This window comes from Geodermatophilus telluris (genome assembly GCF_900102745.1).
Classification (GTDB): domain Bacteria; phylum Actinomycetota; class Actinomycetes; order Mycobacteriales; family Geodermatophilaceae; genus Geodermatophilus; species Geodermatophilus telluris.
The window spans coordinates 911503-1024558 of sequence record NZ_FMZF01000001.1 but is presented as its reverse complement, the minus strand read 5'-3'; the positions used below and the strand labels follow the sequence as shown (position 1 = coordinate 1024558).

Annotated in this window: 112 protein-coding genes, 1 pseudogene and 1 riboswitch (2 of these 114 running past the window's edge); of the genes and pseudogenes, 65 read left to right on the top strand and 48 right to left on the bottom strand. The window is 76.3% G+C overall.

Translation table 11 applies throughout. The annotated features are described in order from the left end of the window. The 4 genes from BLQ97_RS04975 to BLQ97_RS04960 form a co-directional block, all read right to left on the bottom strand. A protein-coding gene (locus tag BLQ97_RS04975) for a RecQ family ATP-dependent DNA helicase (RefSeq protein WP_245691817.1) crosses the window boundary here: on the bottom strand, positions 1-567 show its 5' end (the start). The gene continues 1146 nt to the left of window position 1, outside the view; only the first 567 of its 1713 coding nucleotides appear in the window; it begins with the start codon at positions 565-567; its stop codon lies off the left edge, out of view. Between the two features lie 160 nt (positions 568-727). After that, a complete protein-coding gene (locus BLQ97_RS04970) occupies positions 728-2455 on the bottom strand; it encodes an HNH endonuclease signature motif containing protein (RefSeq protein ID WP_091363642.1) in 1728 nt (575 codons plus the stop codon). Positions 2456-2558: 103 nt separating this feature from the next. Continuing rightward, positions 2559-3776, bottom strand: a complete 1218-nt coding sequence (locus BLQ97_RS04965) for a DUF2786 domain-containing protein (RefSeq protein ID WP_091363996.1) — start codon at positions 3774-3776, stop codon at positions 2559-2561. 82 nt (positions 3777-3858) lie between these two features. Further along, positions 3859-6186 carry a putative bifunctional diguanylate cyclase/phosphodiesterase gene (locus BLQ97_RS04960; RefSeq protein ID WP_091363640.1) on the bottom strand — a complete coding sequence of 776 codons (2328 nt, stop codon included), beginning with the start codon at positions 6184-6186 and terminating at the stop codon, positions 3859-3861. A gap of 116 nt (positions 6187-6302) precedes the next feature. On the opposite strand from BLQ97_RS04960, the gene BLQ97_RS04955 reads away from it, so the two are divergent. The 8 genes and pseudogenes from BLQ97_RS04955 (at position 6303) to BLQ97_RS04925 (ending at position 12105) form a co-directional block, all read left to right on the top strand. Next, positions 6303-6698, top strand: coding sequence for a TOBE domain-containing protein (locus BLQ97_RS04955; RefSeq protein WP_091363638.1), 396 nt, complete (start codon positions 6303-6305; stop codon positions 6696-6698). 42 nt (positions 6699-6740) lie between these two features. Further along, the gene (modA, locus tag BLQ97_RS04950; protein WP_091363637.1) at positions 6741-7532 is read left to right on the top strand and encodes a molybdate ABC transporter substrate-binding protein; all 792 of its coding nucleotides are present in this window, start codon (positions 6741-6743) and stop codon (positions 7530-7532) included. Then, a complete protein-coding gene (locus BLQ97_RS04945) occupies positions 7529-8326 on the top strand; it encodes an ABC transporter permease (RefSeq protein WP_217637037.1) in 798 nt (265 codons plus the stop codon). Before modA ends, BLQ97_RS04945 begins: the two co-directional genes overlap by 4 nt. Positions 8327-8355: 29 nt before the next feature. Beyond that, positions 8356-8799: pseudogene (locus BLQ97_RS24390) on the top strand (ATP-binding cassette domain-containing protein); the annotation flags it as partial. Between the two features lie 42 nt (positions 8800-8841). Further along, the gene (locus tag BLQ97_RS24385; RefSeq protein WP_425402611.1) at positions 8842-9375 is read left to right on the top strand and encodes a TOBE domain-containing protein; all 534 of its coding nucleotides are present in this window, start codon (positions 8842-8844) and stop codon (positions 9373-9375) included. Between the two features lie 27 nt (positions 9376-9402). Continuing rightward, complete coding sequence (locus BLQ97_RS04935) at positions 9403-9984, top strand: nucleotidyltransferase family protein (RefSeq protein WP_091363632.1); 582 nt, start codon at positions 9403-9405, stop codon at positions 9982-9984. Next, positions 9981-10406, top strand: a complete 426-nt coding sequence (locus BLQ97_RS04930) for a molybdenum cofactor biosynthesis protein MoaE (RefSeq protein ID WP_245691815.1) — start codon at positions 9981-9983, stop codon at positions 10404-10406. The genes BLQ97_RS04935 and BLQ97_RS04930 overlap by 4 nt, the downstream gene beginning before the upstream one ends. 121 nt (positions 10407-10527) lie before the next feature. Continuing rightward, on the top strand, positions 10528-12105 hold the full coding sequence (locus BLQ97_RS04925; RefSeq protein ID WP_245691813.1) for a SpoIIE family protein phosphatase: 1578 nt from the start codon (positions 10528-10530) through the stop codon (positions 12103-12105). A gap of 54 nt (positions 12106-12159) precedes the next feature. On the opposite strand, the gene BLQ97_RS04920 is transcribed toward BLQ97_RS04925, so the two are convergent. The 6 genes from BLQ97_RS04920 to BLQ97_RS04895 all read right to left on the bottom strand — a co-directional run bounded on the left by BLQ97_RS04920 (position 12160) and on the right by BLQ97_RS04895 (position 17213). Further along, entirely contained in the window at positions 12160-12378 is a 219-nt protein-coding gene (locus BLQ97_RS04920; protein ID WP_091363630.1) for a hypothetical protein, read from the bottom strand. After that, positions 12375-13439 carry a hemolysin family protein gene (locus tag BLQ97_RS04915; protein ID WP_091363629.1) on the bottom strand — a complete coding sequence of 355 codons (1065 nt, stop codon included), beginning with the start codon at positions 13437-13439 and terminating at the stop codon, positions 12375-12377. The genes BLQ97_RS04920 and BLQ97_RS04915 overlap by 4 nt, the downstream gene beginning before the upstream one ends. Further along, entirely contained in the window at positions 13432-14820 is a 1389-nt protein-coding gene (locus BLQ97_RS04910; RefSeq protein ID WP_091363627.1) for a hemolysin family protein, read from the bottom strand. Before BLQ97_RS04910 ends, BLQ97_RS04915 begins: the two co-directional genes overlap by 8 nt. A gap of 57 nt (positions 14821-14877) precedes the next feature. Further along, a complete protein-coding gene (locus BLQ97_RS04905) occupies positions 14878-15126 on the bottom strand; it encodes a MoaD/ThiS family protein (RefSeq protein ID WP_091363626.1) in 249 nt (82 codons plus the stop codon). Positions 15127-15131: 5 nt separating this feature from the next. Next, positions 15132-16196, bottom strand: a complete 1065-nt coding sequence (gene moaA, locus BLQ97_RS04900; protein WP_091363624.1) for a GTP 3',8-cyclase MoaA — start codon at positions 16194-16196, stop codon at positions 15132-15134. A 147-nt stretch (positions 16197-16343) separates the two neighbouring features. Further along, complete coding sequence (locus BLQ97_RS04895) at positions 16344-17213, bottom strand: hypothetical protein (RefSeq protein ID WP_091363622.1); 870 nt, start codon at positions 17211-17213, stop codon at positions 16344-16346. Between the two features lie 192 nt (positions 17214-17405). Here BLQ97_RS04895 and BLQ97_RS04890 point away from each other — a divergent pair, with 192 nt between their 5' ends. Both BLQ97_RS04890 and BLQ97_RS04885 read left to right on the top strand, forming a co-directional pair. Continuing rightward, complete coding sequence (locus BLQ97_RS04890) at positions 17406-18677, top strand: MFS transporter (protein WP_091363620.1); 1272 nt, start codon at positions 17406-17408, stop codon at positions 18675-18677. Between the two features lie 74 nt (positions 18678-18751). Beyond that, positions 18752-19591 carry an aldo/keto reductase gene (locus BLQ97_RS04885; protein ID WP_091363618.1) on the top strand — a complete coding sequence of 280 codons (840 nt, stop codon included), beginning with the start codon at positions 18752-18754 and terminating at the stop codon, positions 19589-19591. A 97-nt stretch (positions 19592-19688) separates the two neighbouring features. Here the strand turns inward: BLQ97_RS04885 and BLQ97_RS04880 are convergent, their stop codons facing one another. Beyond that, positions 19689-20498 carry a DUF3097 domain-containing protein gene (locus BLQ97_RS04880; RefSeq protein WP_091363616.1) on the bottom strand — a complete coding sequence of 270 codons (810 nt, stop codon included), beginning with the start codon at positions 20496-20498 and terminating at the stop codon, positions 19689-19691. A 348-nt stretch (positions 20499-20846) separates the two neighbouring features. Here BLQ97_RS04880 and BLQ97_RS04875 point away from each other — a divergent pair, with 348 nt between their 5' ends. The 8 genes from BLQ97_RS04875 (at position 20847) to BLQ97_RS04840 (ending at position 30117) form a co-directional block, all read left to right on the top strand. After that, positions 20847-21851, top strand: a complete 1005-nt coding sequence (locus tag BLQ97_RS04875) for a PRC and DUF2382 domain-containing protein (RefSeq protein WP_425402610.1) — start codon at positions 20847-20849, stop codon at positions 21849-21851. A 148-nt stretch (positions 21852-21999) separates the two neighbouring features. Then, positions 22000-22917: an AAA family ATPase gene (locus BLQ97_RS04870; RefSeq protein WP_091363612.1), complete on the top strand. Its 918-nt coding sequence runs from the start codon at positions 22000-22002 to the stop codon at positions 22915-22917. Then, positions 22907-24019: a vWA domain-containing protein gene (locus BLQ97_RS04865; protein ID WP_091363610.1), complete on the top strand. Its 1113-nt coding sequence runs from the start codon at positions 22907-22909 to the stop codon at positions 24017-24019. The genes BLQ97_RS04870 and BLQ97_RS04865 overlap by 11 nt, the downstream gene beginning before the upstream one ends. Positions 24020-24048: 29 nt before the next feature. After that, positions 24049-25170 (top strand): XdhC family protein, encoded by a 1122-nt coding sequence (locus BLQ97_RS04860; protein WP_091363608.1) that lies wholly within the window; start codon positions 24049-24051, stop codon positions 25168-25170. 102 nt (positions 25171-25272) lie between these two features. Continuing rightward, a complete protein-coding gene (locus BLQ97_RS04855) occupies positions 25273-25848 on the top strand; it encodes an MOSC domain-containing protein (RefSeq protein ID WP_091363606.1) in 576 nt (191 codons plus the stop codon). 115 nt (positions 25849-25963) lie between these two features. Next, on the top strand, positions 25964-27103 hold the full coding sequence (locus BLQ97_RS04850) for an NDMA-dependent alcohol dehydrogenase (RefSeq protein ID WP_091363605.1): 1140 nt from the start codon (positions 25964-25966) through the stop codon (positions 27101-27103). A gap of 88 nt (positions 27104-27191) precedes the next feature. Further along, a complete protein-coding gene (locus BLQ97_RS04845; RefSeq protein ID WP_091363603.1) occupies positions 27192-29072 on the top strand; it encodes an AAA family ATPase in 1881 nt (626 codons plus the stop codon). A 10-nt stretch (positions 29073-29082) separates the two neighbouring features. Continuing rightward, positions 29083-30117 carry a nitronate monooxygenase gene (locus BLQ97_RS04840; protein ID WP_091363601.1) on the top strand — a complete coding sequence of 345 codons (1035 nt, stop codon included), beginning with the start codon at positions 29083-29085 and terminating at the stop codon, positions 30115-30117. Between the two features lie 7 nt (positions 30118-30124). Here the strand turns inward: BLQ97_RS04840 and BLQ97_RS04835 are convergent, their stop codons facing one another. Further along, a complete protein-coding gene (locus BLQ97_RS04835; protein WP_245691811.1) occupies positions 30125-30997 on the bottom strand; it encodes a LuxR C-terminal-related transcriptional regulator in 873 nt (290 codons plus the stop codon). 178 nt (positions 30998-31175) lie between these two features. Here BLQ97_RS04835 and BLQ97_RS04830 point away from each other — a divergent pair, with 178 nt between their 5' ends. Then, positions 31176-32873, top strand: coding sequence for an AMP-binding protein (locus BLQ97_RS04830; RefSeq protein WP_091363989.1), 1698 nt, complete (start codon positions 31176-31178; stop codon positions 32871-32873). A 49-nt stretch (positions 32874-32922) separates the two neighbouring features. Here the strand turns inward: BLQ97_RS04830 and BLQ97_RS04825 are convergent, their stop codons facing one another. Continuing rightward, entirely contained in the window at positions 32923-34050 is a 1128-nt protein-coding gene (locus tag BLQ97_RS04825; RefSeq protein WP_091363600.1) for an NDMA-dependent alcohol dehydrogenase, read from the bottom strand. A 148-nt stretch (positions 34051-34198) separates the two neighbouring features. Between BLQ97_RS04825 and BLQ97_RS04820 the strand changes: the two genes are divergently transcribed. The 5 genes from BLQ97_RS04820 (at position 34199) to BLQ97_RS04800 (ending at position 39349) form a co-directional block, all read left to right on the top strand. Continuing rightward, a complete protein-coding gene (locus BLQ97_RS04820) occupies positions 34199-35665 on the top strand; it encodes a bifunctional 3-(3-hydroxy-phenyl)propionate/3-hydroxycinnamic acid hydroxylase (RefSeq protein WP_091363598.1) in 1467 nt (488 codons plus the stop codon). Between the two features lie 36 nt (positions 35666-35701). Next, on the top strand, positions 35702-35932 hold the full coding sequence (locus BLQ97_RS04815) for a hypothetical protein (protein WP_091363597.1): 231 nt from the start codon (positions 35702-35704) through the stop codon (positions 35930-35932). A 163-nt stretch (positions 35933-36095) separates the two neighbouring features. Beyond that, positions 36096-37343: an iron-containing alcohol dehydrogenase gene (locus BLQ97_RS04810; protein WP_245691809.1), complete on the top strand. Its 1248-nt coding sequence runs from the start codon at positions 36096-36098 to the stop codon at positions 37341-37343. Positions 37344-37371: 28 nt separating this feature from the next. Then, entirely contained in the window at positions 37372-38706 is a 1335-nt protein-coding gene (locus BLQ97_RS04805) for a GAF domain-containing sensor histidine kinase (RefSeq protein WP_091363595.1), read from the top strand. After that, a complete protein-coding gene (locus BLQ97_RS04800) occupies positions 38699-39349 on the top strand; it encodes a MadR family response regulator transcription factor (RefSeq protein WP_091363594.1) in 651 nt (216 codons plus the stop codon). The genes BLQ97_RS04805 and BLQ97_RS04800 overlap by 8 nt, the downstream gene beginning before the upstream one ends. A gap of 24 nt (positions 39350-39373) precedes the next feature. Here BLQ97_RS04800 and BLQ97_RS04795 read toward each other — a convergent pair whose 3' ends face one another. Next, the gene (locus BLQ97_RS04795) at positions 39374-39838 is read right to left on the bottom strand and encodes an SRPBCC family protein (RefSeq protein ID WP_091363984.1); all 465 of its coding nucleotides are present in this window, start codon (positions 39836-39838) and stop codon (positions 39374-39376) included. Positions 39839-40003: 165 nt separating this feature from the next. Here BLQ97_RS04795 and BLQ97_RS04790 point away from each other — a divergent pair, with 165 nt between their 5' ends. Further along, on the top strand, positions 40004-40972 hold the full coding sequence (locus tag BLQ97_RS04790; protein WP_091363592.1) for an oxidoreductase: 969 nt from the start codon (positions 40004-40006) through the stop codon (positions 40970-40972). Here BLQ97_RS04790 and BLQ97_RS04785 read toward each other — a convergent pair whose 3' ends face one another. From BLQ97_RS04785 to mdo, 3 genes are all read right to left on the bottom strand, one after another. Further along, positions 40973-42484, bottom strand: a complete 1512-nt coding sequence (locus BLQ97_RS04785; protein ID WP_091363590.1) for a VWA domain-containing protein — start codon at positions 42482-42484, stop codon at positions 40973-40975. After that, a complete protein-coding gene (locus BLQ97_RS04780; protein WP_217637065.1) occupies positions 42484-43725 on the bottom strand; it encodes an AAA family ATPase in 1242 nt (413 codons plus the stop codon). The genes BLQ97_RS04785 and BLQ97_RS04780 overlap by 1 nt, the downstream gene beginning before the upstream one ends. A 79-nt stretch (positions 43726-43804) precedes the next feature. Continuing rightward, a complete protein-coding gene (gene mdo / locus BLQ97_RS04775; protein ID WP_091363589.1) occupies positions 43805-45097 on the bottom strand; it encodes an NDMA-dependent methanol dehydrogenase in 1293 nt (430 codons plus the stop codon). Between the two features lie 193 nt (positions 45098-45290). Here mdo and BLQ97_RS04770 point away from each other — a divergent pair, with 193 nt between their 5' ends. Next, on the top strand, positions 45291-46505 hold the full coding sequence (locus BLQ97_RS04770; protein WP_091363587.1) for a cysteine desulfurase-like protein: 1215 nt from the start codon (positions 45291-45293) through the stop codon (positions 46503-46505). 31 nt (positions 46506-46536) lie between these two features. Here BLQ97_RS04770 and mftR read toward each other — a convergent pair whose 3' ends face one another. Then, positions 46537-47187: a mycofactocin system transcriptional regulator gene (mftR, locus tag BLQ97_RS04765; RefSeq protein WP_245691807.1), complete on the bottom strand. Its 651-nt coding sequence runs from the start codon at positions 47185-47187 to the stop codon at positions 46537-46539. 147 nt (positions 47188-47334) lie between these two features. Here mftR and mftA point away from each other — a divergent pair, with 147 nt between their 5' ends. From mftA to BLQ97_RS04745, 4 genes are all read left to right on the top strand, one after another. Beyond that, complete coding sequence (gene mftA, locus BLQ97_RS04760; RefSeq protein WP_091363586.1) at positions 47335-47457, top strand: mycofactocin precursor MftA; 123 nt, start codon at positions 47335-47337, stop codon at positions 47455-47457. Between the two features lie 11 nt (positions 47458-47468). Further along, positions 47469-47765: a mycofactocin biosynthesis chaperone MftB gene (gene mftB / locus BLQ97_RS04755; RefSeq protein ID WP_217637036.1), complete on the top strand. Its 297-nt coding sequence runs from the start codon at positions 47469-47471 to the stop codon at positions 47763-47765. Then, entirely contained in the window at positions 47762-48976 is a 1215-nt protein-coding gene (mftC, locus tag BLQ97_RS04750; RefSeq protein WP_091363582.1) for a mycofactocin radical SAM maturase, read from the top strand. The genes mftB and mftC overlap by 4 nt, the downstream gene beginning before the upstream one ends. A gap of 345 nt (positions 48977-49321) precedes the next feature. Beyond that, positions 49322-50158: a mycofactocin-coupled SDR family oxidoreductase gene (locus BLQ97_RS04745; protein WP_091363579.1), complete on the top strand. Its 837-nt coding sequence runs from the start codon at positions 49322-49324 to the stop codon at positions 50156-50158. Between the two features lie 54 nt (positions 50159-50212). On the opposite strand, the gene BLQ97_RS04740 is transcribed toward BLQ97_RS04745, so the two are convergent. Next, complete coding sequence (locus BLQ97_RS04740; RefSeq protein ID WP_091363576.1) at positions 50213-50695, bottom strand: pyridoxamine 5'-phosphate oxidase family protein; 483 nt, start codon at positions 50693-50695, stop codon at positions 50213-50215. A gap of 80 nt (positions 50696-50775) precedes the next feature. Here BLQ97_RS04740 and BLQ97_RS04735 point away from each other — a divergent pair, with 80 nt between their 5' ends. Next, positions 50776-52038 (top strand): multidrug effflux MFS transporter, encoded by a 1263-nt coding sequence (locus BLQ97_RS04735; RefSeq protein WP_245691805.1) that lies wholly within the window; start codon positions 50776-50778, stop codon positions 52036-52038. 8 nt (positions 52039-52046) lie between these two features. Further along, a complete protein-coding gene (gene mftE / locus BLQ97_RS04730) occupies positions 52047-52730 on the top strand; it encodes a mycofactocin biosynthesis peptidyl-dipeptidase MftE (protein ID WP_091363572.1) in 684 nt (227 codons plus the stop codon). Between the two features lie 3 nt (positions 52731-52733). Here mftE and BLQ97_RS04725 read toward each other — a convergent pair whose 3' ends face one another. Further along, complete coding sequence (locus BLQ97_RS04725) at positions 52734-53486, bottom strand: DUF427 domain-containing protein (protein ID WP_091363569.1); 753 nt, start codon at positions 53484-53486, stop codon at positions 52734-52736. 54 nt (positions 53487-53540) lie between these two features. Here BLQ97_RS04725 and BLQ97_RS04720 point away from each other — a divergent pair, with 54 nt between their 5' ends. Continuing rightward, on the top strand, positions 53541-55052 hold the full coding sequence (locus BLQ97_RS04720; RefSeq protein WP_245691803.1) for a purine-cytosine permease family protein: 1512 nt from the start codon (positions 53541-53543) through the stop codon (positions 55050-55052). A gap of 6 nt (positions 55053-55058) precedes the next feature. On the opposite strand, the gene BLQ97_RS04715 is transcribed toward BLQ97_RS04720, so the two are convergent. Continuing rightward, a complete protein-coding gene (locus tag BLQ97_RS04715) occupies positions 55059-56069 on the bottom strand; it encodes an iron-siderophore ABC transporter substrate-binding protein (protein WP_091363565.1) in 1011 nt (336 codons plus the stop codon). Positions 56070-56151: 82 nt separating this feature from the next. On the opposite strand from BLQ97_RS04715, the gene BLQ97_RS04710 reads away from it, so the two are divergent. The 8 genes from BLQ97_RS04710 to BLQ97_RS04675 all read left to right on the top strand — a co-directional run bounded on the left by BLQ97_RS04710 (position 56152) and on the right by BLQ97_RS04675 (position 66180). Next, positions 56152-56691 (top strand): cysteine hydrolase family protein, encoded by a 540-nt coding sequence (locus BLQ97_RS04710; RefSeq protein ID WP_091363564.1) that lies wholly within the window; start codon positions 56152-56154, stop codon positions 56689-56691. Continuing rightward, positions 56688-58163 (top strand): mycofactocin biosynthesis glycosyltransferase MftF, encoded by a 1476-nt coding sequence (gene mftF, locus BLQ97_RS04705; protein WP_091363562.1) that lies wholly within the window; start codon positions 56688-56690, stop codon positions 58161-58163. The genes BLQ97_RS04710 and mftF overlap by 4 nt, the downstream gene beginning before the upstream one ends. 173 nt (positions 58164-58336) lie before the next feature. Then, a complete protein-coding gene (locus BLQ97_RS04700; RefSeq protein ID WP_091363560.1) occupies positions 58337-59656 on the top strand; it encodes a sigma-54-dependent transcriptional regulator family protein in 1320 nt (439 codons plus the stop codon). 71 nt (positions 59657-59727) lie between these two features. Further along, the gene (locus tag BLQ97_RS04695; protein WP_217637035.1) at positions 59728-60960 is read left to right on the top strand and encodes an MFS transporter; all 1233 of its coding nucleotides are present in this window, start codon (positions 59728-59730) and stop codon (positions 60958-60960) included. A 221-nt stretch (positions 60961-61181) separates the two neighbouring features. Beyond that, positions 61182-61688 carry a (2Fe-2S)-binding protein gene (locus BLQ97_RS04690; protein WP_091363558.1) on the top strand — a complete coding sequence of 169 codons (507 nt, stop codon included), beginning with the start codon at positions 61182-61184 and terminating at the stop codon, positions 61686-61688. Then, positions 61685-64186 carry a xanthine dehydrogenase family protein molybdopterin-binding subunit gene (locus tag BLQ97_RS04685; protein ID WP_091363556.1) on the top strand — a complete coding sequence of 834 codons (2502 nt, stop codon included), beginning with the start codon at positions 61685-61687 and terminating at the stop codon, positions 64184-64186. Before BLQ97_RS04690 ends, BLQ97_RS04685 begins: the two co-directional genes overlap by 4 nt. Before the next feature lie 28 nt (positions 64187-64214). After that, the gene (locus BLQ97_RS04680) at positions 64215-65072 is read left to right on the top strand and encodes an FAD binding domain-containing protein (protein WP_091363554.1); all 858 of its coding nucleotides are present in this window, start codon (positions 64215-64217) and stop codon (positions 65070-65072) included. Between the two features lie 97 nt (positions 65073-65169). Continuing rightward, complete coding sequence (locus BLQ97_RS04675) at positions 65170-66180, top strand: SRPBCC family protein (RefSeq protein ID WP_091363552.1); 1011 nt, start codon at positions 65170-65172, stop codon at positions 66178-66180. A gap of 43 nt (positions 66181-66223) precedes the next feature. Here BLQ97_RS04675 and BLQ97_RS04670 read toward each other — a convergent pair whose 3' ends face one another. Genes BLQ97_RS04670 through BLQ97_RS04660 form a run of 3 tightly spaced genes read right to left on the bottom strand, consistent with a single transcriptional unit; the run spans position 66224 to position 68195 of the window. Continuing rightward, a complete protein-coding gene (locus BLQ97_RS04670; RefSeq protein WP_091363550.1) occupies positions 66224-66847 on the bottom strand; it encodes an alpha/beta hydrolase family protein in 624 nt (207 codons plus the stop codon). Beyond that, entirely contained in the window at positions 66844-67512 is a 669-nt protein-coding gene (locus BLQ97_RS04665; RefSeq protein WP_091363548.1) for an HAD-IA family hydrolase, read from the bottom strand. Before BLQ97_RS04665 ends, BLQ97_RS04670 begins: the two co-directional genes overlap by 4 nt. Next, positions 67509-68195, bottom strand: a complete 687-nt coding sequence (locus tag BLQ97_RS04660) for a DedA family protein (protein WP_091363546.1) — start codon at positions 68193-68195, stop codon at positions 67509-67511. Before BLQ97_RS04660 ends, BLQ97_RS04665 begins: the two co-directional genes overlap by 4 nt. An 80-nt stretch (positions 68196-68275) precedes the next feature. Here BLQ97_RS04660 and BLQ97_RS04655 point away from each other — a divergent pair, with 80 nt between their 5' ends. From BLQ97_RS04655 to BLQ97_RS04645, 3 genes are all read left to right on the top strand, one after another. Further along, a complete protein-coding gene (locus tag BLQ97_RS04655) occupies positions 68276-69595 on the top strand; it encodes an amidohydrolase family protein (protein WP_091363544.1) in 1320 nt (439 codons plus the stop codon). Between the two features lie 158 nt (positions 69596-69753). Next, the gene (locus BLQ97_RS04650) at positions 69754-70104 is read left to right on the top strand and encodes an ArsR/SmtB family transcription factor (RefSeq protein ID WP_091363542.1); all 351 of its coding nucleotides are present in this window, start codon (positions 69754-69756) and stop codon (positions 70102-70104) included. After that, entirely contained in the window at positions 70101-70580 is a 480-nt protein-coding gene (locus BLQ97_RS04645; protein ID WP_091363540.1) for an SRPBCC family protein, read from the top strand. Before BLQ97_RS04650 ends, BLQ97_RS04645 begins: the two co-directional genes overlap by 4 nt. A gap of 4 nt (positions 70581-70584) precedes the next feature. Here the strand turns inward: BLQ97_RS04645 and BLQ97_RS04640 are convergent, their stop codons facing one another. Then, entirely contained in the window at positions 70585-71394 is an 810-nt protein-coding gene (locus BLQ97_RS04640; protein WP_091363539.1) for an MBL fold metallo-hydrolase, read from the bottom strand. A gap of 29 nt (positions 71395-71423) precedes the next feature. Further along, positions 71424-71819 (bottom strand): hypothetical protein, encoded by a 396-nt coding sequence (locus BLQ97_RS04635; RefSeq protein ID WP_091363537.1) that lies wholly within the window; start codon positions 71817-71819, stop codon positions 71424-71426. Between the two features lie 81 nt (positions 71820-71900). Between BLQ97_RS04635 and BLQ97_RS04630 the strand changes: the two genes are divergently transcribed. The 3 genes from BLQ97_RS04630 to BLQ97_RS24150 all read left to right on the top strand — a co-directional run bounded on the left by BLQ97_RS04630 (position 71901) and on the right by BLQ97_RS24150 (position 75177). Beyond that, complete coding sequence (locus BLQ97_RS04630; protein ID WP_091363535.1) at positions 71901-73412, top strand: TldD/PmbA family protein; 1512 nt, start codon at positions 71901-71903, stop codon at positions 73410-73412. After that, positions 73409-74797 carry a metallopeptidase TldD-related protein gene (locus tag BLQ97_RS04625; protein ID WP_091363533.1) on the top strand — a complete coding sequence of 463 codons (1389 nt, stop codon included), beginning with the start codon at positions 73409-73411 and terminating at the stop codon, positions 74795-74797. The genes BLQ97_RS04630 and BLQ97_RS04625 overlap by 4 nt, the downstream gene beginning before the upstream one ends. 254 nt (positions 74798-75051) lie before the next feature. Beyond that, positions 75052-75177 carry a hypothetical protein gene (locus BLQ97_RS24150; protein ID WP_281181363.1) on the top strand — a complete coding sequence of 42 codons (126 nt, stop codon included), beginning with the start codon at positions 75052-75054 and terminating at the stop codon, positions 75175-75177. 24 nt (positions 75178-75201) lie between these two features. Here the strand turns inward: BLQ97_RS24150 and BLQ97_RS04620 are convergent, their stop codons facing one another. Both BLQ97_RS04620 and BLQ97_RS04615 read right to left on the bottom strand, forming a co-directional pair. Then, a complete protein-coding gene (locus BLQ97_RS04620) occupies positions 75202-76557 on the bottom strand; it encodes a phosphotransferase family protein (RefSeq protein WP_091363531.1) in 1356 nt (451 codons plus the stop codon). After that, entirely contained in the window at positions 76554-77855 is a 1302-nt protein-coding gene (locus BLQ97_RS04615; RefSeq protein ID WP_091363530.1) for an acyl-CoA dehydrogenase family protein, read from the bottom strand. Before BLQ97_RS04615 ends, BLQ97_RS04620 begins: the two co-directional genes overlap by 4 nt. A gap of 206 nt (positions 77856-78061) precedes the next feature. Here BLQ97_RS04615 and BLQ97_RS04610 point away from each other — a divergent pair, with 206 nt between their 5' ends. From BLQ97_RS04610 to BLQ97_RS04550, 13 genes are all read left to right on the top strand, one after another. Beyond that, a complete protein-coding gene (locus BLQ97_RS04610) occupies positions 78062-79108 on the top strand; it encodes an LLM class F420-dependent oxidoreductase (RefSeq protein ID WP_091363528.1) in 1047 nt (348 codons plus the stop codon). Continuing rightward, entirely contained in the window at positions 79105-79890 is a 786-nt protein-coding gene (locus BLQ97_RS04605; RefSeq protein WP_091363527.1) for an enoyl-CoA hydratase/isomerase family protein, read from the top strand. Before BLQ97_RS04610 ends, BLQ97_RS04605 begins: the two co-directional genes overlap by 4 nt. 26 nt (positions 79891-79916) lie before the next feature. After that, complete coding sequence (locus BLQ97_RS04600; RefSeq protein ID WP_217637034.1) at positions 79917-80729, top strand: enoyl-CoA hydratase/isomerase family protein; 813 nt, start codon at positions 79917-79919, stop codon at positions 80727-80729. Positions 80730-80767: 38 nt separating this feature from the next. After that, positions 80768-81979: an acyl-CoA dehydrogenase family protein gene (locus tag BLQ97_RS04595; protein WP_091363525.1), complete on the top strand. Its 1212-nt coding sequence runs from the start codon at positions 80768-80770 to the stop codon at positions 81977-81979. Next, positions 81972-82742 carry an SDR family NAD(P)-dependent oxidoreductase gene (locus BLQ97_RS04590; RefSeq protein WP_091363524.1) on the top strand — a complete coding sequence of 257 codons (771 nt, stop codon included), beginning with the start codon at positions 81972-81974 and terminating at the stop codon, positions 82740-82742. Before BLQ97_RS04595 ends, BLQ97_RS04590 begins: the two co-directional genes overlap by 8 nt. A 17-nt stretch (positions 82743-82759) precedes the next feature. Beyond that, on the top strand, positions 82760-83872 hold the full coding sequence (locus BLQ97_RS04585; RefSeq protein WP_217637033.1) for an acyl-CoA dehydrogenase family protein: 1113 nt from the start codon (positions 82760-82762) through the stop codon (positions 83870-83872). A gap of 5 nt (positions 83873-83877) precedes the next feature. Then, positions 83878-84681, top strand: coding sequence for an enoyl-CoA hydratase (locus BLQ97_RS04580; protein ID WP_091363522.1), 804 nt, complete (start codon positions 83878-83880; stop codon positions 84679-84681). Next, positions 84678-85370, top strand: a complete 693-nt coding sequence (locus BLQ97_RS04575; RefSeq protein ID WP_217637032.1) for a TetR/AcrR family transcriptional regulator — start codon at positions 84678-84680, stop codon at positions 85368-85370. Before BLQ97_RS04580 ends, BLQ97_RS04575 begins: the two co-directional genes overlap by 4 nt. A gap of 46 nt (positions 85371-85416) precedes the next feature. Continuing rightward, entirely contained in the window at positions 85417-86100 is a 684-nt protein-coding gene (npdG, locus tag BLQ97_RS04570) for an NADPH-dependent F420 reductase (protein ID WP_091363520.1), read from the top strand. A 147-nt stretch (positions 86101-86247) separates the two neighbouring features. Next, positions 86248-86550 carry a hypothetical protein gene (locus tag BLQ97_RS04565; RefSeq protein ID WP_091363518.1) on the top strand — a complete coding sequence of 101 codons (303 nt, stop codon included), beginning with the start codon at positions 86248-86250 and terminating at the stop codon, positions 86548-86550. Positions 86551-86618: 68 nt separating this feature from the next. After that, positions 86619-87092 (top strand): hypothetical protein, encoded by a 474-nt coding sequence (locus tag BLQ97_RS04560; protein WP_245691802.1) that lies wholly within the window; start codon positions 86619-86621, stop codon positions 87090-87092. A 168-nt stretch (positions 87093-87260) separates the two neighbouring features. Beyond that, positions 87261-88277, top strand: a complete 1017-nt coding sequence (locus BLQ97_RS24145) for a C40 family peptidase (protein ID WP_091363513.1) — start codon at positions 87261-87263, stop codon at positions 88275-88277. Positions 88278-88299: 22 nt separating this feature from the next. Further along, positions 88300-89778: an APC family permease gene (locus BLQ97_RS04550; protein ID WP_091363512.1), complete on the top strand. Its 1479-nt coding sequence runs from the start codon at positions 88300-88302 to the stop codon at positions 89776-89778. Here the strand turns inward: BLQ97_RS04550 and BLQ97_RS04545 are convergent. After that, complete coding sequence (locus BLQ97_RS04545; protein ID WP_091363510.1) at positions 89696-90322, bottom strand: YdeI/OmpD-associated family protein; 627 nt, start codon at positions 90320-90322, stop codon at positions 89696-89698. The two genes, BLQ97_RS04550 and BLQ97_RS04545, sit on opposite strands and share 83 nt — an antisense overlap. Positions 90323-90408: 86 nt before the next feature. Further along, positions 90409-91443, bottom strand: a complete 1035-nt coding sequence (locus BLQ97_RS04540; protein ID WP_091363508.1) for a uroporphyrinogen decarboxylase family protein — start codon at positions 91441-91443, stop codon at positions 90409-90411. 47 nt (positions 91444-91490) lie between these two features. Between BLQ97_RS04540 and BLQ97_RS04535 the strand changes: the two genes are divergently transcribed. Beyond that, complete coding sequence (locus BLQ97_RS04535) at positions 91491-92069, top strand: gamma carbonic anhydrase family protein (protein WP_091363969.1); 579 nt, start codon at positions 91491-91493, stop codon at positions 92067-92069. A gap of 78 nt (positions 92070-92147) precedes the next feature. Here BLQ97_RS04535 and BLQ97_RS04530 read toward each other — a convergent pair whose 3' ends face one another. The 7 genes from BLQ97_RS04530 to BLQ97_RS04500 all read right to left on the bottom strand — a co-directional run bounded on the left by BLQ97_RS04530 (position 92148) and on the right by BLQ97_RS04500 (position 98505). Further along, positions 92148-93218 carry a threonine aldolase family protein gene (locus BLQ97_RS04530; protein ID WP_091363506.1) on the bottom strand — a complete coding sequence of 357 codons (1071 nt, stop codon included), beginning with the start codon at positions 93216-93218 and terminating at the stop codon, positions 92148-92150. Positions 93219-93302: 84 nt separating this feature from the next. Next, positions 93303-94385 (bottom strand): homoserine O-acetyltransferase MetX, encoded by a 1083-nt coding sequence (metX, locus tag BLQ97_RS04525; RefSeq protein ID WP_245691801.1) that lies wholly within the window; start codon positions 94383-94385, stop codon positions 93303-93305. 1 nt (position 94386) lies between these two features. Then, the gene (locus BLQ97_RS04520; RefSeq protein WP_091363503.1) at positions 94387-95679 is read right to left on the bottom strand and encodes a bifunctional o-acetylhomoserine/o-acetylserine sulfhydrylase; all 1293 of its coding nucleotides are present in this window, start codon (positions 95677-95679) and stop codon (positions 94387-94389) included. Positions 95680-95721: 42 nt separating this feature from the next. Further along, positions 95722-95839, bottom strand: a riboswitch (SAM riboswitch). A gap of 43 nt (positions 95840-95882) precedes the next feature. After that, positions 95883-96353: an Rv3103c transmembrane domain-containing protein gene (locus BLQ97_RS04515; RefSeq protein WP_091363501.1), complete on the bottom strand. Its 471-nt coding sequence runs from the start codon at positions 96351-96353 to the stop codon at positions 95883-95885. Further along, complete coding sequence (locus BLQ97_RS04510) at positions 96350-97243, bottom strand: mechanosensitive ion channel family protein (RefSeq protein WP_091363500.1); 894 nt, start codon at positions 97241-97243, stop codon at positions 96350-96352. The genes BLQ97_RS04515 and BLQ97_RS04510 overlap by 4 nt, the downstream gene beginning before the upstream one ends. 67 nt (positions 97244-97310) lie before the next feature. Continuing rightward, positions 97311-98093: a thioesterase family protein gene (locus BLQ97_RS04505; protein ID WP_091363498.1), complete on the bottom strand. Its 783-nt coding sequence runs from the start codon at positions 98091-98093 to the stop codon at positions 97311-97313. A 43-nt stretch (positions 98094-98136) separates the two neighbouring features. Next, on the bottom strand, positions 98137-98505 hold the full coding sequence (locus BLQ97_RS04500; RefSeq protein ID WP_091363497.1) for a hypothetical protein: 369 nt from the start codon (positions 98503-98505) through the stop codon (positions 98137-98139). 126 nt (positions 98506-98631) lie between these two features. Between BLQ97_RS04500 and BLQ97_RS04495 the strand changes: the two genes are divergently transcribed. Next, complete coding sequence (locus BLQ97_RS04495) at positions 98632-99609, top strand: EamA family transporter (protein ID WP_091363495.1); 978 nt, start codon at positions 98632-98634, stop codon at positions 99607-99609. Here the strand turns inward: BLQ97_RS04495 and BLQ97_RS04490 are convergent. Next, positions 99606-100607: an ABC transporter substrate-binding protein gene (locus BLQ97_RS04490; RefSeq protein WP_217637031.1), complete on the bottom strand. Its 1002-nt coding sequence runs from the start codon at positions 100605-100607 to the stop codon at positions 99606-99608. The genes BLQ97_RS04495 and BLQ97_RS04490 overlap by 4 nt on opposite strands. 106 nt (positions 100608-100713) lie before the next feature. Between BLQ97_RS04490 and BLQ97_RS04485 the strand changes: the two genes are divergently transcribed. Beyond that, positions 100714-101655: a siderophore-interacting protein gene (locus BLQ97_RS04485; RefSeq protein ID WP_217637030.1), complete on the top strand. Its 942-nt coding sequence runs from the start codon at positions 100714-100716 to the stop codon at positions 101653-101655. On the opposite strand, the gene BLQ97_RS04480 is transcribed toward BLQ97_RS04485, so the two are convergent. The 6 genes from BLQ97_RS04480 to BLQ97_RS04455 form a co-directional block, all read right to left on the bottom strand. After that, a complete protein-coding gene (locus tag BLQ97_RS04480) occupies positions 101652-102488 on the bottom strand; it encodes an ABC transporter ATP-binding protein (RefSeq protein WP_091363493.1) in 837 nt (278 codons plus the stop codon). The two genes, BLQ97_RS04485 and BLQ97_RS04480, sit on opposite strands and share 4 nt — an antisense overlap. Continuing rightward, positions 102485-103588: a FecCD family ABC transporter permease gene (locus BLQ97_RS04475; protein WP_281181362.1), complete on the bottom strand. Its 1104-nt coding sequence runs from the start codon at positions 103586-103588 to the stop codon at positions 102485-102487. Before BLQ97_RS04475 ends, BLQ97_RS04480 begins: the two co-directional genes overlap by 4 nt. Continuing rightward, complete coding sequence (locus tag BLQ97_RS04470; protein ID WP_091363491.1) at positions 103585-104658, bottom strand: FecCD family ABC transporter permease; 1074 nt, start codon at positions 104656-104658, stop codon at positions 103585-103587. Before BLQ97_RS04470 ends, BLQ97_RS04475 begins: the two co-directional genes overlap by 4 nt. A gap of 52 nt (positions 104659-104710) precedes the next feature. Then, positions 104711-105424, bottom strand: a complete 714-nt coding sequence (locus BLQ97_RS04465; RefSeq protein WP_091363488.1) for a mycothiol-dependent nitroreductase Rv2466c family protein — start codon at positions 105422-105424, stop codon at positions 104711-104713. 107 nt (positions 105425-105531) lie between these two features. After that, positions 105532-106026 carry a glutathione peroxidase gene (locus BLQ97_RS04460; protein ID WP_091363486.1) on the bottom strand — a complete coding sequence of 165 codons (495 nt, stop codon included), beginning with the start codon at positions 106024-106026 and terminating at the stop codon, positions 105532-105534. Between the two features lie 20 nt (positions 106027-106046). Beyond that, positions 106047-106442 carry a DUF2237 family protein gene (locus tag BLQ97_RS04455; protein ID WP_091363484.1) on the bottom strand — a complete coding sequence of 132 codons (396 nt, stop codon included), beginning with the start codon at positions 106440-106442 and terminating at the stop codon, positions 106047-106049. A 51-nt stretch (positions 106443-106493) separates the two neighbouring features. On the opposite strand from BLQ97_RS04455, the gene BLQ97_RS04450 reads away from it, so the two are divergent. Continuing rightward, positions 106494-108473: an acetoacetate--CoA ligase gene (locus BLQ97_RS04450; RefSeq protein ID WP_217637029.1), complete on the top strand. Its 1980-nt coding sequence runs from the start codon at positions 106494-106496 to the stop codon at positions 108471-108473. On the opposite strand, the gene BLQ97_RS04445 is transcribed toward BLQ97_RS04450, so the two are convergent. From BLQ97_RS04445 to BLQ97_RS04430, 4 genes are all read right to left on the bottom strand, one after another. Beyond that, positions 108423-109142, bottom strand: coding sequence for an NUDIX domain-containing protein (locus BLQ97_RS04445; protein ID WP_091363479.1), 720 nt, complete (start codon positions 109140-109142; stop codon positions 108423-108425). The genes BLQ97_RS04450 and BLQ97_RS04445 overlap by 51 nt on opposite strands. Further along, positions 109139-109510, bottom strand: a complete 372-nt coding sequence (locus BLQ97_RS04440) for a DUF4406 domain-containing protein (RefSeq protein ID WP_245691799.1) — start codon at positions 109508-109510, stop codon at positions 109139-109141. Before BLQ97_RS04440 ends, BLQ97_RS04445 begins: the two co-directional genes overlap by 4 nt. Next, entirely contained in the window at positions 109507-110307 is an 801-nt protein-coding gene (locus BLQ97_RS04435) for a DeoR/GlpR family DNA-binding transcription regulator (RefSeq protein WP_091363958.1), read from the bottom strand. Before BLQ97_RS04435 ends, BLQ97_RS04440 begins: the two co-directional genes overlap by 4 nt. Before the next feature lie 111 nt (positions 110308-110418). Next, a complete protein-coding gene (locus BLQ97_RS04430) occupies positions 110419-111675 on the bottom strand; it encodes an MFS transporter (RefSeq protein WP_091363476.1) in 1257 nt (418 codons plus the stop codon). A 125-nt stretch (positions 111676-111800) separates the two neighbouring features. Between BLQ97_RS04430 and BLQ97_RS04425 the strand changes: the two genes are divergently transcribed. Continuing rightward, positions 111801-113056: the 5' portion of an MFS transporter gene (locus BLQ97_RS04425; RefSeq protein WP_091363474.1), read on the top strand. 25 nt of this gene lie beyond the right edge of the window; only the first 1256 of its 1281 coding nucleotides appear in the window; the start codon lies at positions 111801-111803; the stop codon falls past the right edge of the window.

Genomic DNA, 113056 nt, shown 5'->3' with positions numbered 1-113056 from the left:
CAGCACCGTCGGGTGGCCGAGCTGCTCGACGACCTGGCCGAGCCGCAGGTAGTCGGGGCGGAAGTCGTGGCCCCACGCGGAGACGCAGTGCGCCTCGTCGACGACGAACAGGGCGGGGGAGGCGTCGCGGACGGCCTCGACCACCTCGGGCTTGGCCAGCTGCTCGGGGGCCAGGAACAGGTAGCGGACCGTTCCGTCCGTCAGCCCCTCCACGGCCTCCCGCTGGTCACCGGCCGACAGACTGGAGTTGAGCTGCGCGGCCCGGCCGACGGCGTCACCGAGCTCGGCGAGCCGCTCGACCTGGTCGCGCTGCAGCGCGATGAGGGGCGAGACCACGAGCACCGGCCCGTCGAGCAGCTGGCCGGCCACCTGGTAGACGGCCGACTTGCCGGCGCCCGAGGGCAGCACGGCGAGCGTGTCCCGGCCGGCGAGGACGGACTGCATGGCCTGCTCCTGGCCGGGGCGGAACCCGTCGAAGCCGAGGACGTCGCGGGCCGTCTCCCGCAGCCGGCGGGTCCGGACGGAGGCCGAACCCCCGGCGGGGTTGTCCTGCTTCTCTCGGGGCACCGGCACGCGCTGCCCGGGGCCCGAGATCGGCAAACGGAACGCTGCTGGACGCCGAGCCGCCTCGTCGTGATCGCGTCTCCGCGTCTCCGCGGGAACGGGTGGGCTGCGTCTCCGCGGGAACGCGGGGGATCGGCTGGGCCGCGTCTCCGCGGGAACGCGCTCAGCCGCCGGACGCCGCGTCCCCGCCGGTGAGCCGGCGCAGCCGGTCGCGGTGGTCCATGAGCACCCCGACCGCGTACCGCAGGTCCATCCGCTCGCCGGTCACGGGCATCCCGTCGGCGAGGAGCGGCTCGCCCGCGGGGAACAGGGTCTTGCCCATGGCGGCGGCGTCCTGCCGCCCGGACCGCCTCTCGCCCGCGGGGCCGGACGTGCGGCCGGCGCGCGGACCGGCGGAGGGTCCTGTCGACACGGGCACCCCGCGGGTCGGACGGCTCCCGCCGGGGCGTCCCCGCCGCCCGGCCGGCGCCCTCCTCGCACCGGCGTGCCCGGTCGCCCGGGCGTCCCCGGTCCGGCGGGGAGCGGGCACCGGCCGGCGGCCGACGACCTCGTCGATCGGGTGGACGCCGGTGAGGGGGTCGGCGGTGGTCGGCTCGGTCCCGGCTCCTGCGGTGGGCGGGTGGTCGTCGAGACCGGCCAGGCCGCCGCGGAAGGCGGCGTCGGCGGTGCCCCAGACGTGGCGCCCGTCCGGTGCGGTGACGACGAGCCGCCCGTCGGCGCGCGTCATCACCAGGCCGAGGTCGTGCGCGAGGCCGTGGTCCACGTCGCAGAGCAGCACCAGATTGTCCAGGTCGGTCCGCCCGCCGAACAGCCAGTGCCGCAGGTGGTGGGCGTGCAGCCGCTCGACGCGCGTCTCCGGGCAACCGGGGCGGGCGCAGCCGCCGTCGCGCCGCAGGAGGGCCCGCCGCTGGCCCGTGCTCGCCCGCCGCCGTCTGCGACCGAGGGCGAGCGGTTCCCCGCCGCGCTCCAGCATGGTGAGGACCGTGGCGTCACAGAGCACGCTGCGTGCCTGGGCGGGAGTCAGGGCGGGACCGCCGTCGAGGTGCGCCCGTCCGGCGGCCGAGTCGTCGGCGAGGACGGCCGCGTCGACGTGCACGACGACCTCGCGCCGGGGCGGGTCGCCGGGGCGGCGGTCGGCGTGGACACCGGCGCGGGCCAGTGACGCGAGGGCGGCCAGCCGGCGGGCGGTGGTGCGCTCGCGGGCCAGGCCGGTCAGCTCGTCGTCGTCCGCGCAGCGGCGGTGCAGCTCCTGCCGCTCCTGCCAGCCCGAGCCCGGCGCCGGACCGGCCTCCCGGGTGCGTGCGTTCTGCGCCCGCTCGCGGCGGGCCTCGCGCTCGGCGAGCGACTCGACGGCGGCCAGCACCTCTGCACCGGGTTCCGCGCGCATCCGCAGGCGGAGGACCAGCATCCCGTCGTCGTCCCAGGAGTAGTCGAAGGACTCCCGGCTCTCGGGACGGTCGCCATCGGGGCGGCCGGCGCGCCGCCACGAGCGGACGAAGCGCTCCAGCTGCGCCGCGGTGACCGACAGCGCGAGGTCGAGCAACGACTGCTGGGTGTCGGGCTCGGCGATGCGGGTGAGCGCCCGGACCTCGGAGTACGACAGGCGGCCGTCGGCGAACGCCGTCTCGACGAGGGGCAGGGACCGCAGGGCCCGGGCCACGCGCACGTGCTCGCGGGCCGCGCCCGGCGCCAGCCCGCACTGCCAGGACAACCAGTGCCCGCACGAGCGGGTGCCCCAGCCGTGCCAGCCGCCGCGCTCGTCGAACTCGGCGACCAGGCGCAGCCAGGCGGCGGTGGCGGCCGCGAGCCGGACGGCGCCGGCGGTGATGGCCCGGGCCAGCTCGGGCAGGGGACTGCCGGACGGGTGGGGGGTGCTGCTCGGCTCGGACACGACGCCTCCTGATCGATCACGTGTTCGGATCGTAGGTGTCACCAGTGACAGAAAGTGCAGGTCAGAGGCGGGTACCGTTCCCGCGGAGACGCGGCCGGGTCGGCTACCGCAGGCGGCGGGAACCGACGTCGGCGGCGTCGGCGGCGGAGCGACCGGCCCGCCAGCCGGCGCCGTCCACGGACGAGCGGCTGCGGCTGCTGCGCACGCCGGGGAACAGCTCGGTGAACGCCTCCTCGACGGTCTCCTGCCGGGAGCGCAGCACGGGCAGCAGGTCCACCCCGCGCTCCGTGGCCGCGGCCGTCGTCGCCTGCTCGCGGGCGCTCGTCAACCGCTCCCCGACGCGGCCGGCGTAGCCCAGCAGGAACGCGCGGCGGAAGGCACGGGAGGCCGACCGACGGCCGGCCGCCCGCTCGGCCGCGCCGAGTGCCTGGCCGACCTGGAGCAGCAGCGAGGTGAACAGCAGCTCGACCGCGTCGAGGTCGGTGGCGACGCCGACCAGGGTGGCGATGCCCAGGTCGGGGTACCAGACCAGCCGGACGCCGTTGGCGCGGGCGACCACGTCGAGCAGCTGCACCTTCGCCCGGACGTAGGGGTCGACGACGTGCACCCGGCGGGTGGCGACGTCCGTGCGGCGTGGCGCCGTGCCGCCGTCGAGGAGTGCGGTGTCCACCGCGTGGCGGGTCATCAGCTCCTGCGCCTTGCCGGTGAGCGCCTCCGCCTCCTCGGGGAACTCCGTGGACTCCGCCTTGGCCAGCAGCGCCCGGATGCGCCGCAGCACCCGCGCGTCGTCGGGCGGGGACGCCGCCACCGGGCGGCGGGTCCCCGCACCCCAGGCGGACGGCGGGGGCAGCAGCCGCTCCACGCGGGGGAGCGTGCGCAGCGTGGTGGCCAGCCACAGCACCTCGCGCCACGCCTCACCCGCCGGCCGCCCCTCCGCCCGGTACCAGCCCGCGACCCCGGCCGGGGTGCCCTCCGCCAGCGCCCCGATCTCACTCAGCTGCTCAACCCACGGTCCCGGCGCCCGCGACGCCGCGCCGGTCACCCGGGCGTCCTCGGCGAGCAGGGCCACCGCCAGCCGCGCCGTCCGGGCGCCCGACCCGCGACGGACCGCGTGCGCGACGTCGGCGGGCTGCCAGCCGCGCTCCCAGACGTCGGTGAGGGCCGACAGCAGCGCGTCGGTGGCGGCGCCGGACCCGTCCACGCCGGGGTCGCGCGCGGCCAGGACGCCGGCGACCCCGTCCGCGTCGTCGCCGCCGGGACGGCAGTCGCCCCCGAGCAGCAGGTCGCGCAGCCAGGCGTCGTCGGCGGTCGGGGTGCTCATGCCGGCGATGCTGCCCCGGCGGCCGGACACCGCCCGGGACGCCTGTGGACGCCGGGCCGTCGTCCACAGACCTCCCGGCGCGTCACCGCGGACCGCTGAGCCAGTCCCGCTCGATCCGCTCCGCGCTCGCCGGTCCGCCCAGGAGGAAGCCCTGGACCTGGGGGCACCCCAGCTCCCGCAGACGCCGGAGCTGCTCCTCGGTCTCCACGCCCTCGGCGGTGACGGTGGCGCCCAGGTGCCCGGCCAGCGCGAGGACGGCGGACACGATCGCGTCGGTCGGGCGGTCGTCCGGCAGCCGCGCGACGAAGGAGCGGTCGAGCTTGAAGGCCTGCGGTGTCCGCTCCCGCAGCGCGGCGAAGCTGGAGTACCCCGTGCCGAAGTCGTCCACGGCGAGCGTGACGCCCGCCGCGGTGAAGCGCTCCAGGGCCGCCCGCGCCCCCGGCTCCACGGCGCAGGACTCGGTCATCTCCAGCTCGAGGGCGTCCGCGGGCAGCCCGAGGCGGTCGAGCAGGCCGAGGACGCGTGGGGCGAAGTCGGCGAGCAGCAGCTGACGGGTCGAGACGTTGACCGCCACCCGCGGGGTGGCGGCGGGACCGAAGACCCGTCGCCACCGCGCGGCCTGGCCGCAGGCCTGCTCGAGCACCTGCACGCCGAGCTCGTGGATCAGCCCGGTCTCCTCGGCCGCGGGGATGAACTCGGCCGCCGGCACCTCCCCGCGCTCGGGGTCGCGCCACCGGGCGAGCGCCTCCACGGCCGCCAGCCGGCCGTCGGCCACCCGCACGATCGGCTGGTAGGCGACGGTCACCGCGCCGGCCCCGACCGCGTGGCGCAGCGCCGCCCGCAGGCCCAGCCGGTCCCGGGTCTGGCGGCGCAGCGGCTCGTTGAAGACCTCGTAGCGGTTGCCCCCGGTCGCCTTGGCGCGCTGCAGCGCCATGTCGGCCGCCCGGAGCACCTCCTCGGCGTGCCCGTCGCCGTCCGGGCCGGCCGGGCCCCCGCGCCCCTCGCGCAGCCGCGGCCGGGCCAGCCCCTCGGCGTCGGCGACGGCCACCCCGACGCTGCCGGTGACGACGACCTCCCGGCCGTCGAGGGCACACGGCTCGGCCAGCGCGGCGAGCAGCCGCTCGGCCACCCCGGCCGCCTCCTCGACGCCGGTCACGCCGTCGAGGAGGACGGCGAGCTCGTCCCCGCCGAGGCGGCTGACCAGGTCGCCGGGCCGCACCGCCCCCTCCAGCCGGCGCGCGACCGCGACGAGCAGCTCGTCGCCGGCGTCGTGCCCGAGCTGGTCGTTGACCCCCTTGAAGCCGTCGAGGTCGCAGTAGAGCACCGCGAACCGGCTGTCGGGACTGCGCTCCGCCCGGTGCGCCGCGGCCTCCAGGCGGTCCATGAGCAGGACGCGGTTGGCCAGCCCGGTGAGCGAGTCGTGCACGGCCGCGTGCTCGGCGGCCGCGACGCTGGCCTGCCGCCCGGTGACCAGCGCGCCGAGCATCAGGCCGGCCAGGGTGAGGGTCACCAGGCCGAGCTGCAGGCGCAGCGGGCTGTCCACGACGTCCCGGCCGACCAGGGCCACGGCGACGGCGTTGGCCACGAGGACGGCGAACACCACGCGGGGCAGCCCGCCGCGGACGGCGATCCAGATCAGCGGCACGTACACCAGGTAGGCCAGGTCCAGCCCGCCGACCGCCGGCTCGCCGTAGGCCAGGTACAGCGTCGCGAGCAGCAGCGCCGCCTGCCCGGCGATCTCCAGCCGCTCGTCCACCACCCGGGCGGCGAGCCGGCCGGCCCACCGCGGCCGCAGCCGGCCCGGCCACACCGGGCGCTCGTGCCCGGGCCCGTCCCGGGGCGGGCCGGGCAGCGGCGGCCGGTCCCGCCACAGCGCGGGCACCGCCCGGCTCGCGACGAGCAGCGCGGGGGTGAGCACCCCGACGCCCGTGGCCCGGCCGGACCAGAAGCCGAGGACGCCGCGGAACAGCTCACCCCAGGTCAGCAGCCCGACGACCGTGTACTGGAGGACCTGGACGACGGCGACGACGAACGGCCCGGCGACGGCGGCCAGCGCGAGCAGCCAGACGGCGTCCCGCTGGCCGGGCAGGCGCGGGTCGATCCGCAGCCGACGGAGCAGCAGCCAGGCCGCGGTCGTGTAGACGACGGTGCTGACGACGGCGCTGAGCCCGATGCTGACCCAGCTGACGTCCGGTCCGCTCACCACCAGCCCGTGCAGCGGGTCGGTCAGCAGCAGCAGCGGGGCGTAGCGCAGCCCGAACACGAGCAGCAGGGCGAAGCTCAGCCCGGTGGGCGGGTACCACAGCGACACCTCCTGCCGGGCCTGGAAGACGCTGGCGACGGCGTCCAGCCCCAGCCAGAACCCCAGGTACGCCACCGAGACGATCAGCGGACCGCGCCACCGGCGCATGCTCGTCGCGTCCCCCTGTCCCCCTCGACCGGACGGCTGCCGGCTGCGTCCTCCCTGCCCCCGGCGGGCGGCCCTACACCCCGGGTCGCGCGGGGCCGGCCACTAGCCTGCCGCGGGTGACGACCAGCTACCGGATCGCCGAGGCCGCGGCCCTGCTCGGGGTCAGCGACGACACGGTGCGCCGCTGGGTGGACAGTGGCCGGCTGGCTGCCTCGCGCGAGGGCGGCGGGCCGGCGCACGTCGACGGCGCCGACCTCGCCCGGCTCGCCGCGGACCTGCACGAGGCACCCGAGCCCGGCGCCACCCGCGGCTCGTCGGCCCGCAACCGGCTCGCCGGCATCGTCACCCGCGTCGTCCGCGACACCGTCATGGCGCAGGTGGAGATCCAGGCCGGGCCCTTCCGGCTGGTCTCGCTGATGTCCCGGGAGGCCGCCGACGAGCTGGGCCTCGAGGTCGGCGTGCGCGCCGTCGCCACCGTCAAGGCGACGCAGGTGAGCGTCGACGTGCCGTGACGCCTCCGCACCGGCGGACTCAGACGCGCTAGTGTCCCGCGCATGCGGAGCGGACGGGTCCTCGCGGCACTGGCGGCGGCGGTGCTGACGGCCGCCGGGTGCGGCGGTGGCGACGACGGCGCCGCGGCGTCGACGGCCGAGGCGTCGCCGGGCGGCCCCACCGGCACGGTGACCGTCTTCGCGGCGGCCTCGCTCACCGACGTGTTCACCGACCTCGGCCAGCGGCTGGAGGACGACCACGACGGGCTGACCGTGCAGTTCAACTTCGCCGGCAGCTCGGCGCTGGCCACCCAGCTCACCCAGGGCGCCCCGGCCGACGTGTTCGCCTCGGCCAACGGCACGCAGATGGCGGTGGTCACCGACGCCGGCCTGGCCGACGGCGAGCCGGCCGTCTTCACCGCCAACGTGCTGCAGATCGCCGTCCCCGCGGGCAACCCCGCCGGCGTCACCGGGCTGGCCGACTTCGGCCGCGAGGACCTCACCCTCGCCGTCTGCGCCCCCGAGGTGCCCTGCGGCGCGGCCGCCGAGGACGTCTTCGCCGCCGCCGGCGTGACCGCGCGCCCCGACACCCAGGAGGAGGACGTGCGCGCCGCGCTCACCAAGGTGGAGCTCGGCGAGGTCGACGCCGCGCTGGTCTACGCCACCGACGTCGTCGCCGCCGGGGACGCCGTCGAGGGCATCGCCTTCCCGGAGGCCGAGGACGCCGTCACCGACTACCCGCTGTGCACGCTGGCCGCCGCGCCCAACCCCGACGGCGCGCGGGCCTTCGTCGACCTCGTCCGCTCCGCCGAGGGGCAGCAGGCGCTCGAGGCGGCCGGCTTCCGCGCCCCGTGAGGCGCGAGCGCACGCCGGCGCCGCTGCTGGTCCCGGCCACCCTCGCGGTCGCCTTCCTCGTCCTGCCGCTGGCCGGGCTGCTGGTCAGGACCCCCTGGACGCAGCTGGGCACGCTGCTCACCGCGCCCGGCGTCGGGCAGGCGCTGCGGCTGTCGCTGCTCTCGGCCACGCTGGCCACCGCGGTCTCCGTCGTGCTCGGCGTGCCGCTGGCCTGGGTGCTGGCCCGCTCGCGGGCGCGGGGCCGGGCGGTGTTGCGGGCGCTGGTCACCGTGCCGCTGGTGCTGCCCCCGGTCGTCGGCGGCGTCGCGCTGTTCCTCGTGCTGGGGCGGCAGGGCATCGTCGGCAGCTGGCTGGCCGGGACCACCGGGGTCACCATCCCGTTCACCACCGCCGCCGTCGTCATCGCCGAGACGTTCGTGGCGATGCCCTTCCTCGTGATCAGCGTCGAGGGCGCGCTGCGGGCCGCCGACGCCCGCTACGAGGACGCCGCCGCCACCCTCGGCGCCGACCGCTGGACCACCTTCCGCCGGGTCACCCTCCCGCTGGTGGCCCCGGGCGTCGCCGCGGGCGCGGTGCTGTGCTGGGCCCGGGCCCTGGGGGAGTTCGGCGCCACGATCACCTTCGCCGGCAACTTTCCCGGCACCACGCAGACGATGCCGCTCGCCGTCTACCTGGCGCTGCAGCGCGACCCGCAGGCGGCGATCGTGCTCTCCCTGGTCCTCCTCCTCGTCTCGGTGGCCACCCTCCTGCTGCTGCGCGACCGCTGGCTCGGCCGCGGGGGAGCGGCCGGGTGAGCCTGCAGGCGCACGTCGTCGTCCGCCGGGGCACGCTCCCCGTCGACGTCGGCCTCGAGGTCGCCGACGGCGAGGTGCTCGCCGTCCTCGGGCCCAACGGCGCGGGCAAGTCCACGCTGCTGCGTGTGCTCGCCGGCCTGCTGCCGCCCGACGGTGGCCGGGTGGCCGTCGACGGGCGGCCGTGGGACGACGTCGCGGCCGGCGTGCACCTGCCCGCCCACCGGCGCCCCCTCGGCATGGTCTTCCAGGACCACCTGCTCTTCCCCCACCTGTCGGTGCTGGACAACGTCGCCTTCGGCCCGCGCACCCGGGGGGCGTCGCGGGCCGCGGCGCGGCGGGCGGCGGCCGGGTGGCTCGACCGGGTGGGCCTGGCCGACCTCGGCGCCCGCCGGCCCGGGCAGCTCTCCGGCGGGCAGGCGCAGCGGGCGGCGCTGGCCCGCGCGCTCGTCGGCGACCCCGCGCTGCTGCTGCTCGACGAGCCGCTGTCGGCGCTCGACGCCCGCACCCGGCTGGCCGTGCGCGCCGAGCTGCGCCGCCACCTCGCGGAGTTCGGGGGCAGCACCGTGCTGGTCACCCACGACCCGGTCGACGCGACGGCGCTGGCCGACCGGGTGCTGGTGGTCGAGGACGGCGCCGTCGTGCAGGCCGGCACGCCCGCCGACGTCGCCCGGCACCCGCGCACCGACTACGTGGCCCGGCTGGTCGGGCTCTCGCTGCTGCCCGGCACGGGGGAGGGGCTGACCGTGCGGCTGGCCGGTGGCGGGACGGTCGCGGTCGCCGAGCCCGCGGCCGGCCCGGTGCTGGTGGCCATCCGCCCGGAGTCGGTGGCGCTCTACCCGTCCCGGCCCGCGGGCAGCCCGCGCAACGCCTGGCCGGCGCGGGTGGCCGGGGCGACCCCGCACGGCTCCACGGTGCGCTGCGAGCTCGACGGCGAGGTGCCGCTGCTCGCCGACGTCACCGCGACCGCGTTCGCCGAGCTGGGGCTGGCGCCGGGCTCGCCGGTGTGGGCGGTGGTCAAGGCCTCCGAGGTCACCGTCTACGCACGCTGACAGGAGCGCGGTGACAGGCTGGCGGGCGTGAGCACGGTCGCCGGTCTGGTCCTCGCCGCGGGCGGGGGACGCCGCTACGGGATGCCCAAGGCCCTGGTCGAGTACGGGGGCAGCCTGCTGGTCGAGCGGGCGGTGCGGACGGCGCGGGCGGTGTGCGACCCGGTGCTCGTCGTCCTCGGCGCCCGGGCGGTGGACGTCTGGCGCACCGCCGACCTCGACGGCGCCACCGTGCTGGCCAACCGCGACTGGGAGACCGGCATGGCCTCGAGCCTGCGCACCGGCCTGGACGGCCTGCGCGGCTGGCCGGGGCGGGTCGACGCCGCCCTGGTCACCCTCGTGGACATGCCCGGGATGACGCCGGAGGCGCTGCGCACGGTCGCCGCGCACGCCGCCCCCGACGCGCTGGCCGTCGCCACCTACGACGGCGTCCGCGGCCACCCGGTGCTCCTGGGCCGGGAGCACTGGGCCGGGGTGGCCACCACCGCCACGGGTGACGAGGGCGCCCGCCGCTACCTGGCCGCGCACGCCGTCACCGAGGTCGACTGCACCGGCCTGGCCGACCCGGTCGACCTCGACGTGCCGCCCGGCGGGGTAGCTTCGGCGCCGTGACCGCCGGCCTTCTGATCGCCCGAGTCGTCGACGAGCCGCTGTCGGTCGCCGAGCACGAGCAGGCGGTGGCCGACCGCGGTGCCGGGGCCGTCGTCTCCTTCTCCGGCGTCGTCCGCGACGTCGACGGCGGCCGGTCGGTGACCGAGCTGGAGTACGTCGGCCACCCGACGGCGGAGCAGGTGGTCGTCGAGCTGGCCGAGGAGTTCGCCGCCCGGCCCGGGGTCCGCGCGGTCGCCGTCTCGCACCGGGTCGGCCTGCTGGGCATCGGCGACGTGGCGCTGGCCTGCGCGGTCAGCGCCGCGCACCGCGGCGAGGCCTTCCGCGCCTGCGCCGAGCTCGTGGACGAGGTGAAGAAGCGGCTGCCGATCTGGAAGCGGCAGGTCTTCACCGACGGCGCCGAGGAGTGGGTCGCCTGCCCCTGAGTCCGGTGGTGCGCCGCGGCGCGGGTGCTTGACCGGGTCGGACGCCCGTGGCACAACAGGCGCTGACTCCGAGGGTGGGGCGCTCTCCGGCCGTCACCGCAGCGACGGGAGGTGCACGCCCGTGGTCGCGCCGCAGCGGGACGCCCACCTCGAGGCGATGCCCCTGTGCTACCTCTCCGTCGACGCGGACTGGCGGGTCACCTACGTCAACGCGGCCGGTGAGGCCGTCCTCGGCCGGACCTGGGACGAGCTGGTCGGCACCGACTACTGGGCCGCGTTCCCGGCCACCGTCGACAGCGAGTTCGGCCACGCCTACCGCCAGGCGGTGGCCACCGGGCACGCGCAGACCGTCGAGGCCTTCCACCCGGCCCCGCTCGACCGCTGGTTCGAGGTGCGCGCCGTGCCGCTGGACGGCGGCCTGGCGCTCTACCTCTCCGACGTCACCGACCGCCGGCTCGCGCAGGACCGCCTGGCGCTGCTGGCCCGGGTCGGCGGCGAGCTGACCGGCACGCTGGACCTGGCCGAGGCGGTGCGCCGCATCCCGCGCCTGGTGGTGCCCGAGCTGGGCGAGGGCTGCCTGCTCACCGTCCTCGACGACGAGGGGCGCCCGCGCGACCTGGGGTCGTGGCACCGCGACCCGGCCCTCCGCGACGTCCTGGCCCGGTACGCGGCGGTGCGGCTGCCGGCCATGCCCGCGGTGGCGCCGGTGGTGCGGGCGCTGGCCGGCCAGACCGTGGCCGCCGACGGCGCCGACGTGCTGGCCGCCATGCCCGACTCCGAGGCGCACGCGCTCTACCGCGCGCTGGGCACGCCGGCGGTGCTGGCCGTGCCGCTGCCCGGCCGGGAGCGGGTCATCGGCGCGCTCACCTTCCTCGCCGGGGCCAGCCCGGTCGACCCGCTCACCGCCCGCGAGGTGGCCGGCCGGGTGGGCCTGGCCCTCGACAACGTCCGGCTCTTCGCCCGCCAGCGCCAGCTCGCCGAGGCGTTGCAGCGCAGCCTGCTCACCCGGCCGCGCCGCTCGGAGCTGGGCCGGATCGCGGTGCGCTACACCCCGGCCGCCGAGGCCGCGCGGGTCGGTGGCGACTGGTACGACGCCTTCGCCCAGCCGGGCGGGGGGACGACGCTGGTCATCGGCGACGTGGTCGGGCACGACACCGCGGCGGCCGCGGCGATGGGGCAGCTGCGCTCGCTGCTGCGCGGGATCGCCGTCTACAGCGACGCCGGCCCGGCCGAGCTGCTGCGCGGGCTGGACAGCGCGATGGCCACCCTCGGCGTCGACACGCTGGCCACCGCCGCCGTGGCCCGCTTCGAGCGGCTGCCGGAGGACGCCGGGACCGGGCGCACGCGGATGTGCTGGTCCAACGCCGGCCACCTGCCGCCGCTGCTGCTGCGGCCCGGCGGCACCCCGGTCGCCCTGCCGGAGGGCCCCGGCGACCTGCTGCTCGGCGTCGACCCGGCCGGCCCGCGGACCGAGTCGCGGATCGCCCTGGAACCCGGGACGACGGTCCTGCTCTACACCGACGGGCTGGTCGAGCGGCGCGGCAGCGACCTCGACGCGGGCATGGCCCGGCTGGTGGCCGCGGCCCGTCAGCTCGCCGACCGCCCGCTCGGCGCGCTCTGCGACGAGCTCATCGAGCGGCTGGTGCAGGACCGGCCCGAGGACGACGTCGCCCTGGTCGCCCTGCGCCTGGACGGCTGAGCCCTGCGCCTGGACGGCTGAGCCCCGCGCCCGGACGGCTGAGCCCCGCGCCGGTCAGCCGACCGTGCGGCCGTCCTCGTCGGTCGGCCGGGGCGTGCCGGAGCCGCGGGCGGCCTCCTGGGCGCGCTCCTCCTCCAGCTCCACCTCCGCCTCCAGCCGGTGCGCCTCCCCGGCCACCTGGGCGGCGGCGTCGCCGTGCGACTGGCCGTAGACCTCCTCGGCCCGGCCGAGCAGTTCCTCCGCCTTGGCCTTCGCCTTGTCGATGAAGCTCATCGTGCTCCCGTCCTCTCGGTGTTCCGGGTCGCCGAGTCCCGGTGGGCGGCGTCGCGGATCTCGCCCACGAGCTCCTCCAGGATGTCCTCCAGGGCCACCACGCCGACCACCCGGCCGCCGTCGGCCACCGCGGCGAACTGGGCCCGCCCTGCCTGCATGACGCCGAGGGTGCGGCGCAGGTCGTCGGCGGCGTCCACCCGCGGCAGCGGGCGGGTGATGTCGCGGACCCGTGGCTCGGGGGCGCCGTCGGGCACCAGCACGTCCTTGACGTGCACGTAGCCGAGCAGCCGGTCGCCGTCGGCCACGGGGAAGCGGGAGAAACCGGTCGCCGCGGCCGCCCGCTCGACGGCGGCGGTGCCGTCGCCCGGCGCGACGACGGTCAGCGCCGCCCGCGGGATGAGCACCGAGCGGGTGTCGCGGTCCTCCAGACCCAGCGCGCCGGTGAGCAGCTCGTGGCCGCGCTCGTCGAGCAGGCCGCCGGCCCGCGACTCGTCGATGAGGCCGGCCACCTCGTCGCGGGTGAAGGCGCTGGCCACCTCGTCGCGGGGCTGCACCCGCAGCAGCCGCAGCGCGCCGTTGGCCAGCGCGTTGAGGGCGACGATGACCGGCTTGAGGACGGTGACGACGGCGGCCAGCGGCGGGGCCAGCGCCAGCGCCGCGCGGTCGGGTCCGGCCAGCGCCAGGTTCTTGGGCACCATCTCGCCGATCACCACGTGCAGCGCCACGACGAGGGTGAGCGCGAGGACGAAGGCGATCGGGTGCACCAGCGCCTCGGGCACCGACAGCAGCGCGAACACCGGCTCGAGCAGGTGCGCGACCGCGGGCTCACCGATGGCGCCCAGGCCCAGCGAGCAGACGGTGATGCCGAGCTGGGCGCCGGCCATCATCAGCGACACCCGCTCCATCGCCGCCAGCGTCGTCCGGGCGCGGCGCGAGCCGGCCTCGGCCAGCGGCTCGATCGACGAGCGGCGCGCGGAGATCAGCGCGAACTCCGCGCCGACGAAGAACGCGTTGGCCAGCAGCAGCACGACGGCGACGAGGACGCCGACCCAGTCACCCACGGTCGTCCTCCTGCTCGTCGCCGGACGTCGCGGGCAGGCCGCCGACGACGGCCCGCTCCACGCGGGTGCCGTCGACCCGCTCGACCTGCACCCACACCCCGGCCGGCAGGCCCTCGGCCTCGGCGGCCAGCTCGGGCGGCAGCGTGGGCCGCGCCTCGATCCGGTCGCCGACGTCGGGGATGCGGCCCAGCACGTGCAGCACGAGGCCGCCGAGGGTCTCGTAGTGCCGGTCGGACGGGACGGCCAGGCCGGTGGCCGCCGCGACCTCGTCGGGGCGCAGCAGGCCCGACACCGACCAGGTCCCGTCGCCGCGGTCGACGACGGCGTCCCCGGTCTCGGTGTCGTGCTCGTCGCTGAGGTCGCCGACCAGCTCCTCGACGAGGTCCTCGACGGTCACCACGCCGTCGGTGCCGCCGTACTCGTCGACGACGACGGCCATCTGCAGGCCGCCCCGGCGCAGGTCACCGAGCAGGTCGTCGAGGCGGCGCGAGGTCGGCACGAACAGCGCCGGCAGCATCACCGCCGACACGGGGGTGTCCTCCCGCCGGTCGCGGGCGACGGCGAGGGCGTGTTTCACGTGCACCATCCCCACCACGTCGTCGACCCCGGCGGGAGTGACCACGGGGAAGCGCGAGTGACCCGACTCGCGGGCGACGGTGAGCACCGCGGCGACCGGCGCCCCGGCGTCCACGGTGGTCATCCGGGTGCGCGGGGTGGCGGCGTCGCTGGCGCGCAGCTCACCGAAGGCCAGGCCGCGCTCCAGCAGCACCGCCGTCTCGGCCGGCAGCGTCCCCTGCCGGCCCGAGCGGCGGACCAGCGAGGTCAGCTCCTCCGGGGAGCGGGCCGAGGCCAGCTCCTCCTGGGGCTCGACACCGAAGAGCCGGCGCAGCAGGACGTCGGCCCAGCCGTTGAGCAGCCGGATGACCAGCGCGGTGGCGCGGGTGAAGCCGCCCTGGAAGCCCGCGACCGCCTTCGCGGTGCGCAGCGGCTCGCTGATCGCCACGTTCTTGGGCACCAGCTCGCCGAAGACCATGGTGAGCACGGTGGCCAGCACCAGGGCGAGGGTGATCGAGACCGACCGGGCCGCGGCGCCGGACAGGCCCACCGACTCCAGCGGCCCGCGCAGCAGCGCCGCGATGGAGGGCTCGGCCACGAAGCCGATGGCCAGGTTGGTGACGGTGATGCCGAGCTGGGCGCCCGACAGCTGCGTGGACAGCGTGCGCAGCGCGGCGAGCACGCCCGGCGCCCCGCGCACACCCGCGGCGGCCTCCCGCTCGACGGTGGCCCGGTCGACGGTGACCAGGGAGAACTCGAAGGCCACGAAGCCGGCGCAGGCCAGGACGAGCAGGACGCCGACGAGGACCAGCAGCCACTCGATCACGGCGCGACCCGGGGGGAGGAGGGGTTCGGACGGGCAGGCCTGCTCACAGGCGGACGGTCATCCTCCCGCGAAGGGGGGCAGCACGTCGACCGTGGCCCCGGGCGACAGCGGCACCGCGCGGTCGCGCGTCTGCGTCCCGTCGACCAGGAACGAGCAGGCGGTGAGCACCTTCCCCAGCCGCTCGCCGTGGGCCGCGACCATCGCGCCGACCAGCTCCTCGAGCGTGCCGGCCGCGCGGGTCTCGGTGTCCACGCCGGCGGCCGCGCGGGCGCCGGCGAAGTAGCGGACGGTGACGGTCCCGGCCACGGGGCTCAGCCGCCGATGGCCGACATCGGCCGGCTCGGCTGCAGGAAGCTCGGGTCGTCGATGCCGTGGCCGGGGAGCTTGGCCAGCGTGGCGATCCGCCAGCGGTCGGCCAGCTCGGCGTCGCTGGCGCCCTCGCGCATCGCCGTCCGCAGGTCGGACTCCTCGCGGGCGAACAGACAGTTGCGGATCTGGCCGTCGGCGGTGAGCCGGGTGCGGTCGCAGGTGCCGCAGAAGGAGCGGGTGACCGAGGCGATCACCCCGACCGTGGCCGGCCCGCCGTCGACCAGCCAGCGCTCGGCGGGAGCCGACCCCCGCTCCTCGGTGTCGGGCGTGAGGTCGTGCGCGGCCGACAGCCGCTCGAGGATGTCCTCCGCGGTCACCATCTCGCCGCGGGTCCACGCGTGGTGGGCGTCCAGCGGCATCTGCTCGATGAAGCGCAGCTGGTAGCCGTGCTCGAGGCAGAAGTCGAGCAGGGGGACGGCGTCGGCCTCGTTGATGCCGCGCAGCAGGACCGCGTTGACCTTGACCGGCGTGAGCCCGGCGTCCTGGGCGGCCCGCAGCCCGGCGAGGACGTCGTCGAGCCGGTCGCGGTGGGTCAGCTGCCGGAACCGCTCGCGGTCGAGGGTGTCGAGGCTGACGTTGATGCGGTCCAGGCCGGCATCGGCCAGGGCGGGGGCGACGCGCGCCAGGCCGATGGCGTTGGTGGTGAGGCTGACCTCGGGCCGGGGCGCGAGCGCGGTGGCCGCGGCGACGATGCCGACCAGTCCCGGGCGCAGCAGCGGCTCGCCGCCGGTGAAGCGGACCTCGCGGATGCCGAGCTCCTCGACGCCGATGCGGACCAGCCGGGCGACCTCGTCGTCGGTGAGCTGCTCGACCTTGGGCAGCCACTGCAGCCCCTCGGGCGGCATGCAGTAGGTGCAGCGCAGGTTGCAGCGGTCGGTCAGCGAGACGCGCAGGTCGGTGGCCACCCGGCCGTGCCGGTCGACCAGCCCGCCGGTCCCGGGCGCGACGCCGGCCGGGGCGCCGTCGGAGGGACGGGTCCGGGGGTCGGGGAGGGGGGTCGCGCTCACGCCTGCGAATGTAGTGGCGGAACCCGATCGCGTCGCCGAGCTGCGCCGGACGGGCCCGGAGACGCCGCATCCGCGGACGCGACGGGGTCTTCCCGCCGCGTCCGCGGATGCGGAGTGCTGCACCGACGTTGCACGCCGGTGGGTGGTTCAGCCGATCGGGGTGGGGGCGATCGGGTCCGGCGGCACCGGCACCGAGCCCTGGATGCGGTTCTGCGCCTGGCAGTCGGTCGTGCAGTTGGTGGCGCCGGCCGACAGCTCGACCGAGTCCTCGCCGAGCACGCCGCCCATGCGGCCGCCGGAGGCGACCGACCAGCGGGTCGAGGTGGCCGTCTGGGCGAGCTTCGTGGCCACCTGCGGGCTGTCCTTGCCCAGGAGCATCTGGTGCGTGGCGTCGGCGGCCACGCCGTCGCCGAAGTTGACCTTCCCGGTGTACGGGTTGACGAAGTAGTAGAGGCCGGTGCCGAGGGTGTGCACGAACTCGACCGCGGTGCCGAACTCCTGCTCCATCTGGAAGATGCCGCCCTGCGGGGCGTCCTTCGACTGGACCTTGAACTTGCCGGCGGCGGTGCTGAACTCGGTGACCAGGACGTCGTCGCGCAGGCGCAGGTCGCTGATCCGGACGCCACCGAGCTGGGTCGCGGTGAGGACGGGGACCTTGGCGGCGAACACGACGGTCGGGGCGGTGACCATGCGCTCCGGGCTCGGCGCGCCGGTCAGCGTGTAGTCGTAGACACCCAGCGTCGCCGGGTCGATCCTGTAGGTGACGTGCGTGCCACGGACGACGATCGGCCCGGTCGGCGTCACGCCCTGCAGGCGGGTCTCGCGACCGGCGGCGGGGTTGTAGGTCCGGCCGTTGACGGTGACGGAGAAGTCGCCGCCGGCGCCGCCCCCCTCGCCGGCGCCGTCGTCGCTGCCGGCCCACGCAGTGCCGGGGACGAGCAGGGCGGTCAGCGCGAGCAGCAGGACCAGCAGGAGGCGGAGGGGCAGCGGGCGGTGCTGCCGCGGGGAGGGGGCCACGGGGCTCCTTCGGACGGTGTGCGGGACGTCACCCAGAGTGCATGAACTTTCATGTACCAGCGGGACGACACGCGGGCACCGCGGAAACCGGCACGACGCCGGACCGGCCGGTTGGCTACCGTCGAGGACGCCACCCGAGGGTCCGGCGGGCACCCCCGCACTCGCCTGTGGCCAGGAAGCGCGAGAGAACCCGTGTCACCCCGCACCGTGCTGCGCCCCGTCCTCGGGCCGTACGCCCACCTGTTCACCGCCGTCCCGGGCTCGGCCTGGTTCTCCCTCGCAGGCTGGGTCGCGCGGCTGCCGCTGCCCATGCTGGGCCTGGGCGCCGTGCTGCTCGTCGAGGGCTACTCCGGCAGCTACGCGCTGGCCGGCGCCGTCTCCGGGACGCTGGCGCTCTCCGCCGCCGTCGCCGGGCCGCTGTGGTCGCGGGCCATGGACCGCCGCGGGCAGGGCGCCGTGCTGCGCCGCGCCATGGCCGCCTACCTGGTCACCGGCCTGTCGCTGGTGGCCGTCGTCGTCGGCGACGCGCCCACCTGGAGCTGGTTCCTGCTCGCCGCGCTGACCGGCGCGAGCCTGCCCAACATCGGCGCGATGGTGCGCTCCCGGTGGGCGGCCGCCCTGGCCGACGCCGAGCGCCGGCAGACCGCCTTCGCCTTCGAGGCCGTCGTCGACGAGGTGGTGTTCGTCGTCGGCCCGCCGCTGGTCACCGTGCTCGGCACCCTCGTGGCGCCGGCCGCCGGCTTCACCACCGGCATCGTGCTCGGCACGGTCGGCGGGGTCTGGCTGGCCCGGCAGCGCGGCACCGAGCCGCCGGTCGTGCCGGACACCGCCGGACCGGCGCGGCGGCGGACGGCCGCGCTCACCCCCGCGGTGCTCGTCGTGTGCGCCGCCTACCTCGGGGTGGGCACCGTCTTCGGCGCCATGGACGTCGTGGTCGTGGGGTTCGCCGAGTCGGTCGGCGCGCCGGCGCTCGCGGGCCTGGCGCTGGCGCTCTACGCCGGGGGGAGCCTGCTGGCCGGCCTGGCCTACGGCGTCGCCCGGCTGCGCGGCTCGCTGGCCGCCCGCTTCCTCGTCACCGCCGTCGCCTTCGGGCTGGCCGCCCAGGCGCTGTGGACGGTCTCCTCGCTGCCGCTGCTGGTCGGCGCCGGCTTCCTCGCCGGGCTCGCCGTCGCGCCCGTGCTGGTGTCGGGGGCGTCGCTGGCCGAGTCGCGGGTGCCGCGGTCGGCGCTCACCGAGGCGCTGGCCTGGACCAACACCGGGCTGACCCTCGGTGTCACCGCGGGCTCGGCGCTGGCCGGTGCCGCCGTCGACGCGTGGGGCGCCCAGCGGGCCTTCGCCGTCCCGGCGCTGGCGGCCGCCGCGGCCGCGCTCATCGCCCTGGCCGGGGCGCCGCTGCTGCGCCGCCGCCCGGCGGCCGCGGTCGAGGGACCCGTGTCACGGGTTGGGGACGCGGTCGGCGGGTAGCCGCGCAGGACGGGGAGCCTGGCGCGCCATGGAGTGGCGCGCCGCCCACCGTCCACGACCGAGAGGGAGAGCCCGTGGCCACCGTGCCCACCATCCGCCTGAACAACGGCGTCGAGATCCCGCAGCTGGGCTTCGGCGTGTACCAGATCCCGCCGGAGGAGACCGTCGAGGCGACCCGCACCGCGCTCGAGGTCGGCTACCGGCACATCGACACCGCCGAGATGTACGGCAACGAGAAGGAGGTCGGCCAGGCGGTCCGCGAGTCCGGCGTCGACCGGTCGGAGGTGTTCGTCACCAGCAAGCTCAACAACGGCTTCCACCGCCGCGACGACGCGCTGCGCGCCTTCGACCAGACGCTGGCCGACCTCGGCTTCGACCAGCTCGACCTGTTCCTCGTCCACTGGCCGCTGCCCACGATCGACGTCGACTACGTCGAGACGTGGAAGGCGATGGAGGAGATCTACGCGAGCGGCCGGTGCCGCGCCGTCGGCGTCTCCAACTTCAACCCGCACCACCTGCGGCGGCTCTTCGCCGAGAGCGAGCTGCGCCCGGCGGTCAACCAGATCGAGGTGCACCCCTACCTCGCCAACGACGAGGTGCGGGCCTTCGACGCCGACCACGAGATCGTCACCGAGGCCTGGTCGCCGATCGCCCAGGGCAAGGTGCTCGGCGACCCGGTGGTCACCCGCATCGCCGAGAAGACGGGCCGCACGCCGGCGCAGGTCGTGCTCCGCTGGCACGTGCAGCGCGGCGACGTCGTCTTCCCGAAGTCGGTGACCCGCAGCCGGGTCGAGGAGAACTTCGCGCTGTTCGACTTCGAGCTCGACACCGGCGACATGGCCGCCCTCACCGGCCTCGACCGCGGCGAGCGCACCGGCCCCGACCCGGACACCTTCGACTACGTGCCCCGCTGACCTCCCGCGCCCGGGACGGGCGAGATCACGTGATCTCGCCCGTCCCGGGCGGCACAGCGGTCGAGATTGCGCGATCTCGACGGGAGGCGGACGGGCGTCAGTCCTGGGTGACGAAGTCGATGAGCTCCTCGACGCGGCCGATCAGCGCGGGCTCGAGGTCGGTCCACGTGCGGACGCGCGCCAGGATGCGCTGCGCCCAGACGTAGCCGGTGTCGTCCTCCCAGCCCAGCCGGCGGCAGACGCCGGTCTTCCAGTCCTCACCCTTCGGCACGGTCGGCCACGCGCGGATGCCGACGACGGAGGGCTTGACCGCCTGCCAGATGTCGATGAACGGGTGGCCGACGACGAGCGCGTGCTCGCCGGTCACCTGCTCGGCGATCCGCGACTCCTTCGACCCGCGGACCAGGTGGTCGACCAGCACGCCCAGCCGCCGTCCCTCCGAGGGCCGGAAGTCGCGGACGATGCCCGGCAGGTCGTCGACGCCGTGCAGCGGCTCCACGACGACGCCCTCGATGCGCAGGTCGTGGCCCCAGACCTTCTCGACCAGCTCGGCGTCGTGCTTGCCCTCGACGTAGACGCGGCCCTCGCGGGCGACGCGGGCCCGCGCCCCGGCGACGTAGGTGGACCCGGACGCGCTGCGGGTGGGCGTCACCGGGCCCTTCGGCGTCGGCCGCACCAGCGCGACCGGCCGCCCGTCGACCCAGAAGCCCGGGCCCAGGGGGTAGGCGCGGACGCGCCCGAAGCGGTCCTCGAGGTGGACGACGTCCTTCTCGCAGCGGACGACGGCACCGACGAACCCCGAGCTGGGGTCCTCGACGACGAGGTCGCGCTCGGCGGCCACCTGCGGCGGCGGCTTCCTCACCGTGCGCGGGTGCACCAGGTCGTCGTAGGGCGAGCGGGGCGGCACCTCCCCAGGAGAGCCGATGACGGCGGCCACGTGGTGGCGGCGCGCCGTGCCCGGTGCACGACACGCCCGGGCGGCAGGGTCCTCGCGGCGCGTGACGACGCGTCGGACGGCGGACGACGTCGTCCGGATCTGCTCGGCGCCGCACTGACCTGCGCGGACGCCGTGACCAACCGACCGCCGGGACGGTCTCCGCGCGTCGGCGACGGCGGTCACCCGGCGTCGCCGCCCGAAGAGATCGACTCCGTCCGTTTCGGGGCGTCCTCCCTGGTCACCCATCCACACGACCGAAACACCAGAGCTCAGATGGGAGCGAGAACGACGATGATCGGCACCGACACCATCAGCCGCGTGATCGGACAGGACGTCTACGACGACTCCGGCGACAAGATCGGCTCCGTCTCGGAGGTCTACCTGGACGACGAGACGGGTCAGCCGGAGTGGGCCACGGTGCGCACCGGTCTGTTCGGCACCAAGGAGTCCTTCGTCCCCCTCCGCGAGGCGGACCTGACCAACGACGGCCTGCGCGTGCACGTGAGCAAGGCCCAGGTCAAGGACGCCCCGAAGATCGACACCGACGGCCACCTCTCCCCGCAGGAGGAGCAGGAGCTGTACCGGTACTACGGCGTGGGCTACGGCTCCGGCACGCAGACGACGGGCCAGACCACCACGCAGACCACGGGCCGCGGCACCACGGACACCGGCACCGCGGGCACCTACTCGATGGACCAGACCCGCGGTGACCAGGACCTGACCACCGCGGGCACCGGCACCGCCGGGATGGCCGCGGGCACCACCGGGACCGTGGGCGACCGCGACCGCGACGGCATCCCGGACCGGATGGAGAACCGCGCCGGCACTGTCGGCCGCGACACCTCCGGCCCGACGACCGACAACGCGATGACCCGCTCGGAGGAGCACCTCGAGGTGGGCACCCGCCGCGAGGAGGTCGGCCGGGCGCGGCTGCGCAAGTACGTCGTGACCGAGAACGTGACCGAGACCGTGCCGGTCTCGCGCGAGGAGGTCCGGGTCGAGCGCGAGCCGATCACCGAGTCGAACATGCCCAACGCCATGGACGGCCCGACCATCTCCGAGGAGGAGCACGAGGTCACGCTGCACGCCGAGCGTCCCGTCGTCTCCAAGGAGGCCACCCCTGTCGAGCGCGTCCGCCTGGACACCGAGACCGTGACCGGTCAGGAGACCGTGAGCGGCGACGTCCGCAAGGAGCAGATCGAGGTCGACGGCGGCACGACCGGCGTCGCGGGCACCGGGACCACGGGTCGCGACGACCGCGGTCTGGTGCAGAAGGCGAAGGACGCCCTCGACCGCGACAACGACGGCAAGATCGGGCGCTGAGCGCCCCCTCCTGCGGGAGGGACGCCCACCACCTGACCGCGACGGCCGGCCGGAGGACCTCCTCCGGCCGGCCGTCGCGCCGTGAGCGGGCGGGCACCTGCCCGACCGGCGGTGGGTCCCCCCGTCCCGGAGGTGGGATGCTCGCGGCGTGACCGAGACCACGGCTGCCCCGTCGTCCGCGCCCGGCGTCCCGTTCGACGGGCCCGACGCGCTGGCCGCCGCGCTGCGGGACACCGGGTACCTGCCCGACGAGGGGCTGGCGACCGCCGCCTACCTGGCCCTGGTCATGCGCCGGCCGCTGTTCCTGGAGGGGGAGGCCGGGGTCGGCAAGACGGCACTGGCGCGGGCGCTGGCAGAGGTCACCGGCCGCCCGGTCTACCGGCTGCAGTGCTACGAGGGCCTCGAGGCCAGCCAGGCGCTCTACGACTGGGACTTCGGCCGCCAGCTGCTGCACCTGCGCGCCGCCGAGGCCGCGCACGCCACCGGCGACACCGAGCGGCTGGAGGCCTCCCTCTACGACCGCCGCTTCCTGCTGGCCCGCCCGCTGCTGCAGGCCCTGGAGGACTCCCCCAGCGTGCTGCTGGTCGACGAGGTCGACCGCGCCGACGACGAGTTCGAGGCCTTCCTGCTCGAGGTGCTGTCGGACTTCACCATCTCCATCCCGGAGCTCGGCACCGTGCGCGCGGAGGTCCCGCCGCTGGTGGTGCTCACCTCCAACCGCACCCGCGAGGTGCACGACGCGCTCAAGCGCCGCTGCCTCTACCACTGGCTGCAGCACCCGGACTTCGACCGCGAGGTCGCCATCCTGCGCACCCGGTTGCCGCAGGTGACCGAGCAGCTGGCGCGCGAGGTGGCCCGGGCGGCGGCGAAGCTGCGCACGCTCGACCTGCTCAAGCCCCCCGGCGTGGCCGAGGCGATGGACTGGGCCACCGCGCTGCACGCCCTCGGCGCGCGCGACCTCGACCCCGACCTCGCCGCGCGCACGCTCGGGGCGGTGCTCAAGTACCGCGAGGACACCGACCGGGTGCACTCGCTCGCCCGCGGAGCGCTGTTCGGTGGCGGCTGAGCGGGACGTCGTCGGCGTCGTGCTCGGGTTCGCGCGGACGCTGCGGGCGGCCGGGGTCGCGGCCTCACCGGACCGGGTGGAGGCGATGCTCTCGGCGGTCGCCGCGCTCGACGTCCTCGACCCGACCGACGTCTACTGGGCCGGCCGGCTGACCCTGTGCGCGGGGCCCGACGACCTCGACCGCTACGACGCCGCCTTCGCCGCGTACTTCGGCGGCGAGGCGCCCCGGCGGACCACCCCCGCGGCGCAGAAGCCGCCCACGCTCGCCTCCTCCGCGCCGCTGGACGCCGGCACGGGCACCGGCGAGGAGGGCGAGGACAGCCCGGACCTGGCCGCGCAGGCCAGCGGCCAGGAGGTGCTGCGGCACCGCGACGTCGCCGACCTCACGCCGGCCGAGCGGGAGCACCTGCGCCGGCTGTTCGCGCTGCTGGTGCCGGCGACGCCGATGCGCGCGTCCCGCCGCCGCCGCGCCGCCCCGCACGGCTCGGTGCACGCCTCGCGGACCGTGCGGCGGGCGCTGCGCGACGGCGGGGAGGTCACCCGGCTGCTGCACCGGCGGGCGCGGCCCCGGCCCCGGCGGGTGGTCCTGCTGGTCGACGTCTCCGGGTCCATGGCGCCCTACGCCGACGCGCTGCTGCGCTTCGCGCACGCGGCGGTGCGCGCCCGGCCGGCCTCGACCGAGGTCTTCACCGTGGGCACCCGGCTCACCCGCGTCACCCGCGAGCTGCGGCTGCGCGACCCCGACCGCGCGCTGACCGCCAGCGGCGAGGCCATCCCGGACTGGTCCGGCGGCACCCGGCTCGGCGAGGTGCTCAAGGCCTTCCTCGACCGCTGGGGCCAGCGCGGCACCGCCCGGGGAGCCGTCGTCGTCGTGTGCAGCGACGGCTGGGAGCGCGGCAGCGCCGACCTGCTGGGCGAGCAGATGGCGCGGCTGCGACGGCTGGCGCACGCCGTGGTCTGGGTCAACCCGCACAAGGGCCGGGACGGCTACGAGCCGCTCACCGCGGGGATGCAGGCCGCGCTGCCCTCGGTCGACGCGTTCGTCGCCGGGCACAGCCTGGCGGCCTTCGAGGAGTTGTCGGGGGTGATCTCCCGTGCCTGAGCAGGCGGGCGACAGAGAGGTGGACGACGGTGCGTGACGTGCTCGACGACCTGGTCGGCTGGTGGCAGGCCGGGGAGACGGTCGGGATGGGGACGGTGGTGGCCACCTGGCGCTCGGCGCCGCGGCCGGCCGGGGCGTCCATGCTGGTCGGACCCGACGGCACCGCGGTCGGCAGCGTGTCCGGCGGCTGCGTCGAGGGGGCGGTCTACGAGGAGGCCAAGGACGTCGTCGAGACCGGCGTCCCGACGCTGGAGCGCTACGGCGTGAGCGACGACGACGCCTTCGCCGTCGGCCTGACCTGCGGCGGCATCCTCGACGTCTTCGTCGAGCCGGTGTCGCGCGAGTCCTTCCCCGAGCTGGGCGAGATCGCCGAGTCGGTGGGCCGCCACGAGCCGGTCGCCGTCGTCACCGTGGTGCGCGGGCCGGAGGACCGGATCGGCCGGCGGCTGGTGCTCTGGCCCGACCGCAGCTCCGGCTCCCTCGGGCTGCAGCGCCTCGACGACGCCGTCGCCGACGACGCCCGCGGCATGCTCGCCGCCGGTCGCACCGGCACGCTGACCTACGGCCACGACGGCGAGCGGCGCGGCGACGAGCTGACCCTGTTCGTCTCCTCGTTCGCCCCGCCCGCTCGGATGGTGGTGTTCGGCGCCATCGACTTCGCCGCCGCCGTCGCCCGGGTCGGGGCCTTCCTCGGCTACCGGGTGACCGTGTGCGACGCGCGGCCGGTGTTCGCCACCGCCCGCCGGTTCCCCGACGCGCACGAGGTCGTCGTCGAGTGGCCGCACCGCTACCTGCAGGCCGAGGTCGACGCCGGCCGGATCGACGAGCGCACGGTGCTCTGCGTGCTCACCCACGACCCGAAGTTCGACGTGCCGCTGCTGGAGGTGGCGCTGCGGCTCCCGGTGGCCTACGTCGGCGCGATGGGGTCGCGGCGCACCCACGACGAGCGGCTGGACCGGCTGCGCGAGGCCGGGCTGACCGAGGACGAGCTGACCCGGCTCTCCTCGCCCATCGGCCTCGACCTCGGCGCCCGCACCCCCGAGGAGACGGCCGTCTCCATCGCCGCCGAGATCATCGCCGGGCGCTGGGGCGGGTCGGGGGAGCGGCTGACCGGCACCGAGGGGCCCATCCACCGCACCGCGGAACGGTGACGAGGTCTCCCGGACCCCGACGACCCGCCGTGGTCATCGGCGTGTGGTCGTCGCGGCCGGCGTGCCGGGCGTCCACCTGCCGATGATCACGGGGAGTGGGAGGTGAGTGCCGACCTGCCGTTCACCTGCGACGTCGAGGTGGTGGGACTGCTGGTCTCGCCGGTGCACCGCTACGACGGGCGGCCCGGCGGGGGTGTCCCGGCCCAGGACGGCGACCGGGTCGCGCGGGTCGAGGTGCGCGCCGGGCACGGGATTGTGGGGGACCGCTACGCCGGCCGGCCCGCGCACCGGGACGCCGCCGTCACCGTGCTGGCCGCCGAGTCGGTCGAGGCGCTGGCCGCCGAGCTGGGCACCGGCCCGCTCGACCCGCTGCTGGCCCGCCGGAACGTCGTCCTGCGCGGGGCGGAGGTCGAGGCGCTGCGCGGTGAGCGGTTCGCCCTCGACTGCGGGGAGGGCGTGGTGCTGCTGCAGGGCGGCCGCCCGGCCCACCCGTGCGCCTGGCTGGACACCGTGCTCGCGCCCGGCGCGCACCGCGGGCTGCGCGGCCGCGGTGGCGTGCGGTGCGCGCCGCTGACCGACGGCGTGCTGCGGCTGGGGCCGGCCGTGCTCACCAGCGCGGTGCCCCTGGACGCGGCGCGGGCCGGGGACGCCCGCCGGGTCCTGCCCCGCCGCCGCTGAGGTCCCCACCCCGGGCCACCCCCGTCCGGGGGTGGCCCCCGTCACACCGGCGGCCGAACGATGGCCGGACCGAGGACGTGCCGTCGAGCCGCGGCGGCCGAGGACGGGAGGGTCGATGAAGACCAGGGCAGCGGTGCTGCGCGACACCGGGCAGCCGTTCGAGATCACCGAGCTCGAGCTCGACGAGCCGAAGGCCGGCGAGGTGCTCATCCGCTACGTCGCCGCCGGCCTGTGCCACTCCGACGAGCACCTGCGGCACGGCGACATCGTCCCGCAGTTCCCGATCGTCGGCGGCCACGAGGGCGCCGGGATCATCGAGAAGGTCGGGCCGGGCGTCACCCGGCTGCAGCCCGGCGACCACGTCGTCTGCTCGTTCCTGCCGGTCTGCGGCCATTGCCGCTGGTGCTCGACGGGCAAGTCGAACCTCTGCGACATGGGCGCGTCGATCCTCGTGGGCAACCTGCCCGACGGCACGTTCCGCTTCCACGACGCCGAGGGCAACGACTACGGCGGCATGTGCATGCTCGGCACGTTCTCCGAGCGCGCCGTGATCAGCGAGAACTCCGCGGTGAAGGTCGACCCCGACCTGCCGCTGGACAAGGTCGTGCTCATCGGCTGCGGCGTGCCGACCGGCTGGGGGTCCGCGGTGCACGCGGCGGCCACCGAGCCCGGCGACACGATCGTCATCTACGGCATCGGCGGCATCGGCATCAACAGCGTGCAGGGCGCGGCGCTGGCCGGGGCGCGCAACGTGATCGCCGTCGACCCGCTGCCCAACAAGCGGGAGGCCGCCGAGCAGCTGGGCGCCACGCACAGCTGCGAGACCGCCGAGGAGGCCCAGGAGCTGGTCCAGGAGCTGACCCGCGGCGTCGGGGCGGACAAGGCGATCATCACCGTCGGCGTGGTCGACGCCAAGGTGGTCACCGACGCGGTCAACACCATCCGCAAGGGCGGCACGGCGGTCATCACCGGCCTGGCCGACCCGACGAAGAACAACATCGAGCTGAGCAGCTCGCTGCTCACGCTGTTCGAGAAGACGGTCAAGGGCAGCCTGTTCGGCTCCGGCGACCCGTTCCACGACATCCCGAAGATGATCGAGCTCTACCAGTCGGGCGACCTCAAGCTCGACGAGCTGATCACCAAGACCTACACCCTCGACCAGGTCAACGAGGGCTACGAGGACCTGGTCAACGGCAAGAACATCCGCGGCGTGATCGTGTTCGACACCCCGCCGCTGGAGGGCACCCCGGCCTGACCTCCCCGAGGCCTGCACACTGGTCCGCACGGGCCGGTGTGCAGGCCTCGCCGTCCGCCGTCGAGGCAGGAGCCGAGGGAGGAACCGCGTGGGGAACCCGACCGCGCCGCACCCGGTCATCGGGTTGCAGCGGGAGCGCGAGGTGCTCGCCGTCGCGCTGCGCACCAACCGGCACGTCGTCCTCGAGGGGCCGCCGGGCACGGGCAAGTCGACGCTGCTGCGCGCCATCGCCGCCGACGCCGGCCAGGAGGTCGTCTTCGTCGAGGGCAACGCCGAGCTGACGCCGGCCCGCCTCATCGGCCAGTACGACCCCGCCGCCGTGCTCGCCGAGGGGTACGTGCCCGAGAGCTTCACCGACGGGCCGCTGCTGACGGCGATGCGCGGGCACGGGCTGCTCTACCTCGAGGAGCTCAACCGGATCCCCGAGGAGACGCTCAACGTCCTCATCACGGTGCTCACCGAGGGCGAGATCACCGTGCCGCGGCTGGGTCACGTGCGGGCGGCGGCGGGGTTCCGGCTGATCGCCGCGATGAACCCGTTCGACGCCATCGGCACCGCGCGGGTCGGGCAGGCGATTGCCGACCGCATGTGCCGCGTCGTGCTCGGCTACCAGGACGCCGCCGCCGAGCGGGCGATCGTCGGCGCGGTCACCGGGGCGCCGCCGGCGCTGATCGGCCTGGCCGTCCGGCTGGTGCGTGCCTCGCGCGAGCACCGCGACGTCCGGATGGGCTCCTCGGTGCGCGGCGCCACCGACCTCGTGCTGCTGCTCGGCGGGCTGCTCGACGTGCGCGGGCAGTCGGGCCTGGGGGCCGAGGGCGCCCGCGAGACCGCCCGGGACGCCGCCTACGCCGCGCTGTCGGGCCGGATCCGCGTCGCCGACGGCGTCGAGCGGACCCCCGAGGCGGTCATCGACGACATCCTCGACGACGTCTGGCCCGAGACCGGCCCACCCCCGCCCGACGAGCAGGACCCCCCGCCCGCCGAGCCCGACCCCGGGGACGGCTCGGGAAAAGGTGAGGGCCCGCCGGAGTCCCCGGCGGGCCCTGACTCCGCGTCCTCGCTGCGCCGCGACCGCCGCGGCGGGGGCAGCACGCGCCGGCAGACCAGCCGCCGGGAGATGGCCGCCCGGCACGAGGCCTTCGAGGAGGTCAGCCCCGAGGTCGGGGAGCTCGACGAGGAGGCCTTCGCCGCGCTGATGGCCGAGGACGCCGACGCCGCGGCCGCGCTGCTCACCGACCTCGCCGCCGCCACCGACCGGGAGCTGCGCGCGGCGGCCCGGCGGCTGGCCGGCCGGGTGTTCCTGCAGGTGGGGCGGGTGGGCCGCACCCGCACCCGCGGCACCCGCCGGTTGGTGCCCGACCGGCGCGGGGACGGCGACCTCGACCTCGACCGCACCCTCGACCGCTGGGACCTCGGCACCCCGCTGCAGCCCGGCGACCTGGTCACCCGCCGCTGGACCGGGCTCCGGCGGGCGGTGTGCCTGGCCGTGGACACCTCCGGCTCGATGACCGGCCTGGGGGTGGCGATCGCCGCGGTCGCCGCGGCCGGTGTCGTGCTCACCGGCGACGAGCGGCTGCACACCAGCCTGATCACCTTCGGCCGCGAGGTCGAGGTGGTGCAGCGGCAGGGGCAGCGCCGGGCCGCCGAGGACGTCGTCACCCACCTGCTGACCCTGCGCGGCCACGGGATGACCGACCTCGCCGGTGCGCTGCGCGCCGCGCGCCAGCAGCTCGCCGCCGAGGTCGCCGACGAGCGGGTCGTCGTCCTGCTGTCGGACTGCCTGCACACCACCGGCGACCCGCCGGAGTCCGCGCTCGGCGGGTTCGACCGGCTGCACGTGCTCTGCCCGCTGCCCACGCCCGAGGCCGAGGAGGCCGCCCGGTCGCTGGCCGCCCGCGGTGGGGGGACGGCGCAGATGGTGCGCACGGTGCGCGACCTCGGCCCGGCGCTCACCCGCCTGCTGGGGTGAGGATGGCCGCGTGGTGCTCGAGCTGACCCGACCGGTCGTGCAGGCGCCGATGGCCGGCGGGCCGTCCACGCCGGCCCTGGCGGCCGCGGTGTCGGAGGCCGGCGGGCTCGGCTTCCTGGCCGCGGGCTACCGCACGCCGGAGGCGGTCCGCGACGACGTCCGCGCCGTCCGGGGGATGACGGGGGCGCGGGTCGGCGTCAACGTCTTCCTGCCCGGGCCCCGCGCCGACGACGAGGCGGTGCGCCGCTACGCCGCCGAGCTGCGGGCCGAGGCCGACCGGTGGGGCGTCGAGCTCGGCGACCCGCGGTACGACGACGACGACGCGTGGGAGGCCAAGGTCGCCGTCTGCGTCGAGGAGCGGGTGCCGGTGGTGTCGTTCACCTTCGGCCTGCCCCGCCCGGACGTCGTCGCGACGCTGCACGACGCCGGCGCGCTGGTGCTGGTCACGGTCACCACCCCGGAGGAGGCGGTGGCCGCCCGCGACGTCGGCGCGGACGCCCTCGTCGTGCAGGGCGTCGAGGCCGGCGGGCACCGCGGCGGCTTCCGCGACGACGACGGGGCGGGGGAGTACGGGCTGCTGGCGCTGCTGCGGCTGGTCGCCCGGGCCGCGGACCTGCCGATGGTCGCCGCCGGCGGGCTGGTCGACGGGCCCTCGGTGGCCGCGGTGCTCGTGGCCGGCGCGGAGGCCGCCCAGCTCGGGACGGCGTTCCTGGCCTGCCCCGAGGCCGGCACCTCCCCGGCGCACCGCGAGGCGCTCACCGCCGTCGGGGCGACCGCGCTGACCCGCGCCTTCAGCGGGCGGCGCGCCCGCGGGCTGGTCAACCGCTTCCTCACCGAGCACTCCGCGGCCGCGCCGTCGGCCTACCCGCAGGTGCACCACCTGACCACGCCGCTGCGCGCCGCCGCCCGAGCGGCCGGGGACGCCGGCGGGGTCAACATGTGGGCCGGGCAGGCCCACCGCCTGGTCGAGCCGCTGCCCGCCGGCGAGCTGGTGCGCCGCCTCGACGACGACGCCCGCGCCGCCCTGGCCCGCGTGCGGCGCTGAGCCGCCGTCAGGGCAGCAGGCCGAGCCGGCGCGCGCGGACGACGGCCTCCAGGCGGGTGTGCGCGTCGAGCTTGGTCATCGCCGAGCCGAGGTAGCTCTTCACCGTCTCCGGGCGCAGCGACAGCCGGGCGGCCGCCTCGCGGTTGCTGCAGCCCAGCGCCACCTGGGTGAGCACGTCGACCTCGCGGCCGGACAGGTGCACCGGCACGGCCGGTCCCGGCCCGGACTCCTCGCGGCTCCCGCCCAGCGCCGCCAGCCGGGTGCAGGCGGCCAGCAGCCGGTCGCGCAGCGCGGCGTCCTCGGTGGCCTGGGCGGCCAGCCGCAGGTCGGCGTGCACGGCGCGCACCTCCTCCCACCGGGCCGGGTCCGCGTCGGCCGGCGGGCCGGAGGACGCCGCGGCCATCAGGGCCAGCCGGCGGTCCACCTCGTCGCGGACGGCGAGCTCGGCGGCCATCCGCGCCGCCGCCCGGCCCAGCGCGTCGCGCACCCGGTCGCCCACCGACCCGTTCTCCCTGCTGGCCGCGTAGAGCACCGCCCGCGGGCGGCCGGTGACCAGCACCGGCGCGGCGGCGACCGTGCACAGCCCCTCGGCCAGCACCGGGCCGTCGTAGTCGTGGGTGATGTCCAGCGCGCTGGAGTAGTCCTCGACGCCGGCCGGCCGGCCCTCCCGCAGCACCCGGCCGCCCAGCCCCGCGCCGGAGCGCACGTCCAGCCCCCGCAGGTAGCGGGTGCGCGCGCCGACGATCTCCTCGATGCGGACGCTGTCGCTGCCCACCGGGCCGGCGAACGCCACGCTCATCCCCGAGCCCGCGCGGACCTCCCGGACGGCGGCGCGCAGCGCGTCGCGGTCGTCGGGGCGCGCGGCTGCCGGCAGGGACACGCTCAGACCTCCTCGCTCGGCGGCGACGCTCGTGACCGGGGTCACGTTACCGCAGGTCACCGGGGCGCCCGGCGGCCCCGGCGGCCCTCCGGCCGACCGGCGCGAACGGGGGTGGCGGCGCGCCGGGAGCCGGGCGGACCATGCACCGGTCCGCACCCCGCCCGACGAGGAGCCGCCGATGCCCGGCACCGCCACCTCCGCCTACCGCGCCGCCCGCGACCAGCTGCTCGCGCTGCGCGGCGACCCCGTGAGGGCGGCGGCCGAGTTCCGCTGGCCGGTGATCGAGGGGCCGTTCAACTGGGCGGTCGACTGGTTCGACGAGGTCGCCCGCGGCGTCGACCGGCCCGGCCTGGTCATCAGCGAGGACGACGGCAGCGAGGGCCGCTGGTCGTTCGCCGAGCTGTCCCGCCGCTCCGACCAGGTGGCCGCGTGGCTGCGCGAGCGCGGCGTGCGGCGCGGCGACCGCGTCGTCCTCATGCTCGGCAACCGGGTCGAGCTGTGGGAGTCCATGCTCGCCGTGATGAAGCTCGGCGCGGTGATCATGCCGACCACGACCGCGCTGCCGCCGGCCGACCTGACCGACCGCATCGGCCGCACCGGCGCCCGCCACGTCGTCGCCGACGTCGCCGAGGCCGGCAAGTTCGCCGACGTCCCGGGCGACTACGGACGGGTGGTCGTCGGCGGGGAGGCCGCCGGCTGGGCGCCCTACGCCGACGCCGCCGGCGCGCCGGACGCGCCGCTCGGCCACCCGGGCACCGAGCCCGGCGACCCGCTGCTGCTGTACTTCACCAGCGGCACCACCAGCCGGCCCAAGCTGGTCGAGCACACCCAGGTCAGCTACCCGGTCGGGCACCTGTCGACGATGTACTGGCTGGGCGTGCAGCCCGGTGACGTGCACCTCAACATCAGCTCGCCGGGCTGGGCCAAGCACGCGTGGAGCTGCTTCTTCGCGCCGTGGGCGGCCGAGGCGACCGTCTACCTGGCCAACTACAGGCGCTTCGACGCCACCGCGATGCTCACCCGCGTCCGCAAGGCCGGGATCACCACGTTCTGCGCGCCGCCGACCGTGTGGCGGATGCTCATCCAGGCCGACCTGTCGGGCGGGCCCGGGCAGCTGCGGGAGGTCATCGCCGCCGGCGAGCCGCTCAACCCCGAGGTCATCGAGCAGGTGCGCCGGCACTGGGGGCTCACCCTGCGCGACGGGTACGGCCAGACCGAGACGACGGCGTCGGTGGGCAACCCGGCCGGTGCCGAGGTGCGGCCGGGCTCGATGGGCCGGCCACTGCCGGGCGTGCCGGTGGTGCTGGTCGACCCGGTCACCGGGCAGCAGGGCGACGACGGCGAGATCTGCCTGGACCTCTCGCAGCGGCCGCTGAGCCTGATGACCGGCTACCAGGGCGACCCGGAGCGGGCGGCCGAGGCGATGGCCGGCGGGTACTACCACACCGGCGACGTCGCGACCCGGGACGCCGACGGCTACATCACCTACGTCGGGCGCACCGACGACGTGTTCAAGGCCAGCGACTACAAGATCAGCCCGTTCGAGCTGGAGAGCGTGCTGATCGAGCACCCGGCGGTGGTGGAGGCCGCCGTCGTCCCGGTGCCCGACCCGGTGCGGCTGGCGGTGCCCAAGGCCTACGTCACCCTGGCGCCGGGCTGGGAGCCCGGGCCGGAGACGGCGCTGGCGGTGCTGCGGCACGCCCGCGAGCGGCTGGCGCCGTTCCTGCGGGTGCGGCGGGTGGAGTTCGCGGAGCTGCCCAAGACGATCTCGGGGAAGATCCGCCGGGTCGAGCTGCGGCAGCGCGAGGAGGAGGCGGCGCCGCGGGGCACCGGCACCGACTACGCCGACACCGACTTCCCCGAGCTGCGGGGCTGAGACGCACCGGGGCCCGCCGGCGTGGTGCCGGCGGGCCCGGGTGCACGGCTCAGCGGTCGGCGTCGGTGTAGACGACCATCCCGCGGATGTTCTTGCCGTCGCGCATGTCCTGGTAGCCCTGGTTGATGTCCTCGAGCGCGTACTTCGTGGTGGCCAGCTCGTCGAGCTTGAGCTGCCCCTCCTGGTAGAGGCTCAGCAGCTCGGGGATCGCCGCCCGCGGGGCCAGGCCGCCGAAGATGGCGCCCTGCAGGTCCTTCTGCAGCAGGGTCAGCTCGAACAGGCTGAGCTTGACGTCGGTGTTGGCGGCGTTGCCCATGCCGGTGACGACGGCGCGGCCGCCCTTGCCGGTGAGGGTCAGCGCGGCCTGGACGTCCTCGCCCTGGATGTCGCCGACGGTGATGATCGTCTTGTCGGCCATCCGGCCCCAGGTCAGCTCGTTGACCTTCTCGGTGGCCTCCTCGGCCGACTCGAAGGTGTGCGTGGCGCCCAGCTCCATCGCCCACTCGCGCTTGCGCGCCACCGGGTCGATGACCATGACGCGCTTGGCCCCGGCCGCCGCGGCGCCCTGGACGGCGTTCATGCCCACGCCGCCGGCGCCCATGACGACGACGTTCTCCCCGGGCCGGACGTCGGCGACCTTGGTGGCCGAGCCCCAGCCGGTGGTGACGCCGCAGCCGACCAGCGCGGCGATCTCCAGCGGGATGTCCGGCTCGATCTTCACCACCGACGCCTGGTGCACCGTGATGTAGGGGGAGAAGGTGCCCAGCAGGCACATGGGGATGACGTCCTTGCCGCGCGCCTGCACGCGGTAGCTGCCGTCGGAGATGGCCGTCCCGGCCAGCAGGTTGGCGCCGAGGTCGCAGAGGTTCTGCATCCCCTTCGAGCACGGCGGGCACTGCCCGCACGCGGGGATGAACGCGGTGACGACGTGGTCGCCCTCCTGCAGCCCCGTCACGCCCGGGCCGACCTTGGTCACGATGCCCGAGCCCTCGTGGCCGCCGATGACCGGGTAGAAGGCGACCGGCGTGCCACCGGTGACCAGGTGCTCGTCGCTGTGGCAGAGCCCCGACGCGGCCACCTGGACCTGGACCTCACCCTCCCTGGGATCGCCCAGCTCGATCTCCTCGACCGACCACTCCTCGCCGACACCCCACAGGATCGCGCCCTTGGTCTTCAACCCTCGTCCTCCCGTCCGGCCCCGCCCTCGTCGGCGGGGTCCCGGCGCACGTGCGCCGCGCCACAGACTTCTTCGGGACGGAAGCGTCGTCAAGTGCGGGCGGCAGGCCCGTCAGCCGGTCGGGGAGCGGGTCGGCGACGATGGGGACGTGTCGGGTCCCGCGCCGGTGGTCGTCGTCGGCGCCGGCCCGGTGGGCAGCACCGCGGCCCTGCTGCTGGCCCGGCGCGGGCTCGACGTGCTGCTGGTCGACCGGCGCCCCGGGCCGTACGGCCTGCCCCGGGCGGTGCACCTGGACGACGAGGCGCTGCGGGCGCTGGCCGACGCCGGGGTGGTCGAGGAGTTCCTGGCGCGCAGCCGCCCGATGGCGGGGCTGCGGCTGCTCGACGCCCGGCACCGCGTCCTCGCCGAGTTCCGGCGCCGCCCGGACGCCGGCCGGCACGGCTGGCCCCAGGCCTCGATGTTCCACCAGCCCGACCTCGAGGACGTGCTGCGCGCCGCGGTCGCCCGGGCCCCGCACGTCGAGGTGTGCCGTGGCGTGGAGGTGACCGGCGTGGAGGTGACCGGCGTGGAGCTCGCCGGCAGCGAGCAGTCGGACCGGTCCGTCACGGTGACCCTCTCCGATCCGGACGGCTCGCGCCGCGACGTCGTCGCCGCAGCGGTGCTGGGCTGCGACGGCGCGAACAGCACCGTGCGCGGCCTCCTCGGCGCCCGGATGCGCGACCTCGGCCGGCCCGACCGCTGGCTGGTGGCCGACCTGCGCTCGGCCGCGCCGCTGCCGGTGTGGCCCGGGGTGCACCAGGTGTGCGACCCGGCTCGCGCGGCGACCTTCATGCCGGTCAGCGGCGACCGGTACCGGTTCGAGGCGCGGCTGCTGCCGGGTGAGACGCCCGACGACGTCGACCTCCCCGCCCTGCTCGCCCCCTTCGGCGCCCGGGACGCCGAGGTGGTGCGGGCGACCGAGTACGTGCACCGCGCCCGGGTGGCCGACCGCTGGCGCCGCGGGCGGGTGCTGCTCGCCGGCGACGCCGCCCACCTCACCCCGCCGTTCGTGGGCCAGGGCCTCGGCCTGGGGCTGCGCGACGTGCACCAGCTGGCGTGGAAGGTGGCCGACGTCGTCACCGGGGCGGCCGACGACGACCTGCTCGACACCCACCAGGCCGAGCGGGCGCCGCACGCGCGGGCCCTGGTGCGGCTGGCCGTGCTGGTCGGGCGGCTGATGACCGGCGGGGGAGCGGCCGCGGCCCCGGTGCGCCGGCTCGTGCTCGCCGCCGTGGGCCGCGTGCCGGCGGTGGCCGCCTACGCCACCGACAGCCGGACGCCGGCACTGCGCCGCGGGCCGCTGGTCGACCGGCGCGGCCGGGCCGGTCGCCGGCTGGCCGGGACGCTGGTGCCGCGGGCCCGGGTGCGGGTGGACGGCCGGGAGTGCCGGCTCGACGACGTCCTCGGTCCCGGGCCGGCCGTGCTGGAGACGGCCGGGGCCGTCCTGGCGGTCGAGGCCGGCGGGCGGCGGCACACGGTCGAGGACGTCGACGGGACGCTCACCGCCTGGCTGCGGGCCGGGCGGGCCACGCGGGTCGCCGTCCGGCCCGACCGGGTCGTGCGATCGGCGCGCTGACGCATCGGCCGGGGGCCTCCGGGTAGGAGGCCACCCATGCAGATCGACAAGGACACCATCCTCCAGCTGCTGCGCTCCCAGGGCGACGACGCCAAGGCGCAGCAGGCCGACCAGGAGCTCCCCGGCCAGGTGGACACCGACCAGCACGCTGGCCTGCTGCAGAAGCTGGGCCTCGAGCCCGCCGACCTCATCCGCATGGTGACCGGCGGTGGCGGCGGCCAGGGCGGCGGCCTCGGCGGCGCGATCGGCGGCATCCTCGGCAGGTAGCCGCCCACCGGCGCGCACCCGGCCGGGAAGGGGGCCGGTCGGGTCGCGCGCGACTGTGTGACGGGCGTCACGACGGCCGCTATCGTGGTCGGGCCGCCCGCTCCCCGGAGGTCGCCGTGCCCGTCGCTGACCGCCCCCCCGCCCCGCCGTCCCGCCCGGCGCGGTGACCGCCGTCCCGCTGCGGGCCGCCTCGTCCGCGGCCCGCGTGTCGCTCGACCGGGAGCTGCGCACCCGCCCCGAGCCGGCCGCCGCCCCGGCGCGCGGCGGGTTCACCAAGTACCTCGTGCCCGAGGTGGTCTTCGGCTGGGGCGCCCTCTCCGAGGCCGGGTTCGCCGCGCGCCGGCTGGGCGCCCGCCGGCCGTTCGTGGTGACCGACGCGGGGCTGATCGAGGCCGGCTGGCTCGCCGAGCTCTCCGGCCACCTCGCCGAGGCGGGGCTGCGGCCCACCGTCTGGTCGGGGCTGACGCCCAACCCCAAGGACGCCGAGGTCGTCGAGGGCACCCAGCGCTACCTGGAGAGCGGCTGCGACGTGATCGTCGGCCTGGGCGGCGGCTCGGTGATCGACGCGGCCAAGGCGGTCGCCGTGGTGGCGAGCAACGGCGGGCACATCCTCGACTACGAGGGCGTGGACAAGGTGACCGCGGCGATCCCGCCGACGGTCATGTGCCCCACCACGGCCGGCACCGGCGCCGACGTCTCCCAGTTCGCCGTCATCACCGACACCACCCGGCGACTCAAGGCGACCCTGATCGGCCGGGCGCTGGTGCCCGACATCTCGGTCACCGACCCGCGGCTGCTCACCACCATGCCCGACGACCTGGCCGCCGCCACCGGCCTCGACGCGCTCACCCACGGCATCGAGGCCTACGTGTCCCGGGCGTCGGGCCCGCTCACCGACGTGCACGCGCTGCACGCCGTCGAGCTCATCTGCGGCTCGCTGCGGCGCACGCTGCACGTCCCCGGCGACACGGCGGCCACCACCGGCATGGCGCAGGCGTCGCTGGAGGCCGGGCTGGCGTTCACCAACGCGATCCTCGGCGCCACGCACGCGATGAGCCACCAGGTCGGCGGGCTGCTCGACGTGCCGCACGGCGTGGTCAACGGGGTGCTGCTGCCGCACGTCATCCGGTTCAACGCCCGGGCGGTGCCCGAGCGGTTCGTGCCGGTGGCGCGGGCCATGGGCGTCGACGTGACCGGGCTGCCGGCCGACGTCGTCGCCGAGGTGACCGCCGACGTCGTCAGCCGGCTGGCCGCCGACCTCGGCTGCCCGAGCCGGCTGTCCCAGCTGGGGGTCACCGAGGCCGACGTGGAGACCCTGGCGACGACGACGCTCGGCGACGCGTGCCTGTCCACCAACCCCCGGGACGCCGACCGCGCCGACGTCGCCGCGCTCTTCCGGGCCGCGCTGTGACCGCCGGGTCCCGGGAGGGCGCCGACCGATGAGCGCGCCGGGCATCCCCGAGCTCACCGGGCTGCGCTCGTCGAAGCCCAGCTGGTACGCCGAGTACCGGCAGACCGCCGAGAACCTGCACCGCGCGCTCGACCAGCTCGGGCACATCGCCCAGGTGCTGTCGGCCACCGGCGAGGGTGCCGACGCGCTGTGCCGGGCCGTCGTCGACGCGACCGCCGAGCAGCTCGGCGCGCCGTGGGTGGTGCTCGCCCTCGCCGACGACGCCCTGCCGCTGGCCCGGCCCCGGCTGGTGGGCCGCGGCCCGGCGGGGCGGCCGGTGGGGGAGCCGGCCGCGCTGCCCGGGGTGGTCGCCGGGCCGGTGCGGACGGCGCTGGCGGCCGCGGCCACCGAGGCGTGGCAGACCGCCGAGGGGGCGGTCGTCGTCCCGCTGGTGGTCGACGGCGACCCGGTGGGCGCGCTGGTCGCCTGCGGGGGGCCGCGGCGCACCGCCACCCCCACCGACCTGACCATCCTGCGCATCGTGGCCAACCAGTCGGCCGTCGCGCTGCACGCCGACCACCTGCTGGCCCGCTCCGAGGCGCTGCGCCGGCAGACCGAGCGGCTCTACGCCGAGGCCGACCAGCGCGCCCGCGACCTCGCCGAGCGGCACCGCCAGCTCGCCGAGGCCGAGCACCGCCTCGACGTCGCCGCGCAGCGGGAGGCCGTCGACGCCGAGCGGCACCGGATCGCCCGCGAGCTGCACGACAGCGTGGCCCAGCACGTGCTCTCGGCCGGGATGACCATCGAGTGGTGCCGGCCCGAGGTGGCCCACCACGCCGAGGTGCACGAGCGGCTCGGGCACGCCAAGGCGCTCACCCGCGAGGCGGTGGAGCGGCTGCGCGGTGCCATCCACGCGCTGTCGGTGCACGAGGCCGACGTCACCGGCCCCGGGCTGCCCGCGCTGCTCGACCGGCTGCCCACGGTGCCCGGGCTGGCCCTCGCCGTCCGGGTGGAGGGCCGGCCGCGGGTGCTGCCGCCCGAGGCCGAGCACCAGCTGTTCCGGATCGCCTCGGAGTGCCTGGCCAACACCGCCCGGCACGCGCACGCCGCCCGGGCCACCGTCCGGCTGGGCTACCGGCCCGCCGAGCTGCGGCTGTCGGTCGCCGACGACGGCACCGGCGACCCCGAGACGCTGCGCCGGGCGCTGCGGGCCGCGGCCCGGCGCGACGACGGCTACCACCGGGGGCTGCGCAACATCGACTCCCGCTGCCGCGAGCTCGGCGCCTCGCTGCGGTTCACCCGCGCCCGCCTCGGCGGGGTGCGGGTGGAGGTCCGGCTGCCCCTCGTCCCCGAGCCGACGCCCCCGGAGGAGACCGGTGACTGACCCGATCCGGCTGGTGATCGTCGACGACCACGCGATCGTCCGGCAGGGGCTGCGCTCCATCCTCGAGCGCGAGCCGGACATCGAGGTGGTCGGTGAGGCGGCCACGGCCGCCGACGCGCTGGACCTCGTCGCCGCCGCGCGCCCGCACATCGTGCTGCTCGACCTCAAGCTCTCGGCCGGCTCCGACGTCGCGGGACTGAGCCTGTGCGGCGAGCTCACCGCCCGCGCGCCGGCCCCGGGCGTGCTCGTGGTGACCACGTTCCTCGACGAGCGGCTGGTGCTCGAGGCCATCCAGCGCGGCGCCCGCGGCTACGTGCTCAAGGACGTCGACGCCGTCGCGCTGGTGGCCGCCATCCGCGCGGTGCGCCGCGGGGAGAGCGCCTTCGACAGCCACAGCGCGGCGATGGTGGTGCGCTCGCTGGCCGCGCCCGCCGCCGCGGCGCCGTCGTCCCCCCAGCTGACCGGCCGCGAGCGGGAGGTGCTGACGCTGCTGGCCCGGGGCCTGTCCAACGAGGCGATCGGCCGCGAGCTCTACATCTCGGCGACGACGGCGAAGTTCCACGTCACCAACCTGATGCGCAAGCTGGCGGTGTCCCGCCGCGCCGAGGCCGTCTACGCGGGCTCGAAGCTCGGCCTCATCTGAGCACTCCCGCGGACGTGCACCGGCTCAGGCCTCCGCGACCCGCTTGATCGCGGCCAGGGTCGCCGGGATGCCCTCGTGCGCCATGCGGGTGCGCAGCTCGACCTGCTCGGGCGCCGCCTCCCCGTAGCGCTCGACCATGAACGCCAGCCCGTCGGGCAGGAACGCCCACGACTCGGTCAGCCGCGTGCCGCCGTCCACCGGCTCGAGCGTGTAGCCCCAGCGCGCCCGCGAGCCGCCGACCGCCCACGCGAACTCCCGGCCGCGGTCGGCGGCGACCACCAGGCTGCGGGTCTCCCACGTGCGGTCCGGCGTGACGTTGCGGCCGGTGAACCAGTCGCCCACGGCGCCGGTGGCGCCCTCGTCCCACCAGCAGGCCACGCAGACCGGGCTCCACTCGCCGGTGCGGGTCACGTCGCTGACCAGGTCGTACACCGCCTCCGGGGGAGCGGCGACGAGGATCGAGTCGGCGAAGGTCAGCTCGGCGGTCACCCGGGGAGTCTCGCACCGGGCCTGCGACACGCCGACGACACGCCGCGACACGCCTGGGCCGGTCGACGACACGCTCGATCCCGTTCCACATCGGGTGACGGGCACGCCGGACCGCGTCCTCGGACCGTGTCGGCCGGCGTCGGGCCGAGCCTAGCTTCGCGCGGCATGACGACCACTGCCACGAGGTCCGGACGGGTCCCCCTCGGCGACCGGACCGTGCACCGCCTGGGGTTCGGCGGCATGAAGCTCACCGGGCCGCGGGTCAGCGGGCCCCCGGCCGACCGGGGCGCGGCGCTCGCCGTCCTGCGCCGGGCCGTCGAGCTCGGCGTCGACCACCTCGACACCAGCGGTCTCTACGGGCCGCACGTGGTGAACGACCTCATCCGGGAGGCGCTGCACCCCTACCCCGAGGGCCTGGTGATCGTCACCCGGGTCGGCGCCCGCCGGACGCCGGACGGCGGCTGGGAGGAGGCGCTGACGCCGGACGGGCTGCGCCGGTCGGTGGAGGAGGACCTCGCGCACCTCGGGCTCGACGCGCTGCCCGTCGCCAACCTGCGGATGCCGGGCCTCGGCGAGCCCGCGGAGCGCTCCGTCGGCGAGCCGCTCGAGGCGCTGGACCGGCTGCGCCAGGAGGGGCTGGTGCGGCAGCTCGGGATCAGCCACACCACCGCCCGGCAGGTCGCCGAGGCGCGCGGCGTCGCGCCGCTGGCGTGCGTGCAGAACCACTACAACCTGATCCACCGCACCGACGACGCCCTGGTCGACGAGCTCGCCCGGGACGGGATCGCCTACACGGCGCTGGAGGGGGTCTCCTACACGTCGTTCTTCCCGGTGGGGGAGATGGGCCCGGCGCAGGCGGCGGCCCTCGACGCCGTCGCCTCCCGGGTGGCGGCCAGCCCCGTGCAGGTGGCGATCGCGTGGCTGCTGGTCCGCTCGCCGAACGTGCTGGTCATCCCGAGCGCCACCTCGGTCGCCCAGCTGGAGGACCTCCTCGCGGCCGGCGAGGTGCCCCTCGGCCCCGCGGACACCGCGGAGCTCGACCGGATCGCCGCCCTGGGCGGGCCACCCCGGGGCGGGCCCCCGGCGTGGGGCGGCGGGCCGCCGCGGCCCCGCCGGGAGCCCGGGAGCGGCTGATCAGCGGGAGGAGGCCCGGGTGACGACGTCGGTCGCCCAGCTCTCCAGCCCCGAGTGGTCGCGGATGACCTCCACCCGGTCGCAGAACTCGGCGTAGGCGGGCAGGTCGCAGCCACCCAGCGCCCAGGAGTACTGCGGCTCCGGCGTCAGCCAGATCGTCTCGCGCACCCGCCGGGTCAGGTCGCCGAAGACGTCGAGCCGCGGGGCGTTGCCGTTGCCGCGGCCGTCGCCCAGGACCAGCAGCGTGGAGCGGCGGGTGAACGCGCCGGAGTGGTCGGCGGCCAGCGTCGCGAACACCGTGCCGTAGTCGCTGGAGGCGTCGACGTCGACGACGTCCCCGCCGAACACCAGGCCCAGCGCGTGCTCGAGGGGGTGCTCGTCGAACAGGTCGGTGATCTCCACGACGTCGTCGACGAAGGCGAACGTGCGCACCTGGGCGAACATGTCCTGCAGCGCGTGCACCACGTGCAGGCTGAAGCGCGCCGTCGTCCGCACCGACAGGCTCACGTCGGCCACCACGACCAGCCGCGGCTTGTCCTCGGCCAGCCGGGTGGTCACCGGCCGGAACGGGACGCCGTCGTAGCGCAGGTTGCGGCGCATCGTGCGGGAGACGTCGACCCGGCCGCGCGGCGACTGGCGCTTCTTGTGCGTCAGCCCGCCGTGCAGCGAGGTGGCCAGCCGGCGCAGCGACTCCTCGATCCGCGCCCGCTCGGCCTCGGTGACCTTCTCCACCGGCGCCCGGGCCAGCTCGCGCTCCTCGACGGCCAGCTCGGTCATCTCGGCGAGCTTCTGCAGGTGCGCGGCGAGCAGCTCGGGCAGGTCCTCGATGACCCCGGCCAGCTGGCGGCGCAGTGCCTCGGCCAGCTCGGGGTCGAGGTCGTCGACCGGGTCGGCCAGCCAGTCGCGCAGCGCCTGCTGCTGGGCCACGGTCAGCTCGACGTCCATCGGGGTGCCGCCGGCGCGCACCAGGTCGCCGGGCAGGCCGGGGTCGTGCAGCCGGGACACCTCCAGCTGCACCTGCTGGGCGTCGTCCGCCGGTCCGGCGGGGCTCTCCGAGGACAGCACGATCTGCTCGGTCAGCGAGGCCAGGTCGAGCTTGTTCGCCTCCTGGTGCAGGTTGTACTGCGCGGCGAGGTCCTCGGGCCGGAAGAAGTCGCGGATGTCGACCGGCTTGCCGTGGCTGTGCCCCTCCTGGACGTCGGTGGGCGGCTCCGGCGACCACGTCATCCGGGTGAGCTCGCCGGTGTCCTCGAGGTCGTCGTGCGCGTGCCCGTGCCCCTCGGCGTCCTCCACCACCGGACGCAGCGAGAAGAACCGGGCGAAGGTGTCGGCGAAGACCTCGGCGTCCCGGCGGTCCTTGAGCAGCGCCGCGCCCAGCGCCGCCTCCAGGGCCGCCCGGTCGCGCACCCCGACGGCCGCCGCGGCGGCGAAGGCGTCCACGGCCTCCGCGGTGGAGACCCGCATCCCGCGCAGCCGCAGCAGCCGGACGAACCGGTGCAGCGCCGCCTCCATCAGACCGGCCGGCGCCGCGCGCCACCGCGGTTGCCGGGGAACGACCGCGCGCCCTGCCCGGCCCGGACCTGCTTCGGGGCGGCCGGGGCGTCCGCCGGGCCACCGCGGGCGCCGAAGGAGTCGTCGTGCCGGCCGGGGGTGTCCTTCGCCGCCCGCACCCGGCGGCCGTCGTCGGCGGGGTGGCCGTGCTCCGCGTGGGCGTGGTCCCCGTGGTCCCCGTGGTCGTGGGTGTGCCCGCCGTGGGTGTGCGACCCGTGCGCGTGGGTGTGCCCGTGCTCCAGCGCGGCCGGCACGGTCGCGTTGGGGTCGACCAGCCGCGGCAGCGCCTGCCGGGAGCGCTCGACGTCGCGCTCGTACTTGGCGACGACGGACACCGTGTCGGCCAGGACGTCGGCGTCGAGCTCGCTGACGCCGAGCACCGCCAGCGTCCGGGCCCAGTCGATGGTCTCGGAGATGCTCGGCGCCTTGCGCAGGTCCAGGCCGCGCAGGCCGCGCACGACGTCGACCAGCCGCCGCGCCGCGGCGTCGCCCAGCCCCGTCCGCTTCGACCGCAGGATCTCCAGCTCGCGGTCGGCGTCGGGGTACTCGAGGAACAGGTGCAGGCAGCGGCGCTTGAGGGCCGCCGACAGGTCGCGGGTGTTGTTCGAGGTGAGCACGACGTAGGGCGGCGTCTCGGCCACGAAGGTGCCGAGCTCGGGCACCGAGACCTGGTACTCGGCGAGCATCTCCAGCAGCACCGCCTCCAGCGCCTCGTCGGCGCGGTCGACCTCGTCGACCAGCAGCACCACCGGCTCCTCCGACCGGATGGCCTCCAGCAGCGGCCGGGGCGCGAGGAACCGCTCGTTGAAGAACGCGCTGTCGGCGCCGGCCACCCGGTCGACCGCCGCCTCGAGGGTGTCGGTGTCGGCCAGCAGCTGCGCGGTCTTCTCCCGCAGGATCTGCGTGTAGAGCAGCTGCTTGCCGTAGTCCCACTCGTAGAGCGCCTTGGTCTCGTCCTGGCCCTCGTAGCACTGCAGGCGCAGCAGCCGGCGGCCGGTGGCCGCGGCCAGCGTCTTGGCCAGCTCGGTCTTGCCGACGCCGGCCGGGCCCTCGAGCAGCAGCGGCTTGGCCAGGCGGCTCATGACGAACGTCGTCGTCGCCAGCCGCCGGTCGGTGATGTACCCCTGCTCGGCGAACGCGCGGGCGACGTCGTCGGGGCTGTCGAAGTCGGCCGGCGCGGGGTCGGCGGGGACGGGCTGCACGCTCAACGAGGCTCCTCGGGCGGGGAGGTGCGGGGGAGGGGCGGGATGGCACGGCCACCCCGCCCCTCCGGTGGGTCGGTCAGGACAGGAGGTCGTCGAGGTCGCCGTTCATGCAGTGCTCGACCACCGGCCGGACGGTCTCGAAGGTGCACTCCTTGGCGTTGCCCGGGGTGCAGGCGTCGCCGAGCACGTGGTGGGTGATCCGGTCGACGTCGGTGTCGTCGCCCTTGATGACGGTGGCCTGCTCGTAGAACGTCGTCGGCCCCTGGCCCAGCCGGTTCTTGGAGTAGCTGTCCTGGGTGACGTCGGTGAACTTCTCCGGGATGCCCACGTCGCGCAGCAGCCGGATCGCGGCGGCCAGGGCGGCGTCGGCGGCCTGCGGGGCGGTCATGCCGTGGGTGTCCACGCCCATGGCCTCGGCGATGTCGGCGAAGCGCTGGTACTGCGTGGGCATGTTGAACGCCCAGACGCGGGGCAGCGCGACCGCGTTGTTCAGCCCGTGGTGGGTGTCGTAGAAGGCGCTCACCGCGTGGCTGATCGAGTGGATGATCCCCAGGCCGCCGGAGTTGAAGGCCTGCGCGGCGATGTACTGGGCGTACATCATCCCCTGCCGGCCGCCGAGGTCCTGGCCGTTCCACACCGCCTGGCGCAGGTGCTGGTTGGTCAGCTTGATCGCGTAGAGCGCGTTGCCCAGCGACGGCGGGAAGTCCAGCCGGGACACGTAGGGCTCGCTGGCGTGCGCGAGGACGTCGAAGCCGCACTGCGCGGTGTAGTCGATCGGGCAGTCGAAGTAGAGGACCGGGTCGTCGATCGCCAGCGTGGCCAGGCAGTGGTCGTCGAAGGCGACGTACTTGTGCGGGTTGTCCGGGTCGGTCGTGGTGTCGGTGATGACGTAGGCCCAGGAGGTCTCCGAGCCGGTGCCGGCCGTCGTCGAGACGGCGATGTGCGGCGGGTTCTTCGGGTTCTCCGACTGGTTGAAGCCCTCGAACTCGTTGACGCTGCGGCCGTCGTGGGCGACCGAGATGCGCGCGCCCTTGCAGGCGTCGTGGCTGGAGCCGCCGCCGATGGAGACGAAGCTGTCGCACTGGTTCTCCTGGTACAGCGCGACGGCGTCCATGACGTTGTAGTCCTTGGGGTTGGACTCCACCTTGTCGTAGACGACGACCTCGAGCCCGTGGTAGCGCATCGACTCGGCGATCTTCTCGACGATGTTCGACCCGCGCAGGCCCGACGTCATGATCAGCGTCTTCTTGAAGCCCAGCTTGAGCGCCTCGGGACCGATGATCTCGTGCGCGCCGGGGCCCATGAGGGCCCGCGGGAACGGGTGGAACTCCTTGATGGGGAAGGGCTTGAGGAGTTCTTCGACCTGCATGGGAGGGGTCCTTCCGTCTGCCAGCGGTGCCGTCGGCGCGGACGGTACGAGCGCCGTTCCCCCCACCGGCAGGCCTCGGCGGGAGGAACCGGCCGTCCGGAGGAGCAGGTCGGACCGTCCGGTCAGGTGCCCCTGCCCGACCGGCCAGGGCCCTCGGCCCCTGGTCCGGGAGGGGGCCGGGCATGCTGCGGGGGTGACCACAGCCACGACCTACGACGTCGCCGCCGTCCGGGCGGACTTCCCCGCGCTGCGGGCCGGTGCCGCGCACTTCGACGGGCCGGGCGGCTCCCAGGTCCCGCGCCAGGTCGCGCACGCCGTGGCGGCCACGCTCGGCTCGCCGATCGCCAACCGCGGCTCGGTGACCGAGGCGGAGCGCACCGCCGACGCCGTCGTGGTGGCCGCCCGGGCCGCGGTGGCCGACCTGGTCGGCGGCGACCCCGGCGGCGTCGTCTTCGGCCGGTCGATGACCCAGCTGACCTACGACCTGTCCCGCGCGCTGGCCGCCGGGTGGGGCCCCGGCGACGAGGTGGTGGTGACCCGCCTCGACCACGACGCCAACGTCCGGCCGTGGGTGCAGGCCGCCGCCGCGCGCGGGGCCACCGTCCGCTGGGCCGACCTCGACCCGGCCACCGGCGAGCTGACGCCCGAGGCCGTCGCCGCGGTGCTCACCGACCGCACCCGGCTGGTGGCCGTCACCGGCGCGTCCAACCTGATCGGCACCCGGCCCGACGTCCCGGCGCTCACCGCGCTGGCGCACGAGGCGGGCGCGCTGGCCTACGTCGACGGCGTGCACCTGACCGCGCACGCGGCGGTGGACGTCGCCGCGCTCGGCGCCGACCTCTACGCCTGCTCGCCCTACAAGTTCCTCGGGCCCCACCTGGGCTGCGTCGTCGCGGCGCCGGCGCTGCTGGAGACGCTGCACCCGGACAAGCTGCTGCCCTCGACCGACGCCGTCCCCGAGCGCTTCGAGCTGGGCACGCTGCCCTACGAGCTGCTCGCCGGCACGACGGCGGCGGTCGACTACCTGGCCGCGCTCGGCGGGACCGACGGCGACCGGCGCTCCCGGCTGGTCGCGGGCCTGGCCGCCGTCGAGGCGCACGAGGACCGGCTGCGCCGGCGCGTCGAGGACGCCGTCGGGGAGCTGCCCGGCGTCACGCTGTGGTCGCGCGCCCGGCACCGCACGCCGACCCTGCTGCTCACCTGGGCCGACCGGCCGGCCGCCGAGGTGTCCCGCGCGCTGGCCGCCCGCGGCGTGAACGCCCCGGCGGGCAGCTTCTACGCGATCGAGGCCTCCCGGCGGCTCGGGCTCGGCGACACCGGCGGGCTGCGCGTGGGGATGGCGCCCTACACCGACGACTCCGACGTCGACCGGCTGCTCGAGGGCCTGCGCGCGGTACCGGAGGGGTGACCCACCCGGGGGCGTCCGCGAGCGGGTGGCGTCAGGCCCGGGCGCGCAGCTGCGGGAACCCGCCGGCGAGCTGGTCGAACGCGGCGCGCAGCGTGTCGGCGAGGGAGGCCGACCCGTCGGCGAGCCACACCTCGAACGCGGTGGTGGCCGCCGCGCGGGTCGCCGTGGCCACCATCCGCGGCAGCAGCGCCGCCGGGTCCTGGCCGCAGCGGCGGGCCACGTAGTCGGCCACCACCCGGTCGATGTCGGCGTAGCGCACCTGCGAGTGCGCCAGCAGCGCCGGCTCGGTGAGGATCAGCCGCATCCGCTGGCGCAGCAGCGGCAGGTCGGCGTCGGCGTAGTCGTTGACCTCGACGTAGGCGCCGAAGACGGCGGGCAGCACCGGCACGTCGTCGCCGGCCGCCCCGAGCAGCCGCGCCAGCCGGTCGACGTGCCCGGCGAAGTCGCCCCAGACGGCGTCGGCCTTGCCGCCGACGTGCCGGAAGAAGGTGCGCCGGCTGGTGTGCGCGGCCGCCGCGATCTCCTCGATCGTCACCTGCTCGAAGCCCGCCGCGGTGAACAGCTCCAGCGCCGCCTGCTCGATGCGGGCGCGGGTCGCCGCCCGGACGCCGCCGACGGCGCGCGGGGTGGCCGGGCCGGGCCGGGGGACGACGGCGACGGCTCGGCGCAGCGGCGTGCTCACGTCCCCATCCTGTCCCACCCGGTCGGGGAGGGGTGCCCCGACCGACCGGACGGGGGACCGTGACCGGGGACACGGGCGCGCTTGCCGGTGGCACCCGGTGTCTCTAACGTCCTCGCCATCCCCGTCCCCCGGAACCCGGAGGTCCGCATGCCCGAGACGACCCAGACCGAGACGCAGGCCGAGACCCCGATCGCCGCGACCGAGGAGGTGCTGGTCGAGGAGTCCCTCGTCGAGGAGGTCTCCATCGACGGCATGTGCGGCGTCTACTGACGGTCGCCGCGGTGACCTCCGCTCCGGCCGCCGCCGTGTTCGACCCGGCGCTGCCCTGGCGGCGCGCCCGGTCGGTCGCGCTGCGGCCGGAGCCCTTCGGGGCGCTCGTCTACCACTTCGGCAACCGGAAGCTGTCGTTCCTCAAGTCGAAGACGCTGGTCACCGTCGTGGAGACGCTGGCCGACCACCCGAGCGCCGACGCGACCCTCGTCGCGTGCGGCGTCCCCGAGGCCCAGCGGCCCGCCTACCTCCGCGCGCTCGCCGACCTCGCCCGCTCGAACATGATCGAACCCCGGGAGTCCCTGTGACCGCCGTCGTCCCCCAGCGTCCGACCGGCGGCCGGCTGGTCGACCAGTTCGAGTACGGCCTCGACGCCCCGATCTGCCTGACCTGGGAGCTCACCTACGCCTGCAACCTGGCGTGCGTGCACTGCCTGTCCTCCTCGGGACGGCGGGACCCGCGGGAGCTCTCCACCGCGGAGGCCGAGGGCGTCATCGACGAGCTGCAGCGCATGCAGGTCTTCTACGTCAACGTCGGCGGCGGCGAGCCCACGGTGCGGCCGGACTTCTGGCACCTGCTCGACTACGCCATCGGCCACGACGTCGGCGTGAAGTTCTCCACCAACGGCGTCAAGCTGGACCGGGCGCGGGCACGGCAGCTCGCGGCCACCGACTACGTCGACGTGCAGATCTCCCTCGACGGCGCCACCGCCGAGGTCAACGACCGGGTCCGCGGCACCGGCTCGTTCGCGACCGCGACGCAGGCGCTGGAGAACCTCGCCGAGGCGGGGATGAAGGACTTCAAGGTCTCCGTCGTCGTGACGCGGGAGAACGTCTCCCAGCTCGACGAGTTCCGGGCGCTGACCGACCGCTACGGCGCGCAGCTGCGGATCACCCGGCTGCGCCCGTCGGGCCGCGGCGCCGACGTGTGGGACCAGCTGCACCCCACCCAGGCCCAGCAGCGCGAGCTCTACGCCTGGCTGCTGGCCAACGGCGACCGGGTGCTCACCGGCGACTCGTTCTTCCACCTGTCGGCCTACGGCGAGGCGCTGCCGGGCCTCAACCTCTGCGGCGCCGGGCGGGTGGTCTGCCTCATCGACCCGGTCGGCGACGTCTACGCCTGCCCGTTCGCCATCCACGAGCAGTTCCTCGCCGGCAACGTGCGCGGCGAGGGCGGCTTCCAGCGGGTCTGGCAGCAGTCGGACCTCTTCCAGGAGCTGCGCAGCCCGCAGACCGGCGGCGCGTGCACGAAGTGCGCGCACTTCGACGCCTGCCGCGGCGGCTGCATGGCGGCCAAGTTCTTCACCGGCCTGCCGCTGGACGGTCCCGACCCCGAGTGCGTGCAGGGGTACGGCGAGTCCGCCCTGGCCGCGCGCGACCTCGACCTGGTCACGCCGCGCAGCCACCTCGACCACTCGCACACCGGCCCCGTCCGCGGCCAGCCCACGCTGCTGGGCATGCCGTCGATCCCGGCCAAGACCTGCGACGAGTCGCCGCTGGCGGGCCTCCGGCTCGGCTGAGGCGCCTCAGCGGGTCGGGGCCACCACCGCACCCGACCCCTCGGGCAGCAGGCCGGGCGCGAGGTCGGCCAGCGTCATGGTCAGCAACAGGGCGACGACGACGGCGAGGGTGAGCACGGGACACCTCCGGGGTGGCTGGACCCCCTCCCCGGGCGCCCCGCGGTCGCGGAGCGCCCGGACGGGGGCGCCCCCGAGGGTCGTCGCCGTCCCTGACCGGCAGCGGGACGGCGGCTGGCAGTCCGCTGGGATGTCCGGCCACCCCGGCCATTGCTCCCTGCGCACCATCCGCATAGTTTGGAGGTGACGACACGTCGTCCCACGTCAGCGCAGACCAGGGGAGTCCGGATGGGCAAGCTCGACGGCAAGGTCGCTCTCATCACCGGCGCGGCGCGCGGCCAGGGCCGCAGCCACGCCCTTCGGCTGGCGCAGGAGGGCGCCGACGTCATCGCCGTCGACCGGTGTGCCGACGTCCCGACCGTGGGCTACCCGATGGCCACCGAGGACGACCTGGCCGAGACCGCCCGCCAGGTCGAGGCGCTCGACCGGCGGATCGTCACCCGGGTCGCCGACGTCCGCGACACCGCCGCCCTGCGCGCGGCCGTCGACGAGGGGGTGGCCGAGCTCGGCCGCCTGGACATCGTGCTGGCCAACGCCGGCATCGCCAGCTTCGCGCCGGTGGAGGACCTCACCGACGAGATGTGGGACGAGATGATCGACATCAACCTCACCGGCGTCTTCAAGACGGTGCGGGCGGCCGTCCCGCACATCCGCGCGCACGGCCAGGGCGGCGCGATCGTGCTCACCAGCTCCACCGCCGGCATCAAGGGCCTGGGCAACCTCGCGCACTACGTCGCGGCCAAGCACGGCGTCGTCGGGCTGGTGAAGACCTTCGCCAACGAGTTCGCGCCGGACATGATCCGGGTCAACTCCGTGCACCCGACGGCGGTCAGCACCGACATGATCCACAACCGCAAGACCTACGGGAACTTCGTCCCGGACAAGCCCGAGGACGAGGTCACCCAGGACGACGTCGCCCCGCTGTTCCAGGGGCTCAACGCCATGCCGGTGCCGTGGGTCGAGGCGGGCGACATCAGCAACGCGGTCCTGTGGCTGGTCAGCGACGACGCCCGCTTCGTCACCGGCGTCCAGCTGCCGGTCGACGCCGGGTCGGTGGTCAAGTAGCGGACGGCGGGTGCGGCGGCCGGCGGCCGCCGCACCCGGGCGTCGGCCCCGCGGTCAGTCGAGGTGGACCTTCTCGTGGTCGCCGGTGTCGGGCTGCTGGCCGGTCACCTTGGCCTTGGCGAAGCTCAGCGCGGTGGCCAGCCGGTTGCCCGGGCTGTCCCAGTACTCCGCCGAGTCGCCGTCGACCTTGACCAGGACCACCGACGGGTCCTCCGGGCCCTGCGGCAGCCACGCCTCGACGCCGGCGTTCCACAGCTCCTTCTTCTTCGCGACGTCGTCGACGACGAGGGCGTGCCCGGTCAGCGAGATCCACTCCCCGCCCGACCCGATGCCCACGTTGACCTGCGGCGAGGCGGCGATGTGGGTCAGCCAGGGCGCGGACCGCTCGGCGAAGAACCACAGGTCGCCGTCGAACTCGACCTCCTGCAGCGACATCGGCCGGCTGGTGAGCTTGCCCTCGGGCGTGGTGGTGGTGAGGAAGCCGAACTTCTGGCCCTGGATGAGCTCGGCGACCCTGCGCGTCGATTCCGTCGTCATGCAGGTGCCCTTCCCCGCCTGAGGCGGATGACACGGTCGGTCCCGGAATGCCCGGGCAGCCGGTTGCCTTGCGCAACGTCGTGACCACCACCCAGGACCGGCCGGCCGTCGCGCCCGCCCGCACCGACCGGCCGGGGACGGCGCGCACCGCACTCACCCTCGGCGCGTTCGTGGCGCTCGGCCCGCTCACCGTCGACATGTACCTGCCCGCCCTGCCCACGATCGCCGACGACCTGCAGACCAGCTCGGCGACGGTGCAGCTCACCCTCACCGGCACCCTGGTCGGCCTGGCGCTCGGCCAGCTCGTGCTCGGCCCGCTGTCGGACGCGCTGGGCCGCAAGGGGCCGCTGCTGGCCGGCACCGCGCTGCACGTCGTCGCCTCGCTGCTGGTGCTCGTCGCCCCGTCGATCACCGTCCTCGGCCTGCTGCGCTTCCTGCAGGGCGTGGGGACGGCGGCCGGCGCGGTCATCGCCCTCGCGGTGGTGCGCGACCTGTTCTCCGGCCGTGCCGCGGCGACCATGCTGTCGCGGCTGTTCCTCGTGCTCGGCGCCGCCCCGGTGCTGGCGCCCACGGTCGGCGGGGAGGTCCTGCGGATCACCTCCTGGCGCGGGGTGTTCCTGCTGCTCGCGGTGTACGGGCTGCTGCTGCTCGCCGTCGGGGCACTGGCCGTCCGCGAGACCCTGCCGCCGGAGCGGCGGCGCAGCGCCGGGCCGGCCGGTACCCTGCGCGGCTACCGGGCGCTGCTGCGCGACCGCACCTACGTCGGCCTCGTGCTGGTCGCGGGCCTGACCATGGCCGGGCTGTTCAGCTACGTGTCGGGCTCCTCGTTCGTCTTCCAGGACCAGTTCGGCCTCGACGAGCAGCAGTTCGGCCTGCTCTTCGGCGCCGGCGCCGTCTGGCTGATCGCCGCCACCCAGCTCAACCCGGTCGTGCTGCGCCGGTTCTCCCCGGCCCAGGTGCTGGTGGCCGGCACGATCGGCGGCGCGCTGGCCGGCGCGGTGCTGCTCGGCCTCGCCGCCACCGGCACCGGTGGCCTGTGGGCGGTGGCGCTCCCGCTGTGGGCGGTGCTGTTCAGCTCCGGCCTGGCACTGCCCAACGCCCCCGCGCTGGCGCTGTCCCGGCACGGCGAGGCGGCCGGCACCGCCGCGGCGCTGCTCGGCGCGGTCCAGTTCGGCGTCGGCGCGGTCGTCGCGCCGCTGGTCGGCCTGCTCGGCAACGACGCGGTCGCCATGGGCACGGTCGTGGTCGGCGCGCTGGTCACCGCGATCGCCGTCCTGGTCGTCGTCGTCCGGCCGTGGGAGCTGCCCGACGACGTGGCCGACGACGTGCCCGCCGCCGCCTAGGCCCACCGGTGCCCGACCTGGCCGGTGCCGTCTGGCCGGAGCTGCCCGACCGCCCGCTGCTGGTCGTCCCGCTGGGCTCGGTCGAGCAGCACGGCCACCACCTGCCGCTGGCCACCGACACCACCGTCGCCGAGGCGGTGGTCCGGCGAGCGGGGCTGGACGCCGTCGTCGCACCGGCCGTCCCCTACGGCGCGAGCGGCGAGCACGAGGGGTTCCCCGGCACGGTCTCCCTCGGCACCGCGGCGCTGACCACCCTGCTCGTCGAGTACGGCCGCTCGGCCTGCCGCTGGGCGGGTCGGCTGCTCGTCGTCAACGGCCACGGCGGCAACCTCGACGCGCTGCGCTCCGCCGTCCCGCTGCTGCGCGCCGAGGGCCGCGACGCCGCCTGGTTCCCCTGCGGCGTCGCCGGCGGTGACGCGCACGCCGGGCGCACCGAGACGTCGCTGCTGTTGCACGTGGAACCAGGTGTGGTGCGGACCGACCGGTCCGTCGCGGGGGAGACCGCGCCGATCGCCGAGCTGCTGCCCCGGCTGCGCGCCGAGGGCGTGCGCGGGGTCAGCCCGACCGGCGTGCTCGGCGACCCGGCCGGCGCCTCGGCGGAGGAGGGCGCGCGCCTGCTCACGGGCATCGCCGCCCGGCTGACGGCGGCCGTCGGGCGCTGGGACGTCGGCGCGGACGGGCGGCTGCGCTGAGAGTCAGCGCATGTGCGTGCGCGGCCGCTCCTGGCGGACGCCGTCGACGACGACGTCCACCTCCTCGTCGTAGAAGGCGACCAGGCCGGCGATCGGGGTCAGCTCGCGGGTCGGGAAGTCGTAGGACCACGCGACGTCGTCGACCCCCAGCAATGACCAGTAGCCGCTGGTCCGGCCCTTGTACGGGCACTGGGTGACCGTGGTGCTGGGTGCGAGGTGCTCCCAGCGGACGTCGGTGCGCGGCAGGTAGGAGCGGGTGGGCAGCCCGGTCTCGAAGACCAGCACCGGCGACGCCGACTCCGCCAGCACCACGCCGTCGCGCTCGACCCGCACCCGCCGCGACGAACGGATCGCGTCGACGCGGGAGTAGGGGTTGCGCGGGTGGACGAAGACCTCCTCGTCCTCCTCGAACCAGGCGTCGAGGGCGGCCCAGTCCAGGCGGACGTGGCCGGCCAGCTCGGGCACCCGGTCGCCGGTGTGCACCAGCGCCGCGCCGGGCCGCTCCCGGCCGCCGGCGCGCAGCCCGTGGCGCGCCGCGGTGCCGACCGGCGTCTCCGCCGTCTCCCCCTCGTCGGCGAGCACGCCGGGTGCCACGTCGTCGACCGGGACGACGTACTGCGGGTAGGGCGGCCACTCCCACACGTACCGCGCGCGGAGGGTGTCGAGGACGACGACGCCGCCCAGCACCGCCCGCACGCGCCGCGGCACGGGCTCGACGTGGCCGGTGGGGACCAGGGCGCGCGGGTGGTCGGGCACAGTGCCTCCTGCAGCAGGATGACGGCCACCGCCGTCGGAGCAGAGGAGTCCACCGTGGCCCACCAGCCGGTCGCCGACCAGGTCCCCGCGAACGCGGCACCGGCCGGCCGGGTCGCCGTCGAGACCAACGGCATCAACGTCATCGCCGAGGAGGAGCGCCGGGGTGCCCCGCGGCAGCTGTTCTGGCCGTGGTTCGGCGCGAACGTGAGCGTGCTGGGCCTGGCCTACGGCTCCTTCCTGCTGGGCTTCGGCATCTCGGCCGGCCAGGCCCTGGTGGCCGGCGTCGTCGGCATCGTCGTCTCGTTCCTGCTCTGCGGGCTGGTGGCGATCGCCGGCAAGCGCGGCTCGGCGCCCACCCTGGTGCTCAGCCGCGCCGCCTTCGGCGTGCACGGCAACCGGGTCCCCGCCGTGTTGTCGTGGGTGCTCACCGTGGGCTGGGAGACGGTGCTCGTCAGCCTCGCCACCCTGGCCACGGCCACGGTGTTCGGCCAGCTCGGCTGGAGCGGCGGGACGGCGACGCAGGTGGTGGCGCTGCTCGTCGTCGCGGGCCTCGTGGTCGCCGGCGGCGTCCTCGGCTTCGACGCGATCATGCGCATGCAGCGGTGGATCACCGTGGTCAGCGGCGTGCTCACCGTCGTCTACGTGGTGCTCGTCGCCGGGGAGGTCGACTGGTCGGCGGTCACCGCCACCCCGGGCGGGACGACGGCGGCCGTGGTCGGCGCGCTGGTGCTGGCGATGACCGGCTACGGCTTCGGCTGGGTCAACGCCGCGGCCGACTACTCGCGCTACCTGCCGCGCACCGCCTCCACCGGCGGCGTCGTCGGGTGGACGACGGCCGGCGGCGCACTCGCCCCGGTCGTGCTGCTGGGCACCGGGCTGCTGCTGGCCGCCTCGGACCCGGAGCTGTCGGCCGCGATCGGCGCCGACCCGATCGGTGCGCTGGGCTCGATCCTGCCGACCTGGTTCCTCGTGCCCTTCGTCGTCGTCGCGGTGCTCGGCCTGGTCGGCGGGGCGCTGCTGGACATCTACTCGTCGGGCCTGTCGCTGCTGGCCGCCGGCGTCCGGGTGCCCCGCCCGGTCGCGGCCGGCATCGACGGCACGCTCATGGTGCTCGGCGCGGTGTGGGTCGTCTTCCTCGCCACCGGGGGCTTCTTCGTGCAGTTCCAGGGCTTCCTCATCACCCTGGGCGTCCCGGTCGCGGCCTGGTGCGGCGTCTTCCTGGGCGATCTCGCGCTGCGCCGCCGCGACTACGCCGAGGCCGACCTCTACGACCCCCGCGGTCGCTACGGCGCCGTCCCGGCGGTGCCGCTGCTGCTCCTGGCGCTGGGCACCGTGCTCGGCTGGGGGCTGGTCACCAACGGCCTGGCCGGCTGGCTGGACTGGCAGGGCTACCTGCTCGGCCCGCTGGGCCTGGGCGGCCGGGAGGGCGCGTGGGCCTTCGCCAACCTCGGCGTGCTGGCCGCCTTCGCCGTCGGGCTGCTGGGCGCCCTCGCGCTGCGGCGGCCGGCGGTGCGGGCGCAGGAGGCCGCCCCGGCGGTGCCGGGACGGCCTCCGGTGGTGCGCTGAGGGCGCTCAGTCCGCGAGGGTCTGCGCCAGCAGCGGGACGGCGTTGTCGAGGGCGTACCCCGTACCGAGCACCGAGCCGCTGGAGAAGGCGTTGACCAGCGTCTCGTCGTCGAGCACGAGGGCGTTGCCGGCCTGCACCGAGCCCAGCGTCTGCCACAGCGGGTTGCCGGTGACCTGCGCCGGGTCGACGAAGATCGGGAAGACGACGGTCAGCGGCGCGTCGAGCAGCGCCACCTGCTCGTCGGAGACCGGGACGAAGAAGCTCTCGCCCGCGAGCTCCTGGACCGCCGGCTTGTTCGTGAAGCCCAGCGCCTCCAGGAAGTCCACCCGGGTGTCGCCGCGCACGTAGGCGCCGAAGCCCTCGGAGGTGTAGGCGCCGACGGCGACCTCGGTGCCGGCGAAGGCCGGGTTCGCCGCGGCGGCGTCGGCGAAGCGCTGCTCGAGGCCGGCGCGCAGCTGCTCGGCCTCGTCGGTGCGGCCCAGCGCCTCGCCCACGAGCTCCAGCTGCTGCTGCCACGTCGTCCGGTACTGCTCGGCGCCCTCGGGGATGCCCACGGTCGGGGCGATCTGCTGCAGCTGCTCGTAGCGCTCCCGGGTGCCGTCGGAGCGGGTGTCGAGGATGAGGTCGGGTTCGAGCGCGGCGACGGCCTCCAGGCTGGGCTCGAGCGTCTCGATGACCTCGGGTGCCTCGTCGTAGCGGCCCTCGGCCCACGGGCCCACGCCCTCGCCGCCGAAGCCGAGCCAGTCGCTGGCGCCCACCGGCTGCACCCCGAGCGCCAGGGCGGTCTCGGCGTCCGACCAGCCGAGCGCCACCACGCGCAGCGGCTCCTCGGGGATCTCCACCTCGCCGAAGGCGGTGCTCACGGTGACCGGGAACGTCCCGTCCCCGCCCCCGGCCGAGGACGCCGACGCGTCCCCGGACGCGTCGCCACCGGAGCCGCACGCGGCCAGCGCCCCGGCGGTGGTCAGGGCGGCCACGCCCAGGGCGGCGCGCCGGGTGAGGGGGTGGAACGGCATGGCGGTTCTCCTCGCGTCGGGTCCAGGTGAGGTTAGCCTGACCTTCCTCTCCGGCCTGGGGGCGCCCGGTTAGCCTCCGCCCGTGAGCACTCCCCCCGGCTGGCTGGTGGTCGTGGACCTGCAGCACGTCTTCGGCGACCCCGACTCCCCCTGGACGGCGCCCCGCTTCGAGGAGGTCCGCCCACGGGTCCGCGACCTGGTGGCCGCCTTCGACGGGCGGGTGGTGTTCACCCGCTTCGTCGCGCCGGCCGAGCCCGAGGGCGCCTGGGTGGACTACTACGCGCAGTACCCGTTCGCGCTGCAGCCGCCCGACGCGCCGCTGTACCGGCTGGTCGAGGACCCCGGCGGCGCCCCCGTGCTCGACGCACCGACGTTCGGCAAGTGGGGCCCGGAGCTGGCCGGGGTCGTCGCCGGCGGCCCGCTCACCGTCGCCGGGGTGGCCACCGACTGCTGCGTGGTGTCCACCGTGCTGCCGGCCGCCGACGCCGGCGTCCCGGTGCGGGTGGTCACCGACGCCTGCGCGGGCTCCAGCGACGACGACCACCGCCGGGCGCTGCACCTCATGGGCCTCTACGCGCCGCTGGTCGAGCTGACGACGACCGCCGAGGTCCTCGCCGGGTGACCGGGGTCCCGCCGCCCCCGGACGCCCGGCTGCCCGACGGGTACGCCGTCCGGCTGGCACCCGGCACGCGGCGGCGGGAGGACGGCGCGGTGCTGCTCGGCGGCTCGCCGCTGCGGCTGCTGCGCCTCAGCGCGCGCGCCCGCGCCCTGCTCGCCGGCGACCGGCTCCCCGTCACCGACGCGGTCACCGCCGCGCTCGCCGCCCGGCTGCTCGACGCGGGGGTGGCCGTCCCCGAGCCCGCCGGCCCGGCGCCCGGCCCCGCCGACGTCACCGTCGTCGTCCCGGTGCGCGACCGGGCCGGCGGCGTCGCGCGGCTGCTGGCCGCGCTGCGCGCCGACCCGGACACCGCCGGCGTGCGGGTGCTCGTGGTCGACGACGGCTCGGCCGACCCCGGCGCGCTCGCCGCCGCGGCCGCCGGGGCCGAGGTGCTCCGCCACGAGCGGTCGCGCGGGCCCGCGGCGGCGCGCAACACCGGCCTGCGCGCCGCGACGACGGACCTGGTGGCCTTCCTCGACTCCGACTGCGTGCCCGGACCCGGGTGGCTGGCCGCGCTGCTGCCGCAGATGGCCGACCCGCGGCTGGCGCTGGTCGCGCCGCGCGTGACCGCCCTGCCGTCGACCGCACCGGGCTGGGTGACGCCCTACGAGACGGCGGTCAGCGCCCTGGACATGGGGCCCGTGCCGGGGCCGGTCGCGCCGCTGAGCGGCCTGTCCTACGTGCCGAGCGCCGCCCTGCTGGCCCGCCGTGCCGCGCTGGGGGAGGGGTTCGACGCCGGCATGCGGGTGGCCGAGGACGTCGACCTGGTCTGGCGGCTGGCCGCCGCGGGCTGGCGGGTGCGCTACGAGCCGGCCGCCCGGGTGGCCCACGACCACCCGAGCACGACCGGGGCCTGGCTGCGCCGCCGCGCCGTCTACGGCACCGGCGCGGCGCCCCTGGCCGCCCGGCACGGCAGCCTGGTCGCGCCCGTGGTGGTCTCCCCGTGGACGGCGGCCGCGCTGGTGCCCGCGGTGGCCGGCGGGCGACCCGGGCGGGTGCTGGCCGCGGGCGCCCTGGCCGCCTCCACCGTCCGGCTGGCCCGCCGGCTCGCCGGTCCCGGCCGCCCGGCGCCGTACGGGCTGGCCGCGGCCCTGGTCGTGCGCGGCGGCGCGGCCGGCGCCCGCACGCTGGCCCGCGCCGTCACCCGGCACCACTGGCCGCTGGCGGCCGCCGCGGCGCTGGCCTCCCGCCGGGCCCGCCGCCGGCTGGCCGTGCTGGCCGCCGCCGACGCCGTCCTCGCGTGGCTGCCGCACCGCGACCGGGTGGGCCTGCTGCGCTTCGCCGCCGCCCGCCGGCTGGAGGACCTCGCCTACGGCGCCGGGCTGTGGGCCGGGGCGCTGCGGGCCCGTGACGCCCGGGCCCTGCTGCCCGCCGCGCCACCCGACATCGCCCCGCCGCGACGACGGGGGACCCGGGCCGGGCGGCGTCCCACCTGACCGGAGCGCGTCCCACCCGACCGTGGGACGTCGGGTGGGACGCGCGACGATCAGGTGACCTGATCGTCGACCGGCCCCTCCCGGAGGGCTGACCTGCGGGATCGCACCCTGGCGCGGGCGTGCGATCCGCGTCACCATGGGGCGGCCATGAGTCCCAGCCCCCGGACCTCCTCGTGACCGGCGTCAGCCCGTGGCTCGCGCTGCCCGAGGGCCGGCCCACGCCCGGGCTCACCCGACAGCTGCGCGCCGCGCACGAGACGTTCGTGACCCGCGGCGCCCCGCCGCCGCGACCGGCGGTGCGCCCGGTCGTCCGCGACTCCTGGGTGCGCAGCCTCGGCAGCGGCGTGGACCCCGACGGCCAGGGCCCGCCGGTGGACCTGCTCGACGACGCCCTCGCCGCCTACCGCGCCGGCCACCCGCTGGCGCCGGTGCTGCCGGTGATCCGGCGCCTGCTGGTCGAGGACGCCGAGGCCGACCGGATGATCGTCGCGGTCACCGACGCCGACGGCCGGATGCTGTGGGTGGAGGGCGACTCCCGGCTGCGCCGGCTGGCCGAGAACATGAACTTCGTGCCCGGCGCCCGCTGGTCGGAGGACGTCGCCGGCACCAACGCCCCCGGGACGGCGCTGGCCCTCGACCACCCCGTGCAGTTCTTCGGCAGCGAGCACTACCGCCGCCCGGTCCAGCCGTGGAGCTGCTCGGCCGCGCCGGTGCACCACCCGGTCACCGGGGTCCTGCTCGGCGCCATCGACGTCACCGGCGGCGACCACGTGGCCAGCCCGCACGTGCTCACCCTGGTGCGCGCCACCGTCGCCGCGGTCGAGTCCGAGCTGCGCTGGCTGCACCGCGAGGAGCAGCGCGACGAGCGGCCCACCCGCACGGCGGCGGCACCGGCGCGCGAGACCGCCCCGCTGCTGGAGGTGCTCGGCCGGGACCGGGCGCGGCTGACCCGCGCCGAGGGGGCGGTCGAGCTGTCGCTGCGGCACTCCGAGCTGCTCCTGCTGCTCGCCGAGGCCGCCGTGACGGGGGAGGGCCGCAGCGCCGAGCGGCTGGCCGCGGAGTGCCACGGCGGCGGCGCCGCGGTCACCGTGCGCGCGGAGCTGTCCCGGCTGCGCCGCCTCGTCGGCCCCGAGCTGGTCGGGTCGCGGCCCTACCGGCTGCTCGGCCCGCTGGACACCGACGTCGGCGCGCTGCGCCGGCTGCTCGACCGGGGCGCGGTCACCGCCGCCCTGGACCGCTACCCCGGCCCGGTGCTGCCGCGGTCCGGCGCGCCCGGCGTCGCGGCGGCCCGCTGGCGCACCGCCGTCGCGCTGCGCGCCGCGGTGCTGGCGAGCCGCCGGCCGGAGCTGCTGCTGCGCTGGACGGCGCTGCCCGAGGCCAGGGACGACGCCGCCGCCTGGCAGGCGCTGCTCGAGGTGCTGCCCGCGGGGTCGCCGCGCCGGCCCGCGGTCGCCGCTCACCTGCTCGCGCTGCGCCGGGGACCGCGCGGCTGACCCGGCACGGCGGGCGGCCCGACACGCCGGCCGGGGAATGCGACCCGCGCCGGAGGCCTTGGCACGGCAACGTGACCGCCTCCGCCACCGGGTCCGCCGCCGCCCCGCCCGCCCCCGCGCCGACCTCGCTGGGCTCCCCGCGCGTGGCGGTGGCCCTCGTCGCGCTGGCCCTGGGCGGTTTCGCGATCGGCACCACCGAGTTCGTCACGATGGGGCTGCTGCCCGACATCGCCACCGGCGTCGGCGTCGACATCCCCACCGCGGGCCACGTCATCTCCGCCTACGCGCTCGGCGTCGTCGTCGGCGCCCCGGTCATCGCCGCGCTGGGGTCGCGACTGCCGCGCCGCGGCCTGCTGGTCGGCCTGATGGCGGCGTTCCTCGCCGGCAACGTGCTCAGCGCGCTGGCACCCGGGTCGACGACGCTGCTGCTGGCGCGGTTCGTCAGCGGCCTGCCGCACGGCGCCTACTTCGGTGTCGCCTCGCTGGTCGCCGCCGCGCTCGTGCCGCCGGCGCTGCGCGGGCGGGCGGTCAGCACGGTCATGCTCGGCCTGGCCGCGGCCACCCTCGCCGGGGTCCCCGCGGCCACCTGGCTGGGGCAGACGCTGGGCTGGCGGTCGGCGTACTGGGCCGTGGTGGTGCTGGCCGCGCTGACCGTCGCCGCCGTGCTCGCCGTCGTCCCGGCGACGCCCCAGCGCGGCGACGCCGGCATCCGCACCGAGCTGGGCGCGCTGCGCCGGCCGCAGGTGCTGCTGACGCTGGTCGTGGCCACCGTCGGGTTCGGCGGCATGTTCGCCGTCTACAGCTACATCGCCCCGATCACCACCGACGTCACCGGACTCGCCCGCGGGGCCGTCCCGTGGGTGCTGCTGGCCTTCGGCGTCGGCGGGTTCCTCGGCACCGCGCTGGGCGGCCGGCTGGCCGACCTGGCGCTGTTCCGCTCGCTGGTGGGCGCGATGGTCACCGTCCTGGCGCTGCTGCTGGTCGTGGGCCCGGCCGCGGCCACCGGGCCCACCCTCTTCGGGGTGGTCCTCCTGCTGGCGATGAGCGCCTCCACGCTGGTCGTCTGCCTGCAGCTGCGGCTCATGGAGGTCGCCGGCGAGGCGCAGATGCTCGGCGCCGCGCTCAACCACTCGGCGCTCAACGCGGCCAACGCGCTCGGTGCGTGGCTGGGCGGGGTGGTGATCGCGGCCGGCCACGGCTACACCGCGCCGAGCCTGGTCGGCGCCGCGCTCGCGGCCGCCGGCCTGGTCGCCCTGGCGGCCTCGGCGCGGCTGCGCCGGCGGGAGCTGCGCGCCGCGGCCTGACCGGCCGGCTGCAACACCGCTGCAACGTCCGCGCTGCGCCCGACACGCGGCGGGGACGTCCGCGGCTGCGGCAGCGAGAGGTCGCTCGCTCCGCGACTGCGGGACCGCGCCACCCCGTCGATCAGGTAAGCGTGGCCTAAGTCACTCCGCCGTTGACAGACTCCGCGCAGGGCGCCCGTTGACCGGGCGCGTTCGCCCCCTGCAACGACAGCGGAGGATCCATGACACGGGTGAGCATGCAGGTCGACGGCGTGACCTACACGGACGAGGTCGAACCCCGGACGCTGCTGGTCCACCACCTGCGCGAGGCGCTGGGCAAGGTCGGCACGGTCGTCGGCTGCGACACCAGCAACTGCGGCGCCTGCACCGTCCACCTCGACGGGCAGGCCGTGAAGTCCTGCACCGTCCTGGCCGTGCAGGCCGACGGCGCCGAGGTCACCACCATCGAGGGCATCGCGGCACCGGACGGCACCCTGCACCCGGTGCAGAAGGCCTTCCACGAGATGCACGGTCTCCAGTGCGGCTACTGCACGCCCGGGATGATCATGGCCTCGATCGACCTGCTCAAGGAGAACCCGGACCCCAGCGACACCGAGGTCCGCGAGGGCATCGAGGGCAACCTCTGCCGGTGCACCGGCTATCAGAACATCGTCCGCGCGGTGCAGCAGGCAGCCGGTGAGCTGTCCGGCTCGGCCGCCACCCCGGAGACGACGGGAGCGCAGGCATGACGGTCACCGAGGACGCCGCCACCACCCAGGTGCAGGGCCCGGACAAGGAGGTCGGCAAGGCCCGCAAGCGCAAGGAGGACGCCCGCCTGATCACCGGGCGCACCACCTGGACGGACAACATGGTGCTGCCCGGCATGCTGCACCTGTCGGTCGTGCGCAGCCCGGTCGCCCACGCCCGCATCACCGCCATCGACGTGTCCGCGGCCAAGGAGTCCCCGGGCGTCGTCACCGTCCTCACCGGCCGCGACCTCGCCGACGAGCAGGGCTCGATCCCCTGCGCCTGGCCGGTGACGCCGGACATGAAGAACCCCGGCCACCCCTCGATCGCCGTCGACCGGGTCAACCACGTGGGCGAGGCGGTGGCGGTCATCGTCGCCCGTTCCCGCACCGCGGCCGCCGACGCCGTCGAGCTCGTCGACGTCGACTACGACCTGCTCCCGCCGGTGCTCGACATGGAGGAGGCGGTCCGCGACGGTGCCGACCTCGTCCACGACGACCTCGGCACCAACACCAGCTACCACTTCGTCTTCGACGCCGGTGAGGCCGGCACCGGCGGCGACACCGAGCAGGCGTTCGCCGACGCCGACGTCGTGGTCAGCCGGCGGTTCGTCAACCAGCGGCTGATCCCGGCGTTCATGGAGCCGCGCTCCGTCGTCGTCCAGCCGCAGGGCGACAACTACACGATGTGGTCGGCCACCCAGATCCCCCACATCCTGCGCGTGATGCTGGCGATGGTCACCGGCATCCCCGAGCACAAGCTCCGCGTGATCGCCCCCGACGTCGGCGGCGGCTTCGGCGGCAAGCTGCAGGTCAACCCCGAGGAGATCCTCGCGCTGCTGGTCGCGCGCCGCCTCGGCAAGCCGGTCAAGTGGACCGAGACCCGCAGCGAGTCGCTGATGACCGCCCACCACGGCCGCGACCAGGTGCAGTTCATCGACGTCGCCGCCGACCGCGAGGGCAACGTCAAGGGCCTGCGCGTGCGGCTGCTCGCCGACATGGGCGCCTACCTGCGGCTGATCACCCCGGGTGTCCCGGCGCTGGGCGCGTTCATGTTCCCGGGCATCTACAAGTTCCCGGCCTACCGCTTCGAGTGCGACGGCGTGTTCACCAACAAGGTGCCCACCGACGCCTACCGCGGCGCCGGCCGGCCCGAGGCGACCTTCGCCGTCGAGCGGATCATGGACGAGCTCGCCGTCGAGCTCGGCATGGACCCGCTCGAGCTGCGCCGCAAGAACTGGATCCAGTCGCAGGAGTTCCCGTTCACCACGGTGGCCGGCCTGGAGTACGACAGCGGCGACTACGACGCGGCCACCCAGCAGGCGCTCGACCTGCTCGGCTACCCGGAGCTGCGCGAGGAGCAGCGTCGCCGCCGCGAGTCGAACGACCCGGTGCAGCTGGGCATCGGCTTCTCCACCTTCACCGAGATGTGCGGCCTGGCCCCCTCCCGGGTGCTGGGCTCGCTGTCCTACGGCGCGGGCGGCTGGGAGTCGGCGTCCATCCGGATGCTGCCCACCGGCAAGGTCGAGGTGGTCACCGGCTCGACGCCGCACGGACAGGGCCACGAGACGGCGTGGAGCCAGCTGGTCGCCGACCAGCTCGGTGTCCCCTTCGAGGACGTCGAGGTGCTGCACGGCGACACCGCCGTCGCGCCCAAGGGCATGGACACCTACGGCTCGCGCTCGCTGGTCGTGGGCGGCACCGCCGTCCTCAAGGCCGCGGACAAGGTGATCGCCAAGGCCCGCAAGGTCGCCGCGCACCTGCTCGAGGCCAGCGAGGACGACCTGGAGTTCACCGGCGGCAAGTTCTCCGTCCGCGGGACCCCGGGCTCCGGGCTGGGCATCCAGGAGATCGCGCTCGCGGTCTTCGCGGCGCACGACTACCCGGAGGACGTCGAGCCCTCGATCGACGCGGACGCGACCTTCGACCCGGTGAACTTCTCCTTCCCCCACGGCACGCACGTGTGCGCCATGGAGGTCGACACCGACACCGGGTTCGTCAAGATCCGCAAGTACGCCTGCGTCGACGACGTCGGCACGATCGTCAACCCGCTCATCGTCGAGGGGCAGGTCCACGGCGGCCTGGCGCAGGGCATCGCGCAGGCGCTCTACGAGGAGGCCGTCTACGACGCCGACGGCAACCTGACCACCGGCACCTTCGTCGACTACCTGGTGCCCTCGGCCGCCGACCTGCCGCACTTCGACACGGGCAACACCGTGCACGTGGCCCCCGGCAACCCGATCGGCGCCAAGGGCGTGGGCGAGGCCGGCTGCATCGCCAGCACGCCGGCGGTGGTCAACGCCGCGCTCGACGCCGTCCGGCACCTGGGCGTGTCCGACATCCGCATGCCGCTGACCCCCGAGCGCGTCTGGCGGGCGATCCACCAGGGCGGCGACGGCGGGGACCGGGCCACGGCCGGGTCCAACGCCTACGGCGGCGCCCAGACCGAGACCACCGCCGGTGTCTCCACCCCGCAGTCCGCTCTCGGAGGTGACCGGTGATCCGCCGTAACGACTCTGGAGTGAAGCCATGATCCCCGCCCCGTTCGAGTACGTCCGGCCGACGACGGTCGAGGAGGCCGTCCAGGCGGTCGCCGAGGGCGGCGAGGACGTCAAGATCATGGCCGGTGGCCAGTCGCTGATCCCGGTCATGCGGCTGCGGCTGGCCGCGCCGGAGACGATCGTCGACCTGGGCCGGGTCGCCGAGATGCGCGGCGTCCGCGACGAGGGGGACGCGCTGGTCATCGGCGCGATGACGACGCACGCCGAGGTCATCACCGACCCGCTGATCGCCCAGCACGCGAAGCTCGTCGCCGAGGCGACCGAGACGGTGGCCGACCGGCAGACCCGCCGCCGGGGCACCTTCGGCGGCGCGCTGGCGCACGCCGACCCGGCCGGCGACCTGCCTGCGGTGGCGCTGGCCCTGGACGCGGAGCTGGTGGTCGCCGGACCCGGCGGGCGGCGGACGGTGCCGGCGTCGGAGTTCTTCGTCGACTACCTCACCACCGCGCTCGAGGAGGGCGAGGTCCTCGTCGAGATCCGGGTGCCGAAGCTGGCCGGGGACTGGGGGGTGCGCTACGAGAAGTTCAACCGCGTGGCGCAGGCCTGGTCCATCGTCGCCGTCGCGGCCGCGGTCCGGCGGGAGAACGGGCACATCGCCGAGGCGCGCATCGGGCTGACCAACATGGGCCCGACCCCGCTGCGCGCTTCGGCGACCGAGGCGGCCCTGTCCGGGGCCGCCGCGGCGCCCGACGCGGTCGCCTCGGCGGCGCGGTCGGCGGCGGAGGGCACCAGCCCGAGCAGCGACCTCAACGCCCAGGCCGACTACCGCGAGCACCTCGTGCAGGTGCTCACCCGCCGGGCGGTCACCGCCGCAGCCGGGCTGTAACGTCCGGCACAACCCCGGCTCCGCCCGTCCCACCCTCGGCCGGCCCGCCCCTCGGGGCGGACCGGCCGAGGCGTTCACCCACCCCGGAGGTCGCACCGTGCAGCTGGAGAACTCGTTCACCGTCCCCGTGCCCGTCGACGAGGCATGGCGGGTGCTCCTCGACATCGAGCGCATCGCCCCGTGCATGCCCGGCGCCGCCCTGGACTCGGTCGAGGGTGACTCCTTCACCGGCCGGGTGAAGGTCAAGCTCGGGCCGATCAACCTGACCTACCAGGGCAAGGCGTCCTTCATCGAGAAGGACGAGGCCGCGCACAAGGCCGTCATCGACGGCCGCGGCAAGGACCAGCGCGGCAACGGCACCGCGGCCGCGCTCATCACCGCCCAGCTGAAGGACGAGGGCAGCAGCACGCGGGTCGACGTCCTCACCGACCTCAACATCACCGGCCGGCCGGCCCAGTTCGGCCGCGGCGTGATGACCGACGTCGGCAACAAGCTGCTCGGCCAGTTCGCCGACAAGCTCGCCGCCCAGCTGGGTGAGGGCGACGCGCAGGGTGACGCGGCGCGCGCCGAGGCGGCGCGGGTCGACGCCCCCGGCTCGGTCACCGCCACCGCCACCGCCACCGGCGTCGTGGAGGAGGTGGCCGCCTCCGTGGAGCAGACGCCGGGCGACAACGCCGTGGCGGAGAAGGTGCGCCAGGCGGGGACGGCGACCCGCGAGGCGGCGGCCGCCGCCACCGACCGGAGCACCGGGGAGCACACCGCGGCGGCCGACCCGCCCACCACGCCGATCACCGCGGCCGGCTCCACCGACACCGCGCCGGCGACCGCCGTGGCCGCCGGTGGGGACACCGCGCCCGCGACCACCGGCGCGGCGCCCAGCGGCCCGCCGTCCGGTCCCACCGCGCCGCCGACCCGGCCGGCCACCGGCGCCCCGCCGCGCAGCACGCCGTCGGCCGCCCCGCGCCCGCCGGCCGCCGAGCCCGAGCCGATCGACCTCCTCGAGGTCGCCGGCGGGGCCGCGGCGGCCCGCTTCGCCGCCCCGGCCGCCGGGGTGGCCGCGGTGCTGCTGCTGGTCGTGCTGGTGGTCCGCCGGCGTCGCCGCCGCTAGACCCGCCCGGCGCCCGGCCACCGCCCGCACCCGCGGGCGGTGGTCAGGCCCGGACGGCGGCCAGGTCCGTCAGCCAGGCGAGCGCCGCCGTGGCCACCGCCGCCGGGTCGCGGCCCAGCGAGTGGTCTCCCGGGACGGCGGTGACCGACGCGGCGGGCACCCCGGTGAGCGCCGCCGCGACCTCCGCCGGGCGGCCGAACGCGTCGGTGGCCCCCTGCACCACCACCAGCGGCACCCCGGCCGCGGCCAGCTCGGGCGCGCGGCTGCGCTCGGGCCGGCCCGGCGGGTGCAGCGGGAAGGCCAGCGCCAGGACGCCGTCGGCGCCGAGCAGCTCCGCGGTCCGGCAGGCCACCCGAGCGCCGGCGCTGCGGCCGCCGAGCACCAGCGGCCCGGTCAGCTCCGGGCGCAGCGTGCCGAGCACCGCCGTCCACGCCGTGTCCAGCCGCGGCGGGGCCGGCGCGATCCGCCGGCCGGCCACCTGCCACGGCTGCGCGACCCGCAGCACCCGCCAGCCCGCGCCGGCCGCCGCCGCGGTGACCGCGGTCAGGTCGGCCGAGCCCACCCCGCCGCCGGCGCCGTGGCCGAGCACGAGCGTGCCCAGCGGCCCGTCGTCCGGCCCGTCGCGGTGCACACCGGCCGGCCCGAGCGGGGTGTCGACGAGCCTCACGCGGGGAGCGCGAGCAGCGCCTCGACCGCGCCGGCGAGGTCCGGCGCGACGACCGCCGGGGCCGGGTAGGCCGGCGGGTAGACCCGCTCGCCGCGGGGGAACCAGGCGCCGGTCAGGCCGGCCCGCGTGGCGCCCAGCACGTCCCAGCCGTGCGCAGCCACCAGCGCCAGCCGCTCGGGGGCGACGCCGCAGGTCCCGGCCGCCCACAGGTAGGCCTCGCGCGACGGCTTCCAGGCGCGGACCGTCTCGCTGCTGAGCGTGCGCTCGACCAGCGGGGTGATGCCGCCGCGCTCGAGCCCGGCCTCAGCCACGCCGGGGGAGCCGTGGGTCAGCGTCACCGCGCGCACCCCGGCCGCGGTCAGCCGGCGCAGCGCGGGCTCGACGTCGGGGTGCGGGGAGAGCTCGAGGAAGGCGTCGGCCACCCGGGCGCGGTCGTCGTCGGCGAGGTCGGTGAGCTGGGCCAGCGCCGAGTCGAACGCGGCGCGGAAGGGCAGCCAGGTGCCGGCCACGGTGGCGGCGAACCCGGTCTGCAGGGTGCGGCCGAAGACGGTGGCCAGCAGGTGGCCGGGCAGGCCGAGCTCCACCAGCTCCGCGCGGACCGGCGAGAGGTCGAGCAGCGTCTCGTTGACGTCGAACGCGACGACGTGCGGCCGCCGGGCGCTCACGCGGCCGGCCGCTCGCCGGCGTCGTCCGCCCGGCCGGCGGTGGTGCGCCGGCGCCGGTGGTGGCGCACGTCCTGGGCCCGCTTGTAGACCAGGTAGCCGATGCCGAGGGCGAACGCCGCGACCACCGCGTAGTCGAGGTAGTGCAGGTTGTCCTGCAGGAAGTCACCGGCCAGCACGCCGAGGGTGACCAGCACGGTGTTCCAGATCAGGCTGCCGGCCGCGGAGTAGAGGACGAACTGCAGGATCGGCATCCGCACCACGCCCGCGGGTACGGAGATGAAGCTGCGCACGATCGGCACCATCCGGCCGAAGAACACCGCCGAGCGCCCGTGCCGCTCGAACCAGGCGAAGGTCCTGTCCACGTCGGCGGTCTCCACCAGCGGCAGCCGGTCGAGGAAGGCGTGCGAGCGGCGCGGGCCGAGCGCGCGGCCGACGTAGTAGAAGAACAGCGCGCCGAGGATCGAGCCGAGCGTGGCGAAGGCGATGACGGCGACGATGTTCATCTGGCCGGCGTTGATCAGGATGCCGGCCAGGCCGAGGACCGCCTCGCTCGGGATCGGGGGGATCACCGTCTCGAGCAGGATGCTGAACCCCACGCCGACGGGCCCCAGCCGCTCGACGAGGTCGAGCAGGAAGCCGGTGATCCCGCCCTGGTCGGAGACGGCGGCGGCGAGGAGGGACATGGCTCCACGGTAGAGGCGCCCCCTCCGGACCGCCCGGACGTCGCCGGGACGCGGGGGGCCGCTGGGGCTAGCGTGCCGCCATGCGCCAGCGCCTGACCGCCCGGGCCGTGGTCGTGGGGGACCGGGCGGGCACCGTCGTCCCCGACGCCGTGGTCGACGTCGACGACGGCCGGATCGGCTGGGTCGGGCCGGCCGCGGACGCCCCGCCCGCCGGCGACGCCGACGTCGTGGCGCTGCCCGGCCTGCTCGTGCCGGGGCTGGTGAACACCCACTCGCACGCGCCGATGGTGCTCTTCCGCGGCCAGGGCGAGGGGCTGCCGCTGGACCGGTGGCTGCGCGAGGTGATGTGGCCGCGGGAGGCGCGGCTGACCCCCGACGACGTCGAGGTGGCGATGACCGCGGCGTCCGCGGAGATGCTGCGCGGCGGGGTCACCACCAGTGTGGAGATGTACTTCTCGCCGGAGCGGATCGCCGCGGCGGTCACCGCCACCGGCGCCCGGGTGGTGGTCCCCGCGCCGATGGTGCCGCTGCCGGGGATGCCGCCGCTGGAGGAGCAGATGGCCGCCGCCGTCGAGCTGGCCACCGGGGTCGCCGACGACGGCCGCGTCGAGTACGGCCTGGGCCCGCACGCGGCCTACACCGTGCCGCTGCCCCTGCTGCGCCGGGCCGCGGAGCTCTGCCGCGAGCACGGCCTGCTGCTGCACCTGCACGTGGCCGAGACCGCCACGGAGGGCGCCGACCTGCTGGCCGCGCACGGGCTGTCGGTGCCGGCGCTGCTGGCCGCGCACGACGTCCTCGGCGGGCGGGTACTGGCCGCGCACTGCGTGCACATGGACGACGGCGACCTGGAGCTGTGGGCCGAGTACGACGTCGCCGTCGCCCACTGCCCGGCCAGCAACGCCAAGCTCGCCAGCGGCCTCGCGCGCGTGCGCGACATGCTCGACCGCGGCATCCGGGTGGGCCTGGGCACCGACGGGCCGGCGTCCAACGACGGGCTGGACCTGCTCGCCGACGTCCGGCTGGCCGCGCAGCTGGCCCGGCTGCGGGAGGCGTCGGCCACCGCGCTCACGGCCGCCGAGGCGTTCTGGCTGGCCACCGGCGGGGCCGCCGACGCGATCGGCCGGCCCGACCTCGGGCAGGTGACGGTGGGGCGGCGGGCCGACCTGGTGCACGTCGACACCCGCGACCTCGGCTTCGAGCCGGTGGGCGACGACGCCGACTGGCTGACCCACCTGGTCTGGTCGGGGGTGTCGCGGCTGGTGCGGGACGTGTGGGTGGGTGGCCGGCGGGTGGTCGCCGACGGCGCGGTGACCGGCGTGGACGCCGGCGCGCTGCGGGCCGAGGTGGCCGACCGCGCCGCCCGCCTCGCCGGCCGGGTGGGCGCGGCGACGATCAGGTGACCTGATCGTCGAGCGTCCGACCCGACCGTGGGACGTCGGGTGGGACGCGCTGCGGTGCGGTAGGACGGGCGCCGGCCGTTCCTCAACCGGACGGTTGACAGGCCTGGCGCACGGTCCTAACCTCTTCCTCAACCAGACGGTTGAACAAGGAGCGCGAGATGGCCGCGGACGAGCTCTCCCGGGTGTTCGCGGCGCTGGCCGACCCCACCCGGCGCGACATCGTCGCCCGACTCGCGGTCGGCGACGCCACGGTCGGCGAGCTCGCCGCCCCCTACGACGTGACCGTGCAGGCCGTCTCCAAGCACCTGCGGGTGCTCGAGGACGCCGGCCTGGTCAGCCGCAGCCGGGAGGCCCAGCGCCGCCCGGTGCACCTCGAGGCGGAGGTGTTCGACCTGATGACGAAGTGGATCGAGCGCTACCGCCGCCAGGCCGAGGAGCGCTACCGCCGCCTCGACGACGTCCTCCGGTCCCTGCCGGACGACACCCCACGAGAAGGGAACCCGTCATGACCACCAGCACGCGCGAGACGCAGATCGCCGCCGACCCGGAGGTCCCGCTGATCCGCATCACCCGCGAGTTCGACGCCCCGCCCGCCAAGGTGTTCCGCGCGCACACCGACCCGGACCTGCTCGTGCGGTGGCTGGGCCCGCGCGGGCTGGAGATGCGGATCGACCACTACGACTGCCGCACCGGCGGCTCCTACCGCTACGTGCACCGGGACGCGGACGGCGAGTACGGCTTCCACGGCTGCTTCCACGAGGTCCGGCCCGACGAGCTGATCGTGCAGACGTTCACCTTCGAGGGCGTGCCCGACGGCGTCGCCCTGGAGAAGCTGGTGCTCACCGACCTCGGCGACGGCCGCACCCGGCTGACCGCGACCTCGCTGTGCGACTCCTTCGCCGACCGCGACGCGATGCTCGCCAGCGGCATGGAGGTCGGCGTCGTGCAGGGCTACGAGCGCCTCGACGAGCTGCTCACCCGCTGAGCGCTCACGGGCGCAGCGAGATCGTCTCCCCGCGCGCGACCGTCCGCAGCTCCCCGGGCACCCGCCGCTCGGCGACCTCCCGCACGAAGTCGCCGAGCGGCGAGGCGAACCGGTCGTAGTCGTCGAAGTGCACCGGCACGGTCACCGGCGGCTTCAGCAGCTCCACCAGGTCGGCGCCCTGCCGGCCGTCCATCGTCACCGTGATGCCGAGCGCCCGGGTCCCGCCCAGGTGGGGGACGACGACGTCGAGCGGGCCGCAGCGCTGCAGCACCTCGCCCAGCCACGGCCGGAACAGCGTGTCGCCCGTGATGTAGCCCCGCCAGGACACCTCGCCGCCGCGGACCAGCTCCAGCACGCTGCCCATCACCGGCGGCAGCACCCGCGCCAGCGGGCCGGGGCCGTGCACGCCGGGCACCGAGGTGATCCGCAGCGTCTCCTCGCCGCGGCCGATCTCGTGCACCTGCCAGGGCCGCAGGTCCGCCGTCGCCGCGAAGCCGCGCGAGGACAGCGCGCGGGCCGCGGCCGGCGTGGTGACCACCGGCGTGGCCCCGTCGATGCGGGCGTAGGCGATCCGGTCCCAGTGGTCGCCGTGCAGGTGGGAGAGCAGGACGGCGTCGAGGTCGGGCAGGTCCTCCGGCAGCAGCGCCGGGTCGGTCAGCCGCTTGGCGAACAGCCCCTTGCCCAGGTAGACCCGCTCCCCCCGGCCGACGAAGTTCGGGTCGGTGAGCAGCGTGAACCCGCCCAGCCGCAGCAGCGTCGTCGCGTTGCCGCCGAAGGTGAGGGTGACGTCGTCGGCGGTGCCCGGGGCGGTCATGGCGGTCCCGGTACCCCGCCGTCCGCCCTCTAGCCGCGCCGGCGCAGCGCGGCGGCCAGGGCCGTGGCGACGGCGGTGAGCAGCAGCGGGTGCAGGAAGGCGAACGCCTCCAGGCCGTCGCCCCAGCCCGACGAGCGGTACCGCGCCGCGCACACCGCGGCGGCGACGAACTGGGGTCCGACCAGCGCGACCGTCAGGGCCCGCGCCGCCGCGCGCCGCTGGCGGGCGACGAGCGCGGGCACGGGCGCGAGGAGGAAGGCCAGCCACCACCAGCCGCTGACGAACTCGGTCGCGACCGCGTCGTCCCCCACCGGGACGACGCCGCGCGCGGTCGCCAGCGCCAGGACGGCGACCGCGGTGGACGCCGCGAGCAGCAGGAGCGCGGCGGCGAGGTCGGCGCGTCGGCGGACGCCGGTCGGGGGCACGCCGCGAATGCTGGCACGGCCCCCGCGCACCTACGCGGAAGTGCCCGGAGGGGGTGGCGGGGTGACTGGTAGACAGGGGCGGTGCCGCAACCCCGGGACGTCGACGAGTCCTTCCTCGCCCTGCCCCTGTCCGCGCTCACCGAGGCGGCGCTGACCCGCGCGGTCGACCTCGGCTGCGAGCACGCCGACCTGCGGGTGGAGCGGATCCGCACCCAGTCGATCAGCCTGCGCGACGCCCGCCTGGAGGCGCTCACCGACGGTGAGGACCTGGGCCTGGCCGTCCGGGTGGTGCACGAGGGCACCTGGGGCTTCGCCGCCGGCGTCGTGCTCACCGCCGCGGAGGCGGTGCGGCTGGCCGAGCAGGCGGTCGCCGTGGCGCAGGTGTCGGCCGCGGTCGCCAGCGACCGGGTGGAGCTCGCGCCGGAGCCGCCGCACGAGGGCAGCTGGGTGTCGGCCTACGACGTCGACCCGTTCGAGGTGCCCGACGCGGAGAAGACCGGCCTGCTCACCGAGTGGTCGGAGCGGCTGCTGGCCGCCGACGGCGTGGAGCACGTGCAGTCGGGCTGCACCCACGTCAAGGAGCAGAAGTACTACGCCGACACCGCCGGCACCCGCACCCGCCAGCAGCGGGTGCGCATCCACCCGGTGTTCGACGCGCTCACCGTCGACCGCGCCACCGGCGCCTTCGAGAGCATGCGCACCCTCGCCCCGCCGGTCGGCCGCGGCTGGGAGTTCGTCACCGGCGGGCACTGGGACTGGGACGGCGAGCTGGCCGAGATCCCCGAGCTGCTGCGCGAGAAGACCAAGGCGCCGTCGGTCGACCCGGGCCGCTACGACCTCGTCGTCGACCCGTCCAACCTCTGGCTGACCATCCACGAGTCCGTCGGCCACGCCACCGAGCTCGACCGCGCGCTCGGGTACGAGGCGGCCTACGCCGGGACGTCGTTCGCCACCGTCGACAAGCTGGGCAGCCTCCGGTACGGCTCGCCGCTGATGCAGGTGACCGGCGACCGCACGGTCGAGCACGGCCTGTCCACGATCGGCTGGGACGACGAGGGCGTCGAGGCGCAGCGTTGGGACATCGTGCGCGACGGCGTGCTGGTCGGCTACCAGGTCGACCGCAACACCGCCCGGCTCGGCGGCATGACCCGCTCCAACGGCTGCGCGTTCGCCGACTCGCCGCACCACGTGCCGGTGCAGCGGATGGCCAACGTGTCGCTGCAGCCGGCGGCGGACGGCCCCGACCTCGCCGGCCTGATCGGCGGCGTGGGGCGCGGCATCTACGTCGTCGGCGACAAGAGCTGGTCGATCGACATGCAGCGCTACAACTTCCAGTTCACCGGCCAGCGCTTCTACCGCATCGAGGGCGGGGAGCTCGCCGGGCAGCTGCGCGACGTGGCCTACCAGGCGACGACGACGGACTTCTGGGGCTCGATGCGCGCCGTCGGCGGGCCGTCCACCTACCGCCTGGGCGGGGCGTTCAACTGCGGCAAGGCCCAGCCCGGCCAGGTCGCGCCGGTCAGCCACGGCTGCCCGGCCGCGCTCTTCGAGGGCGTGTCCATCCTCAACACGGTGCAGGAGGGCGGGCGATGAGCGCACGGACCGCGCAGCAGCTGGTCGAGGAGGTGCTGGCCGCCTCGACCGCCGACGGCTGCGTGGCCTACGTCGTGGAGAGCACCGAGGCCAACCTGCGGTGGGCGTCGAACAGCCTGACCACGAACGGCGCGATGCGCTCGCGGCAGGTCGTCGTCGTCTCCTTCGTCGACGGCGGCGCCGGGATGGCGGCCGGCACGGTCGCGCGCACCGGCACGCCGGACGTCGCCGCGCTAGTGGCCGCCAGCGAGCAGGCCGCCCGCGACGCCGGCCCGGCCGAGGACGCCGTCCCGCTGCTGAGCGAGGTGCCACCGGGGGCGGGGGACTGGGACGCCGACCCGGCCGAGACCTCCATCGAGGTGTTCACCGAGTTCGCACCGGCGCTGGGGGAGGCCTTCGGCGCCGCCCGCGGCCGCGGCGACCTGCTGTTCGGCTACGCCGAGCACTCGCTGACCACGACCTACCTCGGCACCTCGACCGGCCTGCGGCTGCGGCACGACCAGCCCTCCGGCCGGGTGGAGCTCAACGGCAAGAGCACCGACTTCAGCCGCTCGGTGTGGTCCGGCGTGGGCACCCGCGACTTCCGCGACGTCTCGGTGCCCGACCTCGCCGCCGACGTCGAGCGCAAGCTCGGCTGGTCGCAGCGCCGCGTCGAGCTGCCCGCGGGCCGGTACGAGACGCTGCTGCCGCCGTCGGCCGTGAGCGACCTGATGCTCTACGCGTACTGGACGATGGAGGCGCGCGACGCCGACGAGGGCCGCAACGTCTTCGCGCGCACCGGGGGCGGCAACCGCATCGGCGACCGGCTGGCGCAGCTGCCGCTGACGCTGCGCAGCGACCCGGCCGAGCCGGGCCTGGAGACCGCGACCTTCCAGGTGGTCGGCAGCTCCTCGGGCGCGGCGTCGGTGTTCGACAACGGCATGGCCACCCCCGCCGTGGACTGGATCCGCGACGGCGTGCTCACCAACCTGGTGCGGCCGCGGGCGTGGGCGCTGCGGACCACCGCACCGGCCGTGGCCGCCGTCGACAACCTCGTCCTGGAGTCGCCGGACGGCACCGCCACCCAGGACGAGATGGTCGCGGCCACCGACCGCGGCCTGCTGCTGACCACCCTCTGGTACATCCGCGAGGTCGACCCGCAGACGCTGCTGCTCACCGGCCTGACCCGCGACGGCGTCTTCCTCGTCGAGGGCGGGGAGGTGACCGGCGCGGTGAACAACTTCCGGTGGAACGAGTCGCCGGTGGACCTCCTGGGCCGCATCACGCAGGCCGGCCGCACCGAGCGGACCCTGCCGCGGGAGTGGAACGACTGGTTCACCCGCGCCGCGATGCCGCCGGTGCGGGTGCCGGACTTCAACATGAGCTCGGTGTCGCCGGCCAGCTAGCGGCCTGCGCCCGCTCCCGGGGCGTTCCGCGGTCTCCCGGGGTCCTGCAGCACTCCGGGAGGTCGGAGAACGCCCCAGGAGTGTCGGGACCGGCTGTGCGGGCGTTCCTCGCGCGGTGCCGGCGCTGCAGCGCCCGCACTGCGCGAGGATTCCCGGCAACGCGCCGGATCGTCGGGCGACCAGCCCTCCAGGACCACCGGGGTCCTGGTCGATCCAGACGGTGGACCTGCAGGCGGCTCGATCGGAGGACGACGGTGCTGGTCGTCGCGGACGAGCCACCGCCGATCACGTATCCGTTCCCACCGCTGGACGAGCTCCTCGTCGTCCTCGGCGTGTTCGCGCTCGTGTGGGTCGTCTGGTTCCTGATCCAGGACCGGTAGCAGGTCGCCCGGCAGTGGCCCGGGTCAGGCGTCGGGGACGGCGAGGTGGCGGGGGTTGGCCACCCGCAGCCGGTCGCGCACGCCCTCGCGGACGGCGTCGACGACCGCCTCCCAGCGGTCGTCGAGGGTGCCCTCGGTGATCGCCGCGGACAGCTCCGCGTCGTCGGCCACGCCCAGGCCGGCCAGCCGGGCCCGCCGCCGCGCCCGGGCGCCGTCGCCGAGCAGCAGCTCGCGGTGCACCGTGGCGACGACGTTGGCCGCCACCTGGGCGTGGAACGACGTCCGGCCACCGGTGGCCGCCCGCACCTCGCCGGCCAGGAAGTCGCCGACCGCGGCGGCCAGCTCGGCCGCGGTGGGCCGGCCGAAGAGCAGCTCGTCGTCGCCGGCCGGGTCCTCGGGCGCCGCGTCGTCGGGGCGGTCGAGACCCAGCGCCAGCAGGACGTCGAACTCCTGCTCGGCCGCGCGCCGCCCGATCGCGGCCAGCTCCACCGAGGGCTCGGCGCCCGAGAGGTGGCGCTCGGTCATCGCCCGCGTCATCAGGCCCCACTGGACGGTGCCGTACAGCTCCCACCAGTGCAGCTCCGCCGCCGTCGGCCGCCACCCGGCGACCGCGGCGTAGCCGTCGAGCAGCTCCTCGCGGGTGCCGACCCCCGCGGCGGGCAGCGGCGAGCCGAAGCGCCACACCTTGGCGCAGCACCAGCCGAGGTCCTCCAGCGGGTCGCCGCGGTGCACCAGCTCCCAGTCCAGGACGGCGCGCAGCCCGTCCGGGCCGATCATCAGGTTGCCCAGCCGGAAGTCGCCGTGCACCAGCACCGGACCGCGTGCCGGCGGGCGGTGCTCGGCCAACCAGCGCAGGCCCAGCGCCAGCCCGGGCGGAGGTGGCCCGCCGGTGAGGAAGGTCGTCGTCAGCCGCTCCAGGGGGTCGCCGGCGGCGGGGACCGCGGTCAGCCCGTCGAGCGGGGCGGCGTGCAGCCGGGCGAGGACCGCGCCGAGCTCGCGGGCCAGCCCCGCCCGCGCCGCCGCGAACGCCTCGTCCCGCAGCAGCCGGCGGGGGATCGTCTCGCCGTCCACCCGGCCCATGAGCAGGTGCTCCGCCGGCAGGCCGTCCTCCCCGCTGCCGACGTCGACCAGCTCGGGCACCGGCACGCCCGCGCGGGCGGCCGCGGTGATCGCCTCGGCCTCCACCGCCAGCGGCGCGCCCCCGGTGCCGGCGCCGCCGCGCAGCACCAGGCCCCGGCGCCCCGAGGCGTCCACCGCGGTGAGCGCCCACGTCTCGCGGTTGGCCCCGCCGGTGAGCCGGGTCAGGTCCTCGACGGCCACCGGCCGGCCGGAGACCCGGGTCAGCCGCCGGGCGAGCGCGCTCGCCGGCCCCGCGGTCACCGCAGGAAGCCGAACAGCTGCCCGGCCACCCGCCGCATCTGGATCTCCTCGCTGCCCTCGGTGATCCGGTAGCGGCGGTGGTGGCGGTAGATGTGCTCGAAGGGCAGGTGCCGGGAGTAGCCCATGCCGCCGTGCACCTGCATCGCCCGGTCGGCGGCGTCGCACACCAGCCGGTTGCCGCGGTAGTTGCACATCGAGACGCGGTGGCCGATGGTCACCGCCGGCTCGCCGCGGGCGGTGAGCCCGTCGAGGTCGGCCGCGGTGGCGCGGATGAGCGTGCGGACCAGCTCGGCCTCCGTGTGCAGCTCGACCAGCGGCCACTGGATCGCCTGCCGCTCGGCCAGCGGCCTGCCGAAGGTGTGCCGCTGCCGGGCGTGCTCGACCGAGCGGTCGATGCAGAACTGCGCCGCGCCGACGCCCGACGCCGCCTGGCGGATCCGGTTCTCGTGCACGAAGGTCTGGGCCACCGCCAGCCCCTCGCCCTCGGCGCCGAGCACCGCGGAGCCGGGCACCCGGACGCCGTCGAGCACCACCTCGCCGTGGTCGGTGGGCATGTTGAGCGTCCACCAGAAGTGCGGCACCGACAGGCCCGGCGCGTCGATCGGCACCAGCAGGGCGCTGATCCCGCGGGCCTCACCCGGGCGGCCCGAGGTGCGGGCGAAGACCAGCAGGTGGGTGCCGGTGTGCACGCCGGTGATCCAGCGCTTGCGCCCCGTGATCACCCAGTCGCCGCCGTGGCGCTCGGCGCGGGTGTCCATCCACGTGGCGTCGCTGCCGTGGTCGGGCTCGGTGAGCGCGAAGGACATCCGGCGCTCGCCGGTGACCAGCGCCTCGACGAACTCCTCGCGCTGCTCCGCGGTGCCGAACAGGTGCAGCAGGTGCGGCACCACGAGGTTGCCGACGACGCTGTGCTCGTTCTGCAGGTCGTTGTGCAGGCCCAGCCCGCGGTGGGCGAGGTGCTCGCGGACCACCGCCATGTCCACGTTGCCGCCGTCGCGCCCGCCCAGCTCGGCCGGCAGCGAGTACCGCAGCCAGCCGGCGGCGTCGGCGCGGCGGCGCACCTCGGCCAGCAGCTCCTCCCACTCCGCCCGGGGCACGCCGCCGGCCTCCACGTCGGTGCGGGCGAACTCGCGGCGGTGGTCGAAGAAGCGGACGTTGTCGTCCTGCTGCTCGAGCGGGTCGATCTCCGCCGCGACGAAGGCGTCGAGGTCGGCGAGCAGCGCGGTCAGCCGGGCGGGCAGCGCGGAGCCGGGCACCTCCCCGCGGGCAGGCGGAGCGGGGTCGTCCAGCGTGGTCATGCGGACCTCCTGTCCGGCGGCGGTGCCGGGCGCCCCGACCCTGGCAGCGGGTGATCGGCGGCGTCAACGCCGGGTCCCGGCGTCCCCGGCGGGCGTTGACACCGCACCCACCGCAGGGCTTGACTGCCCGACGTTGACGTCAGCGTCACCTGAACGGCACCGGCGACGTCGCACCCACCGCACGACGCAGAGGGGACGGCGGGGCCATGCGCATCGGCATGCGGATCGCCTACAGCGGCGGCTTCCGCGAGGCGGCCCACGAGGTCACCGACCTGGAGAAGGCCGGCCTGGACCTGGTGTCCATCGCCGAGGCCTACAGCTTCGACGCGGTCAGCCAGCTCGGGTACCTGGCCGCGGTCACCGAGCGCGTGGAGCTGACCAGCGGCATCCTCCAGGCGCTCACCCGCACCCCCACGCTCACCGCGATGACGGCGGCCGGACTGGACTCCGTCTCCGACGGGCGGTTCACCCTGGGCCTGGGCGCGAGCGGGCCGCAGGTGGTGGAGGGCTTCCACGGCGTCCGCTACGACGCGCCGCTGGGCCGGCTGCGGGAGATCGTGGAGATCTGCCGGATGGTGTGGCGCCGCGAGCGCGTGGTGTACGAGGGGAAGCACTACACGATCCCGCTGCCGCCCGACCAGGGCACCGGCCTGGGCAAGCCGCTCAAGCTGATCAACACCCCGGTCCGCGAGCGGATCCCGGTCGCGCTGGCCTCGATCGGGCCGAGGAACGTCGAGATGACCGCCGAGATCGCCGAGGGCTGGGAGCCGATCTTCTTCGTCCCCGAGCGGGCCGCCGAGATCTGGGGACCGTCGCTGGAGGCGGGGCGGGCGAAGCGGGACCCGGCGCTGGGGCCGCTCGACGTCCGCGTCGGCGTCCCGTGCGCGATCGGGGAGGGCCTGGAGGAGCTGCGCGAGCGGTCGCGGGAGGGCCTCGCGCTCTACATCGGCGGGATGGGCGCGCGCGGCAAGAACTTCTACAACGAGCTGACCGTGCGCTACGGCTTCGCCGAGGCCGCCGCCACCGTCCAGGACCTCTACCTGTCCGGGCGCAAGGAGGAGGCCGCCGCCGCGGTGCCCGCCGAGATGGTCGAGGCCACCTCGCTGGTCGGCCCCCGGGGCTGGGTGGCCGAGCGGCTGGCGGCGCTGCGCGACGCCGGTGTCACCACGCTGGTCACCTCCCTGGTGCAGCCCGAGCGGGCCGACCGGCTGCGCACCGTCGAGCAGCTCAAGCAGCTGGCGGCCGACCTGTGACCCCCGAGGGCGATCCGGCACCGGTCGCGCTGACCCGGGACGGCGACGTCGCGACGCTCACGCTGGCCAACCCCCGGCGGAAGAACGCGGTGCCGCCGCGGGCCTGGCGGCTGCTGCGCGAGGCGCTCGAGGAGGTGGGCCGCTCCGACGCCCGGGTGCTGGTGGTGACCGGCGCGGGCACCGACTTCTGCGCCGGCGCCGACCTCGCCGCCCGCGACGAGCGGCCGGCCGCCCCGCTGGCGGGCATGGCCGAGGTGACCGGCGCCTGCCTGGCGCTGCACCGGCTGCCCGTGCCGACGATCGCCCGGGTCGACGGCGTCGCGGTGGGCGCGGGCATGAACCTCGCCCTGGGCTGCGACTTCGTCGTCGCCACCGACCGGGCGCGGTTCTCCGAGATCTTCGTCCGCCGCGGCCTGTCCGTGGACTTCGGCGGCTCGTGGCTGCTGCCGCGGCTGGTGGGGCTGCGCCGGGCCCGGGAGCTGGTGCTGCTCGGCGAGGTCGTCGACGCCGCGGAGGCGCTGGAGGCCGGGCTGGTGCGCCAGGTCGTGCCGCCGGAGGAGCTCGACGCGGCGGTCGCGGCGCTGGCCGCGCGGCTGGCCGCCGGGCCGCCGGTGGCGCTGCGCTCGTCCAAGCGGATGCTCGCCGACTCCTTCGAGGTCGGCCTGGAGCGGGCGCTGGAGGACGAGGCGCGCAGCCAGGAGGTCAACTTCGGCACCGCCGACTTCCGCGAGGCCGTCGCCGCCTTCCTCGACAAGCGCGAGCCGCGCTTCACCGGCCGCTGAGCCACACCTGACCGAGGGAGACGCCCGTGACGACCACCCTGCGCCTGGAGTCCCCCGAGCCCGGCATCGCGGTGCTCACCCTCGACCGGCCCGAGCGGCTCAACGCGCTGTCGCCGGACCTGCTGCGCGAGCTGCACGCCACCCTCGACCGGCTGGCCGCCGACCCGTCGGTGCGGGTGCTGGTGCTCACCGGCGCCGGCCGCGGCTTCTGCGCGGGGCTGGACCTCACCGCCTACGACATGGGCGGCGAGGGACGGCGGGGCGAGGAGGACAGCCCGCAGCGGCGGCTGGCGCTGCAGCAGCACATCGCCGCGTTGGTGCCGAAGCTCCGCGGGCTGCCGCAGGTGGTGGTCGCCGCGGTCAACGGACCCGCGGCCGGCGGGGGACTGGCCCTCGCGCTGGCCTCCGACGTCCGGGTCGCCGCGGCGAGCGCGGTGTTCGGCGTCGCGTTCGTGCGGCTCGGGCTGTCCGGCTGCGACATCGGCGTCAGCTGGCTGCTGCCGCGGCTGGTCGGCGCCTCCCGCGCCTTCGAGATGCTGCTCACCGGACGGCTCGTCGACGCCGCCGAGGCCGACCGCACCGGCCTGGTCAGCCGCGTCGTCCCCGACGGCGAGGTGCTCGACGCCGCGCTGGAGACCGCCCGCGCGGTGCTGGCCAACTCGCCGATGGGCGTGCGCCTGACCAAGGAGGTCATGTGGAGCCAGCTCGAGGTCGGCAGCCTGCAGGCCGGCATCGACCTGGAGAACCGCACGCAGATCCTCGCCACCTACACCCGGGACGCCGACGAGGCCGCCCAGGCGTTCCGCGGCCGCCGCGCGCCCGTCTTCCACGACGCCTGACCGAGCCGCCCGACCCCGCTGCCCGAGAGAGGTCCCCGGTGACCACCACCGCCCCCACGAGCCACCGCGAGCTGGTGGCGGAGACCGCCCGCCGCGTCGTCGCCGAGCACCCGCCGGCGTCCACCCCGCGCGATGAGTTCCTCGGCGCCTGCTTCGACGCCGGCCTCGCCTGGGTGCACTTCCCCCACGGCTCGGGCGGGCTCGGCGTCGAGGCCGGCCTGCAGGACCTCGCCGACTCGGTCCTGCAGGGCGCCGGCGGGCCGGTGCCCTTCGCGATCAACCCGATCGGCTACGGCATGGCCGCGCCCACCGTGGTCGAGCACGCCCGGCCCGAGGTCGCCGCGGAGCTGCTGCGCCCGCTGGCCACCTGCGAGGAGCTGTGGTGCCAGCTGTTCAGCGAGCCCGGCGCCGGCTCCGACCTCGCCGGGCTGGCCACCCGCGCGGTCCTCGACGGCGACACCTGGGTGGTCGAGGGCCAGAAGGTGTGGACCAGCCTCGCCCACCGGGCCCGCCGCGCGCTGCTGCTCGCCCGCACCGACCCCGACGTGCCCAAGCACCGCGGGCTGACCTACTTCGTGCTCGACATGACCGACCCCGGCGTCGAGGTCCGCCCGTTGCGGCAGATGACCGGCGCCGCGGAGTTCAACGAGGTCCACCTCGACGGCGCCCGCATCCCCGACAGCCACCGGTTGGGCGAGGTCGGGCAGGGCTGGCGGGTCGCGATGACCACGCTGATGAACGAGCGGCGCGCCATCGGCGGCGGCAGCAGCCGGCGGGGCAGCGGCAGCATCGGCACGGCGCTGCGGCTCTGGCGCGAGCGCCCCGACCTGCGCACCCCGACGCTGCGCGACCGGCTCACCCAGCTGTTCGCCGCCGCCGACGCCGCCCGGCTCACCGGCGAGCGGCAGCGGGTGGAGAGCGGCGACCGGCCGGTCGGGCCCGAGGGCAGCATCCCCAAGCTGGTCGGCGCCGAGCTCAACCAGGCGGTCTACGACTTCTGCATGGACCTGCTCGGCGTCGAGGCCACCCTCTACGGCTCCTACGACCCGCCGGACGGCGTCGACGACGCCACCGACGAGACCGCCGGGGCCGGGGACGTGCAGCGCGCGTTCCTGCGCTCGCGCGCCAACACCATCGAGGGCGGCACGTCCGAGGTGCTCCGGAACATCCTCGGCGAGCGGCTGCTCGGCCTGCCCGGGGAGCCCCGGACCGACACCAACCGGCCGTGGCGCGAGGTCCCCCGTGGCTGAGCGGGGGCCGCTCACCGGCCGGGTCGCCCTGGTCACCGGCGGCGGCCGCGGCATCGGCGCGGCGATCACCGCCGAGCTGGCGCGGGCCGGTGCCGCCGTCGCGCTCACCTACCGCCGCGACCGGGCCGCCGCCGAGGAGCTCGCCGGGACGCTCACCGGCGAGGGCGCTGCGGTGCTCCCGGTCCAGGCCTCCGTCGAGGACCCGGCGGCGTCGGCCCGCGCGGTCGAGGCCGCCGTGGCGGAGTTCGGCGGTCTCGACCTGCTGGTCAGCAACGCCGGCATCGCCAGCCGGGGGCTGCCGGTGGGCGAGACGACGGCCGAGGAGGTGTCCCGGCTGCTCGCCGTCCACGCGGTCGGGCCGCACCAGCTGGTCCGGGCCGCGCTGCCGCACCTGCGCCGGCACGCGCGCTCGGACGTCGTCGTCGTGAGCAGCGTCGCCGCGGGCGCGTGGTCGGCCGGCGGCGCGCCCTACGCGATGGCCAAGGCCGCCGCCGAGGCGATGGCCCACGTGCTGGCCCGCGAGGAGCGGGGCAACGGCGTCCGGGTCAACATCGTCGCCCCCGGCCTGGTGGACACCGAGATGGGCCGCCGGCTGGTGCGGGCCACCCGCGAGGGAGCCGACATCCGCGCGCTCGACGCCGGCTCGCCCTTCGGCCGGGTGTGCACCCCGCAGGACGTCGCCGCCGTCGTCCGCGCGCTGGTCGACCCCGCCTGCGCCTACCTCACCGACCAGCGCGTCGTCGTCGACGGCGGCACCTTCTGACCCGAGAGGACCGGCCCGTGGTCGAGTTCGAGTTCACCGCCGAGCAGCGGGCGCTGCGCGAGGTCGCCCGCGACGTGTGCACCCGGTGGTCCCCGGAGGCGGAGGTGCGCCGGCTGATGGGCACCCCGGAGGGCTTCGACCGCACCGTCTGGCGGCGGCTGGGCGCCGACGTCGGGCTGCTCGGCCTCGCCGTCCCCGAGGAGCACGGCGGCGCCGGCGCGGGGCTGGTCGAGCTCGCGCTGCTGGCCGAGGAGACCGGCCGCACGCTGCTGGGCGGGCCGCTGCTGGGCACCGTCGCCCTCGCCGTCCCGGCGCTGCTGGCCGCCGGCGACGACGCGGTCGCCGCCGAGCTGCTGCCCGGCGTCCTCGACGGCTCGACGGTGCTCGCGCTGGCCGCCACCGACGACCGCGGCACCTGGGCGCCGGCGCAGCCGTCGGTGACCACCGACGGCGGGACGCTGACCGGCGGGCAGGCGCACGTCCTCGACGGCGCGGCCGCCGACGCGCTGCTCGTGCTGGCCGCCGGCGAGCAGGGGCCGGCGCTGCACCTCGTCGACGGCGGCGCGCCCGGGCTGACCCGCGAGGTGCAGTCCGGCCTGGACCTCACCCGCCGGCAGGCCCGGCTGCGGTTCGACGGCGTCGCGGCCCGCCCGGTCGGGTCCGCAGGGGCCGCCGCGGACGCCGTCGCCACCGCCCGCCGGACCGCCGCGGTCGTGCTGGCCGCGGCGGCCGTCGGCAGCGCCCAGCGGCTGCTGGACTCCGCGGTCGAGCACGCCCGCACCCGGCTGCAGTTCGGCCGGCCGATCGGCTCGTTCCAGGCGATCAAGCACCGCTGCGCGGACATGCTCGTCGACGTCGAGCACGCCCGGTCGGCCGCCTACCACGCGGCGTGGGCCGCCGACGAGGGCACCGACGACCCCGCGCTGGCCGCCGACCTGGCCACCGTCGTCACCACCGAGGCGCACCTGCGGGTGGCCAGGGGCACCGTCCAGGTGCACGGCGGCACCGGCTTCACCTGGGAGCACCCCACCCACCTGCACTACAAGCGCGCGGTCAGCGACGCGGCGCTGCTCGGCGGGCGGGCCGCGGCGGCCGCCCGGCTGGCCGACGCCGTCCTCGAGCCGGCCTGACGGCGGTGACCGAGCCCGACGTCGTCCTCGTCGAGCGGGACGGACCGGTCGCCACCGTCACGCTGCACCGGCCCGCGGTCCGCAACGCGCTCTCGCCCGGGCTGCTGGCCCGGCTGCGGGAGGCGATGGCCGCGCTGGACGCCGACGACGCCGTCGGGGCCGTCGTGCTCACCGGCGCGGACCCGGCGTTCTGCGCCGGGCTGGACCTGCGCGAGCTGGGCAGCGGCGGGATCGACCCGTCCGCGGGTGGCGACGAGGGGCGGCCGTCCTGGCAGCCGTGGGCGCGGCTGTCCACGCCGGTGGTCGGGGCGGTCAACGGCGCGGCGGTCACCGGTGGCCTGGAGCTGGCGCTGCACTGCGACGTCCTGGTGGCCTCCGAGCGGGCCCGCTTCGCCGACACCCACGCCCGGGTCGGCGTCCTGCCCGGCTGGGGGCTGACCGTGCTGCTCCCGCTGGCCGTCGGCCGCGGCCTGGCCCGCCGGATGAGCCTCACCGGCGACCACCTCTCCGCCGCCGAGGCGCTGCGCGCGGGCCTGGTCACCGAGGTCGTGCCGCACGCCGAGCTGCTGCCCACCGCGCACCGGCTGGCGGCCACCATCGCCGGCAACGACCGCGCCGCCGTCCGCCGGCTGCTGCGCTCCTACCGCGACGTCGAGGCCGCCGCCGTGGGCGAGGGGTTCGCCGTCGAGGCCGCCACCGCCGCCGAGTGGGCGGCGCGCCACGACCCCGCCGAGGTGGAGCGCCGGCGCGCCGGCCTGCTCGACCGCGGCCGCGCGCAGCTCGCGGGGTCGGGGGAGGGCGGCCCGTGAGCGCACCGCGGGTCGCCGGCGTCGGCATGGCGGGCGGCCCCGGCCAGCAGGAGCGCCGCGAGGCCGGGCCGCTGACCGACCGGGGCCAGGCGCGCAAGGCCGCCCTGCTCGACGCCGCGCGCCGGGTCTTCGAGCGGCGCGGGTTCCTCGACACCCGGGTGGCCGACATCGTCGCCGAGGCGCGGGTCGCCCAGGGCACCTTCTACACCTACTTCGACTCCAAGGACGCCGTCTTCCGGGCCGTGGCCACCGCCGTGGCCGACGAGCTGCTCGTCGCGCTGCGCACCGACGTCCACGACGGGACGCCCTACGAGCGTGCGCACGCGGCGATGGAGCGCTTCGTCGACGCCTACCGCCCGCGGGCGCGGGTCATCGCGCTGATCGAGCAGGTCGGCACGTTCACGCCCGAGCTGCGGCAGCTGCGGCTGCAGGTGCGCGAGGCGTTCGTGGAGCGCGCCGCCCGCGGGATCGCCCACCAGCAGGCGGCCGGGGTCGCCGACCGCGCGCTGGACCCCGTGCTGGCCGCGGAGGTCCTCGGCGCGATGGTCGACCACACCTGCTACGTGTGGCTCACCCTCGGCCGCGACTTCGACCGCGAGGCGCTGCTGCGGACCCTGACCACGGTCTGGGTGCGCGCCGTCGGCGCCGACGGGAACCCTGCGCATCGATCGGGCGAGGGCGCCCGCTAGCGTCCGCCCGGGTGCTCCACCGGGGAGCGCAGCGAGGAGGCGTCCAGTGACCGAGGCGAGCGGCACCACCCTGCCCGAGGGCCTGACCGTGGCGGTGCTGGGCGGCACCGGCCCGCAGGGGCGCGGCCTGGCCCGGCGCTTCGCCGCGGCCGGCGTGCGCGTCGTGCTGGGCAGCCGCGACGCCGGGCGCGCGCAGTCCGCCGCCGCCGACCTGGCGTCGGCCACCGGCGGGGACGTCTCCGGCGCGGACAACGCCGGTGCCGCCCGCGCCGGGGACGTCGTCGTGGTCGCGGTGCCCTGGGACGGGCACGCCGAGCTGCTGACCGGCCTGCGCGCGGAGCTGGCCGGAAAGGTCGTCGTCGACTGCGTCAACCCGCTGGGCTTCGACAAGCAGGGCGCCTTCGCCCTCGCCGTCCCCGAGGGGTCGGCCGCCCAGCAGGCCGCGGCGCTGCTGCCCGACAGCCGGGTGGTCGCCGCCTTCCACCACGTGAGCGCCGTCCTGCTCGAGGACCCGGAGGTCACCGCCGTGGACACCGACGTGCTGGTGCTCGGCGAGGACCGGGAGGCCACCGACCTGGTCCAGGCGCTGGCCGGCACCGTCCCCGGGATGCGCGGGGTCTACGCGGGGCGGCTGCGCAACGCCCACCAGGTCGAGGCGCTCACCGCCAACCTGATCAGCGTCAACCGGCGGTACAAGGCGCACGCCGGGCTGCGGGTCACCGACGTCTGAGCGGCGTCGCTCCTGGGGCGCGTGGGGCGGCGGCGACGAAACCAGCCTCTCTACCGCACGGGTGCACCGCTCAAACACCGATTGCGCACTACCTTCTCCCGCGACCGCACCAGCCCCCAGGGACGGGGGTGTCGAGGGGAGCCCGCCATGACCCGCACGCAGAAGCCCTCCGTCTTCCAGGTCGGCACGATCTGGGACGACGGCCGCACCGTCGTCGTCTCCGGCTGGGGCATCGGGCTGTGCGCCGCCGCGTGCGCCTGCCACCGCCACCCGGTCTCGGGCACCCTCGCCATCGACGAGGACCAGGCCGGCGGCACGCTCGGGCTGGCCAGCTTCGGCCCGGACGGCTGCGACTGCTGCGAGCCCTGGACCGCCGACGAGCTCGCCGCGGTCCTGCGCGACCTGCAGCAGGTGGCCGGCCTCGACGCCGAGGAGCCCCTCGCCGGCTAGCTCCGGCGACGAGGACCTGACCGGGGCCGGTGCCGTGTGGCGCCGGCCCCGCTGGGTATCCCGGGCCCGTGCTGGGACGAGCCGCGCTGCGTGGTGCCCTCGCCGGGCTGGCCGGTACCGCGGCGATGACGGCGGCGACCAAGGCCGAGCAGCAGGTGACCGGCCGGCCGGACTCCTACGTGCCGGCCCGCACGCTCACCGCGCTCGCCACCGGCCGCCGGCCCCCGGGGTCGGAGCGCCCCCTGCTGCGCAACCACCTCATGCACTGGGGGACCGGTGCCGCCGTGGGCGCGCTGCGCGGGGTCTGGTCGGCCAGCGGGCTGCGCGGCTGGCGCGGCTCGGCCTGGTTCACCTCGGTGCGGCTGGCCACCGACCAGACGCTGGAGAACGCCACCGGCGTCGGTGACCCGCCGTGGACCTGGTCGCGCCGCGACCAGGTCGTCGACCTCGCCGGCAAGGCCGTCTACTCGTTCGTCACCGGCGCGGTCGCCGACGCGCTCGTGCCGCTCGCCCCCGACCGCAGCCACCGCACCCGCTCCTGACCCCTGCCGGGCCCCGTGGGACGCGTGGGGTCCCCGCGCCCGGTGGGTCCGGTGTGACCCGGCCGCGCTGCCGGGCCCGCGCGCCGTCGTCACCCTGCGGTGGCGGGCTCCCTACCGTCCGTGCAGGACGTGGAGGAGCCGCCACCGGCGGCAGGGGGGACGGCGACAGTGCAGCGCAACCGGACGACGGGTCGCCGCTGGTCGGGTGCGGCCGTCGCCGCCGCCGGCCTGCTCGTCCTCGTGCTCGCCCCGACCGCCGCCTCGGCCGCGCCGGCCACCGCCGGGGAGGCCGCCGCGCTGGTCGAGGAGACCGGCCGTCGGCTCGCCGTGCTCGACGAGCAGGTGCACCAGGCCGAGCTCACCGTCGAGGCCCGCCAGCAGGCCGCCGCCGACGCCGAGCGCGCCGCCGCCGGGGCCGAGGCGACGCTGGCGCAGTACGCGCCGCAGATCCGCGCCATCGCCCAGACCGGCTACACCGGCGGCACCCGGTCGCGGGTGGCCGCCTTCCTCGGCAGCGACTCCGCCGACGACCTGGTCGCCCAGATGACCACCCTGGAGCTCATCGCCGACCACACCGAGGGCGTGCTGACCGAGGTGGCCGCCGCCCAGGCGCGCGCCGCGGAGGCCCGCGCCGCCGCCGACGCCGCCGGTGGCGAGGCCGCCGCCGCGCTGGCCGCGCTGCACGAGCAGCAGGCCCAGGTGCGGGCCGAGGCCGACGCCTACGAGGCCGACTTCGCCCGGCTGTCGGCCGCCGAGCAGACCGTGGTCACCACCGCGCTCGCCGGCCCCACGCTGGCCGCGCCCGCCGCCGAGGTCGCCGCGGCCGCCGCACCCGGCCCGGCCGCCGCCGTCGCCGTGCAGACCGCGCTGGCGCAGCTCGGCGACCCCTACGTCTGGGGCGCCTCCGGCCCGGACGGCTTCGACTGCTCGGGACTGACCCAGTACGCCTACGCGGCGGCCGGCATCTCGCTGCCGCACTCCAGCGGCGCACAGGCGTCGATGGGCACCCCGGTGGCCCGCGCCGACCTCATGCCCGGCGACATCGTCTACTTCTACTCCCCGGTCAGCCACGTGGGCATCTACGTCGGCGACGGCAAGATGGTGCACGCCCGCACGTTCGGCTCGCCGGTCGCGGTGACCAGCGTGGACATGTCCGGCTACCGGGGCGCCGTCCGCGTCGCCTGAGCGGCGGACGTAGCGTGCCGGGGTGACCCGGGCAGCGCAGCGTCCGCAGCCGGCGCTGCGCCCGGAGGCCATCGGCTTCCTCGACGCGCTGGTCATCGGCCTGGCCGCCACCTCACCGGCGTACTCGCTGGCCGCGGTCATCGGGCCGGTCGTGGCCCTGGTGGGCGTGCACGCCCCCGGGGTGGTGCTCGCCTCCTTCGTGCCGATGCTGCTCATCGCCGGGGCCTTCGCGGCCCTCAACCGGGCCGACCCCGACTGCGGGACCACGTTCTCCTGGGTCACCCGCGCCTTCGGCCCGACCACCGGGTGGATCGGCGGGTGGGCGATCGCGATGACCGGCGTCCTGGTGGTCGGCTCGCTGGCCGAGGTGGGCGTCCGGTTCACCCTGCTGGCCCTCGGCCTGGACTCCTGGGAGGCCTCGACGCCGCTGGTCGTGGCGCTGAGCGTGCTGCTGGTCGTGCTCATGGCCGCGCTGTGCGTGCTGGGCACCGAGCTCTCGGCGCGGGTGCAGAACGGGCTGGTCCTGGCGCAGACGGTCGCGCTGGCGGTGTTCGCCGTCGTCGCCGTCGTCCGCGGGGTGCGGGGTGACGCGCCGTCCGGCGGGCTGACGCCGTCCTGGGACTGGCTCGACCCCTCCGGTGCCGGCGGGACCGCGCTGACCGGGGGGCTGCTGCTCGGCGTCTTCGCCTACTGGGGCTGGGAGTCGGCGGTCAACCTCACCGAGGAGACCCGCGACCCGCTGCGCGCGCCCGGCCGCGCCGGGGTGCTCTCCACCGTCGTCCTGCTGCTCACCTACCTCGGCGTCGCGGTCGCCGTCGTCTCCTTCGCCGGCACCGGCTTCCTGGCCGGCAACGCCGACGAGGAGGAGGCGGTGTTCGCGCTGCTGTCGGCGCAGGTGCTCGGCGGGTGGGACTGGGTCGTGCTGGTCGCCGTCGCCACCTCGGCGGTCGCCTCCACCCAGACGACGGTCATCCCGGCGTCGCGGACCGCCCTGTCGATGGCGCGGCGGGCGGCGCTGCCGGCCCGGTTCGGGTCGGTGTCGCAGCGGTTCCGGACGCCGGACGTCTCCACCTGGTGGGTCGCCGCCGTGGCCGTGGCCTGGTACGTCGGCGTGCACCTGGTCAGCGAGAACGCGCTGCTGGACTCGATCACCGCGCTGTCGCTGCTCATCGCGCTCTACTACGCCCTCACCGGGCTGGCCTGCGCCTGGTTCTTCCGCCGGCGGCTGACCCGCGGCGTGCGCGACCTGCTGCTGCTCGGCGCCGGCCCGCTGGCCGGTGCCGCGGTGCTGCTGTGGCTGCTCGTCCTGTCGGTGCGCGACCTCGCCGACCCGGCGAACAGCTACGGCGGTCAGGCGTGGTTCGGGGTGGGCCCGCCGCTGGTCATCGGCGTCGGCATCCTGCTCGCCGGGGTCGTGCTCATGCTCCTGTGGCGCCGGCGCGACGCCCGGTTCTGGCAGGAGCGGCCGGGTGTGGCCGGCGACCCTCCGCCAGCATCGTGACCACCGCGGCGACCCGCCTCGCGCGCGTCGCCGGCGTCGCCGCGGTGTGCACCCGGTGCAGCACCGCGTAGCGGTTGGTCGCGTCCAGCCCGGCGAAGGCCTCCTGCGCGGCCGGCTCGGCGGCCAGGGCGGCGGCGAGGTCGTCGGGCACGGTGATGGTGGCCGGGCCGGCGTAGGCGCGCTCCCAGCGGCCGTCGGCCCGCGCCGCCTCGACCTGGGCCAGGCCCGCCGGGCGCATCCGGCCGGCCGCGGTGAGCTGCTCCACGGCGGCGACGTTCTTCTGCGACCACACGCTGCGCGGCCGCCGCGGGGTGACCCGCATGAGGTAGAAGCGCTCGTCGAGCCGGTTGGTGCGCCCGTCGATCCAGCCGAAGCACAGCAGCGACTCGACCATCTCGGCGTGGGTCAGCGACGGCACCCCGGCGCCCTTCTTGGCCAGCTTCACGTAGCAGCCGGGCGCGGTGGCGTGCTCGGCCTCCAGCCACGCCTCGAAGGCGGCCTGGTCGGGGAAGGCGAGCACCGGCAGGTCGGTCGGCGGGGTCACGACGGCGATCCTGGCGCGGCGCGGGCCGTCAGCACAGGGCCGTGCCCACAGCGCGTGCTCACAGCTCCGTGTTCACAGCTCCGTGTTCACAGCTCCGTGCGCAGCACCTCCGCGGCCAGCGCCAGCGAGCGCATCTTGCCCTCGGCGGACGAGCGCGGCAGGTACTTCAGGCCGCAGTCGCTGGTGAGCACCAGCCGCTCGACGTCGACGTCGTCGAGCGCCCGCCGCACCCGGTCGGCCACCACCTCCGGCGTCTCGACCTCCGGCGTGGACAGGTCCAGCACGCCCAGCGCGACGCCCTTGCCGCGCAGCGGCCGCAGCGACGCGGGGTCCAGGTGGGACTGGGCGGTCTCCACCGAGACGGTGTCCACCGGGGTGTCGGCGAGCTCGGGCAGGAACGAGTAGCCCTCGGGCCGCTCGGCGACCATCGCCGCGTAGCCGAAGCACAGGTGCAGGTGTACCGGCCCCGGCGCGCCCTCCACCGCCCGCGTGACGACCTCCGCGCCGTACCGGCGGGCCACCTCCGGCCGCGCCTGCAGCCACGGCTCGTCGACCTGGACGACGTCGGCGCCGGCGGCGAACAGGTCGGCGATCTCCTCGCGGACGACGTCGGCGTAGGCCAGGGCCAGCGCGCGGTCGTCGCCGTAGTGCTCGTCCTGGGCCTGCTGCGCCATGGTGAACGGGCCCGGCAGGGTGATCTTGACGGCGCGGTCGGTGGCGGCGCGGAGGAAGGCGACGTCCCGGGCCTGCACCGGGCCGCGGCGGCGGATCCCGCCGACCACCCGCGGCACCGGGATCGGCTGCCCCGACCGGTTGAGCACCGTGCCCGGGGTGTCGACGTCGACGCCTTCCAGCGCGGTGGCGAAGTGGTTGGAGTAGGACTCCCGCCGCTGCTCGCCGTCGCCGACCAGGTCCAGGCCGGCCCGCTCCTGGGCGCGCACGACCAGCAGCGTCGCGTCGTCCTGGGCCTCCTCGAGCAGCTCCGGGGCCGGCCGCCACAGCTCCCGGGCGCGCACCCGCGGCGGGAACTGGTGGGCCAGGCGGTCGTGGTCGATCAGCCAGGCCGGCTGCGGGAGGCTCCCGACGACGGTGGTGGGCAGCGGCGGCAGCGGGGCGGGCACGGGGCGAGTCTGCCCGCGCGGCCCCGGGGTGTGCTGGGGTGGAGGCCGTGGCGGACAACTACATCGCGGAACTGCCCTTCGGCGCGCCGGCCATCGACGACGAGGCGTTCGTCGCGCCGACGGCGGTGGTCGTCGGCGCGGTGACCATGGGGCCGCGCTCGAGCATCTGGTACGGCGCGGTCGCGCGGGCCGACGCCGAGGTCATCGAGATCGGCGAGGGCTCCAACGTGCAGGACGGCTCGACGCTGCACTCCGACCCGGGCTTCCCGCTCGTCGTCGGCAGGGGGGTGACCGTGGGGCACCGGGTGGTGCTGCACGGCGCGCGGGTCGACGACGACGTGCTGGTGGGCATGGGCAGCGTGGTGATGAACGGCGCGCACATCGGCTCGGGCTCGATCGTGGCCGCCGGCGCCGTCGTCACCCAGGGGACGCAGGTGCCGCCCGGCTCGCTGGTCGCCGGCGTCCCGGCCAAGGTGATCCGGCCGGCCACCGAGGACGACCTCACCCACATCCGGCTCAACGCGCAGAGCTACACCGAGCGGCTGGCCGCGGCGCGGAAGGTCCGGCCGGTGGTGCGCCGCCCGCTGCCGCCCGCCGGCTACACCCCGGGCGACGCCGCCGACTGAGGAAGGACCACCCTTCCCCCCACGCCTCGCACGCTCGGCGCGGGCCCCTGAAGGGTGGCCGTTCCAGCACCTCACCACTCAGACGGCGCCGGCCAGGCGGGCGACGGCGGCGCGGACCTCCTCGACCGGCAGCGCCGTCGTCGCGTCGCCCACCCCGAGCTCCACCCGGAGCACGCCCGGGTCGCCGGTGGTCGCGGGGGAGGGCCAGGTCCACAGCCCCTCCTCGGCCAGGGCGCGCGCGGCGGCGCGGAAGGCGTCCGGGGTGGTCGCCAGCAGCAGGTGCAGCATCGGCGTCTGCGGCGGGTCGGGGACCACCCGCACGCCGGGCAGGCTGCGGACGGCGTCGGCCACCTCCCGGGCCCGCTGCAGGTACTCGGGCATCCGCGGCAGCCGCTCGCGCAGGCAGGTCAGCGCCGAGGCCGCGCCGGGCCAGAGGCCGAACAGGGTGCCGCCGAGCCGGTGCCGCCACTCGCGCACCTCGGCGACGTGGTCGGCCGGGCCGGCCAGGCAGCACCCGGCCAGCGCGCCGATGCCCTTGTAGAAGCTGACGTAGACGGTGTCGAAGGGCGCGGCGAGGTCCGCCGGCGGCAGGTCGTAGCCCGCCGAGGCCTCCCACAGCCGGGCGCCGTCGAGGTGGGCCACCGAGTGCACGTCGTGCGCCCAGGCCACCTGCTCGACGACGTCGTCCCACGGCGGCAGCTGCCCGCCGAGGTCGCGCTGCGGCAGCTCGACCACGAGCGCGGCCGGTGACTCGGCGACGGCGTCGAGGTCGGCGCGCAGCAGCAGCCGGTCGCGGTCGCCGACCGGGCGGGGGACCAGGCCGTGCAGCCGCTCCAGCGCGCCGCCCTCGTGCTGGAACAGGTGGCACTGGGGGTGGGCGACCACGGTGCGCCGCAGGGTGCGCCCGGCGTGCACCCGCAGCGCCGCCTGCTGGGCCATCGTGCCGCTGGGCAGGTACACCGCGGCGGGCTTGTCCAGCAGCGTGGCCACCTCGGCCTCCAGCTCGGCCACCACGCCGCCGGCGCCGTAGCGGTCCACCGCGGTGTCGGGCGGGATCGTGGCCAGCAGGGCGTCGGCGCGCACCGGGCCGTGCCCGCTCAGCGCCCGGTCGCAGGACAGCCGCAGGGCGTCGAGGTCGTCGTCGCTCACCCCGCCAGTCTGTCGAGATCGCGTGATCTCGCACGCGCGGGGGCACCGGGACGTGCGAGATCGCGCGATCTCGACGGGGGAGGGTCAGGTGCCGAGCAGCCCGCGCACCAGCGCGCCCACCGCGTCGGCCTCCACGAGGAAGCCGTCGTGCCCGTACGGCGAGGACACCACCTGCAGCGGCACCCCGAGCGCGTCGGCGACCCGCTGCTGCAGCGCCAGCGGGTAGAGCCGGTCGCTGTCCACCCCGGCGACGACCGCCCGCGCGGTCACCCGGGCCAGCGCGGCCTCCACCCCGCCGCGGCCGCGGCCGACGTCCCAGGTGTTCATCGCCTCGGTGAGCACCACGTAGCTGCCCGGGTCGAAGCGGCGGGCCAGCTTGTCGGCGTGGTGCTCCAGGTAGGAGGCGACGGCGAACCGGCCGTCGGCCTGCACGGTCGTGCCGAACCGCTCCTCGAGCTCGAACGCGCTGCGGTAGGTGAGGTGGGCGATCCGCCGGGCGATGCCGAGGCCGGCGACCGGGTCGGCGCGGACGGCGGCCTGCTGGGTGGTCTGGGTGCCCAGCTGGTCGGCGGTGACCGCGGCCCCCGAGGCGAGGAAGAACAGCCCGGCCACCCGGTCGGGCAGCGCCACGGCCCACTCCAGCGCCCGCATGCCGCCCATCGACCCGCCGATCACCGCGGCCCAGCGGCGCACGCCCAGCGCGTCGGCCAGCGCGGCCTCGACCAGCACCTGGTCGGCCACCGTCACCTCGGGGAACCGCGGCCCCCACGGCCGGCCGTCGGGCGCGGTCGACGACGGCCCCGTCGTCCCCTGGCAGCCGCCGAGGACGTTGGCGCAGACGACGAACAGCCGGTCGGTGTCCAGCGGCGCGCCCGGGCCCACCAGCGACGCCCACCAGCCCGGCGTCGGGTGGCCGGGGCCCGCGGGGCCGGTGACGTGGCTGTCGCCGGTGAGCGCGTGCTCGACCAGCACCGCGTTGCCGCCGTCGGGGGCGAGCTCGCCCCAGGTCTCGTAGGCGACCCGGACGCCGGGCAGCACCCCGCCGCGCTCGAGGTGGACCGGTCCGTCGAGGTCGAGGAACAGCCGGTGCCCGACGGGGTCGCCGTCGCGCCACCCGCCGGTGCGCGGCGGGGTGCGGGACGCCGGCGCGTCCCGCACCCCCGTCACCTCAGGCCCCCTTGGCGGCGCGGAACCCGGCCTCGAGGTCGGCCAGGATGTCCTCGATCCCCTCCAGGCCCACGGCCAGGCGGACCAGCCCCGGCGTGACGCCGGTGGTCAACTGCTCCTCCTCGGTGAGCTGGGAGTGGGTGGTCGAGGCCGGGTGGATGACCAGGCTGCGGACGTCGCCGATGTTGGCCACGTGGCTGTGCAGCTCCAGGGCCTCGACGAACCGCTGTCCCGCCGCGCGGCCGCCGTGCAGCTCGAAGGTCAGCACCGCGCCGGCGCCCCGCGGGGCGTAGCGCTGCTGCGCGGCGTGCCACGGGGAGGAGGGCAGTCCCGGGTAGTTCACCCGGTCGACCTCGTCGTGCGCCTCGAGGAACTCGGCGACGCGGAGGGTGTTCTGCACGTGCCGCTCCATCCGCAGCGACAGCGTCTCGATGCCCTGCACGACGAGGAACGCGTTGAACGGCGAGATCGCCGGGCCCAGGTCGCGCAGCAGCTGGACACGGGCCTTGAGCGCGTAGGCCGGGGCGCCGAGGTCGGCGTAGACCACGCCGTGGTAGGTCGGGTCGGGCGTGGTGAAGCCGGGGAACCGGCCGCTGCGCCAGTCGAACCCGCCGCCGTCGACGATGACCCCCGCGATCGCGGTGCCGTGACCGCCGAGGTACTTGGTCGCCGAGTGGACGACGACGTCGGCGCCGTGCTCCAGCGGGCGCTCGAGGAACGGCGTGGCGATCGTGTTGTCCACGATCAGCGGGACGCCGTTGCGGTGGGCCACCTCCGCCACCGCGGAGACGTCGAGGACGTCGCCCTTCGGGTTGCCGATGCTCTCGCCGAAGAACGCCCTGGTGTTCTCGCGGACCAGGGCCTGCCAGGCCTCGGGGTCGTCGGGGTCCTCGACGAAGGACACCTCGACGCCGAGCTTGGGCATCGAGTGGTGCAGCAGGTTGTACGTGCCGCCGTAGAGCGACGCGGAGGCGACGACGTGGCTGCCGGCCTCGGCGACGTTGAGGATCGCCAGCGTCGTCGCCGACTGCCCGCTCGCCACGGCCAGCGCCGCGACGCCGCCCTCCAGGGAGGCCACCCGCTGCTCGAGGGCGTCCTGCGTCGGGTTCATGATCCGCGTGTAGATGTTGCCCATCTCCGCCAGGGCGAACAGGTCCGCGGCGTGCTGGCTGTCGCGGAACTGGTAGGCCGTCGTGGCGTAGATGGGCAGCGCCCGGGCGCCCGTCGTCGGGTCGGGGCTGGTGCCGGCGTGGATCTGCCGGGTCTCGAAACTCCAGCTCTTCGGGTCGGTCAACGCGCCGTCTCCTCTCGTCCGGAGGACCTGCGGCGCACAGGTGCTCCGTCCTTGCCGCACGGCGGTCGCCGCACGGCCGGCTCTTCCCCTGGGAGCACCTCAGACGGAGGAGGAGGTTGCCGGACAGCCAGCCAGGTACTTCGCGCTGTCGCTCAGGAGCCTGCGCCGACCCTAGCGGGACGCCGGGCAGGTCCGGCAGGGGGTCAGCTCGTCGGGGCGCTCGTCGTCGGCTCGGGCGTGTCGGCCGTCGTCGGCGCGGGCGCCGGTGCCGTCGTGGGCACCGGCGTGGTGGTCGTCGGTCCGGTGGTGTCCTCCTCAGGGGAGGTCCCGTCCGTCGTCGGCGCGGTCGTCGTGGGCTCGTCGGTCACCGGCGCCTCGGGAGTCGTGGCCGGCGCGGTGGTCGCCGGCCCCGGCGTCGTCCCCGGTGCCGGCGCCGGGGTGGTGACGACGGGCGTGCCGGGGTCGCCCGCCGGGGACACCGACTCGGGGCGGACGTAGAGGTGCAGCAGGCCCAGGCCGAGGAAGAGCACCACCAGCACCACGGTCGAGGTGCGGGCCCGGCCGATGTGCCCCGGCACCCGCGGGCGGCGGGTCAGGCCGAAGCGGCCCCGGGCGGCGGGGTCACCGCCCGCGGACCGCTCCTCGTCGGGGCGCGGGGTACCGGGGACGGTCACTGCGCCCCCTGCTTGGAGGGCGCCGCCGGCGCGGCCGGCTCCGGCGGCGGGGCGGGGGTGAGGGTCAGCCCGGCGCGGCGGAAGGCCAGCACGATGCGGGCGCGCAGGTCGCGGCCGACCTCGAACTGCCGCCCGGGCAGCGTGCGCGCGACCACCCGGACGTTGACCTGCTCGAGGTCGATGCTCTCCACGCCCATGACGCTGGGCTCGTCGAGCAGCAGCCGCCGCAGCCCGGCGTCGGCGAACGCCTGCCTGCCGACGTCGCGGAGGATCTCGTTGACCCGGGTGACGTCGGCCGTCGTCGGCACCGGGACGTCGACCACCGCGCGGGCCCAGTCGCGGGAGAGGTTGACGACCTTGACGATCTGCCCGTTCGGGAGGGTGATCACCTCGCCGTCGGCGGAGCGCAGCCGGGTGACCCGCAGCGTGACGTCCTCGACGGTGCCGTCGGCCGGGTCGCCCCCGCCGACGACCTGGATCGAGACGACGTCGCCGAACCCGTACTGCCGCTCGGTGATGAGGAAGAACCCGGCCAGCACGTCGCCGACGATGCGCTGCGCGCCGAAGCCCAGGCCGACGCCGATCACGGTGGCCGGGGCGACCAGCCCGGTGACCGGGACGCCGAGCTTGTCGAGCACGTAGAAGACGGCGACCGCGTAGACCAGCACGATCAGCGACCAGGTGATCACCTGGGTCAGCGAGTGGCGGTGCTTGGCCGCCTCGGAGCGCACCAGCACGTCACCGCCGGTGGAGCGGGCGTCGATGCGGGCGGTGATCCGGCCGCCCACCCAGGTGATGAAGCGGGCGAGCAGCACCGAGCCCAGGATGATCAGCACGATCTCCAGGCCCCGGCCGGCGAGCCAGTCGAGCAGGTCGGTCAGCGGCCCCATGGCAGGTCCGGTCCTCCCCTCGGGTGCGGGTCGCCCCCCATCCAACCGGCTGTGCCCGGCAGGGCGCTCAGCGCGGCTCGACGAACAGCGACGCCAGCGAGCGGCCGAGGCGCCCCCGGGTGTCGTGGAGGTCGGCGGCGCACTGCCCGACCCCGGTGGGGCCGAGGGTGGTCGCGGCGTCCATGCCCAGCCACTCGCCGGCCGGCTGCCGGAACAGCGCGACGACGAGGTCGACGTTGGCGAAGGTGGCCCGCGACCAGTCCAGCTCGGCGGAGATGCCGCTGGCCGCGTCGGTCATCACCAGCAGGTGCTGCAGCGGTGTGATCGGCTCGCCCTCGACCAGGGTGCACAGCGGCCGGGTCCAGGCGGCCGCGGGCCCGGCCTCGCCCAGCGAGCCGGTGGCGGCCCGCCACTCCAGCGACCGGTGGTAGGCGACCTCCTCGCGGAAGGCGGAGAACTGCGCCGGCGCGCTGTCCTCCGGGCCCACCGGGTGCGGGACCGCCGGGCTCGCGGTGTCCGCGCTGTCCGCCGTCCGCACCCGCCACGCCGTCAGCCGCATGGCGGTCCGGCCACCGGCCTCCAGCGTCGCCTCGACCAGCTCGATGCGCCGCCCCGGGCGCAGCACCCGGGCGGCCACCCGCACCGGGCCCACCGGCACCGGCCCGAGGACGTCGTAGGCCAGCCGCACCGTCTGCCCGCCGGATATCCCGCTCACCCGCTCGGCCTCCCGCGCCAGCAGCGCGGCGGGCGGCCCGGCGTGCTGCAGGCCCGGGTCCCACGGGCCGATGGTCAGCGCGGTGGCGACCAGGCCGTCGCCGTCGGGCAGGTAGAACGCGGCGGGCAGCTGCACGCCGGGCAGTCTGCCCAGGGGCCGGGCGGGACGGCTCCCGGGGTCAGCCGCGCCGGGTGAGCCACAGCGCCGTGGCCACCCAGACCAGCCCGCCGGCGGCGGCCGCCGCCCAGATCCAGCGCAGCGGCTGGCCCTCCGTGGACAGCCAGAGCAGCACGGCCACGACGGTGACCGCCCCGGCCAGCGGGGAGGAGCGCAGCAGCGTGCCGGTCGTGTCCGGCCCGGGGACGGCGAAGAACAGCACCAGCGCGGCCACGAAGAGGAACCCGCACAGTGCGGCCAGGAACGCCGCGGTCACCCCGAACTGCGCGGGCAGCACCAGCGCCGCGATACCGAGGACGACGGCGCCGCCGGCCAGCCAGCCCAGCGTGCGGCGGCGGCGCGGGGACCACGGCGGTCGGAGCTCGGTCACGCCGTCGAGGGTGCCCGCCCCGGCTGCACGCCACCCGCACGCCGACTGTGGTGTCGGCCGCGCCGACGACGGGCCGGGTGTGGCCGGTAGGTGTCGTAGCTGACTACGACCGCTACAGTCGGACGGGTGCCGCACACCCGCCGTCCCGCCGTCGGCTACCTGACCACCGTGGCGGCGGCCGGGCTGTTCGCCGTCAACGGCACCGTCTCCACGCTCGCGCTGCAGGCCGGCATCCCGCCGACCTGGCTGACGGCCCTGCGCTGCGGCGGGGCGGCGGTGGGGCTGCTGGCCGCGCTGGCGCTGGTCTCGCCGCGGCGGCTGCGGCTGACCTGGCGCGAGGTGCCCTTCCTCGCCGTCTTCGGCGTGGTGGGCGTGGCCCTCACCCAGTTCCTCTACTTCGTCGCGATCGGCCGCCTCCCGGTGGGCATCGCGCTGGTGTTCGAGATGACCGCGCCGATCGGGATCGCGCTGTGGGTCCGCCTGGTGCGCCGGGAGCCGGTGCGGCCGCGCATCTGGCTGGCACTCGGGCTGTCGCTGGCCGGGCTGGTCCTGGTGGCGCAGGTCTGGCAGGGCGGCGGGTCGCTCGACCCGGTCGGCGTCGGCGCGGGCCTGGCCGCGGCCGTGTGCCTGGCCACCTACTACCTGATGGGCGAGCGGGGGACGGCGACCCGCGACCCGGTCGCGCTGACCACCTGGACGTTCGTGGCCGCCGGGCTGTTCTGGGCCGTCGTCGCGCCGTTCACCGCCCGTTTCGACGCCGGTGTGCTCGGCGAGCGGGTGCCGGTCTCCCTCGGCTCGCTGACCCTGCCGCTGTGGCTGCTGGTGCTGTGGATCGTCGTGCTCGGCGCGATCACGCCGTTCTGGCTGTCGATCGCGGCGCTGCGCCACCTGCCGCCCACCACCGCAGGCCTGGTGGCCACCGTGGAGCCGGTGTTCGCCGCAGGTGTCGCCTGGCTCTGGCTCGAGCAGGTGCTCAGCGGCTGGCAGGTGGCCGGCGGCCTCGTCGTCCTCACCGGGATCGCGCTCGCCCAGACCGCGCGGACCCGTGCCGCCGGGCCGGCGCCGGCGCCCGTCCCCGAGACGCCGGCGCCGCTGTCGCGTTAGCTGACCTTCTGGGCCTCGGCCAGCCAGCCGGCCAGGCGTTCCATGTAGCGGGCCTGGGCGGCCCAGTCCATGCCGACGTACTCCCACGGGTGCACCTGCCCGGCCTGCGCGGCGGGCAGCAGCCCGTAGGTGGGCTGGCCGGCCATCTCCTCGGGCGTCATGGCCCCGCGCAGCGAGTACAGGAGCACGTCGCTGCGGTACTGCGGCACCTGCTCCCAGCTCGCCGTCTGCCAGAAGTACCCCTCGCCGCCCGGGTCGAGGAACCGCACGCCGAGCTCGGAGTACAGCCGCAGCGACGGGTCGTCGGGGGCCTTGGCCAGGTAGAAGCCCTCGTCGGGGTAGGCGGCCACCGGCAGCACGGTGACGCCGGAGGACGCCGCCTCGGTGAGCGCCGCCGACGCCGCCGCGTAGTCCTCCCGGGCGGCGGTCGCCTCCGCGCCGTCGAGGTCCGCGCCGAGGGCCGCGGCGAGCTCGTTGGTGCGCTCGATGACCTCGGCGGCCGAGCCGCGCCAGGCGATCGCCACGATCGGCGCGATCCGCGCCACCTGCTCCTGCTGCTCGAGGGACTCGAAGCCGTAGAGGGGCTGGGTGTCGTCCAGGGTCCCCTCGGCGTCGACCGGGTAGACGGTGGTGACGACCAGGTCGGGGTCGGCCGCGGCTAGTGCCTCCAGGTCGAGCTGGCCGTAGCTCTCGCCGACGACCTCGACGCCGGAGAGGTCGCGGCCCTCGAACTGCACGTCGTCGGCGGCGGAGGTCTGCCCGAACGTGGCCACCGGCGCGATGCCGAGGTTCCACAGCGACGAGGCGACGTCGTTGAGGCCGGCCACCCGCTCGGGCCGCGCGTCGAGCTCCACGGTGGTGCCCACGTCGTCGGTGAACGACCAGCCCGGTCCGCCGGACGCGGCCTCCGCCTCGCTCCCGCCGCCGGAGCAGGCGCTGGCGGCGAGCACGGTCGCCAGCGCGAGGGAGGCGCCGATCGGGCGCGTGGGTCGGGACACGGGATCTCCTCGCGGGTCGGGGGCGGGGTTCCCCGCCGGTGCGGCAGAGGTTAGCCTTGCCTTACTTGCGGTCCGCACGGGCCGTCCCTGGCGAACGGAGACCGGTGTGACGACGAGCGTGGCGCCCCGCGCGGTGGCCGAGCTGCCGCAGTGGCTCTTCTTCGACACCGTCGTCGCCCGGGTGCGCCCGCTCGGCCCGAGCACGGTCCGCATCACGCTGACCGGCCCGCAGCTGGGCGGCTTCGGGGTCGCCGGCGACGACCAGCGGGTCAAGCTGGTGCTCGCCCCCGACCCGGCGGCCCTGGCCGAGCTCCAGGCCGCCGGCGGGGAGTGGTACCCGGCGTACTGCGCCCTGCCCGACGGGCGGCGCCCGGTGCTGCGCACCTACACCGTGCGGGCGGCCCGGCCCGAGCAGGCCGAGGTCGACCTCGACGTCGTCCTGCACGGGGTGGACGACGGGCACGCCGGCCCGGCCGCCACCTGGGCCGCCGCGGCCCGGCCCGGCGACCCGGTCGTGCTCATGGGCCCCGACCGGCCCGGCCGCGGCCGCGCGTGGGGCGTCGAGTGGGCGCCGCCGGCCACCGCGATCTGCCTGCTGCTGGTCGGCGACGAGACGGCGGTGCCCGCGGTGTCCGCCGTCCTGGAGTCGCTGCCCCCGGTGCCGGGGCGCCGCGCCGTGGCCGTCCTCGAGGTCCCCGGGCCCGGCGACGCGCAGAACCTGGTGCTGCCCGAGGGCGTGACCGTGCACTGGCTGTTCCGCTCCGGCCGGCCGCGCGGGGAGCTGCTCGTGCCCGCGGTGCACGCCGCGCTGGTCGACCTCGGCGTCGCCGCCGCGCCCGCCCCGGCGCCGGAGGACGTCGACCTCGACACCGGGCTGCTGTGGGAGGTGCCGGAGGACCCCGCGGCCGGGGCCGGCTGCTACGCCTGGCTGGCCGGTGAGGCCGGGGTGGTCAAGCGGCTGCGCCGGCACCTGGTCGGCGACCTCGGCGTCGACCGCCGCTCGGTCGCCTTCATGGGCTACTGGCGCGAGGGCGTCGCGGAGAACTAGCGGGGCAGGCGGCGGACCGGGACCACCATCGGGGTGCCGGCCACCGGGTCGGGCACCACGCGGGCCTCGAGGTCGAACACGTCGGCCAGCAGCCGCTCGGTGAGCACCTCGTGCGGCGTCCCCGAGGCCACCAGGACGCCGTCGCGCATGGCCACCAGCCGCTGCGCGTAGCGGGCGGCGAGGTTGAGGTCGTGCAGCACGACGACCACGGTGCGCCCGCGCTCGGCGTGCAGTCGGGTCACCAGCTCCAGGACGTCGATCTGGTGGGAGAGGTCCAGGTAGGTGGTCGGCTCGTCGAGCAGCAGCAGGTCGGTCCCCTGCGCCAGCGCCATCGAGATCCAGGCCCGCTGCCGCTGCCCACCGGAGAGCTCGTCGACCGGGCGGTCGGCCAGCCCGCCCAGGTCGGTCCAGGCCATCGCCTCGGCCACGGCCGCCTCGTCCTCGCGCGACCACTGCCGCAGCCAGCTCTGGTGCGGGTGCCGGCCGCGGGCCACCAGGTCGGCGACGGTGAGGCCGGCCGGCGCCAGCGGCGTCTGCGGCAGCAGGCCCAGGACGCGGGCCACCTCGCGGGTCGGTGTCCGGGCGATCGAGCGGCCGTCGAGCAGCACCTGCCCCGCCTGCGGGCGCAGCAGCCGGCCCAGCGCCCGCAGCAGGGTGGACTTGCCGCAGCCGTTGGGCCCGACGATCGCGGTGAAGGAGCCGTCGGTCAGCGACAGGTCCAGGTCGCGGACGACGACCCGGTCGTCGTAGGCGAGGCTGACCGACTCGGCGGCCAGGCGCACCGGTCGGTCGGCCGCCGGTGCGGGCACGGGCGCGGTCTCGGTGGAGGTCATGCGGTGGTCCGCCTCCCGCGGACGAGCAGCCAGAGCAGGTAGGGCGCGCCGACGGCGGCGGTGAGGATGCCGACGGGCAGCGCCTGGGGCAGGACGGTCCGGGTGAGCAGGTCGGCGCCGACGACCAGCGCCGCGCCGAGCAGGCCCGAGGCGAGCAGCGGCGGCCGGGAGCCGCCGGTCAGCCGGACGGCGACCTGCGGGACGACGAGCGCGACGAAGGCGATCGGCCCGGCCGCGGCCACCGCCGTCGCCACCAGCAGGACGGCGACGACGACCACGGCGCCCTGGGCGGCGGCCAGCCGGACGCCGAGCCCGCGGGCCGTGTCGTCGCCGAACTGCAGCGCGCCGAGCACCCGGCCCGCGGCGAGCGCGAGCGGGACCAGGACGAGCAGCGAGAGGGCCAGCGGCGCGGCCTGGTCCCAGGTGCGCGCGTTGAGCGAGCCGGTGATCCAGACGTAGGCCGCCGCGGCGTCGTAGACCTCGGCGCGGGTGAGCAGCCAGTCGGTGAGCGCCTGGGCCACCGACCACAGCGCGATGCCGACCAGGACGAGCCGGTAGCCGTCGATGCCCGCGCGCCAGGCCAGCACGAACAGCAGCGCGCCGACGACGAGGGCGCCGAGCAGGGCGGCGAGCGGGACGCCGAGCCCGCCGAGGAGGGCGCCGGTGGAGGTGCCGCCGCCGAGCACGATGGCCGCGACCGCGCCCACCGAGGCCCCCTGGGTGATGCCGAGGACGTCGGGGGAAGCCAGCGGGTTGCGCGCGAAGGTCTGGAACAGCGCCCCGGCCAGGCCGAGGGCCAGCCCCACCAGCGCGCCGACGACGGTCCGCGGGGCGCGCAGCTCCAGCACGACGAACGCCTGGCCCCCGGTGCCCGCGCCGGCCAGGGTGCGCAGCACGTCCCCGAGGCCGATGGGGTAGTCGCCGCGGCCCAGGCTCAGGGCGCCGAGCAGCACCACGGCGGCCGCCGCCACCAGCGGGACGACGACCGAGCGCCACCGGAAGCGCGCCGAGGCCGGGCCCACCCGGACGCTGACCGCCCGCCCGCCCGGGCGTCCGCCGGGGTCGGGCGGCGCCGTCCGCGCCAGGGCGCCGGCGGTCACAGGCCGGCCGCCGTCCGCCGGCGGCGCACCAGCGCCACGAACGCCGGCCCGCCGACGAGCGCGAGCACGATGCCGACCTGCAGCTCGCCGGGCCGGGCGACCACCCGGCCGACGACGTCGGCGGTGAGCAGCAGCACGGCGCCGAGCAGACCGGCGCAGGGCACCAGCCAGCGGTGCGCCGGCCCGGTGAACGCCCGGACGGCGTGCGGCACGACCAGGCCGACGAAGGCGATCGGGCCGCAGGCGGCGGTGGCGGCGCCGGCCAGCAGGGTGACCGCGCCCAGGCCGACAAGCCGGGCGAGCCACACGCGCTGGCCGAGGCCGCGGGCGACGTCCTCACCCATGCCGAGCAGGTCCAGCGCCGGCGCGTTGAGCAGCGCGAGCACCAGCCCGGCCGCGATGAACGGCGCCACCTGCCAGGCGACGTCGGCGCCGCGGCCGGCCAGGGCGCCGACCACCCAGAAGCGGAAGGCGTCGAGGGAGTTCGAGTCGCTGACCAGCACCGCGCGGACCAGGGCGAACAGCAGCGCGCTCAGCGCGGAGCCGGCGAGCGCGAGGGTGACCGGGGTGGGCCCGCCCCGGCCGGCCGAGCCGAGGACGTGGACGGCGACGGTGCCGGCCAGCGCCCCGGCGAAGGCGAACCACACGTACCCGGCCGGGGTGCCGACGCCGAGCAGCGTGATCGCCAGCACGACGGCGAACGAGGCGCCGGCGGTGATGCCGAGCAGCCCGGGGTCGCCCAGCGGGTTGCGGGTGTGGCCCTGGACGAGGGCGCCGGAGACGCCGAGGGCGGCGCCGACCAGCACGCCGAGCACGGTGCGCGGGACCCGCAGGTCCCACAGGATCACCGCCTCCTCGGTGCGCAGCGAGCGGTCGGTGAGGACCTCCCAGACCGTGCCCAGGCCGATCGGGCGGCTGCCGACGGCGATGCTCGCCGCGCAGGCCGCGACCAGCAGGACGACGAGGGCGAGCAGGCCGAGGAGCCGGCGGCGGGTGCGCGCGGTCCGGCCGGCGGGGATCGCACCAGGCGGGGTCGCCGCGGCGGCGCGGGTCGCGCTGGGGACGGACACCGGCGGCTCCGGACGGTCGGGTTCGGTGAGGCTCACCTTACCCGGCACTGCGTCAGTGCTTCAGGCGGCGGCTGCCCTGGTGCCAGTCCTCCTGGACGCCGACCTCGTCGCCGGTGGCGCCGAACGCGGGCAGCTGGGGGCGCTCGCGCAGGCTGCGCTTGAGCTCGGCGAACCCGGGGAAGCGGGCCAGCCCGACGACGTGGTCCCACAGCTCCACGGCCTGCTCCGCGGTCGGCGGCCGGCTGATGACCGGGCCGAAGAAGGCCACCCCCTCCGGCGGCCGGAAGTGCAGGATCGGCGTCCCGACGTCGCGGCCGGTGAGGCCGAGCGCCTCGTCGGTCTCGGCCCGGATGGCGTCGTCCCACGCGTCGTCGTCCACGGCGGCGGCCAGGTCGGCGGGCAGGCCGGCCTCGGCGAGCACCGTGCCGAGGAACTCGCGGCCGGTGGCCCGCTCCGGCGGCGGCTGGCCGGCGGGGTCCTCGAACACGTGCCGGCCCATCGCCTCGTAGAGCCGGCCGACCGCGGGGCGCCCGTGCTCCTCCCGCGTGCGGGCGGCGACCCGCAGCAGGTGCAGTCCCGCGGTGTGCCCGGCCTCGTACTCGGGCGGGAAGTGGGCGTCGTAGTCGACGTGCGCGTTGAGCAGCCGCAGCGAGACGAACCGCCAGTCGACGTCGTACTCGCGCTGCGCGGCGACCGTGCGGACCCACCTGCTGGTCAGCCAGGCGAACGGGCAGACGGGGTCGAAGTAGAAGTGCAGGTCGGCCATGTCCCCATGCTCCCGCCGGGTGCGCGGGACCGCTCTGCGGGCGCGCTCCGTGCTCCCCGGGTCCGATCGGGCCCGGAACGGGCGGAACCCGCCCGGGGAGCGGGAGGTCAGCGGGGGAGGAGCGCCTCGATCGCCGTCCGGACCTCGGGGGCGCCGGGGTCGGTGGTCGGGCGGAACCGCGCCACCACCGCGCCGTCGCCGTCGACGAGGAACTTCTCGAAGTTCCACTGCACGTCGCCGGCCGCACCGGAGGCGTCGGGCGCCGCGGTCAGCTGCCGGAACACCGGGTGCGCGCCCGCGCCGTTGACCTCGAGCTTCTCGGTCATCGGGAAGCTGACGCCGTAGGTGGCCGAGCAGAACCCGGCGATCTCCTCGGCGGTGCCCGGCTCCTGCCCGGCGAACTGGTTGCACGGCACGCCGACCACGGTGAACCCGCGCGGCCCGTACTCCTGCTGCAGCTGCTCGAGCTGGGTGTACTGCGGCGTCAGGCCGCAGCGGCTGGCCACGTTCACGACCAGGGCGGGGCCGCCGCCGGTGAGCGCGCCGAGGGTGGTCGCCTCGCCCTGCAGGGTCGAGAGCGGCTGGTCGAGCAGGTCGGTCACGGGGGTCCTCTCGCTCGTGGTCACTCGAGGCTGCTGACGTCGTCGGGCACGTCGACGGCGTGCTGGCGCAGCGCGGCCAGCGGGACGACGTCGAGCGCCCGCGCGTTGGTGGCCGCCAGCACGACGCCGGCCGCCGCGCCCGCCCGGTAGGCCTGCAGCCAGCGCGCGGCCACCACGCACCAGCGGTCGCCGGGCCGCAGGCCGGGGAAGCCGAACTCCGGCCTCGGCGTGGTGAGGTCGTTGCCCAGCTCCTGCTGCAGGGCGAGGAACTCCTGGGAGACGACCGTGCACACGGTGTGGCTGCCCAGGTCGTCGGGGCCCGTGCTGCAGGTGCCGTCGCGGTAGAAGCCCGTCAGCGGCTCCGTGCCGCACGGCTGCAGCTCGCCGCCCAGCACGTTGCGCTCGGGCTCGGTCACGCGTCGATGGTCGCAGAGGCGTGGGGCGCGGCGCGGTGGCAGGGTGCGACCGTGACCGCCGACCCGACCGCCGCCCCGGTGCTCTGGCAGCCCACCCGCGAGAGCGCGGAGGCCACCCGGCTGGCCTCCTTCGCCCGGGAGGCGGCCGAGCGGCGGGGGCTCGACCTCGACCCGACCGACTACGACGCGATCTGGCGCTGGTCGGTCGAGCACCCCGACCAGTTCTGGGCCGACGTCGCCGTTTGGTCGGGGGTCCTCCCGCGCGTCCCCGACGACCGGGTGCTCACCCGCCGCGAGATGCCCGGCGCCGAGTGGTTCCCCGGCACGACGGTCAACTTCGCCGAGCAGGCGCTGCGCCACGCCACCGACGAGCACCCCGCGCTGGTCGCGGTGGCCGAGGACGCCGAGCCCGTCGAGGTGTCCTGGGGGCGGCTGTGCGGGCAGGTCGGCGCGTTCGCCGCGACGCTGCGCCGGCTCGGCGTGCGGCGGGGCGACCGGGTGGCGGGCTACCTGCCCAACGTGCCCGAGGCGGTGGTGGCCTTCCTCGGGGCGGCGAGCATCGGCGCGGTCTGGTCGTCGTGCGCGCCCGACTTCGGCACCCGCGCCGTCCTCGACCGGTTCGCCCAGATCGAGCCGACCGTGCTGGTCGCCGTCGACGGGTACCGGTTCAACGGCCGCGAGTACGACCGGCGCGACGTCGTCGCCGAGCTCCGGGCAGCGCTGCCGAGCGTGCGGACGACGGTCGCCGTCCCCCGGTTGTTCGAGCAGGAGGTGCCCGACGGCGCGCTGTCCTGGGCCGACGCCGTCGCCGACGAGCAGGAGCCGCAGTTCGAGGCGCTGCCCTTCGACCACCCGCTGTGGATCGTCTACTCCTCGGGCACCACCGGGCTGCCCAAGGGGATCGTGCACGGCCACGGCGCCGTCGTCCTCGAGGAGCACAAGCAGCTGGGCCTGCACGGCGACGTCGGCCCCGGCGACCGGTTCTACTGGTACGCCTCCACCGCCTGGATCATGTGGAACATCGCCACCTCGGCGCTGCTGCGCGGCGCGACCGTGGTGGTGCACGACGGCGCCCCGGCGTACCCCTCGGTCGACGCGCAGTTCGCCCTCGCCGCGCGCACCGGGATCACCTACCTGGGCACCAGCGCCGGCTACCTCACCGCCTGCGAGAAGGCCGGGATCCGCCCGGGGGACACCCACGACCTCTCGGCGCTGCGGACGATCGGCTCCACCGGGTCGCCGCTGCCGGCGTCGGCGTTCCACTGGGTGTACGACGCGGTGAAGCGCGACGTGTTCCTCGCCTCGGTGTCGGGCGGCACCGACGTCGCCACCGGGTTCGTCGGCAGCACGCTGCTGCTGCCGGTGACCGCCGGGGAGCTGCAGCGGCCGATGCTCGGCGTCGCCGCGGCCGCCTGGGACGAGGAGGGCCGGCCGGTGGTCGGCGAGCTGGGCGAGCTCGTCATCACCGAGCCGATGCCGTCGATGCCGCTGTACTTCTGGAACGACCCCGACGGCACCCGCTACCGCGAGGCCTACTTCGAGCCCTGGCCGGGCGTGTGGCGGCACGGAGACTGGATGGAGGTCACCGAGCGCGGCACCTGCCTGATCACCGGCCGGTCGGACTCCACCCTCAACCGCGGGGGCGTGCGCATGGGCACCGCCGACATCTACGCCGCCGTCGAGTCGGTGCCGGAGGTGCTCGACTGCGTCGTCCTCGGCGTGGAGCAGCGCGACGGCGGCTACTGGATGCCGCTGTTCGTGCAGCTCGCGCCGGGTGCGGACCTCACCGACGAGCTGCGCGACCGGATCCGCGCCGCCATCCGCAGCCAGGCCAGCCCGCGGCACGTGCCCGACGAGGTGCTCGTCGTGCCCGGCGTCCCGCACACCCGCACCGGCAAGCGGCTGGAGGTGCCGCTCAAGCGGCTGTTCCAGGGCGTGGCGCCGGAGAAGGCGGTCAACCCCGGGGCGGTCGACGACGCGTCACTCGTCGAGCACTACGCGGCGCTGGCCCGCGAGCGCGGCACCCGCTGAGGGACGGCGCGCCGAGAACGGGCCGCGCAGCGCCGCCCACTGCAGCAGCAGGACCGTCTTGGCGTCGGCGATGCGGCCGTCGTCGACCCAGGCCAGCGCCTCGTCGAACGAGAGCTCGAGGACCTCGATGTCCTCGCCCTCCTCGGCCAGCCCGCCCCCGGCCGACACCCGGTCGGCGGGGGTGTAGGGCCCGGCGAAGAACGCCAGCCGCTCGGTCACCGAGCCGGGGCTCATGAAGAGGTCGGGCAGCCGGGACAGCGGCCCGACGGCGACGCCGAGCTCCTCCTCGGCCTCCCGGCGGACGGCGGACTCGGCGTCCTGCTCGTCGAGCAGCCCGGCGGCGGTCTCGACCAGCAGCCCGTCGGGGGAGCCGTTGACGTAGGCGGGGAGGCGGAACTGGCGGGTGAGCAGCACGGTGCCGCGGTCGGTGTCGTACAGCAGCACCGTCGCGCCGTTGCCGCGGTCGTGGGTCTCGCGCTGCTCGGTGCGCCAGACGCCGTCGCGGCCGCGCCGCTCGAACGTCGTCCGCCGGTTGACGTACCAGGAGCTGGAGAGCAGCTCCACGTCGCGGACGACGACGTCGGGGTTGCCGGTGAGGTCGCGCCCGGCGCGGTCCAGCCCGGTCCGCCCCCGCGCGTCCGGGACGTCGACGCCGAGGACGCCGGTCACTCCGTCACCGCCGGCACCTCGTCGAGGCTGGTGTAGACCGCCGCGCCGCGGGCCCGGGCCAGCGCCACCATCTCGTCGGACCCCGCCGAGGCGCCGGGCAGCCGCAGCACGGCGTCGACGCGGGCCACCAGCCGCCGGCCCATCGGGTGGAAGACCTCGTCGAACGCGGCGTCGCCCACCCGCGTCGACCCGGCCAGCTCGGCCAGCGGCAACGCGAGGTCTTCCCCGTTGACGGCGAGGTGGCCGGCGCGGAACAGCTGCAGGCAGGCCTGCTGGATGGCGCGGTGGTTGGCCGCGATCCGCTCCGGGTCGTCGCCGGTGCCGCCGCGGTAGGGGCCGGCGACCAGGATCATCAGGGGCTCGTTCACACGAAGTCGACCTCCACGCCGGCGTCGTCGAGCGCGGCGAGGGTCTCCTGCGCCGCGGGGGTGAGCTGGGGGTCGCGGGCGCTGCCGTCCGTGACCAGGCGGCCGACCGCGTCCAGCGGGGCCACCGAGGCGAAGGCGCGGACGCCGAGCTTCGAGGCGTCGGCGACGACGAGGGTGTCGCGGGCCTGCTGGAGGCCGAGCTGCTTGACCGCGGCGTCCTCGAGGGTGAACTCCGACCAGCCCGCCCGGGCGTCGACCGCGCCGATCGACATGACGAACAGGTCGACGGTCAGCTGCCGCAGCACTGCGGCGGTCAGCGGGCCGGCGAGGCTGCGCTCGCCCGGGCGCGCCTCCCCGCCGACCACCAGCAGCCGGACGCCGGGCCGGTCGGCCAGCGCGTCGGCCACCGGCAGGCTCACGACCGCGACCGTGAACGGGCCCTCGCCCGCGGCGGCGCGGTCGGCCAGCGCCCGGGCGACGTGCACCGTCGTCGTCCCGGCGTCGAGCAGCACGGTGGCGCCCGGCTCGACCCGGGCGGCCGCCGCCCGGCCGATCCGCTCCTTGAGCCCGGCCTGCCAGCCCGCGCGGGCGGTGAACCCGGCGGCGCTCTCCGGCTCGGCGACGGCGACCGCGCCGCCGCGCACCCGCTCGACCAGGCCGCGGGCCTGCAGCGCGTCGAGGTCGCGGCGCACCGTCATCTCCGAGACGCCCAGCCGCGCCGCCAGGTCGGCCAGCGAGGCGCGGCCGGCGTTGCGCACCAGCCGCAGCGTCACGTCGAGTCGGTCGGGGACGGCCATGCGCACTTCCTACCACACTGGTGTGAGATCTGTGAAGGTATTGTGAGCTGTCCTCCCGATGGGGTCCGGTGGCGAGTCGTGCTCTGCCCACAGGTGTGGGCAGAGCACGACTCACCGGGAGGAGGCCCCGGGTGCGGCCAGGGCCTCGGCGTCGGCGTGGGCGACGTGCCCGAGCTCGCGCCACAGCACGGTCACCAGGACGGCGGAGCCGGCGAAGGCGAACCAGAACGGGCCGGTCACGCCCCAGACGCGGGCGATCACCCCGCCGAGTGCCTGGCCGACCAGGATGCCGCCGAACACCCCCATCGCGTAGAGGCTGCCCACCCGCCCCTGCAGGCCGGCCGGCACGGCGCGCATCCGCACCGTGCGCGACGTCGTCCCCCACACGAACGCGTGCGCGCCGAAGACGGCCAGCGCCGCCATCGCCACCCACGGCGTGCGGGTGAGCGCGAGCACGAGGTGGGTCAGCGTCTCGATCACCAGCCCGACCCGCATGAGGTGCGCCAGCCCGACGTGCCGCTCCAGCCAGTCGTAGGACGCCGTCCCCGCCATGCCGCCGACGGCGACCACGGTGGTGAGCAGGCCGAACCCCGCCGCACCCAGCCCCAGCCGCTGGTCGGCGTAGAGCACCAGCACCGACCACGCCGCCCCGTAGGTGACGTTGAACAGCACGATGGTGAGCGTCAGCGTGCGGACGGCGGGGTGGCCCCACGTCCAGCGCAGCCCCTCGGCGACGTCGCGGCGCACGGTCGCCCGCTGGGCCGGGCGCTGGACCACCGGCAGCCGCACGCGCGAGACCAGCACCGCCCCGAGCGCCACCAGCACCGCCTGGGCGAGGAACGGCCACGCGGCGCCGGCCACGAACAGCACGCCCCCGACGGCCGGCCCGGCCAGCTGGTTCATCGTCAGCGTCCCGGCGGTCATCCGCGCGTTCCCGGTACCCAGGTCGGCGCGCGGCACGACCATCGGCAGCAGCGTCCCGGCCGCGGTGTCGGCGAACACCTCGGCGGTCCCCAGCACGAACAGCGCGGCCAGGACGGCGGGGATGCCGACGTCGCCCGTGGCCAGCGCGAGGACGAGGACGGCGAGCACGCCGGCGCGCGCGAGGTCGACGGCGACCACCAGCGCCCGGCGGTCCACCCGGTCGGCGAGCACCCCGGCGTGCAGGCCGAACAGCAGCCACGGCAGCTGCTGCAGCAGCGCCGCCAGCGCCACGACCAGCGGGTCGCGGGTCAGCCCGGCCACGAGCAGGGGCCCGGCCGCGACCGCCACCCCGTCGCCGAGGTTGCTCACCCACGAGGAGGCGACCAGCCAGCGGAACGGGGTCCCCATCCGCGCCGGCAGCAGCGTCTCGACCAGTCCCCCCACGGCTGCCGGACCCTAGCCGCCGACCGTTCCTGCTCTCCTCCGGATAACCGCGTGCCTCCTGTCGGTGCCCTCCGCGAGCATGGGGTCCGGGCGCGACGGTGCGCCCGCCGACGACGGAGGGGGAGATGGCCACGCTGCCGCGCGCACTCGCGCCCCTGCGTTCCCGCGACTACCGCCTGCTGGCCTCGTCCATGGGCCTGTCGCTGTTCGCGCAGGGACTGTGGACCGTGGCGCTGGTCTGGCAGGTCGTCGAGCTCGGCGGCGGGCCGGGCGCGCTGTCGCTGGCCACCGCCCTGCAGGCCGCCGGGATGCTGGCGAGCACCCTGCTCGGCGGCGCGCTGGCCGACCGGGTGCCGCAGCGACGGATCCTGCTCGGCGTCGCGCTGCTGCAGACGGTGGCGGTCGGCACGGTCGCCCTGCTGTCGCTGGCCGGTGCGCTCGCGCTCGGGCCGCTGGCCGCGGCGGCGCTGGCCGGCGGGATCGCGACGGGCCTGTACTACCCGGCCTACTCCGCGCTGGTGCCCGGGGTCGTCCCGCCCGGCGAGCTGCTGGCGGCCAACGGCCTCGAGGGCGTCGTCCGCCCGGCGCTGGCGATGGCCGCGGGCCCCGCGGCCGGCGGCCTGCTGGTGGCCCTCTTCTCACCCGGTGCGGCGCTGCTGGCGACGGCGCTGACCTCGGCCGCCGCGGCCGCCTGCGTGGCGGCGCTGCCGACGCTGCCGGTCCGCCGGGAGGGGGAGCGTCCCGGGCTGCTGGCCGACGTCCGCGAGGGCGTGGCCTACATGGTCCGGACGCCGTGGCTGCTGGCCACGCTGCTGTTCGCCTCGCTGATGGTGCTGCTGATCATGGGCCCGTTCGAGGTGCTGGTGCCCTTCGCGGTGCGCGACCGGGCCGGCGGCGGTCCCGCCGAGCACGCCTGGGTGCTGGCCGCGTTCGGCATCGGCGGTGCGGTCGGCTCGGCCGTCGTCGCCTCGCTGCGGCTGCCGCGCCGCTACCTCACGGTGATGAACCTGTTGTGGGGCGCCGGCTGCGTGCCGCTGGTCGTGTTCGGGGCGACGTCGCAGCTGTGGCCGATGATCGCGGCGGCGGCGCTCCTCGGGGCGGCGTTCGAGGCCGGCACGGTCATCTGGGGCACGCTGCTGCAGCGGCGGGTGCCACCGGCGCTGCTGGGACGGGTGTCCAGCCTGGACTTCTTCGTCTCGCTGGCGTTCATGCCGCTGTCGATGGCGCTGGCCGGGCCGGTCAGCCAGTCGGTGGGCCTGACCGGCACGTTCCTGCTCGCCGGGCTGGTGCCGCCCGTGCTCGCGGTGCTCGCCGTCCTGGCCTGGCGGCTGCCGGCCGACGAGCTCGCCCACCCGCTCGACGTGCTCCCCGAGGACGAGGG

What these genes read in the sequence shown, in the direction of transcription:
- BLQ97_RS04815 (WP_091363597.1), top strand. Translation starts at nt 35,702, where the DNA reads ATGCAGATCGACAAGGACACCATCCTCCAGCTGCTGCGCTCCCAGGGC.
- BLQ97_RS04480 (WP_091363493.1), bottom strand. Translation starts at nt 102,488, where the DNA reads ATGACCTCCACCGAGACCGCGCCCGTGCCCGCACCGGCGGCCGACCGA.
- BLQ97_RS04660 (WP_091363546.1), bottom strand. Translation starts at nt 68,195, where the DNA reads ATGTCCCTCCTCGCCGCCGCCGTCTCCGACCAGGGCGGGATCACCGGC.
- BLQ97_RS04615 (WP_091363530.1), bottom strand. Translation starts at nt 77,855, where the DNA reads ATGACCACGCTGGACGACCCCGCTCCGCCTGCCCGCGGGGAGGTGCCC.
- BLQ97_RS04965 (WP_091363996.1), bottom strand. Translation starts at nt 3,776, where the DNA reads ATGAGCACCCCGACCGCCGACGACGCCTGGCTGCGCGACCTGCTGCTC.
- BLQ97_RS04610 (WP_091363528.1), top strand. Translation starts at nt 78,062, where the DNA reads ATGCGCATCGGCATGCGGATCGCCTACAGCGGCGGCTTCCGCGAGGCG.
- BLQ97_RS04790 (WP_091363592.1), top strand. Translation starts at nt 40,004, where the DNA reads ATGACGACCACTGCCACGAGGTCCGGACGGGTCCCCCTCGGCGACCGG.
- BLQ97_RS04960 (WP_091363640.1), bottom strand. Translation starts at nt 6,186, where the DNA reads ATGCGCCGGTGGCGCGGTCCGCTGATCGTCTCGGTGGCGTACCTGGGG.
- BLQ97_RS04715 (WP_091363565.1), bottom strand. Translation starts at nt 56,069, where the DNA reads ATGCCGTTCCACCCCCTCACCCGGCGCGCCGCCCTGGGCGTGGCCGCC.
- modA (WP_091363637.1), top strand. Translation starts at nt 6,741, where the DNA reads ATGCGGAGCGGACGGGTCCTCGCGGCACTGGCGGCGGCGGTGCTGACG.
- BLQ97_RS04830 (WP_091363989.1), top strand. Translation starts at nt 31,176, where the DNA reads ATGCCCGGCACCGCCACCTCCGCCTACCGCGCCGCCCGCGACCAGCTG.
- BLQ97_RS04850 (WP_091363605.1), top strand. Translation starts at nt 25,964, where the DNA reads ATGAAGACCAGGGCAGCGGTGCTGCGCGACACCGGGCAGCCGTTCGAG.
- BLQ97_RS04640 (WP_091363539.1), bottom strand. Translation starts at nt 71,394, where the DNA reads ATGACCGCCCCGGGCACCGCCGACGACGTCACCCTCACCTTCGGCGGC.
- BLQ97_RS04465 (WP_091363488.1), bottom strand. Translation starts at nt 105,424, where the DNA reads ATGGCCGACCTGCACTTCTACTTCGACCCCGTCTGCCCGTTCGCCTGG.
- BLQ97_RS04745 (WP_091363579.1), top strand. Translation starts at nt 49,322, where the DNA reads ATGGGCAAGCTCGACGGCAAGGTCGCTCTCATCACCGGCGCGGCGCGC.
- BLQ97_RS04920 (WP_091363630.1), bottom strand. Translation starts at nt 12,378, where the DNA reads ATGAGCTTCATCGACAAGGCGAAGGCCAAGGCGGAGGAACTGCTCGGC.
- BLQ97_RS04650 (WP_091363542.1), top strand. Translation starts at nt 69,754, where the DNA reads ATGGCCGCGGACGAGCTCTCCCGGGTGTTCGCGGCGCTGGCCGACCCC.
- BLQ97_RS04645 (WP_091363540.1), top strand. Translation starts at nt 70,101, where the DNA reads ATGACCACCAGCACGCGCGAGACGCAGATCGCCGCCGACCCGGAGGTC.
- BLQ97_RS04680 (WP_091363554.1), top strand. Translation starts at nt 64,215, where the DNA reads ATGATCCCCGCCCCGTTCGAGTACGTCCGGCCGACGACGGTCGAGGAG.
- BLQ97_RS04785 (WP_091363590.1), bottom strand. Translation starts at nt 42,484, where the DNA reads ATGGAGGCGGCGCTGCACCGGTTCGTCCGGCTGCTGCGGCTGCGCGGG.
- BLQ97_RS04655 (WP_091363544.1), top strand. Translation starts at nt 68,276, where the DNA reads ATGCGCCAGCGCCTGACCGCCCGGGCCGTGGTCGTGGGGGACCGGGCG.
- BLQ97_RS04510 (WP_091363500.1), bottom strand. Translation starts at nt 97,243, where the DNA reads ATGGGGCCGCTGACCGACCTGCTCGACTGGCTCGCCGGCCGGGGCCTG.
- BLQ97_RS04625 (WP_091363533.1), top strand. Translation starts at nt 73,409, where the DNA reads ATGAGCGCACGGACCGCGCAGCAGCTGGTCGAGGAGGTGCTGGCCGCC.
- BLQ97_RS04805 (WP_091363595.1), top strand. Translation starts at nt 37,372, where the DNA reads ATGAGCGCGCCGGGCATCCCCGAGCTCACCGGGCTGCGCTCGTCGAAG.
- BLQ97_RS04690 (WP_091363558.1), top strand. Translation starts at nt 61,182, where the DNA reads ATGACACGGGTGAGCATGCAGGTCGACGGCGTGACCTACACGGACGAG.
- BLQ97_RS04435 (WP_091363958.1), bottom strand. Translation starts at nt 110,307, where the DNA reads ATGGCCGTCCCCGACCGACTCGACGTGACGCTGCGGCTGGTGCGCAAC.
- mftA (WP_091363586.1), top strand. Translation starts at nt 47,335, where the DNA reads ATGCCCGAGACGACCCAGACCGAGACGCAGGCCGAGACCCCGATCGCC.
- BLQ97_RS04740 (WP_091363576.1), bottom strand. Translation starts at nt 50,695, where the DNA reads ATGACGACGGAATCGACGCGCAGGGTCGCCGAGCTCATCCAGGGCCAG.
- mdo (WP_091363589.1), bottom strand. Translation starts at nt 45,097, where the DNA reads ATGCAGGTCGAAGAACTCCTCAAGCCCTTCCCCATCAAGGAGTTCCAC.
- BLQ97_RS04685 (WP_091363556.1), top strand. Translation starts at nt 61,685, where the DNA reads ATGACGGTCACCGAGGACGCCGCCACCACCCAGGTGCAGGGCCCGGAC.
- BLQ97_RS04565 (WP_091363518.1), top strand. Translation starts at nt 86,248, where the DNA reads ATGACCCGCACGCAGAAGCCCTCCGTCTTCCAGGTCGGCACGATCTGG.